We start from the raw sequence: 90669 nt of genomic DNA, 5'->3' as shown, positions 1-90669 counted from the left end.
GCCGGCGCAGGAAGATCGCGAGGAGCGGGGATCAGCCGAACTCGACGCCCTGCGCCAGCGGCAGCTCGGTCGAGTAGTTGACGGTGTTGGTCGCGCGGCGCATGTAGGACTTCCACGCGTCCGAGCCCGACTCGCGGCCGCCGCCGGTGTCCTTCTCGCCGCCGAACGCGCCGCCGATCTCGGCGCCGGACGGGCCGATGTTGACGTTCGCGATGCCGCAGTCCGACCCGTCCGCGGCGAGGAACCGCTCCGCTTCGCGCACGTTCATCGTGAAGATCGACGACGACAGACCCTGCGGTACGTCGTTGTGCATCGCGAGCGCCTCGTCGAAGTCGTTGTACGTCATGACGTAGAGGATCGGCGCGAACGTCTCGGCCTGGACGATCTCCGACTGCGTCGGCATCCGCACCAGCGTCGGTTGCACGTAGTAGGCGTCGGGGTTTTCCTCGGCCAGCACCCGCGACCCACCCGCGAGAAGCTCGCCGCCGTTGGCCTGGGCCTTGTCGAGCGCGTTCGCGTAACTCTCGTAGGACGCGCGGTCGATGAGCGGGCCGACCAGCGTCCCCGCCTCGAGCGGCGAGCCGATCGGGAAGGTCTCATAGGCCGCGGCGATGCGCGCGACCAGCTCGTCGGCGATCGACGCGTGCGCGATGACGCGACGCAGCGATGTGCAGCGCTGCCCGGCGGTGCCGGCCGCCGAGAAGACGATGCCGCGGACGGTCAGATCCAGGTCGGCCGACGGGGCGACGATGGCCGCGTTGTTGCCGCCCAGCTCCAGCAGGAGCTTGCCGAAGCGGCCGGCCACCCGCGGGGCCACGGCGCGTCCCATGCGGGTGGAACCGGTGGCGCTCAGCAACGCGACCCGCGGGTCGTCGACGAGCGCCTCGCCGACCTCGGCCCCCCCCAGCACGACCGCGGAGATGGCGTGCGGCGCTCCGACGCGGCGCGCGGCCTCGGCGATCAGTGCCTGGCAGGCCAGGGCGGTGAGCAGCGTCTTCTCCGAAGGCTTCCACACCACCGGGTCGCCGCAGACGAAAGCGAGCGCGGCGTTCCACGACCATACGGCGACCGGGAAGTTGAAGGCGCTGATCACGCCGACGACACCAAGCGGGTGCCACTGCTCCATCATCCGGTGCCCCGGCCGCTCCGACGCGATCGTCAGGCCGTGCAGCTGTCGTGACAGCCCGACGGCGAGATCGCAGATGTCGATCATCTCCTGGACCTCGCCGAGGCCTTCCGAGCGGATCTTGCCCGCCTCGATCGACACCAGGGCGCCGAGATCGTCCTTGTGCTCGCGCAGCAACTCGCCGAGCTCGCGGACCAGCGCGCCGCGGACCGGCGCGGGCACGGTGCGCCACTGCCGGAAAGCGTCCTGGGCCGCGGTGACCGTCTCCGCCACCTGCGCGGGGGAGTGGGAGCGCAGGCGGGCCAGTTCTCCGCCGGTGATGGGCGTGCGGACCACGAGGTCGCCGTCGGCGGCGAGGTCGGTGACCCCGAGGCGGGACAGGATCGCCGTGGTGTCGGCAGTCAGAGTGTCGTGCGCGGGCAGAGACATCGAACGCTCCTCGGGATTCCTTATGTCAGAATAGGGTATGCCGTAAGTTGAGCTAATGACCAGTCCACTCGACGTAGGACGGCTGCGGCTGCTGCGCGAGGTGGGGCTGCGCGGGTCGATCGCCGGCGCTGCGCGCGCGGTCGGGCTGACGCCGTCGGCGGTGTCCCAACAGCTCACCGCGCTCGAGCGCGAGGCGGGCGCAACGCTGGTGGACCGCTCTTCGCGCGGCGTGGTGCTGACCGGAACCGGGGCGGCGCTGGCCGCGCGAGCCGATCAGGTCCTCGACGTCCTGGCCGCGGCCCGCGCGGATCTCGACCGGCTGGCCGGCTCACTGACCGGGCCCGTGCGGGTGGCCTCGGTCGCCAGCGCCGCGGCGACCGTCGTCTCCAGCGCGGTCGGCGCCCTGCGCACGTCGGTCCCGGGCATCGACGTCACTGTTGTGGCGGCCGAGCCGGAGCGCGGGATCGGACTGCTGCTCACCGGTGACGTCGACATCGCCGTGGTGGATGAGTACGACTACGTGCCGCTCGCCCTGCCCGAGGCCGCCATGGTGCGCGAACTCGGCGTCGAACCCCTGGTCGTGGTCCGTCCGGCCGGAGCCGGCCGGGGGCGGGCGGGCCTGGCCGACCTCGCCGCGAACGACTGGGTGATGCCGCCGGAGGACGCCGCCTGCGGCCGCGCCGTCCGCGCCGCCTGCCGGACCGCCGGCTTCGAGCCGCGGGTGCGGTGGGAGACCGACGACATGCTGCTGCTGGTGCGGGCCGTGGCCCACGGACACGGCGTGGCGGTCCTGCCGCGCCGCTCCGTCCCCGACGACGCGGCCGGGGTGGACGTCCGGCCCCTGCGCGACCCGCCGCTCACCCGACGGTTGCTCGCGGTGGCCCGGCCGAGCGTGGCGGCCCGGCCCGTCGTCACCGAGGTGCTGGACGCGCTGTCCGTCGCGTCGGGCGCGAAGGCATCCCGGGGCTGAAAGGTCAAGGCTGCCGTTGCCCGGATTGCGCAGGTACGGTCAGTTCGACGGGCCAGCCCCTCGGACTCCGGGAGAGCAATCGTGCGGTTCCGCTACTTCGACCCGACCCAGCAGTCCACCGTCGAGGGGGAGTTGAGCGCCGGAGCCGAGGTGGCCGAGCTGGTCGCACTCGTGACGCAGCTGCGCGGCGACTGCTCCCCGGCGCTCGAACTCACCGGCCGGGACGGGTCCTCGCTCGTCCTCGGGATCGCGAACGACCGGGCCGTCGTGCTCTGGACGTCGGCTGAGGGAACCACCAGCCACAGCATCGGCGGGTCGCCGGACGAGCGGGTCGTGTTCGACTACTTCGGCGCGTTCACCCAGGTACCGGGCAACTACACCGTCTCGCTGGCCACTGCCGTGGTCGCCGCCGGCAGCTACGTCGACGGCTACGGCAGGTCCGGAGCGACCCCGTCCTTGCCCCTCGTCATCGACTAAGGTGCTGGTTTTCCCCGGTTTGACCCGGTTAAGGGTTCGAGGGTGGGTCGAGGGTCGACAGATTTAGCAGCAACCCGGCTTGACGAACGGGAACGACACGCGTGTAATTTCAACGGTGACATACCGCTTCACCCCAGCCCTACTCCACTCCTCGGAGGACGTCGTGACGGAACTGACCAGCGCCGCCGACACCGACGAGCTCGCCGACATCTTCGGCCTGCCCGAAGAAGCCAGCTGGCAGGAGCGCGCACTGTGCTCCCAGACCGATCCGGAGGCGTTCTTCCCCGAGAAGGGCGGGTCCACCCGCGAGGCGAAGAAAATCTGCACGGGCTGCGAGGTTCGCGGTGAGTGCCTCGAGTATGCACTCGAGCACGACGAGCGCTTCGGCATCTGGGGCGGTCTCTCCGAGCGCGAGCGCCGTCGCCTCAAGCGCCGGGCTGTCTGAGCGCTACCTGGGCGCTACCTCGGCGGATCGATCTCGTCGACGTCGCGGCCCAGGAACTCGGCGGCCAGGTCGACCACGACCATGAAGACGAGGTCGGCGCGGTCCTCGACGTCGGCCGCGCGCGCTTCGATCGGGCGCCGGTAGACGACGATCACCGGCTGCTCGATCTCCGGCAGCCCCTGCCGATAGAGGCGCCCGAGCGGAACCCCCCGGTCGACGACGGTGTCCGGGTCGAACGCCGTGTCGCCGGCCGGCGGCACGTCCTCGACCGCGAACTCGAGCGCGGCGAGCTCGGCCGCCCAATGCTCCTCGAGCTCCTCGACGGCGTCCATGACCAGGTCGTCGAACTCCTCGCCGCGGGTGCGGTGAAGTGGCACCTCGACCGGAGCCAGGTGACCACGGATCCCGCGGCCCCGGCGATCGCGGCGCCGCGGCGGCCGAGCCGCGGCCCGTCGACCCTGGCGCCCTTCGATTCGCACGGATTCACCCTACGCAGCGGCCCGACGACGGTCGGCGCCGCCGAGCCGGACGACACGGCCACGCCGCGTCACCGATTGCCGGGGTCCGGGCACCGCCGGGGGATAAGGTCCGGCTGTGCGTCATGTGCGGCGGTGTACCCGGACCGGCTGCGGCCGATCTGCGGTCGCCACGTTGACCTACGCCTACGCCGACCTGACCGCCGTCGTCGGGCCCCTCGCCAGCTTCGCCGAGCCGCACTCCTATGACCTCTGCGAAGAGCACGCGCTGGGGCTGACCGTCCCCCGCGGGTGGGAGGTACTGCGCCACGAAGGGGAGTTCCCCGCACCCATCCCCCATGCCGACGACCTCGAGGCGCTGGCCGACGCCGTGCGCGACGCCGCCCGGGCCGAGCCCGGCGCGCGCGCCGCCGACGGCGATGCGCTGACCGGCCGCCGCGGCCACCTGCGGGTCGTCCCGCCCTCGCACTGACCCAGGACGCCGCCGGTAGGGTTTCGATCGTGCCGACCGATCTCTCCGCGCTCGTCAAGGCCTACGACGTCCGCGGCACCGTCCCCGACCAGTTGGACGAGTCGATCGCCCGCGCGATCGGCGCCGGCTTCGTCGATGTCACCGGCGCGGACAAGATCGTGACGGCGCACGACATGCGCGAGACCGGTCCCGGCCTCGCGCGGGCGTTCGCCGAGGGCGCGCTGCACCGCGGCGCTTCGGTCGTCGAGGCCGGCCTCTCCTCCACCGACATGCTCTATTTCGCATCCGGCCACCTCGGCCTGCCCGGTGCCATGTTCACCGCCAGCCACAACCCGGCGCAGTACAACGGCATCAAGATGACCCGCGCCAACGCCGTCGCCATCGGGCAGGACTCCGGCCTCGCTGACATCCGCAAGGCGGCGGAGCGCTACCTCGACGAAGGGCTGCCGGCCGCCGAGCACGCAGGCACGGTCGAGCAGGTCGATCTGCTGCGCCTGTACGCCGAGTACCTGAGGGGGCTCGTCGACCTGTCCGGCATCCGTGCGCTCAAGGTCGTCGTCGACGCCGGCAACGGGATGGGCGGCTACACCGTGCCGGCCGTACTCGGCGACGCCGTCCTGCCCGCACTGCCGCTCACGCTGGTGTCGCTCTACTTCGAATTGGACGGCTCATTCCCCAACCATGAGGCCAATCCGCTCGAGCCGAAGAACATCGTCGACCTGCAGCGGGCCGTCGTGGCCGAGGGCGCGGACATCGGCATCGCCTTCGACGGCGACGCCGACCGCTGCTTCGTGGTGGATGCCAAGGGGGAGCCGGTTCCGCCGAGTGCCATCACCGCCCTCGTGGCCACCCGCGAACTGGCCAAGGCGCCGGGCAGCGCCATCATCCACAACCTGATCACCTCGCACGCGGTGCCCGAGATCGTGCGCGAGCACGGCGGCGTTCCGATCCGCACAAGGGTCGGGCACTCGTTCATCAAGGCCGAGATGGCGCGGGTCAATGCCGTGTTCGGTGGCGAGCACTCGGCCCACTACTACTTCCGTGACTTCTGGTTCGCCGACACAGGCATGCTCGCCGCCATGCACGTCCTGGCCGCGCTGGGCGAGCAGCCGCGCACCCTGGCCGACCTCACCGCCGAGTACACCCGCTACGTCGCGTCCGGGGAGATCAACTCGACGGTCGACGACCAGGCCGCGCGGGTCGAGGCGATCCGCGCGGCCTTCGCCGGCCGCGCGACCGAGGTGGACGAGCTCGACGGGCTCACCGTCCAGCTGCCCGACGGCACCTGGTTCAACGTCCGCGCGTCCAACACCGAACCACTGCTGCGGTTGAACGTCGAAGGGCCGACCGAGCAGGCCATGGCTCAGACCCGCGACGAAGCACTCGCCGCAATCCGCGGCTAGCCGAAAGGGAACACGATGGCCATCGACTCCGCCCTGCTCGAGATGCTCGCCTGCCCGAGCGAGGACCACGCGCCCCTACGCGAGGAGACGCGCGACGGCGCCGGCGTCCTCGTCTGCACGAACTGCCTGAGCAGCTATCCGATCGAGGACGGCATTCCGGTCCTGCTGTTGGACGAGGCGACCCCTGGCCCCAACGGCCTCGGCGTGGCGGCGACCCCGACAGCTACATGACCTTCGACGAGGCACTGCTGGACGACGCGGCGCAACTGGAGCGGCGCGACGAGCAGCGGTTGCTGTACGCCCTGGCGACGGCCGGGGCGCAGGTGCGTCGCGCGGTGGACACGGTCGGCGACTTCGGCGTCGAATCGCTCCGGACCGGTGAGCTGCCCCGCGCGATGCTCGTCGCGACGGACTCCGCCCCCTCGTCGGGCTCCCGGCTGATCACCCGGCTGAGCTGCACGCGTACGCCGTCGCTGACCTGGCACGGGGTAGAACTGCCGCGCTGGGCCGGCGCCGCCGACGCGCTGCTGATCGGGTCGGTCGACGGACGGCATCCCCGGCTGGCGGCGCTCGCGGCCGAGGGCGCGCAGCGGGGTTTGGCGATGGCCGTCGTGGCGCCGGCCGGCAGCCAGGTCGCCGTCGCCGCCGGCCGCAGCCCCCTGCACGAGTTGCCCCGCGACCTGCATCCGCGGGCCGCCCGGTGGTCGGTGCTCACCCCGTTGCTGCAGGCGCTCGACGCGCTGAGCGTGAACCCGATCCCGTCCGGGCTGCTGATCGAGGTCGCCGACGCGCTCGACCGGCAGGCCGAGGCCTGCCGGCCCGACGGCAACGCGTTCGTCAACCCGGCCAAGGCGCTGGCCATCGAGTTCGCCAACGCCATTCCGCTGATCGTCGGTGCCGGTGCGCTGGCCGGCGTGGCCGCGCGGGCGATCTCCGACGCACTGCAGCAGTTTGCCGGCGTCACGTCGGTCTCCGTCTCCCTGCCCGACGGCGTGACGCGCGCCGGTTCGCTGCTGCGCGGCGCCGGGCCTGCTCCGGTCGACGACTTCTTCCGTGACCGCGTCGACGAGCCGCCGCCGATCCGGCCCCGGCTGCTCGTCGTCGGCGACGACGGCTCGGCCGACGACACGCTGCTGGGGGACCGCTCGGACGCCCAGATCCAGCTCGACGAGGTCGCCGCCCGCCGGGCCGCCCGCGCGCTGCACGACCTGGCCGGCAACCTCGGGCTGTCCTCGTCGAGCGTCGACGTGCCGGCCGGCGACCCGCTCGCCCGCTTCGCCGCGGCCGCCGCGTTCGGTGAATTCACCGCCGCCTACCTCGCCCTCGGCCTGGGCCTCGATCCCGGTTCGCGCGGACCGGCCGAGCGCGACCACTGACGATGACCGGCCGGCGACGAGGACAGGGGCGGCAGTGAGCGCATCGGGCGGTTCAAAGGCGATCATCGCGGCCCTGGGCGCCAATCTCGGCATCGCGGTTATCAAGTTCGTCGCGTTCGGCATCACCGGCTCGTCGTCCATGCTGGCCGAGGGCGTGCACTCGGTCGTCGACTCGGGCAATCAGGGCCTGCTCCTCAAGGGCGGCCGCTCGGCGCGCCGCGCCGCCACTCCCGAGCATCCGTTCGGCTACGGGCGCGACCGCTACGTGTACGGCTTCCTCGTCGCGCTGATGCTCTTCTCGGCCGGCGGCCTGTTCGCGCTCTACGAGGGTGTGGAGAAGATCCGCCACCCGCACCACCTCGACAGCCCGACGATCGCGTTCGTGGTGCTCATCGTCGCCATCGGCCTCGAGTCGTTCTCGCTACGGACCGCCGTGGTCGAGTCGCGGCACCACAAAGGCGACGACACGTGGTTCGGCTTCATCCGGCACGCGAAGAATCCGGAGCTGCCGGTCGTCCTGCTCGAGGACGTTGCGGCGCTCACCGGGCTGGTCCTCGCGCTGCTCGGGGTCGGGGTCACCGTGCTGAGTGACGAACCGGTCTGGGACGGCATCGGCACGACGGCCATCGGGGCGCTGCTGATCACCGTGGCCGTCGTCCTGGTCATCGAGACCAAGAGCCTGCTCGTCGGCGAGGCTGCGTCCCCCGCCGATCTCGGCCGGATCGAGGCCGGCCTCGTCGGCCCGGGCGTCGAGCGCATCATCCATCTGCGGACGATGCACCTCGGGCCCGACGAGCTCTTGGTCGGCGCCAAGCTGTCCATGCCGCGCGGCGCGACATTGCCGCAGATCGCCCAGGCCATCGACGACGCCGAGGCACGCGTCCGCAGCGCCGTCCCGTCGGCCCGCGTCATCTATCTGGAGCCCGACCTGGATCGGTCATGAGCGCAGTTCTGCTGGAGGGGGCGCTACGGCGCTACGACTGGGGATCGCGCACCGCGATCCCGGCGCTGCTCGGCATCGAGCCCGACGGCCGGCCGGCGGCCGAGCTGTGGTTCGGTGCGCACCCGGACGACCCGTCGACCGTGCCCGAGCACGGCGCCACCCTGGACGAGCTGATCGCCGCCGACCCGCAGGCGGCTCTCGGCGAGGCAGTGCTCGAGCAGTTCGGGGTCCGGCTGCCGTTCCTGCTCAAGGTGCTGGCCGCCGACCAGGCGCTGTCGATGCAGGTGCACCCCGACTTGAAGCAGGCACAGGCCGGCTTCGCCCGCGAGGACGCGGCCGGGATCGGCCGGAACGCGCCGAGCCGGACCTACCGCGACGCCAACCACAAACCGGAACTGCTGTGCGCGTTGAGCCGCTTCGACGCGCTGTGCGGGTTCCGGCCGGTCGCCGCGACGCTCGAGCTGCTCGACGACCTGGCCGTGCCCGAGCTCGCCTTCCTCGCCGAGAGGCTGCGGGGCGCCGACCCGCTGCGATCGGCGTTCACCGCGATCCTCACGCACCCGGATCCGTCCGGCCTGGCCGACGCGCTCGCCCGGCGGGCCGCCGGCGCCGGGGACGGACCGCTGCACGCCGCGCGCATCGCGAGCGAGGACTTCCCTGGTGACATCGGGGCCGTGCTGACCCTGCTGCTCAACGACGTCCGCCTCGAACCGGGGGAAGCGATCTATCTCGGCGCGGGCAACGTGCACGCCTACCTCCGCGGCACCGGTGTCGAGATCATGGCCAACAGCGACAACGTCCTGCGGTGCGGCCTGACCACCAAGCACGTCGACGTCGATGAAGTACTGCGCATCACCGACTTCAGCGAGCTGGCCGAGCCTCGCCAGGCGCCGATCGGGGGCCGGTTCGACGTCCCCGTCCCCGACTTCGCGCTGACCCGACTCGAGGTGGACGAGGCCACCGGGCTGGACGACCCGGGCCCGGCGATCGTCCTGGCCGTTGAGGGCGAAGTGAGCGTCGGCCCGGTGGCGCTGACTGCGGGGCGGGCGGCGTTCGTTCCCGCCGGGGAGTCGACGAGGGTCAGCGGCCGCGGCCTCCTCTTTGTCGCAACCGTTGGAACGGGGGCGCTTCGACGCTCGTGACCGCCGGCAGCGGGCAAACCTGACACGACTGTGGTAAGTTCGCTGGTGATGCAGTCCTTGACCATTCAGCAGGCGGCCGAGGCGACCGGTTGGTCGCAGCGGATGCTGCGGTACCTGGAGCAGGCCGGCCTGGTGGCCACGCTGCGCACCACGGGCGGTCATCGACACTACGGGCCGCGGCAGATCGAGCGGCTCCAGAAACTGCGCGAACTGATCGACGCGCACCATCTGGGCATCACCGACATCGCCTTCGAGCTGCGGATGCGGTCCGATCCGCAACTCGCGCGCGCGGTCGATGACTGGTTCGGTCCGATCCACCGCTCCGCCGCACCGCCGGGCGCCGGCATCTACCGCCGCCTCGCCACCCCCGACACGACGTCCGCAACAGACCCAGGGCAGTCCCCAGCAGAAGGAGAGCACGTGAGCATCACCCTGACCCCCGACACGGCCGGCAGCGTCACCGACTTCAAGGTCGCCGACCTGTCCCTCGCCGAGTTCGGCCGCAAGGAGATCCAGCTCGCCGAGCACGAGATGCCCGGGCTGATGGCCCTGCGTCGCGAGTTCGGCCCGTCCCAGCCGCTCAAGGGCAAGAAGGTCGCCGGCTCGCTGCACATGACCGTGCAGACCGCCGTCCTCATCGAGACGCTGGCCGCCCTCGGCGCCGACGTCCGCTGGGTCAGCTGCAACATCTTCTCGACCCAGGACCACGCCGCGGCCGCCGTTGTCGTCGGCAAGGACGGCACCCCCGACAACCCCACGGGCATCCCGGTCTTCGCTTGGAAGGGCGAGACCCTGGAGGAGTACTGGTGGTGCACCGAGCAGATGCTCACCTGGCCCGACGGCACCGGCCCGGACTCCATCGTCGATGACGGTGGCGACGCCACGCTGCTGATCCACATGGGCACCGAGTACGAGGCCGCAGGCGTCGTCCCGCAGGCGGACGAGAACGACTCCGAGGAGTACACGATCATCCTCGAGACGCTGCGCCGCTCACTGGCCGAGCACCCCGGTAAGTACACCCGCATGGGCGCCAACATCATCGGTGTCACCGAAGAGACCACCACCGGCGTCCACCGCCTGTACGAGTTCGAGAAGGCCGGCACGCTGCTGTTCCCGGCGATCAACGTCAACGACTCGGTCACCAAGAGCAAGTTCGACAACAAGTACGGCTGCCGCCACTCGCTCATCGACGGCATCAACCGCGGCACCGACGTCATGATCGCCGGCAAGCTCGCCGTCGTCTGCGGCTACGGCGACGTCGGCAAGGGCTCGGTCGAGTCGCTGCGGGGCCAGGGCGCCCGCGTCGTCGTCACCGAGGTCGACCCGATCTGCGCGCTGCAGGCTGCCATGGACGGGCTCGAGGTCGTCACGCTCGAAGACGTCGTGCACAAGGCCGACATCTTCATCACCACGACCGGCAACAAGGACATCATCATGGCCGACCACATGAGCCAGATGAAGCATCAGGCCATCGTCGGCAACATCGGCCACTTCGACAACGAGATCGACATCGCCGGCCTGGCCAAGACCCCGGGCATCAAGAAGATCGAGGTCAAGCCCCAGGTGCACGAGTGGGTCTACCCGGACGGTCACTCGATCATCGTGCTGAGCGAGGGGCGCCTGTTGAACCTCGGCAACGCCACCGGTCACCCGAGCTTCGTGATGAGCGCGTCGTTCTCCAACCAGACGATCGCCCAGATCGAGATGCACAAGAACAAGGACGCCTACATCGTCGACGGCAAGCCCACGGTCACGACGCTGCCGAAGCACCTCGACGAGAAGGTCGCCCGGCTGCACCTCGACGCGGTCGGTGCCAAGCTCACCCAGCTGAGCAAGGAGCAGGCCGAGTACATCGGCGTCGACGTCGCCGGCCCGTACAAGCCCGAGCACTACCGCTACTAGGAGGGGCTTCGCCCGCTCCTAGTAGCGGACCCCGCCTCTCCGGACTTCACTGCTGTCGGCACCTTCCAGCTTCGGCTGGGGGGTGCCGACGTTTTTCCCCGCTTCCAGCCGCTACTTGAGGGCGATCAGGACTCCGATTCCGAAGCCGGCGGCCAGGAGCCAGAGCAACGTGGGCAGCTTGGTCCAGATGCTCATGCCGAGAACACCTGCCCGTCGCGGACGGTGACCGCGACCGCGGCCAGCGGGCTCTGGGCCGGCCCGGCGACCCGCTTGCCGGTGGTCGCGTCGAAGCGGCTGCCGTGGCACGGGCAGTCGATCGTGCCGTTCGCGACCCGGTCGACCAGGCAGCCTTGGTGCGGGCACACGGCCGAGAAGGCGTGCACGTCGATTCCCGCGCCGCGGGTGAGGACGACGCGGCCCACCACGAGGCCGCCGTTGGCCGGGATCTTCTCCAACGGGGCCAGCGCCTTGCCTGCCGCTGCCGGAGCATTGCCGTAGGCGTTCGCGGCCGTCGTCCCCTTGGCGTCCTTCGCGACAGCACTATTGCGCGCGACGACGAAGCCGACCACGCCACCCACCACAACGGTGCCGGTCGCGGTCAGCGCCGAACGGCGGGTCACTTCATCGGACATCGGGCCTCCTCGGCCGGAACGGTCAGGTCAGCGCAAGCCCGGATCGGGTGAAAAACCACAGTGCGGACGTCAGCCACAGCAGCACGAAGCTGGCGAAGACCGCGCCGCCCAGGACCGGCACCGCCCAGCCCGGTAGGCCCCGCACGCGCAAGCCCAGCATCTTCGCGGTGTACGCGCCGTAGAAGGCGCAGCCGGCGACGCTGTGCAGCAACACGCGGGTGGATGTGGTCGCGAACCCCAATGACCACAGGCAATGCAGCACCACCGGGATGAGGACGGTGAAGGCGATGCTGCCGCTCCAGCGGTGCACCGGGCTGACCCAGCCCGGTGCGCTCCGGGCACCCGGCGGTCGTCCGAACATCCACACCGCCGTCGCCACCTGCAGCAGGACCAGGACGAGCGCGAGGGTGGCGAGCCAGCTCTTGAGTTGGAGCATTCCGGAGAACCCGGCCAGGAACAGCGGCTTCAGCGCCGGGTCGTGCTCCTTGCCGTACACCCCGAGGGCGAGCGCGACCGCGGAACCGGCGAGCAGGACGCCGGCGAGGGCCGCTCCGCGGCGTTGCGGCCGGTCAACCGTTGCCATGACTCCCCCCGAGGTTCGTCGAAGCCTGGCACCGCGCGGCGGCTCGGGCAACGGTCCTACGGCACCGGCGCCCGCGCTGGACACGGCGACGGCCCGAACCCGCGGCGCGGGTCCGGGCCGTCGTCGGTCGGCTCAGGCGCCGGCGAGTGCGGTGAACGCCGGCAGATAGCCGCCGGACTGCCCGGCCGCGGTCGGGTGGTAGGACTGGGTGACGTTGCTCCAGTCGATGGAGTGCAGCCAGGACCCGCTGTCGCAGATCTCGTGGCCGGCCGCGAATGCCGGGCGCACGTCGGCGAAGCTGAAGCTGTGCCGTGTCGCTGCGGCGGAGATGACGCCGTCGAGCACGTCGGCGCCTTCGTTGATCTTGTTGCGGTCGGTGGAGCTGAGGCCGACGCAGTACCAGAGGTCGTGATAGAAGCGCGGGTAGTCGACGACAATCACCCGGGCGTTCGGCGCGTGGCTGCGGATGCCGTTGTAGGTGGTGTCGAGCCAGGCGGGCAGCTCGTTGCGGGCCTTGGTCTCCGCGGCGTTGACCTCGCTGACGCACGTGTCGGTGCTGTACAGCACGCAGTCCTGCATCACCTGGGAGAAGCCGACGTCGTTGCCGCCGATCACGATGCTGACCAGCGTCGTCGACGAGCTCAGCGCCGACAGCTGGTTGGCGTTGACGTCGGTGGTCTTGGCGCCGGAGCAGGCCACCGACCGGTACGACGACGGGGCGTGGCCGTTGGCCCACAGCTGGGAGAAGGCGAGCGTGCTGCGCAGACAGGATCCGCTCTCGGCGGTGTAGCTGCCCGAGCCGACGCCGGAGGCGTACGAGTCACCGAGGGCGACGTAGTTGGCGCCGGCGGCGCTCGCCGGAACGATGGCGACGAACCCCGTCAGCGCGAACGCCGCGGCGGTGAGTAAAGGCAAGCGGAATCTGCGCACGTAGACCTCCGGGATGTGATCGGGGTCTCATCCGTACCAGCAAGTAACTAAAATCTGCGTAACGGGGGCGCGAATTGGACGATCTTGGTCAGGCCGGCGGCGCGAAAGGTCCGGACGGGGAGGGTGGGACCGGCGGGACGGGGCGCGGTAGGGGAGGCGCGGCCCCCGGCGGCGGATGCGGCGGCTGTTGTTGCGGACGGTGGTGAACCGGCATTTGCTGCGGGGTCACCGGACGCTGGGCCGCCACCGCCACCGCCAGCTCGGCGCGGCGGCGGCGCTCGGCCAGGACGCTCAGCAGCAGCGCCGGCGTCGGAGTGCCCGGCGGCGGCGGAGGGGCCGTCACCGCGAGAACGCGCTGCCGCAGGTCCTCCCCGACCGCGGCCTGCGCCGGCAGGCTCATCGCGTGAGCGCGGGTGACGAACTGCCGGGTGCTCAAGGCGAGCCCGTCGTCCAGTCGGTGCAGGTCGAGTGAGAGCACCCAGGGTTGCAGCGGAATCGGAACCCAGGCCGGCAGCGGGGCCAGGGCCTGCGGTGCCGAGCGCTCGTTGAGGACGACGGTGCCGGCCATCATGTCGCCGATACGTTTCTCGCGCGCGCTGCTGCTCATGGTGAACAGACCGGCAATGGTGGTCAGCGGCGCCAGGAGGCCCGGCTTCTCGAGGATCAGGCCGGCCAACCCCCGCACGAGCGCGTGCCGGAAGCCGATCGGGCCGCCGTCGTCGCGGACAACCCGTAGGCCCAGCGCAGCCTTGCCGAGCGTCCGCCCGCGGCTCAGCCACTCGGCGGCGATGGGATAACCGGCGAGGACGAGCACCGCTTCCACGATGACGACGGCCCCGACGGCGGCCGAGTCGGCGCTGTTGGCGACGGCGGCGTCGAGGAGGATGAGGACGAAGAGCGCCACCGCCTGGACCACGGCGTCCACAGCGGCGGCGATGACGCGGGACCCCACGCCGGCCGGCGAGAGCGCGAGCCGCACCCCCTCGCCGGAGATCAGGCCGGGCCCGTTCGGTTCCATCCTTGGCACTCTAGATCGCGCGGTTCCCGGCCCCGATCTTGTGCAGACTCGCGGGCGGCTGCCCGCGAGTCTGCACAAGATCGCGACCCCCGCAGGGCGGGGCCGTAAACTGCGCGGCACCGTGGACGTCGACACCTTCATCGCCCGGCACTCCGCCGAATGGCAGCGCCTGGACGAGCTCGCCGCGCGCCGCCGCCTCGACGGTGCCGAGGCCGACGAGCTGGTGGCGCTGTACCGACAGGTCGCCACCCACCTGTCCCTCGTGCAGACGCGTGCGCCGGATCCGCTGCTCACCGCACGGCTGTCCCGACTGCTGTCGCGGGCGCGGGCGGCGACGGTGGGAACGCCGCGCGTCCGCGGCTGGTCGGCGTTGGCGCGCGGCGTCGCCGTCGACTTCCCGGTGACCGTCTATCGCACCTGGCGCTGGTCGGTGGCGACCGCACTGGCCAGCGTGGGGGTCTCGGCGGCGATGATGCTCTGGCTGCGCGCGCACCCCGATCGGGTGCATAGGGTGCTCCCGGGCGATCGGGTCCACGACCTCGTCGATCACGAGTTCCGCGACTACTACTCCGAACATCCGGCGCGGGACTTCGCCGCTCACGTGTGGACGAACAACGCGCTCGTCGCCGCCATGGCGCTGTTCCTCGGCGTGACGCTGATCGGCACGCTGTACGTCCTGTGGCAGAACACGGTCAACGTCGGGCTGGTCGGCGGCATCATGCTCGGGGCGGGCAAGGGGACGATCCTGTTCGGGCTGCTGCTGCCACACGGCTTGCTGGAGCTCAGCGCGATCTTCGTGTCGGCCGGGATCGGGTTGCGCACGGGATGGGCGTGGATCGCCCCGGGGCGCCTCCCGCGGGCGCAGGCACTGGGGGAGGCCGGCCGGACGGCCGGTGTGGCGGCGCTCGGGCTGGCCGGCGTCCTGCTCGTCTCCGGCGTCATCGAAGCGTTCGTGACGCCCTCAGGACTGCCCACATGGGCCCGCATCGGTATCGGCGCGGTCGCCGAGATCGCCTTCCTCACGTACGTGATCGTCCTCGGCCGCCGCGGCCTGCGCTCCGGCGCGACCGGTGATCTGCTCGACGACGAGCGCGGCGCCTACCTGCCGGTGTGATCCGTCGGCTCACAGGCGGCCGGCGGCTTTGAGGTCGAGGTAGGCGTCAGCCACCTTGGACGCGAACACGTCGGCACCGGCGTCCACCACGTGCGCGCCCAGGCGGCGCAGCTGGTCGACGACCGCGGTCCGCCGCGCGAGGGTCAGCTCGGCCGCGGCCGCGGTGTACACGTCGCCCGGATCCGTCCGGGCCGCCGCCAGCACGCCCAACGCCGGGTCGGACGCCGACGCGACGACCACCTCGTGCCGCCCGGCCAGCACCCGGGCCGCCGGTAGCAGCCCGGTGTCGGCCGCAGTGTCGAGCGCACTGAACAGCACGACGAGCGAGCGCTTGGAGACCTGGCGCAGCACTTCGGCGGCCAGCAACTGCGGATCGGTCTCGACCAGCGCCGGCTCGAGGGGTGCCAGCGCGCCGACCAGCCGCGGAAGCACGTCACGCCCGGTCGCGAGGCCGAGCCGGGCGCGCACCGCGGTGTCGGCGGCCACCAGCGCCACGCGGTCGCCGGCCCGCGCGGCGAGCGCCCCGAGCAGCAGGGATGCGTCCAGCGCCGCATCGAGCCGCGGCTCGTCGCCCAGCCGGCCCGCCGACGACCGTCCCGTGTCGATGGCCAGGACGATGTGCCGGTCCCGCTCGGGCCGCCAGGTGCGCACGACGAGATCCCGCGACCGGGCGGTCGCCCGCCAGTCGATGGCCCGCACGTCGTCGCCGATCACATAGCTGCGCAGCGAGTCGAACTCGCTGCCCTGCCCGCGCTGACGCACCAGCACCGCGCCGTCGATCTGCCGTAGCCGCGAGAGCTTCTCGGGCAGGAACCGCCGGGACCCGAACGCCGGCAGCACCTGCAGCCTGCCCGGCACGTCGAGCTGCCGTTGCCGGGCGGCGAGACCGAGCGGGCCGCAGGACCGGACCGTCACCCGCCCGGTGTGCCGCTCGCCCCGCCGGGTCGGAACGAGCGCGGTGGCAACCCGCCGCCGTTCGCCGGGCGGCACCGTCACCGGCTGGCTGTGCGGCGACGCCCCGGCCGACGGCACCCACGCATCGCGGACCACCGCACGCAGCGTGCGCCGCCCGCCGTTGGCGAAGGTCAGGACCGTCTCACCCTGCTCGGTGAGCCGGACGGGGCTGCTGGCGTCGCGGCGCAGGCGCAGCGAGGCGATGCGGGCGGACAGGCCGAGGTCGACGACGATTCCCGCGACGAGCAGGCCGGCGTAGATCAGCACCGCGGCCGCCGACCAGGCGGCGAGCAGCACGCCGACGGCGGCGAGCGCCACCAACCGCCCGCTGAGCACCATTTAGCGCGGGACGGGGACGGAGGCGAGGACGGACTCGAGGATCCCGTCGACGGTGACCCCCTCCAGCTCGGCCTCGGGCCGCAGCTGGATCCGGTGCCGGAAGGTCGGCCGGGCGAGCGACTGGACGTCGTCAGGCGTCACGAAGTCGCGGCCGGACAACCAGGCCCACGCGCGCGACGTCGCCAGCAACGCGGTCGCCCCGCGCGGCGAGACGCCGAGAGCGGCCGAGGGCGCCGCACGCGTCGCGCGGGCCAGCTCGACGATGTAGCCGAGGATCGCCGGATCGATCCGCACCCGCTGCACGTCGACCGTCGCCGCGGTGAGCTCGGCGGCCGACGCCACCGGCGCGATACCCGCTCCCGCGAGATCGCGCGGGTCGAAGCCGGCGGCGTGCGCGGCGAGCACCCGCGTCTCCGTCTCGCGGTCGGGCAGCGGCATCGTGAGCTTCACGAGGAACCGGTCGAGCTGCGCCTCCGGCAGCGGGTAGGTGCCCTCGTACTCGACGGGGTTCTGGGTGGCGATGACGCAGAACGGGTTGGGCAGCGGGCGCGGAGCGCCGTCGACGCTGACCTGCCGCTCCTCCATCGCCTCCAGCAGCGCCGACTGCGTCTTGGGTGGCGTCCGGTTTATCTCGTCGGCGAGCAGCAGGTTGGTGAAGACCGGCCCCTCACGGAAGACGAAGCGGCTCGACCCGGCGTCGTAGATCAGTGAGCCCGTCACGTCACCCGGCATCAGATCGGCGGTGAACTGGATCCGCGTCGTCCGCAGATCCAATGCCGCCGCGAGCGCCCGCACGAGCAGGGTCTTGGCGACGCCAGGCACACCCTCGATCAGGACGTGCCCACGGCACAGCAGGCCGATCAGCAGACCGGTGACCGCCGCGTCCTGCCCGACGACGGCCTTGCCCACCTCCGTCCGCAGCCTGATCAGCCCGTCGCGCGCCTGCGTCACGATGTCGTCCCTTCGCTCAGCCCGCCGCCGACGGCGGACTCCAGATGGTCCAGTTCTGTCGCCAACCGCACCAACGCGGCGTCGTCGACGGGCGCCGCCCCGGCCAGCAGCCCGGCAAGCTGTGCCGGGCTGCCGTGGACGACGGCGGCCGCCGCCACGGCGACCTGCTCGGCCGGCGCGCCCCGCGGTAGGCCGAGCCGGACAGCGAGACGCGTAGTGGTGGCCGAGCGCAGCGCGGCGGCGGCACGGTCACGCGCGCCGGCTCGGGCGTAGAGCCGGCCGTGGCCCTCGACGACCTCGGCCGAGCGGACCACGACCGGTAGCGGCTCGGGCACCACCCCGCCGAGGCGCCGCGCCCGCCAGAGTGCCGTCAGCGCAGCGACTGCGGCGAGCCACCAGAAGGCCCGGTAGGCGCCGGACGGGAACAGGTCCCAGACCGACGCCGGTCCGGGACCGGCGGTGTCGGCACCGGGCAGCAACCAGGTGACCTGGGTCAGCCGGCGGCTGTCGGTGATCACGTTGATGTCGAGGGCGGCAATGCCGTCGTCGTCGAGATGGTCGTTGCGAAGCATGTCCGACGACCCGAGCACCGCGAGCCGCGCGGCGAGCAGCACTCCGCCGCCGAAGCAGGCGACCGCTCCGCTGCTGCCCGGCGTATAGCCGAGGGTGTCGCCGGGGAAGTCGACGGAACCGGCCGCCGCCGCACCGCGGTCGCTGCACTGCGCGATGTCCGAACCGTCGACGACGCCGGGTTCGAGGCCGGCCGCGACCGCGTTGCCGGCCCGCGTGCCGGGCCGCACCAGCACCAGGCGGGTCGAGGCCGCGGCCAGTCGCCGCAGCTGCGCGGTCGAGTAGTCGTTCGGCGCGGTGACGAGCACGGCGGCGCCGGGATGGCCGAGCGCGGAATCGACGCTGCGGGTCGCCGTGACGCCGGCGCCGTAGTGCTCGAGCAACCGCGCGAGCGCCTTGCCGCCGTTCTTGTGGGCCGACGCCGGATCGAGCGGACGGCCGGGTTCGTCGGCGAGCGTGGCGGCGGCGGCGCCACCGGCGATCAACACGGCGACGAGCAGGACCCACAGTCGGGCCCCCCGCCACCACGGCCGCACCAACGGCGCAGACCTCACCTCGTCGGCGCTCACCACGGGATGGCGATTCCGGGCGTGCCGGCGCCGGCAGCCGCCCGGGCGGTGAGCACGCCGTCCGCGGCGGCGCGCCCGGCGGCGACGTCGGCGTCAGTCGCCTCACGGCCGCCGAACCACACCTCGTCGAACGCCCGAGTGGCCGCGGCGAGATCCATGGCGACGGCCGGGAGCAACGGGCCGGCCTCGCGCGCCGTTGCGGCGCCGGTGCGACCGGGCCGCGGCGGCAGGATCCCACGCTCCTCGATGGAGGCGACGGCGGCGCGGAGCCACTCGCGCAGTGCCTCGGCCCGGCGGCCGTCCGCCGTCAGGGCGGCCGCGATCCGCCGGTGGTCGCGGGCCGCCACCGGCGCCAACGGGTCGAGCCCGTCCGCGTCGCCAATGGAGCCGCGGCGAGTAGGTACTCCGGCGCGCACGGCCAGGACGATGACTATCACCGCGGCGACGATGCCCACGATCAACAACGCATGCGCGCCGCCGGTCCCCGTGAACAGGTCGGCCAGCCGACGGCCGACCCAGCGGGCGACGCGCGTCACCCAGCCCGGGTCGTCGCGGTGGTATTCGCGGTGCGTCAGTTCGGCCCTGGCGGCCCGCTGCGCGGCGTCGCCGCCGACCGGCCCGGCGTCGGTCCTGACGCCGATCACCATGCTGTCACCGGTGGAACGGCCTGGGGCTGCCACGGAGGCAGTGCCAGGACGATGTCCATGCCCTCCTTGCGCATGCGCAGATCGGTGTAAAGCAGCACGTCGACGGCCGCGGCGATCGGCGCGACGATCACGCCGGACAGCAGCGACCCGACGGCCACGATCGTCACGTACAGCCCCGGGTGCGTGACGCCGCCGGCCGGGTCGAACAGGTTCGCGCCGGTCACATAGCCGGCGAGCAGCTCGAACGGCAGCGCGATGAAAAAGCCCAGCACGGTGGTCAGCACCCAGCCCAACGCACGAATGCCCCAGACCCGCCAGAACGTGCCCTCGACCAGGCGACGTGTGCGGCTCAAGGCCCCCCGCACGGTCGTCCGCTCGAGGACCAACGCCGGTGCGGCAACGGCCCAGATGCCCCACAGGTAGACGCCGCCGACGCCGAAGGCGACGAGCCCGACGCCCTCGGCGACCGTCACGAGCAGCGCGAGCACGGCCAAGCGCCATGCCGCACGGCCACCAACCCGTCGGACCGCCTGGCCGGCGGTCATCCGGGCGCCCAGCAGAGCGCTGCTGAACAGCGGGGCGAGCAGTCCCGTCAGCACCGTGCCGAGCGCGACGCCCAGGAGCAGGCCCCCGATGACGGTGAGCGTCTGTGCCGTTGTGGCCTCGATCGCGGCGTACTGCAACAGGGCGGCCAGGCCCGCACGGGCGATGGCGAACGGCACGCTGATCGTCAGTGTGCCCCGAGCGTTGTCACGCACGAGGCGAACGGCGCCGTCGAGGATCTCGCCCACGCCGAGCGGGCGAATGGGCGCCGGGCGCGGGTGCGTCATGCCCACCTCCTCGTTGCCTGCCGCGTAGATGATCGCCCCCATCTTGGCGTGCCCACCGGGCGGGTGTGGACGGCCGGGGGGCGGGATGCCCGACATCCTGGCTGCGGGATGACACGATGGGCCCGTGAAACCTCGCGTTCTCGTGGTCGACGACGACGCTGCGCTCGCCGAGATGCTCGGCATCGTGCTGCGCACCGACCAGTTCGAGCCGGCCTTCGTGGCCGACGGCTCCCGCGCCCTGCAAGCCTTCCGCGAGACGAAGCCGGACATCGTCCTGCTCGACCTCATGCTGCCGGGGCTCTCGGGCATCGACGTGTGCCGGGCCATCCGGGCCGAGAGCGGAACGCCGATCATCATGCTGACCGCCAAGACCGACACCGTGGACGTCGTCCTCGGCCTCGAGTCCGGCGCCGACGACTACGTGATGAAGCCGTTCAAGCCGAAGGAGCTCATCGCCCGGATGCGGGCCCGGCTGCGCCATCACGAGGACGTCGCCAGCGAGACGCTCACCATCGGGCCGCCCGACTCACCGGTCGAGATCGACGTCCAGGCGCACCAGGTGCGGCGCGGAGGCAGCCCGATCGCGCTGACTCCGCTCGAGTTCGACCTCCTCGTGGCACTGGCCCGCAAGCCGCGGCAGGTGTTCACCCGCGAGGTGTTGCTCGAGCAGGTGTGGGGTTACCGGCACGCCGCCGACACCCGGCTGGTGAACGTCCACGTGCAGCGCCTGCGGGCGAAGGTCGAGCGCGATCCCGAGCGGCCTGAGGTCGTCCTCACCGTCCGCGGGGTCGGGTACAAGGCGGGGCCGCCGTGATTCGCCGCCGGTGCGCCGAAGGCGGACCCGGCCGTCACCCGAGCGAGCAGGAATGACCACCACACCGGCCGGCGAGCTCCTCGTCACTGCCCGCCGGTGGGGAAAGGTGGCCGCGCGGAACGCGGGCGGTGGGTTGCGTCACGCCGCCGACCGCGTGACCGTCGCCTGGCGCCGGTCCTTGCAGCTGCGGGTGGGTGCGACCACCGCGGTGATGGCCGGGGTGGTCGTCCTGGTGATCGGCCTGTTCCTGGTCGACAAGGTCTCCGGCGGCATCCTGCGGGCGAAGCGCGATGCGGCCATCGACCAGGCCAAGATCGGCCTCAGTACCGCCCGCAGTGCTCTGCAGGGGATAGACGCCGGAGTGGCGACCGAAGTGCGGGAGGCGCGGCAGGAGATCCTCGCCAACAACAGCGGGAACGGGGCGACGGCCGGAACGTTCACCATCGTCTTGTTCTCACCCTCCGGAGGTGCGGACAGCGACCCGGGTGCCGCAGCGGTTCCGGCAACCCTCCGTGACGTCGTCGAGCGCGACAACCTCGCCTTCCAGTACGCCCCCGTGCCCCAGCCGTCCGGATCAGGCGGCCTGGTCAAGGGACTCGTCGTCGGTGAGTCAGTTCAGGCCCGCAGTGGCGTCTTCCAGCTCTATTACCTGTTCCCGCTGACCGCCGAGGAGCAGACGATCGAGCTGGTCCAACGCACCGTGCTGCTCGCCGGCCTCGCGCTCGTGGTCCTGCTCCTCGCCATTGCCTTGATCGTGACCCGGCAGGTGGTGCTGCCCGTGCGGGTCGCGGCCGAGACGGCCGGCCGGCTCGCGGCCGGCGACCTGTCCAACCGGATTCCCGTCCGGGGCAGCGACGACATCGCGCGGCTCGGGCAGTCGTTCAACGACATGGCCGACAGCCTGCAACGCCAGATCCGCCGGCTTGAGGACCTGTCCCGCGTGCAGCGCCGATTCACCAGCGACGTCTCACACGAGCTGCGCACACCGTTAACGACGATCCGAATGGCGGCGGAGTACCTGCACGGCAACCGGGCCGACTTCCCGCCCGAGCTGTCGCGCGCCGCCGAGCTGCTGCACACCGAGCTGGACCGGTTTGAGTCCCTGCTCGCCGACCTGCTCGAGATCTCCCGCTACGACGCGGGAGTGGCCAACCTGGAGTCCGAGACCGTCGACATCCGCGGCGTCGTCGCGTCCACCGTCGAGGCGAGTCAGATGCTGGCCCAGCGTCACGGCAGCGAGATCGTCGTCCAGTCGCCTGATGAGCCGGTGAGCGTGGACATCGACTCCAGGCGCGTGGAGCGGATCCTCCGTAACCTCGTCGGCAATGCGCTCGACCATGGGGAAGGCAAGCCGATCGTGATCACCATCGGCTACGACGACGATGCGATCGCGGTCACCGTCCGCGACCACGGCCTCGGTCTGCGGGCCGGCCAGGCCGCCCTGGTGTTCAACCGGTTCTGGCGCGGTGACCCGTCCCGCAGCCGGCTGACCGGCGGGACCGGTCTGGGACTCGCCATCTCGCTGGAGGACGCCCGGCTGCACGACGGCTGGCTGCAGGCTTGGGGGGAGCGGGGCCGCGGAGCGCAGTTCCGGCTCACCTTGCCGCGCCGGGCCGGGCACACGCTGATGCACTCGCCGCTGCCGCTGGACCCCGACGACAAAGACGAGGACGAGGAGTGAAGCGCGCGGTGGTGGCCGTCGCCGCGGTCCTGCTGCTCGGCGCGTGCACCGGCGTGCCGAGCTCGTCCGCGCCGCAGACCGTCGAGCCCCTGCAGACCCCCGGCGCGACGGCCGGCCCGACCGCGTCGCCATCTCCGAACGCCGACCCGCTGACCATCGTGCAGTCCTTCCTGGCGGCGAATCCCACGAACGCGGACGGCGACACGCTCGCCCGGGCCTATCTGACGTCGGCGGCGCGCAACCGCTGGTCGGACAACACCGCCACCATCGTCGCCGACGACTACTCCGTCAGCACCTACGACGCGACGACGCGCTCGGTCACCGTCTTCGGCCGCGTGCTCGGCACACTGAACGCCGCCGGCGTGTACACGCCTTCGCTGCAGGGGATCGGCGAGGGCGGCCCGCGGCGCCAGTTCCGTTACACGCTCACCAAGGCGGCCGGGCAGAACCGCATCGACCAGTTGCCGAACGGACTGCTCCTCAGTGATCAGCAGTTCCGCGCGACCTTCCAGCAACAGGTGCTGTACTTCTACGACGCGTCGGAGACCTACCTCGTCCCCGACCTGCGCTGGAGCGCGCTCGGCGATCGGGGCGAGCTGGCCAGCTGGCTGCTCACCCAACTCGTCACCGGCGCCCGGCCGGAGTTGCAGAACGCGGTCAACACCGACACGTTGCCGACCCAGGCCGACGCCCGGAACCTCACCGTGCACCTCGGGTCACCGACCCGGATCGAGATTCCGGGCAGCAGCCTGTTGGCTCCCGCGGTCCGCGACCGCCTCGCCGCCCAGGTCGGCTACACCCTGTTCAACACGCTCTCGGAACACACGATCACCGTCACCGACGGCGGCAAGGCGGTACAGATCCCGAGCGTCGGCGGCATCCAGTTCAGCGCGGCCGACTTCCCGTCGGCCAGGGGCCCGAGCCCGCCGGATCCGGCCGTGTACTACCTGGTGAACGGCCAGGTCCACACCGAGAACGGCAAGCCGCTGAGCGGGGCGCTCAGCGACCGCCGGTACTTCCTCTTCTCCGTCGCCCTCGCCCGGCCGCATCCGGCGGGACCGCTCTACGTTGCCGGAGTCCAGGGCACCGGCGACACGGCGCGGCTGCTCGTCGGCACGACAGAAGGTCTGCGGGCGACGGGCGTGAAGGGCGAGCTGTCCCGGCCGGCGTTCGCCCCCGGGCGGGCCGAGGTGTGGATCGGCGTCGGTTCGAACCTCTACCGCGTAACCACCGACGGAACGCTGCCGAGGTCGACGCAAGTGCCGATGCCGCCGGGCTCGGGCGGTGGCCGGGTAGTCGCGGTCCGGATCAGCCCCGACGGCTCGCGCATCGCCATCGTCGTCTCCGGGGCCAAGGCGTCAACGGCGCAGCTCTACGTCGGGTCGATCGTGCGCGGCTCCGGTCAGGTTCGGGTCGACGCGATGCAGCCGGTCAGCCCCGAGGGGGTCGTCGTACGCGACGTCGCCTGGCTGGATTCGTCCAAGCTGTTCGCCATCGGTGCCATCGCGGCGACAAACGAGCCCCGGACCTTCGAGACCGGCGTCGACGGCACGGAGTGGACGAACCTCGGCATCGGCAATCTGTCCTACCCGCCGGACAGCCTGACGACGACCGCCGAGGCCCCGGCTGTGTGGGTGTCGTCCAACGGCTACGTGTGGAAGCAGGAGAGCCCGACCCAGTGGGTGAGTCCTGGTCCCACCGGCCAGACGCCGGGCCGGATGCCGGTGTACCTCTCGTAGCCGGTCTGCCGTAGAGAGGTCGGAGCCGCTGCGGCCGCTATCACGGCTGGACGGTCGCGGGGCGATGTCCACAGCCCGCCCCTCGGATCGGGTCCTTGTCCACATACCGCCCCGGCGCGCCGAGCTGTGTCGCGGGCACGAGGCACGGTGGGCGCGTGTCCATTTCCGCCGACCTGATCGACCTGGTTCTGCCCCGCCGCTGCGTCGGCTGCGGCAGCGTGGCTGGCCCGCTGTGCTCCCTGTGCCGGCCGGGTGCTCCGGTCATCGAGGCCTCGCCCGGGACGTGGGCGGCGGCACCGTACGACGGGCCGATCCGGGCCGCCCTGCTGGCCTACAAGGAGCGCGGGCGCCGCGATCTGGCCGGCCCGCTGGGCGAGCTGGTGGCCCGCGCCACGCGGATGGCCGCGGGATCCGGCCGGGCCCCGCCGGATCGGATCGTGCTCGTGCCGGTCCCGTCGGCCCGATCCGCGGCCGCGGCGCGCGGCGGCGACCACGTGCTGCGTCTGGCCCGCCACGCCGCGGTGGCGACTGGTCTGCGCGTGACGCGCGACGGTTTGGTCCTGACCCGGTCGGTCCGAGACTCGGCCGGCCTCGACATCCGCGAGCGTGCGGCCAACCTCGGCGAGGCAATGGCCGCCCGCCCGCCGCTGCCCGGGTACTCGGCACTCGTCGTCGACGACATCGTCACCACCGGTGCGACGCTGCGCGAAGCTCGGCGGGCGCTCCTGGCCGTCGGGTGGCCCGTGGTGGGCGCGGCGGTCGTCGCCGCCACGCCGCGCCGAACGCGGGAGCCAACCCCATTGGCAGCCCCCAGGAACACGGTCTAGCGTGAGAACGACCCTGACCGAGAGGCGCAGCTCGACCCACACGGGCATCGAGTTCCCACCGTGTGTGCCGGCGTCGCCGTGAGCATGGTGGAGGTCGCATGGAAACTGTCGCGGGCAGCATGGAGATCGTCGTCCGAGGTCGCAACGTCGTGGTTCCCGACCACTATCGGCAGCACGTCGCCGAGAAGCTGGTGAAGCTGGAACGCTACGACCACAAGATCATCCGTACCGACGTCGAGCTCCAACACGAACGCAATCCGCGCCAGAACGGCAGTTGCCAGCACGTCGAGATCACCTGCCGTACCCGCGGACCGGTCGTGCGCGGCGAAGGCTGTGCCGACGACTTCTACAAGGCGCTCGACATCGCGGCCGACCGCCTGGAGCGTCGCTTCCGCCAGGCCGCCGACCGCCGACGCATCCACCACGGACGGCGCACGCCGGCCTCCGTCGCCCAGGCCACTGCGGCGCTGCCCAACGACGCCCTGGTCGCCGAGGTGGTAGACGAACCGGAGGAGCAGCCCGACGGCCCGGGTCGGATCGTGCGTGAGAAGGAGCATGCCGCCACGCCGATGTCGGTCGATCAGGCGCTGCACGAGATGGAACTCGTGGGTCACGACTTCTACCTATTCAGCGACAAGGACTCCGGCCTGCCGAGCGTGGTCTACCGCAGGCACGCCTACGACTACGGCCTCATCCGGTTGGGCGGCTGAGCGCCCCGCTCAGGCGTACTCCGGGTTGAGCAGTTCGTAGCGCTGCTCGTCGCTGAAGCTGCCCTCTCGACGACGGCGCAGCCGAGACCGCTGCCTTCGCGCCGCCCTCGTCACCGAGCTGCCCGACCCACCGGTGGGCCTCCTCGCGGGAGTAGGGGGCGGGCAGCCCCAGGAACTGGTTCATCGTCGGGTCCTGCATGATCGTGTGCAGCCGGTCGGCGTCGGCCCGCCGCCAGCGGCACAGCAGCAGCCGCTCGCCGGTCAGCTCGAGGTGGTCGAGCTCGACCCCCGGGAACCCCCCCGTGTGGCTCAGCTTGGCGGACCGGCACCGAGGGATTCAGGCCTGGCGGCGAAGCCCCGTACCATGGCCTGCGTGGTTCTAGCCAAGCTTCTGCGCGCCGGTGAACAGAAACAGGTCCGCCGACTTTCGTCCATTGCCGATCACATCGAGACGCTCGAGGACGACTACGTCGATCTGACCGACGCTGAGCTTCGCGCGCTCACCGACACGTTCAAGGAGCGCTACGCCGACGGCGAGTCGCTCGACGACCTCCTGCCGGAGGCGTTCGCCGTCGTCCGCGAGGCCGCCCGCCGCACTCTCGGTCAGTTCCACTACCGGGTGCAGCTGATGGGCGCCACGGCGCTGCATCTCGGCAACGTGGCCGAGATGAAGACCGGTGAGGGCAAGACGCTCGTCTCCACGCTGCCGGTGTACCTGAACGCGCTCACCGGCGACGGCGTCCACGTCGTGACCACCAACGACTACCTGGCCAGTCGCGACGCCGACTGGATGGGCCGGGTGCACCGGTTCCTCGGGCTGACGGTCGGCAAGATCCTGAACGACCTGCCGCCGGAGAAGCGCCGGGCGGCTTATGCCTGCGACATCACCTACGGCACGAACAACGAGTTCGGCTTCGACTACCTGCGCGACAACATGGCGTGGTCGCTCGACGACCTCGTGCAGCGCGGACACAACTTCGCCGTCGTCGACGAGGTCGACTCCATCCTGATCGACGAGGCCCGGACGCCGCTGATCATCAGCGGACCGGCCGAGGAGAACCAGCGCTGGTACCTCGAGTTCGCGCGCCTCGCGCCGCGGATGAAGAAGGACGTCCACTACGAGGTGGAAGAGGGAAAGCGGACCGTCGCGGTCACGGAGGACGGCGTCGCCTTCGTCGAGGACCAGCTCGGCATCGACAACCTGTACGAGGCGGCCAACACCCCGCTCGTCGGCTACCTCAACAACTCGCTGAAGGCCAAGGAACTCTTCAAGCGCGACCGTGACTACATCGTCAACGACGGCAACGTGATGATCGTCGACGAATTCACCGGACGCGTGCTGCAGGGCCGACGCTACAACGAGGGCATGCACCAGGCGATCGAGGCCAAGGAGGGCGTGCAGATCCAGCAGGAGAACCAGACGCTGGCCACGATCACCCTGCAGAACTACTTCCGCCTCTACCAGAAGCTCTCCGGCATGACCGGTACGGCCTCGACCGAGGCCAACGAGCTGCACCAGACGTACAAGCTGGGCGTCGTGCCGATCCCGACGAACCGGCCGATGATCCGCGACGACCAGACCGACCTCATCTACAAGAGCGAGGACGCGAAGTTCGCCGCCGTCATCGACGACATCGCCGAGCGGCACGAAGAGGGCCAGCCGGTCCTCGTCGGTACGGCCAGCGTCGCGAAGTCCGAGCGGCTGTCGTCGCTGTTGCTGCGCAAGGGCATTCCGCACGAGGTCCTCAACGCCAAGCAGCACGAGCGTGAGGCCGCGATCATCGCCAACGCCGGGCGCAAGGGCGCGGTCACGATCGCGACGAACATGGCCGGTCGCGGTACCGACATCCAGCTCGGCGGCAACCCCGAGTTCTCGGCCGATCTCATGCTGCGCGAACAGGGCCTGAGCCCGGACGAGACGCCGGAGGAGTACGAGACCGCCTGGGCCGCCACCCTCGAGAAGGCGAAGTCGGAATCGGACAAGGAGCACGACGAGGTCGTCGAGCTCGGCGGGCTGTACGTGCTCGGCACCGAGCGGCACGAGTCGCGCCGCATCGACAACCAGCTGCGGGGCCGCGCCGGCCGCCAGGGTGACCCGGGCCTCTCGCGGTTCTACCTGTCCCTCGGCGACGACCTGATGGTCCGGTTCAACGGCGAGCGGGTGGCCGCGATGATGAACCTGCTGCGGCTGCCCGAGGACGTCCCGATCGAGGCCAAGATGGTCTCGAAGGCGATCCAGTCGGCCCAGACCCAGGTCGAGCAGCAGAACTTCGAGATCCGCAAGAATGTCCTCAAGTACGACGAGGTCATGAACAAGCAGCGCACCGTCGTCTACGACGAGCGCCGCCGGGTGCTGTCGGGTGCCGACCTGTCCGACCAGATCCGGCCGATGATCACCGACGTCGTCACCAGCTACGTCGAGGGCGCGACCGCCTCGGGCTATCCGGAGGAATGGGAGCTCGACCAGCTCTGGACGGCGCTCAAGACGCTGTACCCGATCTCGCTGACGGTGGACGAGGCGATCGAGCAGGCCGGCGGCGAGCGGACCGACCTCACGCGCGAGTTCCTCGTCGAGGAGCTCGTCGCCGACGCCCAGGCCGCGTACGACCAGCGCGACGAGGACCTCGGCGCCGAGGTGCTGCGTGAGCTCGAACGCCGGGTGCTGCTGTCGGTCCTCGACCGCAAGTGGCGCGAGCACCTCTACGAGATGGACTACCTGCAAGAGGGCATCGGCCTGCGGGCGATGGCCCAGCGCGATCCGCTCGTCGAGTACCAACGTGAGGGCTTCGACATGTTCGCCGCGATGATGGATGCGGTGAAGGAGGAGTCGGTCGGCTTCATCTTCAACCTCGAGGTCGAGGTGGACGAGGCGGGCAGCGCGGACGGCCCGCCGTCGTTCACCGCCGCGCCGGCCGGTTCGCAACCGGCTCCCTCGTTGGAGAAGGCTCCGCCGCCGGCGCGCGAGGAGTTCCCGACGGCCGGCGAGGGGCAGCCGCAGCTGGACCTCTCACTGCTCGAGGCGGCTCAGGAACAGCACGAGTCGGGAACGAACGGCAAGCCGAGGGTGCACGCCAAGGGCCTCGACCGGACGGGCGGCGAGAAGCCGCTGACCTACAGCGCCCCGGAGCTCGGCTCGGACGCGCCGGCCGTGCAGACCAGCGGTGGCGCCGACAAGTCCGGGGCCGGTTCGACGTCGGCGACGGCGAAGCGCCAGCAGGCCCGCAGCAACCCCAACCGGGGCAGCCGCGGCAACAAGGGGAGCAACAAGAACAAGCGCAAGCGCTGAGGTCGGTTCGCGGTCGGTCCGCCCGCACTGGCGCGGACCGACTGCCGATCAGCCGAGCTGCAGGCGGGTACACCGCCAGCGACCCTGGTGCTCCTCGAGACGCATGGCCACGGCGCGGACGCGGCGGCCGGTCTCGACGGTGGCGCAGAGCTCGGCCACGCCGTCGGCCGGTTCGGCGACGCGCACCGACCGCACCCCGGCCCGGTGCAGCCAATGACCGCCGCCCTGCCGGGCGGCCCGCTCGAAATCCGCCCCGATGCCTCGGGTGACCGACGGACTCAACATCGCGGCGAGTTGATGCAGCGGCCGCCGGCCTGACGCCGTCTCGATCATTCCGATCAGCAGCCGCCGCCCCCACGCGCTCGGATCGGGCAGTCCGCGGGGCCGCGGCGGCCGCGGTCGCCACACCGGCGCCGGGACCGAGGTCAGTTCGAAGGGCAGGCGCCGGTCGTGCCGGCCGAAGAACGGAGCGTCCCCGGGCACTTCGTCGTCGAACGGTGGTTCGCGGCGTGGGGCGGGTCGGATCGTCACCGGTCGTGTGGCGCTGGAGGCAGTCAGTACGGCGGTCATCGCAATGCCCTTCTGTTCACGTGCCGGCCGACGGCGGGTGCAGGACCTCACCGGGGCGGATGACATCGGGATCGGCGCCGATCACGGACTCGTTGGCCGCGTACCACCGCGGCCATTCGGCGGAGACCTGCGCGGCGCTCGCCCCGGGGCCGAGGCGGCGGGAGGCGATCAGCCACAGGCAGTCCCCGGGCTCGACCCGGACCCGGCGTGCCTGCGCGGTGGACGTCGATGCCGGCACTTGCGGCCCAGGGGTGGGTGCTGGCTGGTCCGTCGAGGTCAGTGGGGTCGTCGGCGTCGGTCCAGCGCTGGACGGCCAGACCGGCGCGGGCACCGACGTCGTGGGCGGAGCCGGTGGCCGTGAGGGCTCGCCGGACACGCCGTCGGCCGGGCTCACCGGCCAGGCGGGTGCCGGGATCGAGGAGGCATGGCTGGCCGGCGCCCCGGACGACCCCGGCCCCGTGGGTCCGGCCGGACCGGCCGGCGTCGTCGCGGCGCCGGCAACGGGTGCCAGCAGGATCCCGAGGCCGGCCGAGCCGGCGATCAGGCCGCGCAGCGCCCGGGGCAGCAACGCTCGACCGATCCGGCCGGCGCAGCGCCCGGCTGGACCGGGCAGCCAGGCGGCGAGCCCGGCCGCCAGGCCCACGGCCAGCCACGCCGCCGCGACCCACAAGGCCGCACCGGCCAATTCGGCCAGCGCGCGATCGGACCCGGCCGCAGTCACCCACGCGTGCGGGTGGCGCAGGTGGGCGGCGAGCCGGCCGGGCCTCGGTCGGAGCAGACCCAGCGCAGCGCCGTCGGAGCAGACCACTGCCACGATGAGAGCCGTTCGCCCATTGCCCACTGGATTCCTCCATTTACGTCTGTTTGCCTGTGTACACTTCGGGTTAGATCCGGTCAATGCAACTTCGGCGACTGTGGATGGGCTGCACATCCCGGCGCGCTCGGGCCACGATGGGCAGATGCGCTGGGCTGCCCTCTTCGCCGACCTCGAGGCTCAGGCGGAGATACTCGCCCAGGCCGAGCGCAGCGCCGAGGTCGACGAGCGCACTCGCGGTGAGGTGGGCGCCCTCCGGCTGCGCGATCGCGCCGTGGCGGCGCTCGGGACGCCTGTCCGCGTGCGCGCGGCGGGCGGGATCACGGCGGCCGGCGACCTCGCTCGGGTCGGCCCGGACTGGCTACTCGTCGACGAAGGCGGCGGCCGGGAGGTGGTCGTCGCGACGGCCCACCTGATCAGTCTGCGTGGGCTCGGGCGCTACTCGGCCGTCCCGCACAGCGAGGGACATGTGGAGTCCCGTCTCGGCCTCAGGCACGCCCTGCGAGGGATGGCGCGGGACCGTTCCGCCGTCCGGATCGCGCTGGTCGACGGGTCGACCGTGGACGCCACGGTCGACCGCATCGGCACCGACTTCGTCGAGGTCGCCACGCACAGTGCCGGCGAGGTCCGCCGCCGCCAGGACGTGCGCGACGTCGAGCTGCTGCCGATCGCGGCGATCAGCGCCGTCCGGAGATCAGTCTGAGGAGCCGTCCTCGGCCTCGACGAAGGGGTGCTTGGCGATGAAGTCGCTCGTCTGCTGGTACATCCGCTCGATGTAGTCCTCGAGCTGATCGCGTTCGACCCGCCATTGGCCGCGCCCGCCGATCTTGATGGCCCGCAGCTCCTGGTTGCGGACGAGCGCGTACACCTGCGAGGCGGAGATGTTCAGCACCTCGGCGACGTCGGCCAGCGTCAGGAAGCGGGGCTCGGCGGCCATGGCGTGACGAATCCCTTCCGAAGTGGTCGCAACCCTGCATCGCACCCATTCACGCAAGAGTGTCGCAGGTCGGCGGGCCGCCCTTGCGCGGTCCACAGGGCGATTCGGCCGGATTTCCGGTTATTCGCCCCAGTCAGGCACTATGTCGGGCATGGGCGTTCGGTCGACGCAGAGCACAGCGGTGCCGGAATCGCCCCGCCCACGCCGGATCGCGCCGCCCACCTGGTTCGACCTCCGGCTTGTGCTCGGTGTTGCGCTGGTGCTGGGCTCGGTCCTCGTGGGCGCCCGCATCGTGTCGAGCGCCAAGCAGACGTACGCCCGCGTGGCGGTGCGCCACGATCTGGCCGCCGGGACGGTGCTGACCGCCGGGGACGTCGAACTCGCCCAGGTCCAACTCCCCGGTCCCGGCCGGAAGCAGTACGTGCTCCGGGTGGCCGACGCCGTCGGCCGGCAGCTGAACCGCCCCGTCGCGGCCGGCGAGTTGCTGCCTGTGGCCGCCGTCGGCCGGCCCGCGGCCCGGACCACGGTTACCGTCCCGCTCGCCAGCGGCGCGGCGCCGGATCTCCGCAAGGGGCAGCGCATCGAGCTCTGGGTGTCGACGAAGACCTGTACGTCGGTCGTCGTGTTGCCCGATGTCACCGTCCAGGCGGTGCACACCGACTCGGGCGGATCCTTCAGTTCCGGGACCGCCGGCCAGGACGTCGTGATCAGCGTCGCCCCGGATCTGGCCGATCGAGTGGTCACCGCGCTCGCGCTGGAGGAGGCGACCGTCCGGGCCGGCGTCTTGGTCGGCCCGGCCGCCGGGTCGACTGCCGAGCTCGCCGACCTCGCGGTCTGCTCGTCGGCATCGAAGTGAAGCTGCCGGTCCTGTCCGTCGCGGACGGAGCCGCTTGGGAGGAGCGGCTCGTCACCGCGTTCGAGCGCGGACCCCATCTTGTCGAGATCGTCCGGCGGTGCGTCGACGTGGTCGACCTGCTGGCGGTCGCCGCATCCGGTCAGGGGCGGGCCGCGCTGGTGAGCGCTGGACTGCGCCGGCTCGACGCCGACGTGATCGACCGGCTGGGCGCGGCCGGGGTGGTGCCGGTCGGCGTGACGTCGCGCGGCGACGCGGCGGCCGAGGAGCAGCTGCGCGCGGTCGGCGTCGAACATGTCGTTGCGTCCGACACCGATGCCGCGGTGGTGGCGTCGATCCTGGCCGAGGCGGTGCGCACGAGCGGCCCGGATGCCCCGCCTTCCGCACGACGGGCGCAGCGCGGGTTCGCCGACCCGTCGAGCTCCATGCCGATTCCGCCCGGGGCCGGCGTACCGGTGCTGCCCGACGAGCCGGCCCGGCGCGGATCGGTCGTGGCCGTGTGGGGGCCGACCGGCGCGCCCGGCCGCACGACCGTCGCGGTGACGCTGGCCGACGAGCTGGCCCGTTTGGGCGTGGCCAGCCTGCTGGTCGACGCCGACGTGTACGGCGGCACGGTAGCCGCCGTGTTGGGGCTGCTCGACGAGTCGCCCGGAGTGGCGGCGGCCTGCCGGCAGGCGTCGGGGCAGCGGCTGGATGCGGCGGCGCTCGCGGCGTTGTGCTGGCAGCTCACCGCGCAACTGCGGGTGCTGACCGGCGTCCCTCTCGCGTCGCGCTGGCCGGAGCTGCGGCCGGCGGCCGTTGCGTCGGTTCTCGCGTCGGCGCGGCAACTGGCCGACTTCACCGTCGTCGACTGTGGCTTCTGCCTCGAGACCGACGAGGAGCTGTCGTTCGACACGCTGGCGCCGCGCCGCAACGGTGCGACGCTGGCCGTCCTCGACGACGCCGACCTGATCGTCGTGGTCGGCGCGGCCGATCCCATCGGGATGCAGCGGCTCGTCCGCGGCTTGGCCGAACTGCGCGACACCGAGGTGGCCGCCCCGATGTGGGTGGTCCTGAACCGGGTGCGTGAGGGCGTCGTGCCCGGTAATGCGCCGGCCGAGCTGACGGCCGCCCTCGAGCGATTCGCCGGACGCACTCCGGCGGCGCTGCTGCCGGCCGACACGCGCTCGCTGGACGCGGCGCTGGCAATGGGCCGGCTGCTGAGCGAGTCGAATCCGGCCAGCCCGTTCCGGCGCGCGATCGCCGAACTCGCCGCCGGGCTGGCCGGGATGCCGTCGGCCTCGTCGTCGCGTCGCCGCCGACACTGACAGCTCGGCCGCGGCGCGGCCCCCGTCGGCGGGCCGGCCGGTCTGTGAGAATGTCCGTCTGGGGGCGTAGCGCCCGTTGGCGTGCGCAGTGACCGGCGAGGCGAGAGCAGGTGCGATGACCGAACGCATGACGTCGGCCGACGTCGCGTTCCTGCACCAGGAGTTCCGCAACGTGCCACAGCACGTCGGTGGTCTGGCCATCTTCACGCCGAAACCGGGCGGCTTCGACTACGACCGGCTCGTGCGGCTCCTGGAGGAGCGCATCTCGCTCGCGCCGCGGTATCGCCAGAAGGTCCGCGTGGTCCCCGGCCACATCGCCCACCCGCTCTGGCTGGACGACCACGACTTCGACATCACCTATCACGTGCGCCGCTCGGCTCTGCCCCGCCCAGGCACCGATTCCCAGCTGCTGGAGTTCTGCAGCCGGATCCAGTCGCGGCTGCTCGATCGCTCCCGTCCGCTGTGGGAGATGTACCTCGTCGAGGGGCTGACCGAAGGCCGCGTCGCGATCGTGACGAAGACGCACCAGGCGATGGTGGACGAGCACACCGGTGTCGATCTCGCGCAGGTGATCCTCGACGCCGCACCTGAGCCACGGCGCACCGTCAGCCCGATCTGGATGCCCGAACCGGAGCCGAGCTCGCTCGACGTGCTGCGCGGCGCAGTGTCCGAGCTGGTCCGTCGGCCCACGAGCCTGGTGGACACCGCACGGGAAGCGGGCCACGACCTCCGGTCCGCTGCGGGCAAGGTGGCGTCGCTGACCCTCGGTGTGACGTCGGCCTCGCGCCTGGTGGTGCGGCGTCCCCAGCCGTCGCCGCTGCACGCCGAACTCAGCGAGCAGCGCCGGCTGTCGATCGCGCGGACGCGCTTGAACGACTACCGCAGGGTGCGTGACGCCTTCGGCGGGACAGTGAACGACGCCGTGCTGGCGACGGTGTCGGGCGCGTTGCGCGGCTGGCTGCTCTCGCGGGCCGAGGAGCTGCGGCCGGCGACCGCGGTGCGGGCCTTGATCCCGGTCAGCGTCGCCGATCCGAGCGAGCGACGTTCCGCTTCCACGGGCGAGCAGGCGTCGCGGTCCAGCCACCCTTCGGCGCGCGGCCGCACCGTCGCCACGCCCGAGGGCGCCGGGCGGGTCCGGCCACTGCTCGTCGACCTGCCGGTCGGCGAGGCCGACCCCGTGTTGCGCCTGGCCCAGCTGCGGTACGCGATGGCCTCGCACAAGGCGTCCGGGCGCGCGGTCTCCGCCGACCGGATCGCCGCGCTCGGAGGTTTCGCGCCACCGACCCTTCACGCTCTCGGGGCGCGGGCGTCGAGCGGTCTGACCCGGCGCATGTTCAATCTCGTGGTGACCAACGTTCCGGGCCCGCAACTGCCGCTGTACGCCGCCGGCGCCCGTATGACGGAGATGTTCCCGTTCCTGCCTCTGGCGCAGGGGCAGGCGTTGTCGATCGCGCTCACCTCGTACGACGGCGGGGTCTACTACGGGATCAACGGCGACCGGGACGCGGTGCGCGACGTCGCGACCATCGCTGAGCTGATCGAGGAGTCGCTGGGCGAGTTGGTGGCCGCGACCGAGACCGACGCGGTGGTGACGGCCGGGGATGGTGCCGCGACCGGCGCCGCCCGTCGCAGCTCGCGCTCCGCTTCGCGGCGCAAGAGCGCCCCGCGCCGGACCGACCCGTCATGAGGGTGTACCTGCCGGGGACCTCCACGATCCTGCAATCGCTGCTGGAGACCGGGGCCGTCGGGCCGGCACCGCTGACGGCGTTCGCGATCACGCCCGGACTGCGCGAGTGGTACGTCGACGACGACCCCGAGTCGCTCGAGTACGCGGCGATGGTCGAGGCCGCCCGGGGGTCGTTGCGCCTGCTCGACTCGGACCGGGACGCCGCTCGGCGTCGAGTCGTGCTCGCCGTGGATGTCCCGGACGGGTCGGTGGCCGTGCGCGACGACCTCGACCGCGGGGTGGTCGAGGTGGCAGCTCCCGTCCCACTGGCCGCGGTGGCGTCGGTGCACGTCGACGACGCCGACGCTCAAGACACCGTCGCGCAGGCCGCGGAGGCGGTGATCGCTGCCGATCTCGGCGCCCCCGGCGCCCAGGAGAAGGTCGACGACGCCGAAGGCTACGAGCTGTCGTGGTACGCGAATCAGGAGATCGCGGCGCTGCTGGCCCTGCTCTGAGGACCGGCGGGCGTCGTCCCGCGCGTTTGAGCCGTGGCACCATCGGAGGATGGACGCCATCTCCTCCCCGCCGGCTCCGCACAACGAGCCGATCCGCACCTATGCCCCGGGCAGCGCCGAGGCCGAGAGCCTCGCCGCCGCGCTGGACGAGCTGGCCGACGACCGCGCCGAACTGACCATGACCATCGACGGCCGGACGCGGATGGGTGGAGGTGAGCGGATCCGCGTCGTGGCGCCGCATCAACACCACCTGGTCATCGGGGAAACCGCACAGGCCACCGAGCAGGACGTTCAGGCTGCCGTTGACGCTGCGCTCGAGGCCGCTCCCGCGTGGCGCGCGCTGCCGTTCGACGAGCGGGCCGCGGTGTTTCTGCGGGCGGCCGACCTGCTGTCGACCACGTGGCGCGACCGGCTCAACGCGGCAACGATGCTCGGCCAGTCGAAGTCGGCGCACCAGGCCGAGATCGACGCCGCGTGTGAGCTGGCGGATTTCTTGCGGTTCAACGTGCACTTCGCACGCAAGATCCTCGAGGAGCAGCCGCAGAGCGCCGCGAACACGTGGAACCGGATGGATTACCGTCCGCTCGAAGGGTTTGTCCTCGCAATCACGCCGTTCAACTTCACCGCGATCGCCGGCAACCTTCCGTCGGCGCCGGCGCTCATGGGCAACGTCGTTGTGTGGAAGCCGTCGCCGACCCAGCAGCTCGCCGCGCACCACACGATGGCGCTTTTCGTCGAGGCGGGCCTTCCGCCCGGCGTGATCAACATGGTGACCGGGGACGGTGCCGCGGTGAGCAAGGTGGCACTGCCGCACCGCGCGCTCGCCGGGATTCACTTCACCGGCTCGACCGCGACGTTCCAGCATCTCTGGCGCGAGGTCGCGGCGGGCATCGGATCCTATGCGACGTACCCGCGGCTGGTGGGGGAGACCGGCGGCAAGGACTTCGTGGTCGCCCATCCGAGTGCCGACAGCGCGTCGCTGGTCACGGGGTTGGTGCGCGGCGCGTTCGAGTACCAGGGACAGAAATGCTCGGCGGCGTCCCGGGCCTACATTGCCCGCTCGTTGTGGGCCGGCGGGGTGAAGGACGAACTTGTCGCGGTCACCGAGTCCCTGCGTTTCGGCGACGTCCGCGACTTCGCGAACTTCGGCGGCGCCGTCATCGACCGCCGGGCCTACGACCGGCTGAGCGGTGTGCTCGAGCGGTTGCACAGCGACTCGCGCTCGACGGTGCTGGCCGGTGGCAAGGCCGACGATTCGGTCGGCTACTTCGTGCAGCCGACGGTGGTGGAGGCCGACGATCCCTCGCTGCCGATGTTCAGCGACGAGTACTTCGGCCCGATTCTCGCCGTCCACGTCTTCGACGACGCGGCGTGGGCGCAGACGCTCACGCAGCTGGAGTCGGTGGCGCCCTACGCGCTGACCGGCGCCGTGTTTGCCCGCGACCGTGCCGCGGTCGTCGAGGCGCAGGAGACGCTGCGCTTCGCGGCGGGGAACTTCTACATCAACGACAAGCCCACGGGCGCCGTCGTCGGTCAGCAGCCGTTCGGGGGCGGCCGCGCGTCGGGCACCAATGACAAGGCCGGCTCCGTCTACAACGTCCAGCGCTGGGTTTCGCCGCGCGCGCTGAAGGAGACGTTCGTGCCCGCGACCGATCATCGTTACCCGCACATGGGGCCTGCGGGCAGCTGACGCCCCCCGGTTCACGGTTGCGCCACTTGGACGGGCACGGGATCGCCGTCGTCGAACAGCGGATCCCACGCAGGAGTCCCGATGATCACGCCTCGGCCGGGCGGCCCGGCGCTGGGGCGGCGCGGCAATCGGACGCCGAGCAGTTCACCGTCCACCGGCCCCGGCCGGAGCAGAATTCCGCAGTGACTGCGCCGGACGTCCGCCGCGACGCCGCGATAGGTGGTGGCCAGGTCATCGGACCGGCCGGCCACCACCGCTGCCACCGGAGCGTCGCTTGACCGCACCCACGTGGTCAGCCGGTCCCCGGCGGAGGTGTCGAGGAAGGCCTCGCTGTCGTCGATCAGCAGCAGGGTGGGCGTCGCGGGCGCCGGACCGACCTCGTCGTCGGCCGGCGTGATCAGCCGGAGGCCGAGGCTACGGGCCGCTTCGGCGCACGCCGAGCGCGATGACGCCGCGACGACGGTGGGAAGGCGCGCGGCGCACGCCTGCTGGGCGAGCGAGCGCAGCAGTGTCGTCCGTCCCGATCGCGGCGGCCCGGCAACCAGCATCCGCCCTGCACCTGCGAACGGATCGAGGAGCAACGGCTGCGACCGATCGCCGGCGAGGCCGATCGCCAGCCCTTTCCCGCGGGGAAGGTCGCCCAGGGCGACCCGTGTCGGCAGCGCGCGGATCCGGATGGCGTGCGGGCAGACGTCGGCTGCGGGCGCCGCGGCCCAGCGCGCGGCGACTGCACTCGCAACGCGTCGCAAACCCTCCAGGCCAGGGACGCTGCCGGCGTGCGCCACCTGCAGGACGGCGCCGTCACCGGCCCGCATACCGCGCCCTGGTGGCAGCGTGACCGGCACGTTGCGGGCTTGGACTCCGGCCAGGCCGTAGTCGCTCCGGTCGGGCAGGCGGAGCAGGACCCGCTCGGCGAATCCGCTGGAGAACCTCGGCGCCAGCGTCGAACGGTCACCCGTCACCGCCATGCTCACCCCGGCCGCTGGCCCGATCCGAAGGAGCGCGCCGAGCGCCTCTGTGCAGCCGGCCCCGTCGAGGTCGCCGAGCGTTGCGGCCAAGGTCTCCCAGCCGTCGACGAGCAACAGCAAGCGGCTCCATCGGTCGGCTCCGCCCCCGCCGTTCTGCTGTTCGCGCAGGCGACGCGAGCACTCCTGCTCGAGGCGATGGAGAAGCCGCGGCGCCAGTCCCAGTTCGTCTGGGCCGAGCATCGTCGCAGCATGCGGCAACGCTCGCAGCGCCGATGCCAGCTCGCCGGTCGCGTCGACGACGTGCAGGTTCAACGCGTCGGGGCCGAGCTGCTCGGTCGCGCCGATCGCCAGCGAGGCCAGGAGCCCGGTACGGCCGGACCGGGTCGTTCCGGCCGCCAGCAAGGACGACCCTCGGGCGAGGTCGAGTGTGAGTTCGGTGATCCGTTGCTCATCGGGCAGGTCCACGCGGGCGACAGCGACGGCTGCATCCGGCGGGCGATCAAGCGCGGTGCGGGGCAGGGCGTCAGGCAGCGGCGCGACCCAGGGACTGGGCGCGGCGCGACGCGTCGTCCGGGAGGCTGCGGCGCGGATGGCCTCGACCAATCGGCTCACGTCCGTCGGGCCTTCCGCTCCGACCGGCTGCTCGATCGGCCGGCGCCACGGCCCCAGTCGCTCGACCCGGACTCCCGTCGTGTCCCGGTGCCCGATCCCGCCGACGGACGCCGCCTGGAAGCACGTCAACGATGAACCGGTGCGCAGATACGCCCGGCCGGGAACCGATCGATGGATCGTCGCCGCGTCAGGTGCGCCGACGACGTCGGTGGACTCGGCGGCGTCAGTGACTCGCAACGCGATGCGCAGGCTCGTATTGGCCCGGATCTCCGGCGACACCGCGCGCCCGGGCCGCTGGGTGGCCAGTACGAGATGGACGCCGAGCGAGCGACCGCGTTGCGCCACGCCGACCAGCCCGCGGACGAAATCGGGTAGCTCGTCGACCAGCGATGCGAACTCATCAACGACGATGATCAGGCGCGCCACCGCCTCGTCACCCGCGAGGGCCTGGTACGAGGGCAGGTCGTCCGCGCCCGCCGCGGCGAACAGCCGTTCGCGGCGGCGCAGCTCGCTGTGCAGTGATCGAAGCGCCCGCTCGGTCAGATACGGATCCAGGTCAGTGACCAGGCCCGCGGTGTGCGGCAGGCGCGCGCAGTCGCCGAAGGCAGCGCCGCCCTTGTAGTCGATGAGGAGGAAGTTCATCTGTTCCGGCGGATGGTTGGTCGCCAACCCCGAGACGAGCGCCCGGAGGAGTTCGGACTTGCCCGCGCCGGTGGTGCCGGCGATCAGCGCGTGCGGGCCGTCGCGAACCAGATCGACCTCGAGCTCGCCGTCCGCGCAGCGACCGAGCACCGTCGCGGCACCGCCGGCCGACCGGGCCCAGTGCCGCTCGATGGCGCCGCCTTCCTCGCCCGGTTCGCCCTCCAAGCCCAGTAGGTCGAGCAGCCGGCAGGCGTCCGGTAGAGCGGCAGCCCCGGCGATGCCGGCATCGACCAACGGTGCGAGCGCGCGCGCCACGGTCTCGGCCCACGGCGAGGAGACGCCGTCGAGCACCGCGGCGGTGCCGGCCCGGTCCGCCTCGCTGTACAAGCGGGCGCGAGTGCCCGAATCGCCGCACACCCGCACGACCGCCGCGCACGACGAGGGCAACGCGGTCGCCTCGCTACCGGCACAGATCGCCGTGATCCCGAAGGCGGCGCCGTCGGCCAGTAGCTCGGCCAGGCCGGGCACCTCGCTCAACTGGGACATCCGGTCGACGACCAGCACCGACCAGGGGCCGGGCCAGCCACCTGGCTCGACCCGCCGCTGCCGGCGCCGGTGGTCCAGTGCCGCCGTCAGGTCGGCAAGGAGGGCGGCCCAAGTCGGCTCGGTGGTGGCGACCCGACCGTGCACATGGGGAAGCCAGCGTGCCCACGCCCAGTCGCCGGACCGGCTCGGATCGAGCAGCAGAGCGAGTTCCAGGTCCGGCGGCGAGTGCAGCACGGCGAGCTGGCCGACCAGCCAGCGCAGGGACGCCGCCACCACGTCGGCGGGGCCCGCCACGCCGAGGGGCCCCGAGCGCAGGCCGACGTTCACCGGGACGGAGGTCAGCGTGGCCGCCGGCGCGACCGATGCGCCGTCGCGTATCTGCAGCGTCGAAGGCAGGTCGGCGGTACCCAGTCGGACGTCCAGGAAGTCGTCATCTCTGCGGCGGCGTTCCCACAGCCGACAGCTCGGGAGGCACGCCGCGCCGCGGACCGTAGCGGCATCGGGTGCGACCAGCCGGCGGTCTGCGGTCTCCCGTCCGAGGCCGTCGGCGATGCGACGTTCGGTTTCGGCGCGGCGCTGCCGGAACGTCGCGGCATCGCGGCGCCGGGAGCGGCGCCAGTGCAGCCGGTCGCCGAGTGCGGTCGACACCATCATCAGCGGTGACAGCAGGGCGAAGAGGAGAAACTGCGGGGAGTGGGCGAACCAGGCGATGGCGCCGCCGGCCGCCGCCGGCAGCAGTGCGGTGACCCACTGAACGCCTCGAGGGCGGGAGCGGTCCGGCCGGATCGGCAGCACGATCTCTGCATCGAGCCCCGATGACCGGCGGCGCGGCGAACCCAGCACGGACAGCGATCCGTCCGGACCGGCCTGAAGGGTCGCCGGCGCATCGAGAGGGCCGGCGATCGTCAGCAAGGAGTCGCCCATCGAGATGAGGCAGCCCGGTCGCAATTCGCTGCCGGTGGCCGGCACCGGACGGCCGTCGACGCGGGTGCCGTTGGTCGAGCCGAGATCGTGCAGCGTGATCGCGTGTGACCCCACATCCACGACCGCGTGCTGGCGCGAGACGTCGGCGTCGGCCAGAGTGAATTCGCAGCCCGGGTCGCGGCCGATCCGCAGCCGGCCCCGGTCCAGCGCGGTGACACGCCCGGCGTCCGGTCCGGCCACGACGTGCAGTTCCAACACCGCCGCACGGGCGCGTTCGCCGGCCGGGCCGCCCAGTCCCAGCAGCGAACCGGTCCGGACCCCGGCCTCGGTGATCGAGCAGTCCTCCGGCAGCAGGCGACCCGAATGCCACAGCGGGACGTCGGTCGCCGCGCCGGCCGCCGCACGCAGGGCCGGGGCGATGTCGGCGACAGTCGCGGTATCCGGCGCGGCGAGGGCGACGTCATGTCGGTCGCCGCGGATGTCGACGGTGAACTGCAGTTGCACGTCGCGAGTGTGCGTCGGGACGCCGACGTTTCGCTTCGGATGCCCGCCGCGCTGTGGACAACCCCGGTGCCGGGCGGCCGTTGTCCACAGGATGCCGACCGGCGCCGTGGGGGGACGTCATTTCGTCGTAGCGTTCCGCGCCGTACACCGTCCCGCGGTTGCAACCGCAAAGAGGAGTAGATCGTGTCCAGTCTCAAAGTCACGCCCGCGCAACTCGGAGCGCTCGGCGGCACCACCCATCGTGTCTGCGCCGACGTGCGCGGCGAACACCAGAGCCTCAAGACGCAGCTGTCCCCGCTCTTTGGAGCGGACTGGAGCGGTGCGGCGGCCGCGCAGTTCGCCACGCTGTACGAGAACTTCGATCAGCACGCGAAAGGGTTGTGTGACGCGTTGGACGGCATCGGCGCGCTGCTGGTCCGCGCCGGCTCGGCCTACGCCGAGACGGAGCAGGCGGTGGCCGCGACCTTCAGGTAGCGGCTCGTCGCGGGGGATCGGCTAGCGTCGGGTCAGTGACCTCGCCGACCGTCCTCGCCGCCGTCGAGGCCGCGCTCGTCGAGCACTTCGGGCATCGGTCGGCCCGCGCGTCGGTGTCCTTCGTCGGGGTCGACCCCATCGAGGTGCTGCGCTTCGAGCCGATTCCGGGCGAGCGCGCCTACCTCAGCCTGGGCATGTCGCGCCATCCGATGACGGGTGCGGCGGACGCGGTTCTGGCCCCGGACGGGCCCCGCGCCGAACTCATGCTGCACCTTCGCGACCCCACCGACGAGCACGCCGAGGTGTGGCGGCGCGTCGCCCTCCTGGCCGCCGCTCCGGTGGTCGAGGGTGTCGTCTACGCACCCGGCATGAGCATCGACCTCGGCGAACCGCTCACCGGCGGATCGGCCTGCACCGGCGTCGTCGTCGACGTCTCGCCCATCGGCTCCGTCGATGCCGCCGGCGGCACCGTCGCGATCCTGCAGATCACGCCGGCGACCTCGACGGAGCTGGCCTGGTGCCGGGTCCGGGGCAGTGCGGCGTTGCGCGATCTGTGGACCGAGGCAGGTGCGGATCTGCTCGACCTCGGCCGACGCCCGGTCGCGCTGGACGGGACCGCCTGAACCAGCCTTGTGGGCTCGAGCACGCCAGGCCCGCGACGGCGCGGGCGGGCGGCGACCGCCTGGGACACTGAGCCGTCAACGCGCCCAGGATCCCAGCGGAGGAGACGCATCGTGCAGTTCGGTCGTTACTACGAGGAGTTCGAGGTCGGCGCCGTCTACAAGCACTGGCCGGGGAAGACGGTTACCGAGTACGACGACCACCTGTTCTGTCTGTTGACGATGAACCATCACCCGCTGCACCTGGACGTCAACTACGCCGAGAAGACGACCGACTTCGGCAAGAACGTCGTGGTGGGCAACTACATCTACTCGGTGCTGCTCGGCATGTCGGTGCCCGACGTCAGCGGGAAGGCGATCGCGAATCTAGAGGTCGAGTCGCTGCGCCACGTGGCGCCCACGTTCCACGGTGACACGATCTACGGCGAGACGACCGTTCTCGACAAGACCCCGTCCAAGTCGAAGACCGACCGAGGCGTCGTCTACGTCGAGACCATCGGCTACAACCAGGACGGGACGATCGTCTGCATCTTCCGGCGCAAGGTGATGGTGCCGACCAAGGAGTACATCGAGGCCCGCGGCGGCGAGCAACCCGGCCGGCCGGAGCCCATCCCGCGCGGCTGAACCGCCCGACCGCTCAGTTGGGCAGCACACCCCACTCGGCGAGCGTCGCATACAGGTCGGGCACGAGGTCGAGCGCGACCAGTTCGGCGCGGCTGACCCACCGAGGGTCGATCGCGTCGTCACCGGCCCGCAGCTCGCCCCCCAGCACGGCGCACACGAAGTCATCGATCACGTAGAGCCCACCGCCCGGAGCGGCCCGCTCGACCCGGCCGGCCCGGCGCAGTACCGCCACCTCCAGCCCCGTCTCTTCCGCCACTTCCCGGACGCAGGCCGCGGCCGCTGCCTCGCCGGGCCGGCAGCGACCGCCCGGGACCGACCACGACCCGGCCGAAGGCTGTTGGCTCCGCCGGATCACCAGCAGCCGGCCCGTGCCGTCGTGCACGATTCCGCCGGCGCACGGCACCCGTAACGCCACGGTCGACCTCCCCAGCTCGGTGCGGCGCGGCTCCCCGGAATGCCGACGGTAGTGCGGTAGGAACGACTACGAGGTACGCGAAAAAGGGCGCACCCGATCGAGCGAACGCCACCGAGGGAGGCATCTGCCGATGGTCAAGACTGCCATCGCCGCACTCGCCGTCGCGTTCGTCATCTTCTACATCATGACCTCGCCGGACCAGGCAGCCGACATGGTCCGAGGCCTCGGCCACCTGACGAAGCACGTCGCCAACGGTGTCGGGGACTTCCTCGACAAGCTCTCCTCCTAGCCGCGCGGTGCCGGCCTTCCTGCCCTCCGAACTGCCGGTGCGCGCCAGCACCCGGCATCACTGGATCGTGCTCCTGCGGCCACCGTCGAAAGTCTTCGCCGTCGCCATGCTGGTCCTGCTGCTCGCCGCGATCGCCAAGCCGAACCCGATGACGTGGTTCTTCCTGCTGCTCCTCGTGAGCCTCGGGTTCCTGCGCTGGCAGACGTGGCGGGCCGAACGGATCATCCTCACCGGCAAGCGGATCATCCGCGTCCAGGGCGTCCCCGAGACGACCAGCACCGAGGCATCGCTGCGGGTCGATCGCATCTCCGGGGCCCGCCTCGTCGAGACCGTGCCTGGCAAGATTCTGGGCTACGGCACCATCGAGCTCGAGGCTCCGGGCGATCACCCCGGCGTGCGGCGGCTGCGGCGCATCGCCCAGCCCAAGAACTTCTATCTGCAACTACGGGGCGTGCTCCTCGGCGAGCCGCACCGGCCCGACCCCGACGACGGCCTGATCGACGGCGAGTACATCACCGAACCGCTGCCCTACCTGCCCACCGCCCCGTATTCGCGCACCGACAGGAACCCCTTCGTCCGGCGTCGCGGCTGACGATGCGCATCGACCTCCACACGCACAGCACCGCCTCCGACGGAACCGACACCCCCGCCCAGCTCATGGCAGCGGCCGCGCGAGCCGCACTCGACGTCGTCGCCATCACCGACCACGACACGACCGCCGGCTGGGACGAAGCGCTCGCCGCCCGGCCGGCCGGGTTGACCGTCGTACCTGGCGTCGAGTTCTCCTGCGTGCACCTCGACGGTGAAGGACGGCGCATCAGCCTGCATCTGCTGGCCTACCTGGTGGACCCCAACGACCCGCCGATCCGGGCCGAATGGCAGCGGTTGCGCGACAGCCGCCGGGTGCGGGGACGGACCATGGTCGAGAACCTGGCCGCCGACGGCTACCCGGTCACCTGGGAGCAGGTCAGCGGACTGGCGGCCGGCGGCTCGGTCGGTCGTCCGCACATCGGCCGCGCGCTCGTCGAGTCCGGAGTCGTTCCCGACGTCGACGCCGCGTTTCGCGACCTGCTGTCCTCCCGTCGGCCCTACTACGTGCGCAAGCCGGACACCGACGTGTTCGAGGCCATCCGGCTCATCCGAGCGGCCGGCGGGTTGCCCGTCTTCGCGCATCCGATCGCGCGGCGGCGCGGTCCCGTCGTGTTCGACGAGACGGTGGCGGCGATGGCCGCCGCCGGAATGATCGGCCTCGAGGTCGATCACCCCGACCACGAGCCCGACGACCGCGCTCACGCGGCCGCCCTGGCCCGGGACCTCGGTCTGATCGCCACGGGCTCGTCGGACTACCACGGCACGAACAAGCCGACGCCGATCGGCGCCCGGTTGACCGACCCGGCGGCGTTCGAGGAACTCCTCGCGCACTCGACCGCCCGGCGGCCCATCGGGGACTCCAGTGGCAGGTGAACAACTGTCGGCCGGGCCGCATACCGTGGCTCCCGTGACCGAACAGCTCACCCTCGGCTCGATGCCGACGCGACTGTTCTCGTGCACCCCGTCCCGCCTGGCGGCGTTCGACTGCCCGCGTCGCTACCGGTTCACCTACGTCGACCGGCCACCACCGCCGCGGGGCGCCCCGTGGGCCCACAACATGGTGGGAGCGACGGCGCACCTGGCCCTGGCCAAGTGGTGGCTGCTGCCACTGTCCCAGCGCACCCCGGACGCCGGCGCGGAACTGGTCGAGCGCAACTGGCAGAACGTCGGCTTTCGCGATGACGCGCAGTCGCTCGAGGCGTGCCTGAACACCGCAGCGTGGGTGCGCCAGTACCTCGGATCGGTCGATCCCCGGGTTGAGCCCATCGGTGTCGAACGCACCGTGGCCACCCGCACCGAGCGACTCGCGGTCTCCGGCCGGGTCGACCGGGTCGACGACCGCGGCGACGAGCTGGTCGTCGTCGACTACAAGACGGGCCGCCGCGAGCTGGACGGCGACGACGCCCGCGGATCGCTGGCGCTGGCGCTCTACGTCCTCGGCGTCCGCCGCACGCTGCGCCGGCCCTGCAGCACGGTCGAGCTGCACCATCTGCCGAGCGGCACGGTGTCGTCCTTCGAACACACCGACGCGTCGTTGCAGCGCCACCTCGACAGGGCCGAGAGCACGGCTGAGGACATCGTTACGGCCACCGACACCCTGGCCGCGGGGGCCGATCCCGACGACGTGTTCCCGGCCGCCCCCTCCAACGCCTGCGCGTGGTGCGACTTCCGGCGGCACTGCCCGGAGGGACGGGCGACCTCGCCCGAACTCGACTCCTGGGCCGGGCTGGGACAGCCGGGGGGCCAGTGAGGTTCGTCGAACGCAGCCGCTCAGCCGAGCCAGAACTCGGTGAGCACGGCAACCGTGCCTTCGGCGTTCTCGACCGCCGGGGAGTGCGCCGCATCCGGGATCACGGCGTAGCGCGCATCGAGCCGCTCGGCCATGTCGAGCTGCACGGCCGGCAGCCACGCATCGTCGTCGGTCCCGTGCGCCACGAGCACCGGCACCGCGGTCGCCCGTAGCTCGGCGACCCGGTCAGGCTCGGATCGCAAGGCGTCGGCCATGCCCTTCAGCATCTCGGGCGAGCTACCGAGGAATCGCCGCTCGAGGAAGTCGGCGAGATCCGGGTCGGGGGCCACGAAGTGGGGATCACCGATTGCTGCGGCCTGCATCGCCGCGTAGACGCCGGGCAGTCCGGCCGAAGCCAGCACCGGGTCGAGCTGGTCGATGGTCACCCGCCGGGTGCCCTCGAGCGCCGCCGGACCGGACGACAGCAGCACGAGCGACTCGAACAGCGCCGGCTCGGAGATCACTGCCGCCCGCGCGACCAGACCGCCGAAGGAGTGCCCGACCAACAGCGTGCGCGGCCCAAGCCGCCGGGCCACCTCCCGCACGTAAGGGGCCAAGCCGTCGGGCGTGTAGTCGCCGCCCGGAGGGAGGCCAGGGGACTCGAACTGGCCGGGCAGATCGATGCTGGTGACGAGCAGACCCGTGGCGGCGAGCGGATCGAGGATCGGCCCGAAGTCTTCCTTGCTGCCCGTGTAGCCGGGCAACAGCAGCACGGGCCGTCCGTCGGTCGGGCCGACCTGCAGCGCGGCGATGCGCTGATCGGGAAGCTCGAAGGCGAGGCGTCGGGCGGCGCCCACGTCCAGCTGGGACACCACGGTCACGCCCTCATTCCGTTCGGCCAGCACGGTCGCCAGGCTTAGGTTCGCGCCGCTTGGTTCGCTCACTTGTACGCCTCGACTCCGTTCGCCCCGCCGACGACGAAGCCGGAACCCAGCGGCCAAACGACGCTGCCCGGCGCCGGCGTGTCCACCGTGAACGCGGTGCGCACTCGGCCGTTGTGCCCATTGAGTACCGCGATACCGCCGGCGGACGAGACCGTGATGCGGGCGTCGGCCAGCGCCGGATCGCCCTGGCCGGTCGACGAGACCACGGTGGGCACGGACGAGGTCGCCCGCGACCACAGCGGCCGGACCGCATTCGTCTGGACCACGTAGGTCCGGCCGGCCAGCCAGACGAATTCGGCGTCGGCGGCGGCCACCGCAGTCGGAGTGCCCGTGACGCCGGCGCCGGCGGCCAATGGCAGCCGGCGCATCAGCGTGCCCTTGCCGGTGTCGAGCATGTGCAGAGCGACCCCGCCGGGCTCGGCGGTCAGCACGACCTGGTCGGCGGCAACGGGCAGAGTGGCGCCCTCGGCGATCAGCCATTTGATCTTGTCGGGATTGTCCTTCGAGTCGTCCTCGCGACCGGTCGAGCCGTCGCGGAGGAAGATCTGGGCACCGGGCCGGCAGAACTTCTGCGTTCCGCATCGGACCCGCGGCGAGCAGGTCTGACTGATGAGGGCGCCGGCCGAGCCGAGCACCGCCCCACGGATGTGGCAGGCGTCGCGGTGGTAGGTCCACCGGTTGTAGCCGGTGACCGGGTCGATCGCGTAGATCGCCAGGCCTGTGGTGATCATGTACGTGGACGTCGTCGGCTGGAAGGCGGGTCGCCCGTTCACGGGCAGCCCGTCGAAGTCGAGGGTTCGGGTCCAGCGCCGGCTGCCGGTGCTCGAGTAGAACGCGTCGAGTTCGTCGCAGTTGCCGCGGTTCTCGAAGGCGGCGATGGTCGTCCCGGCCGTCTGCCCGACGGCGCAGATCGTGCGGTCGGTGCGCGTGTAGGTCCAGGTGCGCGCGCCGGTGCGAGCATTGCGCCCGCCCACCGTGTGGTCGGAGAAGGTGATGACCGTTCCGCCCCATTGGGGGACGCCGTCGGCGAGCCGGTCACTGGTGCGCCACGCCGGTTGCAGGGTCGCCGAGGGCGGCGCGAGCGCGAGATTGGGCGGCCCGGGCCGGAACCGGTGCAGCGTGGCGTGCGAGACCTCGCCGCGCGACCACGCGACGCCGACAACCGTGCCCACCGCCGCCAGCAGCACGGCGAGGACGGTGACGTAGACGATCCGGCGGTGGCGCAGGTCGGCGCGGTACCGGCCGAGCGCGGCATCCGAGCGCGTCGGCGTCGCCGCCGCCGCAGCGTCCGGTCCGGCCCCGAGCGGCCGGGCGCCGTCGGCGCCGCCGGCCGGGTCCTCCGGTGCGGAGGTGGCCGCCGTCGGTTCAGTCACGCGTCAATCCTGGCCTACGCCGGGATTCAGTCAGTAAGGGGCGCGCCGTCGCCGGATCCACTGGTCTCGGCGCCGGTGTCGGCGCCGGCCGGCCGGGCGCGGCCGCGGGACCCCCGCCGGCGACGGCGATTGCGCGCCGCGCCCTCGCCCGCCTCCGAAGGTGCGTCACCGGCAGGGGCGCCGGACGGCGCACTGCTCGCTTTCGCCTCCGCGTCGAGTGGCTGCCCGGAACGCGTGCGCGTGCGGTTGCGACTGCGGGCCGGGCGTTCGGGGCGTTCCGTCCGCTCGGGGCGGTCGCCACGGTCGCGCACCGGCCCGGATCCGGAACGACCGCCTGAGCGCCCACCGGCGTCGCGCCGGCTGTCGCTGCGGCCGCCGCGCGCCGACGGGCCGCCGAGATCTTCGAGCTCCTCGGCGTCCAGCCCGGCGCGGGTGCGGTCACCGCGCGGCAACGTCCCCTTCGTCCCCTCGGGGATGTCGAGCTCGAGGTAGACGTGCGGCGACGTGGAGTACGTCTCGACCGGCTCATGGAAGGGCAGCTCGAGTTCGTCGCAGATGAGCTTCCACCGCGGCATGTCGTCCCAGTCGACGAAGGTGACCGAGCTGCCCCGCTTGCCGGCCCGGGCGGTGCGCCCGATGCGGTGCACGTAGGTCATCGCGTCCTCGGGAGCCTGGTAGTTCACCACATGGGTGATGCCGTCGACGTCCAGCCCGCGGGCGGCGACATCGGTGGCGACCAGCACATCGACCTTGCCGGAGCGGAACGCGCGAAGCGCCTGCTCGCGCGCGCCCTGGCCGAGGTCGCCGTGGATGGCCGCCGCAGCGAACCCGCGGTCGGCCAGATCGTCGGCCACCTTCGCCGCCGTGCGCTTCGTCCGCGTGAAGATCAGCGCGAGCCCACGCCCGCGGGCCTGCAGGACGCGGCTGAGCAGCTCGGCCTTGTCCATCGCGTGGGCCCGGTAGGCGAACTGGTCGACGTGGGAGGTGCTCGGCTTCTCGCTGCCCTGCTCGGCCCGGATCTGGATGGGCTGAATCAGGAACTGGCGGGCCAGCGCGACGATCGGTCCGGGCATGGTGGCCGAGAACAGCATGGTCTGCCGCGCGGCCGGCACCATGGCCAGCAGCTTCTCGATGTCGGGCAGGAACCCGAGGTCGAGCATCTCGTCCGCCTCGTCGAGCACGAGGATCCGCGCAGACGAGAGCTTCAGATGCCCTTGCTGGGCCAGGTCGAGCAGCCGCCCGGGCGTGCCGACGATGACGTCGACCCCCTTCTTCAGCTGTTCGATCTGCGGCTCGTATGCGCGGCCGCCGTAGATGGTCAGCACGCGCGCACCGAGCCGCTTTCCGGCCTGGGCGACGTCGGCGGAGACCTGCACGGCCAGTTCCCGGGTCGGCGCGATCACGAGCGCCTGGGGCAGCGCGCCGGCGCCGCCGGGGAGTTCCAGCCGGTTGAGCAGGGGGACGCCGAACCCTAACGTCTTGCCGGTGCCGGTGCGGGCCTGCCCGATCAAGTCGTTGCCGGCCAGCGCGATCGGCAGGGTGAGTTCCTGGATCGCGAACGTCCGGGTGATCCCGACGTCCTCGAGGGCCTGGACGATCTCCGGCTTGATGTCGAACTCGCTGAAGGCCGGGCTGTCCTCGCGAACCGGCGCGCGGGCAGCCAGGGGAGCGGGCGGCTCGGGCGTCACCACCGTCTCCGGCAGATCGGTGCGGTGGTCCACCTCGGCGGGCGAGAGCGTGGTCAGTTCTTCGGTCATGCGCTTCCTCAGTACGGGTGCGCCGACCGGCTTTCGAGAGATCGTGCGCCTGCGACCCGCATGGAGAGGGAGGCGCCAGAGTAGGTGGTCAACGCGCAGATTCGTGATGCTTTCACCCTGAGTCTATCCGGACGGCCAGATAGCCTGCGGGCGTGCCGTCCTCCGATGCCGTTGTCGACCTGCTCGGCGCTCTCGCCTACGGCGAGCTGAGCGCGTTCGGCCACCTCGCCGACGACGCGGGACTAGCGCCGACGCTGGCCGGCCGGGCGCAGATGTCGGCCATGGCGGCCTTCGAGTTCGGGCACTACCAGTGCCTGGCCGACCGGCTGGTCGAGCTCGGCACCGCCCCCGAGATCGCGATGGCGCCCTTCGTCGCCGCGCTGGAGACGTATCACTCGCTCACCAAGCCCTCCACCTGGCTGGAGAGCGTGGTCAAGGCCTACGTCGGGGACGGCATGGCCGCCGACTTCTACCGTGAGGTCGCCGCCTTGGTCGACGACGGGACGGCGGAGCTCATCCGCGACGTCCTCACCGACGCCGGCCGCGCCGAGTTCGCCGTCCGTGAGGTCGAGGCGGCTGTGGCCGAGCAGCCGGCGATCGCCGGCCGGCTCGCGCTCTGGGGCCGGCGGCTGGTCGGCGAGGCGCTCAGCCAGACGCAGCACGTGCTGGCCGACCGCGACTCGCTCATGCTGTTGCTCGTCGAGGGCACCGGCGATCTCACGGGCGTGGCCGGGCTGATCAGTCGGATCACCGACCGGCACGCGGAGCGGATGACCGCCTTGGGGCTTGCCGGCTGACTTCCGGCTGTTTCCGGTACTCGACGTCCCGGGTACTATTCGATCACCCCAACCCCCCGGGAGTCTTCGCAATGCGCCTCAACCTGCCCCTGCTCGCTCTCGGTACGGCGCTGACGGCGGCGCTGACGACCCTGATCGCGGTCCCCGGCGCCGGCGCCGCGACCGCGTACCCGGTCACCTACAACGTGGCCGCCGCCAACGGCGTCATGGCCGACCCGAGCGCCCCGCCGGCCGGCGCCAACGACTTCTCCTGCCAGCCGAGCGCCGCGCATCCGCATCCCGTCGTCCTCGTCCACGGGCTGGGGGCGACGATGGGCGAGAACTGGGCGACCATGTCGCCCCTGCTCGCCGACAACGGCTACTGCGTATTCGCGCTGACCTACGGACGCAATGCCGACAACCCCTACGTCGGTGGCGTGATGAAGATGGAGGACAGCAGCGCCGAGCTCGCGACGTTCGTCGACCGGGTCCTCGCCGCCACCGGCGCCGACAAGGTCGATCTCGTCGGCCATTCCGAGGGTACGGTGATGCCGCAGTACTACCTCAAGTTCCGCGGGGGCGCGGCCAAGGTCGACAAATACGTCGCCATCACCCCGATCTACCGGGGCACGACGTTGCTGGGGATCGGTGCGCTGATCACCGCGATGGAGACGGCGTTCCCGCAATACGCCGGCCCGCTGTCGAGCGGTTTCGACCAGGACTGCGGATCGTGCCAGGAGTTCCTCGCCGGCTCACCGTTCCTGACGAACCTCTACGCCGACGGGGTCTACGCGGTCCCTGGTGTCACCTACACGACGATCATGACCCGCTACGACGAGCTGGTGACGCCGTACACCTCGGGCCGTCTCAGCGCGCCGAACGCGACGAACATCGTGGTCCAGGACCAGTGCCCCATCGATCTGGCCGAGCACGTCGCGGTCGCGTTCGACCCGACCGTCGCCCAGGACACGCTCAACGCGCTCGACCCGGCGCACCCGCTGCCGGTGCCGTGCCGGCTGGTGCTTCCGATGGTCGGCGCTCCCGCGGGCTGATCGCTCTGGACGGATCGTCCTCAGGTGTTGGAGAAGCCCACCCGGCGCACATCCGCCTGGGCGATGTCGACATAGGCCACGAGGTTCGCCGGAACGATGACCTTGCGGCCCCGATCGTCGGTCAGCACGAGCTGGCCGTCGACGCTCTTGAGCGCGGCCGCGACGAGTTCCTGCACCTCGTCGGGGGTCTGCGGGCTGTCCACCACGATCTCGCGAGCGGTGTGCAGCACGCCGATCTTGACCTCCACGCCTGACCTCCTGGTATTTCTCGCTCGCGGCGCTCGCCGCGGTGTCGTGGACGTCAACGCTAGTCGAGGACGATGCGTGCCCTCGTCGCACCCGCTGCGCCGAGAGCGAACGGCGGTCGCTGTGACGAGTCAGGGCTGGCGCGGGAAGTTCGAGATGCCTCGCCAGAGCAGGGACTCGAGCAGGTGGATCGCGTCCTCCTGCGCCACCGGGCGGTCGCTGGCGAGCCACCACCGCGCCGCCACCTGGGCGGCGCCGGTGAGCGCGGTCGCGAGCAGCTGGGCCTCCGCCGTGCTCAGGCCGGTGTCGGAGGCCACCGTGTCGGCGACGGCCAACATCGTCTTCTCGGTGACCGATTCGACGCGCTGGCGCACGGCCGGCTCGTTGACCAGATCGCTCTCGAAGATCAGGCGGAAGGCGCCGTCGTGGTCGGAACGGTCGACGAACCCGAAATAGGCCGACAGCACCCCGTGGATTCGCTGGTGGTTGTCGGTGGTGCCGGCGAGGGCGGCGATGACGGTGTCGGCCAGGGCCTCGGCCTGGGTGTCGAGGAGCGCGAGGTACAGCTCGAGCTTGCCCGGAAAGTGCTGATAGAGAACCGGCTTGGAGACACCGGCCCGCTCCGCAATGTCGTCCATGGCCGCCTGGTGGTAGCCATTGGCCACGAAGACCTCCTGCGCCGCGGCGAGCAGCTGCTTGCGGCGCGCCGAGCGGGGCAGCCGGCCGCCTCGGCCCATCTCGGAGCCCATCTCTGCATCGGCAGCGCGCGACACGACACCTCCCCACCCGATCCGCGGTCATTCAGGTCGCGAAGCCTACTCGTCGGTCACCATGGCAGCCCGGACGCGGACCCGGTTCGCGTCGTCCAGGGCGCCCGCGAACAGATCGCCGTACTCGTCCACCCGGTCCAAGACCTCGCCGGCGGTGAACGACAGGTGCCCGCCCGTCGCCACCTCGTCCCACGTCAGCGGCGTCGACACGGTGGGATCGGCCTTCGCCCGCAGCGAGTACGGCGCGACGGTCGTCTTGGCCGGATTGTTCTGACTCCAATCCACAAAGATCTTGTCCGGCCGCAGCGCCTTGGCCATCCGGGAGACGACCAGCTCAGGCATCGCCTTCTCGAGCCGCTTGGCCACGGAATGGGCGTACTTCGACGTCAGCTCGGGATCGTCGACCTCGACCGGCGCGCTGACCTGCATCCCCTTCGAGCCCGACGTCTTCGGGAACGGCGTCAACCCGTCGGCCTCGAGCACGTACCGCAGCTGCGCGGCGACCTCGCAGCACTCGGCGATGGTCGCCGGTGGTCCCGGGTCCAGGTCGAAGACGACGAGGTCGGTGCGCGGCTTGCGGGCGCGGCGCGGAACCCGCCACTGCGGCACGTGCAGCTCGAGGGCGGCCAGATTGGCCAGCCACACCAGGGTGGGCAGGCCCTCAACGATCACGAAGTCGATCGTCTCGCGATTCTTCGTCGAGCCCGGGACGGGGAGGGTGATGGTGCGGACCCAGTCGGGTGTCCCGCGGGGTGCGTTCTTCTCGAAGAAGAAATGCTGGTCGACGCCGTTGGGATAGCGCTTCACCGTCAACGGCCGGTCGGCGAGGTGCGGCAGCAGGACGGGGGCGATCCGGCTGTAGTAGTCGATGATCTCGCCCTTGCTGAACCCGGCCTCCGGATAGAGCACCTTCGGCAGGTTGGACAGCGTGAGGTGCCGCCCATCGACGTCCACGGTCACTTTGGTCTTGCCGGCGCTCTTCTCAGCCATCGCCCCTCGCCTGTTCGATCTGCTTGTCGCTTCGTACCCCGCGAAAGACCGGCTGGCGCAGCCGCCCGTCGTCGGTCCAGGCCGAGAACTCGACCTCGACGACGACCGCGGGCTCGACCCAGCGCAGCCGCCGGCCCCGGATCGGTGGCGGGACGCCGGCGACCGGGGCCGTGTCCCGTTCGGTCAGCAGCGCCTTCAGCTGCGCGGCCACCCGGCCGGCCAGCCCGCTGCCGACCCGCCCGGCGTAGCGCAGCCCCTCGTCGGTGACCATCCCGAGGACCAGAGAGCTGAGCGAGTTGGGGTGCTCGGGCGCGGCTTCCCAACCGATGACCCCGAAGTCGCCGGCGCGGACGAAGCGCAGCTTGCGCCACTCGTCGCTGCGTCCCGGCCGGTACGGCGACGTGATGCGCTTGGCTACCACGCCCTCGAGCCCGTTGGCGCGGGCCACGGCCTCGGTGGCCGGCCCGTCGTCGAACGACGGGCTGAGCGTCCAGCCGTCGTGCTCGGCCGCGAATCGCTCCAGGGTGGCCCGTCGCTCGGTGTACGGGCGTGAGGTGAGGTCGACGCCGAAGCGGCGCAGCAGGTCGAACGCCACGTAGGTGACCGGGCAGTCGGCTGCTGCGCGAGCGACATCGGCCTTGCCGCGCAGATGCATCCGCGTCTGCAGCCGGCCGAAGGACGGGACGCCGTCGACGAAGGCGACGATCTCACCGTCGAGGAGTGCATCGCCGACGCCGGCAGCCTGGGCGATCAGCTCCGGATAGCCGGCGCTGACGTCGTTCCCGGCCCGGCTGACCAGCCGCACACCGCGCTCCGAGACGTCCAAGAGGGTGCGGACACCGTCCCACTTGAACTCGTAGGCCCACCCCTCCCCGGACGGCAATCTGGAAACCGCGGTGGCGAGCATCGGATCCACCGTCCAAACTTAGGCGCATGCGTTCGATCTGGAAGGGCAGCGTTTCGTTCGGCCTGGTCAGTATCGGCGTCAAGCTCTACTCGGCCACCGAGGAGCGGGACGTCAGTTTCCACCAGGTCCGGCGCAGCGACGGGGCACGCATCCGCTACAAGCGGATCGCCGAGACCGACGGTGAGGAGGTCGCGTACTCCGACATCGCCAAGGGCTACGTCCTGCCCAGCGGGGAGACCGTCGTCCTCACCGACGAGGACTTCGCCGACCTGCCGCTGCCCAGCGCGCGGGTCGTCGACGTCATGCAGTTCGTGCCGGTCGAGCAGATCGATCCGATCTACTTCAACAAGAGCTACTACCTCGAGCCGGAGAAGACGGCGATCAAGCCGTACGTCCTGCTGCGCGACGCGCTCGAGGAGAGCGAGACCGCGGGTCTGGTCAAGGTCGCGATCCGCAACCGGGAGCAGCTGGCGACGCTACGGGTCCGCGACGGCGTCATCGTGCTCGAGACCATGATCTGGCCCGACGAGGTGCGCGAGCCGGACTTCGGGTTCCTGGACGACGACATCGACCTGCGCCCGCAGGAGCAGACGATGGCCCGCTCGCTGCTCGAGAGCATGGCCGGTGACTTCGACCCGACCCAGTACACCGACGACTACCGCGCCGCCCTGCAGAGTGTCATCGGGGCCAAGATCGAGGGCCGGGAGATCGTCGAGACCGAAGAGGCGCAGCCCACCGCGGGCAACGTCGTCGACTTGATGTCGGCCCTGCGCGCGTCGGTCGAGGCCGCGAAGCAGAGCCGCGGCGAGGGCGGCGCCGCCCCGAAGAAGGCCGCCGCCACGAAGGCTCCGGCGAAGAAAGCCGCCGCGACGAAGGCTTCGGCGAAGAAGGCGGCGCCGGCGCAGAAGACCGAGAAGGCGGCCAAGGCACCGGCGAAGAAGACCCAGAAGGCGGCGACCGCCTCCAAGACCGCCGCCAAGAAGGCTACGGCGAAGAAGGCGGCGCCCAGGAAGACCGCCTGACCGGCCCTACCTGAGCCCTACCTAAGGTGGGAGGATGCCGAAACCGCCGTCGCGCCAGGCTCCGCCCGCCCGGCTGTCCGACGCGGACCTCCTCCCCGTCGACGAGTCGGTGCACATCTGGCCCGGGCATCACGTCGAGGTGGGCCGGTCCCGCGTCCACATCCGGACCACCCCCACCGACAACCCCGACGCCGAACCGGCACTGTTCGTCCACGGTCTCGGCGGTTCGGCGCACAACTGGACGGACCTGGCCGGGGTCTTGCGCCACCATCTGGCGGTCGAGGCGATCGACCTGCCCGGGCACGGGCGGTCGGCGCCCGCGCCGGGCAAGAAGTACTCCCTCGATGCGCACGCCGAAGTGGTCATCGCCTACCTCGAGCAGTCCGGGCGTGGCGCGGTGCACCTGGGCTCCAACTCGTTGGGCGGAGCGGTCGCCGTCCGCGTCGCGGCCCGGCGCACCGACCTCGTCCGGACGCTGACCCTCATCTCACCGGCCGTGCCGGACAATCGGATCCGCGCGTTCCCGCTGCGCAGCGACCCGCGCACGGTCGTCCTCGGCGTCCCCGGTCTCGGCGAGCTCGCCCTGCGCTACATGAATTCGAAGTACTCGCCCGAGCAGCGCGTCGCCGGCACGATCGCCCTCTGCTTCGCCGACCCGAGCCGCTATCCGAAGGCGCGGCGCAATGAGGCGGTCGAGGAACTGCGGGCGCGTCTCAAGATGCCGTGGGCCGACAGGGCATTCCTGCGGTCCATGCGCGGGCTGGCGGTGGCCCAGTTCCTCAAGGCACGGGTCGGCTGGGCGACCCTACGCAAGATCGAGGCGCCGACCCTCGTGGTCTGGGGGGACAAAGACCGGCTGGTGGCGCCGGACCTCGCGCCGTACGTCGCCGCGGCCATTCCGGACTCGCGGCTGCTGGTGCTCGAGAACGTCGGGCACACGGCGATGATGGAGGTTCCGGACGTCACCGCCCGAGCACTGCTCGCCCTCCTCGAGGACACCGCGAAGATCCGGAGCTGACATGCCCCCGTCGCTGCGCGGATTTCAGTGACGTTATGGGAACCTTGCAGACGTGCCGGCTGGTAAGGACCCGACGCGCCAGGGCGCCTCGACGATGACTCGCGAGGAGCGTGACGACGTCGTCCGGGCCCGGCAGGGCGTCCGCCACGCCGGGGTAACGTTCGGCCCGCCGCAACGCCGACGGTCCGTTGCCGCCTCCTGGCACGACTTCGCCGCCCGCTACGGCTGGCGGGCGTACGCCGTGCCTGTCCTTCTCGTCGTGACGATTGCCGCGTTGCTGAGCTCGAACGAGGTCCGCAAGCACGTCATCACCCGGAGCGCCCCGCATCAGAAGGCTGGGCCGCCGGTCGCCTCGGCCAGCTTCACGCTCAAGAACGACGCCGCTGCGGGTCGCATCAACGACAGCGTGCTGAAGGCGGCCGCGCTGCCCGCGGGGCCGGTGTACACCGTGAAGGGCGCCGGCACGTTCCACGTGCTGAAGGGCACCTCGCCGGTCGTCGGCAAGGGCCACCTGTATCGCTACAGCATCGAGGTCGAGAACGGCATCAAGGACGTCGACCTCACCCAGTACGCGAACCTGGTGGTGACGACCCTCTCGGACCCGCGCAGCTGGTCGGGCCACGGGGTGGCGCTCAAGCGGGTGGACAGCGGCCCGATCGACTTCCGGGTGTCGCTGACGACCTCCATGACCGTACGCAACCTCTGCGGATACGACATCAAGGTCGAGACGTCCTGCTACGCGCCGGCCGGGGGGGTCACGCCGGTGAATCGGGTCGTGTTCAACCTGGCTCGTTGGGTGCGCGGTTCGGCGGCCTATGTGGGCGACCTGGCGACGTACCGGATCTACATGATCAATCACGAGGACGGCCATGCGATGGGGCACCAGCACGCCCACCAGTGCCTGCCCGGCGGCCTGGCGCCCGTGATGATGCAACAGACCTTCGGGCTGCGTTCGGCCTCGACCGGCAAGATCTGCGAGGCCAATCCCTGGCCCTACCCGGCCGCGTCCGCCGGTGCGCCCGGCGCCGAACAGCCCGACACCGCCGCCAACAACGAATTCGGGTTGGGAGACTAAGCGGCGCCCGCCGTGTGTGGCGACGCCGCGGGTTGTTTCGCGGCGGGTCGCCCCGCTGAGCCGCCACCCACCCTGCGTTCACGGGTGTGGGGGACAATGGTCCCTGGAATGCCGCGGCGCGCGCTGCCGTTGTTCCGACAGTCCATAGTCGAGCCCCTGAGGAATTTCTGTGTCTTTGCCGCCGCTCGTGGAACCTGCCGAGTCGCTGACGGTCGATGAGGTCCGCCGATACAGCCGCCACTTGATCATCCCGGACGTCGCGATGATCGGGCAGAAGCGGCTCAAGAACGCCAGGGTGCTGTGTGTCGGCGCCGGTGGGCTCGGCTCGCCCGCCCTGATGTACCTCGCCGCGGCCGGCGTCGGCACCCTCGGCATCGTCGAGTTCGACGTCGTCGACGAGTCCAACCTGCAGCGCCAGATCATCCACGGGCAGAGCGACATCGGCCGGTCCAAGGCCGAATCCGCGCGCGACTCGGTCCTCGAGATCAACCCGCTGGTGACGGTCAACGTCCACGAGACGCGGCTGGACAACGACAACGTCCTCGACATCTTCAGCCAGTACGACCTCATCGTCGACGGCACCGACAACTTCGCCACGCGCTACCTGGTCAACGACGCCTGCGTGCTGCTCGGCAAGCCGTACGTGTGGGGGTCGATCTACCGCTTCGACGGCCAGGTCAGCGTCTTCTGGGACGAGTTCGGCCCCAACTACCGCGACCTGTACCCCGACCCCCCGCCGCCGGGAATGGTCCCGTCCTGCGCCGAGGGTGGCGTCCTCGGCGTGCTGTGCGCGTCCATCGGGTCGGCCATGGTCAACGAGGCGATCAAGCTGATCACCGGTATCGGCGAGACCCTGCTCGGCCGCCTGCTCATCTTCGACGCGCTCGAGATGACGTGGAACGAGGTCAAGATCCGCAAGGATCCCAACGCGCCGAAGATCACCGAGCTCATCGACTACGAGGCGTTCTGCGGCGTCGTCTCCGAAGAGGCCCTGCAGGCCGCCGCCGGGTCGACGATCACCGCCAAGGAGCTCAAGGAGCTGCTCGACTCGGACAAGCCGACCTACCTGGTCGACGTCCGCGAGCCGGCCGAGTGGGAGATCGTGCGGATCCCGGGCGCGACGCTCGTCCCGAAGGACGAGATCCTGCGCGGAGATGCGCTCGCCTCACTGCCGCAGGACAAGCAGATCATCATGTACTGCAAGACGGGCGTGCGATCGGCCGAGACGCTCGCCGCGGTCAAGAACGCCGGGTTCTCCGACGCCGTGCACGTCCAAGGTGGCGTCACCGCGTGGGTCAACCAGGTTGATCAGAGCCTGCCCGTCTACTGACCGGTCCGGTGGGGGTAGGACTGTCCCATGGATGATCTCGAGCGGTTCCTCACTGCCCAGCGCGCGTTCACCGATCGGGTGCACGCCGTCGCCGAGAACCAATGGCAGCTCGACACTCCGGACACCGAATGGACGGTCGCCGACCTGTTGGGCCACCTCATCGAGGAGCACCGGTACGCGGCGCCGCTGCTGCACGGGCAAGACCTCGAGACCGCGAGTCAGATCGTCGAGGGCAGCCGGTCGCTGCCGGTCGACGGCGGCGTCGGAGCGAACCTGGCCGAGGAGTGGGACGAGGCGGCTGTCGAGTCTGCGGACGCCTTTTCCAGCGACGGTGCACTCGACCGAACGGTTGAGCTCTCCCGCGGCACCACGCCGGTGCGCGACTACGTCAAAGAGATGACGTTCGACCTCGTCGTGCACGGGTGGGATCTCGCCACGGCGATCGGCTACTCAGGACCGCCGTTCCCCGATGAGGTCGTGGCGGACATCTACGCGGCCGCGAGGGAATTCGGCGACCTCTCGTCGAGCGGGTTCTTCGCTCCTCCGGTGGACGTGCCCGACGACGCGCCCACGCTGGACAAGCTCATCGGGCTGACCGGCCGCCGACCGCGCTAGAGACCGGCCGCGATACGGCGCACGATCGTGGCCGCGTCGTCATCGGTGATTGCCGACCAGCCGGTGCCGGCCCACAGGTTGGGGACGTCGGGATCGCCCGCCTGCGCGGCCGCCGCCCGCAACGGTCGGGTCAGGTGATGGATCTGGGGATAGCCGGCCGGCGCGTCGGCGTGCTCGACGGCGAAGCGGTTCGCCAGACCCCGCGCCCAGCGGCCGCTGAAGGCCCGCGTGACGACCGTCTCGCTGTACCGGCGCTCCAGCAGCGCCCGGCGGTACGGCGCCGAGGTGCCGGCCTCGGGCGTGCAGAGCAACGCGGTGCCGATCTGCACCGCGACGGCGCCGGCCTCCATGGCCGCGACGGCGTCGGCGGCCGTCATGATGCCGCCGGTGGCGACGAGCGGCAGGTCGGCGACCGCCCGTACCGACGCCAGCGCCTCGTTCAACGATGCGCGGTTCGGCGTAACGCCGGCGAAGGTGCCCTGGTGGCCGCCGGCCTCCGTCCCCTGCACGACAAGTGAGTCGGCGCCGGCTGCCGCCGCGGTCGTGGCCTCGTCGGCCGACGTCACCGTGACGGCGACCCGGACGCCGGCGCTGTGCAACCGGGCAACGACATCGGCCGTCGGGCAGCCGAAGGTGAAACTGACGGTGTGAACGCCCGCACGGGCGAGGAGGTCGAGCTTGGCCGGGTACGCGTCGTCCTCCCAGCGCGGCTCGCCGAGCGGCGCGCCGAGCCGCTCGGCCTCGGGTTGCAGCGAGGCGGCGTAGTTCGCGATCGCCGCGCCGTCGGCGTTAGGCCGGCCGGGGACGAACACGTTGACGCCGACCGGCGCCGCGGTGAGCGCGCGGGTGCGGTCGAGCGCCGTGCGCAGCGCATCCGGGCTGAGGTAGCCGGCGGCGACATAGCCGAAGCCGCCGGCACCAGTCACCGCGGCGGCGAGCTCGGGCGTCGACGGGCCGCCGGCCATTGGCGCCTGCACGATCGGCAATCGGGCGGGAACGGTCATCTGCCCATCCTCGCGCCGCTGTCGGCTCACGTGGTCGTGAGCTGCCACACCTTCCGAACCTGATCGGCGATCAGCTCCGGTGCCGCGTCGATCGCCACGTGCCCCTGACCGGCCAGGACGACAAGGTCACTGCCGGCGACCAGGTCGGCGGCCGCCCGCGTCGATGCCGTCAGATGCGGCGTCGTGGAGTCGCCCGACAGGAACCGCACCGGTCCGGCCGCTCGTACCGGCCGCGGGGCGAACGTGCGCACGGCGCGGGCTTCTCGCACGACGGTGTGGACGGCGGCGAGGCGAGCCGCCCAGATGGGCAGGGGGCGCATCGCGTCGATCGCCGCCTCGTCGAAGCGCAGCGCCTCCCGGTAGAACATCTCGAGGACCGCCTCGCGCCGCCCTTCGTCGAGCGCGGCCTGCCACCGGCTCAGCTGGCTCTCGCTGAAGACCTCGTATTCCGGGGTGGCGAACGGCGGCTCGTACAGCAGCACCGCAGCCGCGGGCACCCGGTCGAGGACGCTCAACGTGGCGGTGGCGCCGTAGGAGTGCCCGAACACCATTGCCGGATCAGGAAGGGACGCGAACATCGCCAGGACGTCCTCGCCCTCCCGCTCGATCGCATAGGCCTCCGCTTCCGCCGTGCTGCCACCCCGTCCGCGGCGGTCGAGCATCACGAGGGTGAACTCGTCACGCAGCAACGGAACCAGCGGAGCCCAGCGGGTGTGGTCGGCGGTGCTGCCGTGCACCAGCAGCACTGACGGGCCGGTGCCCTCGACGTATGCGGTCACGACAGTGCCGTCCGCACTCGTCGATTCGACGTGCAATGGTGGCGTCATGGCCTCACGATCGCATGCCGGGACCGACGACGTCGCCCAGCGGATCCTGGCCTGCATCGAGTCGATCCCGGCCGGGCGGGTGATGACCTACGGCGACGTCGCCGAGTACGCCGGGGCTTCGTCGCCGCGCATCGTCGGACGGGTGTTGGCCGCCGATGACGGGTCCGTGCCGTGGCATCGGGTGATGCGCGCCGACGGGTCACTGGCCGAGCATCTCTACACCGAGCAGCGGCAGCGGTTGCTCGCCGAGGGAGTGCGGTTCCGCGGCGATCGGGTCGAGCTCGCGCGGTTCCGCTGGGACGGCTCACCAGAAGCGTGACTGCCCGGGAATCGTCTCCAGATCGGTCAACACCAGTTGGCCGTCGTCCTCGTCCTTGATGTCCTCCGCGGCGGCCAGCGCCTGCTCGGTGTGGGCACGCGACCGATCGAGGTCACCGGCGATGGCGGCGCCGCGGGCGAGCGCCTCGTAGGCGAAGGCCAGGTCGAAGTCGCCCAGCCCGTTCTCCTGGCAGATGTCGAGGACGCGCTGCGCGTGGTGCAGGCACGGCTCCGGCCTACGCAGGGCGGCATAGACCCGCGAACACTGCCACTCGCTGCGGGCGACGTTCTCCGGCTTGCCGACCTGTCGCCAGTGATGGGCGCACGCATGTGCCATGTGCAGCATGGCGTCGTCCTCGTCGCGGCTGCGCTGTTCCTTCTCGAGCAGCGTCCACGTCGCGTTGAACAACCCGGCCGCGAGACGGCGCTCGTCGTCGGGGTCCATCGGCTCCAGCTTCGTGGCCATAGGCGTCGGCGTCCTTCACTCACGAGATGATCAAGGGTGTGCAGTCGCGCTGCACGCGTGTGAGCCGGGCTTCGAGGCGGCGGCGTTGACGGCGAGCACGTCAGAGAGATCGGCCGCATCGGTGCAGCGGCGGACCTCGCCGATCGGCACGTCCACGCTGCGCAACAGCGCGATGCGGGCCGCGGTGGCAACCTGAGCACCGCCCGTAGCCCGAGGCGCCCACGAGTGCGGGACGAAGCAGGCCGATCCGGTCGTAGTGGCGCAGCGCTTCGTGGTGAGACCGGCCCGACGGGCCAGCTGCCCGACACTCATCAACCCGGTCATGGACGCAGAGGCTACGAGGTTGCCGCGGGGGAGGGGCAAGATTGGCGCGTGGATCCCGTCAACGAACTGCGCCTCGTCGTCACCGTCGATGACTACGACGGCGCCCTCGCCTTCTACCGTGACGCTCTGGGGTTGCGCCAACATGCGGCCTACGCCGCGCCCAACGGCGGCCGCGTGACCCTGCTCGACGCCGGGCGGGCAACCATCGAGCTGGCCGACGCCGCGCAGGCAGACTTCATCGACGAAGTGGAGGTCGGTCGACGCGTCGCCGGCAAGATCCGTGTGGCGCTCGAGGTCCCGGACGCGCGCGCCGCGACCGAGCGGCTCGCGTCCGCGGGCGCCGGCCTGGTCGCCGAACCGACCCGGACACCGTGGAACTCGCTCAACGCTCGGCTGACCGCGCCGGACGGGCTGCAACTCACCCTGTTCGAGGAGCTCGGGGCTGACTGAAACTGTCACCCCTCCGTGTTGAGATTGTCCTCGTGAACGAACCCGCCTACCGCCTGGTGCGGGCGCCCCGTCCGGTTCCGGCCGCTCCGCACCTCGACGCCGCGCAACGCGCCGTCGTCGAGCACCGCGGTGGGCCCCTGCTGGTGTTGGCCGGTCCGGGCACCGGCAAGACCACCACCCTGGTCGAGGCGGCGGTGCAGCGGGTCGAGCGCGGGGTGCCCGTCGACGACATCCTGATGTTGACGTTCAGCCGGCGAGCCGCCGGTGAGATGCGCGACCGGGTGACAGCGCGGCTGGCGCGCACGATCCGCGAGCCCATCGCCCGCACCCTGCACTCGTACGCGTTCGGCGTGCTGCGTCTTGCGAATCGGCGCGGCGCCGATCTCGGCGAGCCGCTGCCGCCGCCGCGCCTGCTGTCCGGCGCCGAGCAGGACATCATGTTGCGCGATCTGGTCGAGGGCCGCGCCGCCGAGCGGTGGCCCGCGCAGCTGCGGCCGGCCCTTCGCACCCGCGCCTTTGCCGGCGAACTGCGCGACCTGCTGATGCGCGCCGTCGAGCGCGGACTGGACGGGCCGGCGCTCGTCGACCTCGGCCGGGCTCGCTCGCGCGACGACTGGATCGCCGCGGGCGAGTTCCTCACCGAGTACCAGAACGTCTCGTCGCTGGCCAAGCCCGGCGCCTACGACCCGTCCGAGTTGATCCGATCCGCGCTGAACGCCCTGCACGGCGATCCCGAGCTGCTGGCCGCGGAGCGCGCGCACCGCAGGCACCTGTTCGTCGACGAGTACCAGGACACCGACCCCGCCCAGGCCGAGCTGCTCGCCCTTCTCGCCGAGGGCGCCGATGAGCTGGTCGTCGTCGGAGACCCCGACCAGTCGATCTACGCGTTCCGCGGGGCCGACGCGTCGGCGATCCATGCGGTGGACGAACGATTCGGTGCCGGCGCGCCGGTCCCGGTGGTCGCCCTCGGTGTCTCCCGCCGCTCCGGCGCCGATCTGCTGGCGGCGTCGCGCCGCATCGCCGGCCGCCTGCCGGGCCGGGCCGAGCAGCGGCGTCTGCAATCGGCGGGCGACGACCCGGGCCGGGTGGACACGTGCCTGTTCCGCACCGCGAGCGAAGAGGCGGCCTACCTGGCCGGCGTCCTGCGCCGCGCGCACCTCGACGGCCTGCCGTGGTCCCGGATGGCCGTCGTCGTCCGCTCCACCACCGGCGTCCTCGCCACCCTGCGCCGGGCCCTGATCACGGCCGGGGTGCCGGTCGTGTTGCGCGACGAGGACCTGCCGCTGGCCGAACAGCCGGCGGTGGCGGTGCTGCTCGAGGTCCTGCGCCTGGCACTCGAACCCGGTTCGCTGACCGAGGACGCGGCCGAGCGGCTGCTGCTCGGGCCGGTGGGCGGGGCCGATGTCGTCTATGTGCAGCGACTGCGTCGCGTGCTGCGCCAGCGCGACTCGGCTGAAGAGACCGCCCTGCTGGCTCCCGCCGTGCTCGACCCGAAGGACGCCCGGGGATTGCCCGACCACGTCAAGTGGCCCGTCGTTCGTGTCGCCGGGGTGCTGGCGGCCGGGCGGGATGCCGTGAAGGCCAAGGGCAGTTCTGAGGACGTCCTCTGGGCGATCTGGGACGCGACCAGTCTGGCTCGCCGGTGGGCGCAGCAGAGCGCGGCCGGCGGTGGCACCGGAGCGGCCGCCGACCGCGACCTCGACGCCGTGGTCGCGCTCTTCGACGCGGCCGCCCGGTTCACCGACCGGCTGCCCCGCTCGTCGGCGCGCGAGTTCGCCGAGCATCTCGCCGCGCAGCAGATTCCCGGCGACACGCTCGGCGCCGGTACCCGCGCGCCGGACGCCGTTGCGATCGTCACCGCGCACGCCAGCAAGGGCCTCGAGTGGGACCTCGTGTGCGTCGCCCACGTCCAGGAGGGCAGCTGGCCGGACCTGCGCCGCCGCGGGTCGCTGCTCGGCTCGGAGTTGCTCGTCGACGTGCTGGCCGGCCGGGACACACCGGGTGGGCCACCGATGTCCATGCAGCTGGCCGAGGAACGCCGGCTCTTCTACGTCGCCGTCACCCGGGCCAGGCAGCGGCTCGTGGTCAGCGCGGTGGCCGGCGAAGAGGAGCAGCCGTCGCGATTCCTGGACGAGCTCGACCCCGTCGAGGGCGACCGGCCCCTGACGCCACCGATACGCGGAGTGCATCTCGGCGCACTGGTCGCCGAACTGCGGGCCGCGGCCTGCGATCCCGAGACCGACGCCGATCTGCGGGAAGCCGCCGCCGCCGAGCTCGCCCGCCTCGCCGCGGCCGGGGTCCGCGGCGCCGACCCGGCACAGTGGTGGGGGTTGGCGCCGCTGACCGACGACGGCCCGGTCGCCGACCCCGACCGGCCCGTTCCGGTCAGCCCGTCGCGCATCGACTCGTTCCTGCGCTGCGAGGTCCGTGCGCTTCTCCAGGACGTCGGCGCCCGTGACGGGGAGCAGATCTCGGCCTCGCTGGGCACGCTCGTCCACGAGATCGCCGCGACCGCGCCGCCCGACGCCGACCTGCCGGAGCTCGAGCGGTTGCTGGACGAGCAGTGGGGCAGCCTCGACTTCGGCGCCCAGTGGTTCGCCCTGAACGAGCGGCGCCGGGCCTCTCGCATCCTGGCCCGGCTCGTCGAGTGGATGCGCACGAGCCGCGCGCAGTACGAACTCGTCGGCATCGAGCGCGCGTTCACCGCCGTGGTCGGGGACGCCGTTCTCACCGGCCGGGTCGACCGGGTCGAGAGGGATTCGGCGGGACGGCTGGTGGTCGTCGACCTCAAGACCGGCAAGTCGAAGGTGCGCAGCGAGGAACTGCCCCTCCATCCACAACTGGGGGCCTACCAGCTCGCGGTCGAGGCCGGCGCCTTCGGCGACGACGAGCGTTCCGGCGGTGCGCTGCTCGTGCAGCTGGCGGCGTCGGGCAAGGATCCGGAACAGTTCCAGCCGCCCTTGTCCGACGCCGAGGACCCCGACTGGATCACCCGCCAGGTCGACCACGTCGCGGGCCGCATGCGGGGCAGCGAATTCACCGCCCGGGTCAACTCGTACTGCGGCAACTGCGACCTGCAGAAGTGCTGCCCGCTGCAGAGCGGCCGCCAGGTGACGACATGACGGCGCCGGTGCGGACGACAGGATCGACGCCGATGATCGGCGCGGTCGAGCTCAGCAAGCGCCTCGGGCTCGAGCATGCGCCCACGGACGAGCAGGCTGCGGTCATCGAGGCGCCGCTGGGCCCGTCCGTGGTCATCGCCGGAGCCGGGTCGGGCAAGACCGAGACGATGGCCGCCCGGGTGGTGTGGTTGGTGGCCAACCGGCTGGTCACTCCCGACGCGGTCCTCGGCCTCACCTTCACCCGCAAGGCCGCGGCCGAACTGGGCCGGCGGGTGCGACGCCGGCTCGCGCAGTGGCGCCTGGTCCTCGAGCGCGACGCCGGCGGCGACCCCGATGCGACCGAGCAACTGGCGCAGCTCTTGGCCGGCGAGCCGACCGTCCTCACCTACGCGGCCTATGCCGGCCGCCTTGTCGCCGAGCACTCGCTGCGCGTGGGGTTCGAGCCCGACTCGCGGCTGATCTCACCCGCGGTTGGATGGCAGCTGGCCGATCAGGTCTCGCGCAACCATCCGGACGCACTGCCCGAGGACATCGGCGCGCGGAGCAGCGTGCCGCGCTACGTCCTGGACATGAGCGGCCAGCTCGCCGATCACCTGGCCCGAGTACCTGACGTCGGCCGCCTCTGTTCCGAGATGCTCGACTGGTTCGAGACGCTGCCGCTCGGCAAGGGCATCCGCTCGCCGTATCCCGGCGAGACCGCGAAGTTCGTCGACTCGCTGCGCCACAGGCTGGCGCTGCTGCCGCTCGTCCAGGGCTACGCCGACGCCAAGGCCGCGCTGGCCGCCGTGGACTTCGCCGACCAGATGACGGTCGCGGCCGAGGTCGCCCAGCTGCCCGAGGTGCAGCAGATCGAGCGCTCCCGGTTCGCAGCCGTGCTGCTCGACGAGTACCAGGACACCGGCCACGCGCAGATCAAGACGTTGTGCGGCCTGTTCGGCGGGGGTCACCCGGTGACCGCCGTCGGCGACCCGTTCCAGTCGATCTACGGTTGGCGTGGTGCCAGCGCCGGCAACATGGGCCGCTTCGCGGCGACGTTCGCCCGGGCCGACGGACGCCCGGCCGACGTCTATCCGCTGGCGACCAGCTTCCGCAACGACGAGGTGATCCTGCAGGCCGCCAACGAGGTCGCCGCGCCGCTGCGGGCCGAAGCGGCCTCGGTCGAGTTGCGCGCCGCTCCGCATGCCGGGCCGGGACTGATCGCCGCGGCCCGCACCGAGACAGTCGAGGACGAAGCGAGGTGGCTCGCCGACCGGATGCGCAGCGCGTGGGACGAGCTGCCCGGCGGCGACCGCACGGCGGCCGTGCTGGTCCGCCGACGTTCGCAGATCCCGATCCTGTCCGAAGCGCTGCAGGCGGCCGGGCTGCCCGTCGAGATCGTCGGTCTGGGCGGCCTGCTCACCACCCCTGAAGTGGTCGACGTCGTCGCCACCCTGCGCGTCCTCGTGCACCACGACGCCGGTACCGCGCTCGCCCGGCTGCTCACCGGGGCACGGTGGCGGGTCGGGCCGCGGGATCTCGCTGCGTTGAGTGCTCGGGCCCGGCAACTGGGCCGGATGCACGCGCCGACTCCGCCGCCGGTGCAGGGAAACCTGTTCGGCGGGGAGCCGGAACTGCCCGTGCCGACCCCGCCGCGCGAGCCGATCGGCATCGTCGAGGCGCTCGACGACCTGGGGCCGCCGGGGCAGTACTCGACCGAGGGCTACGTTCGGATGACGGCACTGGCCGACGAGCTGCGCCGCCTGCGCCGCCGCGTGTCTGCACCTCTGCCCGACCTCGTCGCCGACGTCGAGCGGGCGATCGGGGTCGACCTCGAAGTCGCCGCCCGCGCCGACCGCGTCCGGATCGGCCGGGCCCACCTCGACCGGTTCCTCGACGAGTCCGCCGACTTCGCCAACGAGGCCGACGAGGCCACGCTCACCGCGTTCCTTGCCTATCTCGAGGCCGCCGAGGACGAGGAGAACGGCCTCGACGCCGGCGAGGTGGTGGTCGAGTCGGAGCGAGTGCAGGTGCTCACCGTCCACGGCGCCAAAGGCCTCGAGTGGGACGTCGTCGCGGTGCCTGGTCTGGTGGACTGTGTCTTTCCGGCCGAGGCGCGGTCGGTGAACTGGACCCGGGCCCGGCAAGAGATCCCGGCTCCGCTGCGCGGCGATCGCGGCGACCTGCCCGAGCTGCGACTCGACGGCGCCGCCGATCGCAAACAGGTGCGGGACCGGCTGATCGAGCAGCACGCCGCGGTACTGGAGCGGCAGGCCCTTGAGGAGCGACGGCTTTGCTACGTGGCACTCACCCGCGCCCGGCACACCGTGTTCGCCTCCGGCTACGTCTGGGACACCGCGATCAAGCCACGGGCGGTATCGCCCTTCCTCGAGGAACTGCGGCCACACGCGACCATCGACGAGTGGGTCGAGGCGGGCCCGGACGCGGCCAACCCGCTCATTGCCGAAGCGCGTGAGGTGCCGTGGCCGATCGACCCGTTCGGGCCGTACCCGGGCGACCGCGGTCCGGGCCGGCGCGCCGACGTGGAGGCGGGGGCCGCGCTCGTCCGCGCCGCGCAGTCAGGCGAGGTGCCTCCCACCGGCGAGGCGGTCGGCACCGCAGGGGAGTGGCGCGGACACGTCGACCGGTTGCTCGCCGAGCGCTCCGCTCTGGCCCAGGGCGACGTGATCGACGTGGTCCTGCCGCAGCAGCTGTCGGTGTCGCAGCTGGTCGAGCTGCGGCACGATCCGGCCGCTCTGGCGCGGGCGCTGCGCCGCCCGGTGCCGCACCGCCCGGCCCCGTGGGCCCGGCGCGGTACCGCCTTCCACACGTGGCTCGAGCAGCGCTGGCAGAAGCAGACGCTGCTCGACATGGACGAACTGCCCGGTGCGGCTGACGAGGGCGCCGACGACTCGGAGTTCCTCGAGCTGCGGGCGGCCTTCGAGGCCAGCGAATGGGCCCAACGCACGCCCGCGGAGGTCGAGGTGCCCTTCGAGATGACGATCGGCGAACGCGTCGTCCGCGGCCGCATGGATGCGGTGTTCCGCGACAGCGACAGCGACAGCGTCGGTGACGACGGGAGCGAGCGCTGGCTGGTGGTCGACTGGAAGACCGGCCGCAAGCCGACCGGCGCCGCCGCTGCGGCAGCGGCCGTCCAGCTCGCCGCCTATCGCCTCGCCTGGGCCCGGCTCAACGACATTCCCGACGCCCAGCTGCACCGTGTTCGCGCGGCGTTCCATTACGTCCGCAGCAGCGAGACGGTCGAGCCGAACCGGCTGCTCGACGCCGACGGGTTGCGCGCGTTGATCGTCGGCGGCGGGAGCTGATCGTCGTGCCCGACCGACCCGCACTCGATCACCTCGTCCTCGCCGCACCCGACCTGGACCAAGCGGTCGCCTGGTTCGCCGACATCACCGGCGTGCGACCCGCGCCGGGCGGCAGCCACATCGGTCTGGGCACCGCCAATCACCTGGTCGGGCTCGGCGCAGGCGGCTACCTCGAGATCATCGGCCCCGACCCGGCGCAACCCGACCCCGATCAGCCTCGCCCGTTCGGCATCGACGCCCTGTCGAGGCCGCGCCTCGTCACGTGGGCGGTGTGTACCGCCGACCTCAACGCGGCTGTCCAGCGGGCCCGGGCGGCCGGCTACGACCCGGGCGATCCGCTGCCGATGTCGCGCCGCACGCCGGACGGCCACCGGCTGGCCTGGCGGCTCACGCCTCCCCGCCTGGACCTCGGTGACGGTGTGGTGCCCTTCCTCATCGATTGGGACACGACGCCGCACCCGACGACGCGCGAACTGCCCCTCACCCCATTGCTCGAACTCTCCGCGCGCCACCCCGATCCGGCACCCGTCGCGCACGCGTTGGCCGCCCTCGGGGTGGGGGTGCGCCTCACCGCCGGTGAACCGGCGGCCCTCACCGCCGTGGTGCAGGGCCGCGACCGCCCCGTCCCGCTCTAGAGCGAGACGCTGGCCGTCCGACCACTGAGGTGTGACGCCAGCCGGAAACGCTCCGGAACGCTGGAATCCGCCCCGGTCACCAGGTCGGCCACCATTTCGCCGATCACCGGCGCGAACTTGGCCCCGTGCCCCGAGCACGGCGAACAGACGACCAGATCGTCGACCCGATCCAGCACGAAGTCCTCCGACGGCGTCTCGGTATAGAGACAGGTCCCCTCGGTCCGAAGCGCCGGCTCGAGCCCGGGCAGCCATCGCTGCACGTAGGCGACGACGCGTTCGCGCGACGCGGGGTCGACGACGCCGTCCGGCTCCGCCGCGGTGGTCGGATGGCCACCGTCGTGCTCTCCGATCTTGCGGTCGTCGTGCGGGCCCCCGTCCCGGCCGCCGGCCAGGTGGTAGACGGCGTGCGCGTCGCGGTCGTGAATGACGCTCGGCCACGCAGGACCGCCCGGATCCCGCCGCGGGAAGTGGAAGAGCTGCTGCTCCGTCACGCGCAGCGGTGGCAAGGTCACGACACCGGACAGCAGCGGCCCGATCCAGCCACCCGCCGCCACGACCGTGCAGCGCGCCGACACGGAGCCGCCGTCGCCCAGGATCACGCGCCGGCCTGCGTCGGCCACCGCGACGATTTCGGTCGACGGGAGCACCTGGGCCCCGGCGGCGGCCGCTTGCGCGAGTAGTGCCGCCACCGCGCCGGCCGCATCCATCGTGCCGGCCTGCTCATGGAAGAGCACCTCGCCCTCGAACACCATGCCGGGCCACCGGGCCGCGGCCTCGGCGGGTGGCAACACCTCGTGCCGCACGCCGGCGTCGGCGAGCAGCCGAGCCATCTTCGGCACATTGCGACGCACGCCGAAGTCCAGGCTGCCCAGCATGCGCAAGATCGCGGTCCCGGACGCGAGCTCCAGTTCGCGCCACAGCTCGAAGGCTCGACCGGTCAGCGAGACGTACAGCCCGTCGCCGTAGCCCCGCCGCACGATGCGGGCACTGCCGTGCGAGCTGCCCCGCAGATGGCCCAACGGGAACTGCTCGGCCACCACCACCGGGAGGCCACGCCGAGTCAGCGCCCAGGCCGCACCGGCGCCGGCCAACCCAGCGCCGATGATCACGACGGGGTCGTTCTCGGCCATAGCGCAAAGGCTATCGTCGGGATCGTGAGTGACGGCATCCGCGATTTCATCGACGAGCACCGCGCCGACCTGCTGGCCGACCTCGACCAGTGGCTGCGCATCCCCGGCATCAGCGCCCAACCCGATCGCCACGGCGACGTCCGCCGCAGCGCCGAATGGTTCGCCGACGCCGCCCGGCGGACCGGCTTTCCCACCGTGGAGATCTGGGACGACGGCGCGTGGTTGCCGGCCGTCTACGCCGAGTGGCCGAGCGGGGACGCCGACGCCCCAACCGTCCTCGTGTACGCCCACCACGACGTGCAGCCCGTCGACCCGCTGGAGTTGTGGCACACCGACCCGTTCGACCCCACGATCGACGGCGACCTGCTCCGGGCTCGCGGCGCGTCCGACGACAAGGGCCAGTTGCTGTTCCACCTGCTCGGCCTGCGGGCCCACCTGGCCGCTACCGGGCGCAGCACTCCGGCGGTGAACCTCAAGTTCATCGTCGAGGGCGAGGAGGAGTCCGGCTCGCCGCACTTCGAGGAGCTGCTGGCGAAGTACCGCAACCGACTGGCCTGCGACGTCGTCGTCGTGACCGACACCGGGATGGTGGCGGCCGACGTCCCCAGCACGGTCACGGGCATGCGCGGCATGGTCGCGGCCACCGTCCACCTGCACGGGCCCGACCTCGACCTGCACTCAGGAGTCTTCGGCGGCGCCGTCCCGAACCCCGCGGCGGCCGTCGCCCGGCTCGTCGCCGCGCTGCACGACGAGAACGGCAAGGTGCAGGTCCCCGGCTTCTACGACGACGTCCTCGAGCTGACCGACGCCGAGCGCGAGCTGTTCGCCAGGGTCCCCGACGACGACAGCGAATTCCTCAAAGTCGCGCAGTCACGGGCCCTGCACGGCGAGGACGGCTACTCCACGCTCGAGCGCCTCGGGGCCCGGCCCACCGCCGAGGTGAACGGGATCGGCGGCGGCTACCAGGGCGCCGGCCACAAGACGATCGTCCCGAGCGACGCGTTCGTGAAGCTCTCGTTCAGGCTGGTCGCCGACCAGGACCCGTCCAAGATCATCAAGGGCGTCGAGCAGTTCGTCTCGCAGCACACCCCGGACGGGATCACCGCCTCCGTCGAGTGGGAGGGCGCCGGTGTGCGCGCCTGCATCGTCCCGCTCGGGACACCCGCCTACACCCGCCTGACCGACGCCATCAGTGCCGCGTTCGACGGCGCGGCGGTACTGCCGACACGTGAGGGCGGCAGCGGGCCGGAGGCTGGGCTGCAGCTGGCCGTCGCCGCGCCGCTGGTGTTCCTCGGCGTCGGGCTGCCCGACGACCAGATCCACGCGCCGAACGAGAAGGTGACGCTGTCGATGTTGTTCAAGGGCGCCGAGGCGGCCGCCCGGCTCTGGAGCGGCTACGCCGCCCTGGGCAAGGACGCGTTGCGTTCGGCATGACGGCGCCGCTCGAGGGGACGAGTCGATGAGGGTCCGCCTGGGCGTGCTGGGGCTGGCCGCGATCGGGCTGCTCGCCGGTTGCGCCGACGTCGTCGACGGCAACGGGGCCCTGGGCGGAGTGCCCGGACACTCCGGCGCGTCGTCCACCCCGGACTTCCCCGGGCAGACCGGCGCCCCGAGCGGTTCGGCCAGTGCCTCGGCGCCTTCCCTGTCCCCAGGCGGGAGCGCATCCGGCACCGCGGCGCCGCCCACCCCCTGTCCCCACGTGACGTTCGCCGCGGCCAAGCTGGCCTTCGACTGCCTGGGCAGCGGCTTCCGAGCCGACACCGGCGGGTCGATCTGGCCGTTGCGCGAGTCGAAGACCGTCGAGTCGGCCACCGGCTGGGTGGTCGAAGAGGGCGCTGGGCACTGGGGCGCGACCGACGGGCACTCGCTCGCCGCGATCGCCACGAACGTGCGCGGCCAGATGGCCGACGCCGGCGGCTACGGCGACGCGCCGACGATCACCACGCTGGCCGACGACGATACGACGGTCGACGGGGCAGACGCGCATCTGCTGCACACGCGCTTCACCCTCAACCCCACGTGGGCGAAGTCGCGGAAGACGGCGGTCAAGCAGGAGCAGCTCTGGATCCTCGCGATCAAAGTCGGCAGCGACGACGTGTCGCTCTGGTACACCTCGATCCCCGACCTGGTGAAGGACCTCTGGGCCAAGGTGCCGTCGATCATCAAGTCGATCAAGGTCGGCTGACCGCGCGCCGTGCTGTTCGGCCGGCAACCGTAAGGTAAGGCCCGTGAGAGAGCGCAGCGAGCGAACAATCAGAAGCGGGAGTTGATCGTGCGGCTACCTGCTCCGTCGTTCGAGATCACCCGTCACACTCTGGACAACGGTTTACGCGTGATCGTCGCGCCCGATCGGTCGGCGCCGGTCGTCGGCATCGCCGTCCTGTACGACGTCGGCTTCCGCTCCGAACCCGAGGGACGCACCGGCTTCGCCCACCTCTTCGAGCACCTGATGTTCCAAGGCTCGGCGACGCTGGAGAAGCTCGAGCACTTCCGCTATGTCGAGTCGAGCGGAGGGACGTTCAACGGCAGCACGCACCTCGACTACACGAACTACTACGAGGCGCTGCCGTCCAACGCTCTCGAGCGCGGACTGTTCCTCGAGGCCGACCGCATGCGCGGTCCGCGCATCACCGAGGAGAACCTGGCCAACCAGCTCGACGTTGTGAAGAACGAGATCCGGGTGAACGTCATGAACTCGCCCTACGGCGGGTTCCCGTGGATCTTCCTGCCGCCCGTCCTGTTCGACACATTCGCGAACGCGCACAACGGCTACGGCGGCTTCGAGGATCTCGAGAGCGCCACCACCGACGACGCCAAGGACTTCTTCCGGCGCTACTACGCACCGAGCAACGCCGTCCTGGCCGTCGCCGGTGACCTCGACGTGGACGACACGCTCGCGATGATCGACAAGCACTTCGCCGCCATCAAGAAGCGGCCGAAGCCCAGGCGCCCGAGCTTCGCCGAGCCGCCGCTCACCGCCGAGCGCCGCGAAACGCACACCGATGCGCGGGCGCCGATTCCCGCCGTAGCCATCGGGTACCGCGTGCCCGATCCGGTCAAGTCGCTCGACGAACTGCTGGCCACAATCCTGCTGGCCGAGGCGCTCAGCGACGGTGACGCGTCGCGGCTGCAGCGGCGGCTCGTGCACCGTGATCACCTCGTCACCGACATCTCCGCCTACGTGGGTGAGTTCGGCGACCCGTTCGATGAGCGCGACCCCACCGCGTTGACGGTCACTGCGCACTATCCCGACGCCGGGTCGCTCGACGCCATCCTGCGCGCGATCGACGAGGAGATCGCCCGCGTGGCCGACGACGGCCTCGAGCGCGGTGAGCTCGACCGCGTCCGTACCCGGTTGGTGAGCGTGCTCGCGCGCGAGCTCGACGCGGTCATGTCGCGCACGCTCGAGTTCGCCAAGTTCGAGCTGGTGTACGGCCGGGCCGAGCTGATCGCCGAGTTGCCCGCGCGGCTCACCGCCGTCACCGAGGACGACGTGCGGGCGGCGGCGCGGACGCTGCGCCCTGATCGCCGCGCCGTGCTCGAACTGATCGCGGGGGGTGCCCAGTGACCGTTCCGGCGCTCACGAAACCACGCAAGCCGAAGGGCCTGAAGGCGACGGAGGCCGTGCTCGACAACGGCCTCAACGTGATCGCAGTCCGCAAGCCGGGCGTCCCCCTCGTCGAAGTGCGACTGCGCCTGCCGTTCCTGTCCGCGAAACCGACTCATCCCGCACAGGCGACGTTGCTGTCCGACGCCATGCTCACCGGCGCGGCCGGCCTCGACCGGGTCGGGCTGGCTGCCGCCATCCAGGGCCTCGGTGGTGACGTCTCGGTGAATGTCGACGCCGACCGGTTGATCGTCGGCGGCAACGTGCTCGCGCCCAACCTCCGCAAGCTGCTGGACGTGATCGGGTCCGTCCTGGTCGAGCCGACCTACGACAAGGACGACGTCGCCACCGAAAAGGACCGGCTGCTCGAGAAGCTGACGATCGCCCGCGCGCGACCGGGCATCGTGGCCAGCGAGGCCCTGGCCCTGCGCATGTGGGGCGAGCACCCCTACGCTCTCGATCTCGCGCAGCCCGATGACGTCGCCGCGGTGACTCCCGGCCAGCTGCGGGCCATGCACCGATCGCTGGTCCACCCGTCCGGCGCGTTCCTGGTACTCGTCGGCGACCTGCCGCCGGGCCGCATGGTCGAACACGCCCAGAAGGCGCTGGCCGCGTGGACCGGAAAGGCGCCCAAGGCCAGGGTCCCCGACCTGCCCCCGCCGCCCGGCGGGCCGCTCAAGGTGATCGACCGCCCCGGCGCGGTGCAGTCGACCTTGCGCATGGGTGGCCCGGCTCTGACCCGCACCGATGAGCGGTATCCCGCCCTGCAGCTGGCCAACCTGATCTTCGGCGGCTACTTCACCTCGCGGTGGACGGAGAACCTGCGCGAGGACAAGGGCTACACCTACGGCCCGCACAGCCGCATCGAGCACCACGTGCTCGGCTCCACGCTCGGCCTGAACGTCGAGCTGGCCACCGACGTCACCGCGCCGGCGCTGCTCGAGACGCTCTACGAGCTCGGCCGCATCAGCTCGCTGCCGGTCACTGAGGCCGAGGTCGCGTCAGTCACCCAGTACGCGATCGGCACCCTGGCCATGTCCACGGCCACCCAGGCCGGGCTCGCGTCGACGCTGTCCGCACTGTCGGCGTTCGGGCTCGGCCTCGACTGGATCACCGAACATCCGGCGCGCCTCCTCGCGACCACCGTCGAGGACGTCAGCGCGGCGGCGGCGGAGTTCTTCGCACCTACCGCGTTCACCTCCGTCATCGTCGGGGACGCGGCGACGATCGCCGACCCGCTGGCCGCACTGGTGGCGGTCGAGCGGTGACGTCGGCGCGGCCGCCGTTCTCCGACGCGACCTACGACCGGGCCGCGCTGCACCGCAGTGACCAGGACTGGTTGGCTGAAGCGTGGACGCGCGCCCGCGTGGTCCCGGTGAGCCCGAAGTCCGCGGTGCCGGTGACCGCGGACTGCCGCGTCGCCTTCCGCGATGCGGCCGACGCCACCGACGGGGTGCGCCGGTTCCTCGGGCTCGTCGGCGAGGTTGCCTACTTCACCGTGACGACGGAGCCGGACGGCGACAACTGGACCACGCTGCGCGAATTCGGGCTGCAGGCCGACGAGCTCGACGCCGGCCTGGTGGTCAGCGCCATCGCCCTCGAGCAATGGCACCAGCGGCACACCCATTGCCCGCGCTGCGGCGCGCTCACCGTCGAGACGCAGGCGGGCTGGACGCGCACCTGTACCAATGACGGCAGCGAGCACTTTCCGCGGACCGATCCGGCCGTGATCATGCTCGTGCACGACGGGGCCGACCGCACGCTGCTGGGCCGCGGCCCGCAGTGGGGCGAGGGCCGCTTCTCCACGCTGGCCGGTTTCGTCGAACCGGGCGAGTCGCTCGAAGCCGCTGTGACGCGTGAGGTCTTCGAAGAGGTCGGCATCGGCGTGCGCGACGTCCGCTACCTGGCTTCGCAGCCGTGGCCCTTCCCGGCGTCGCTGATGATCGGGTTCTTCGCCCGACTGGACGGCGATGCCTCGATCACGCTCGACCCGGTGGAGATGGCCGAGGCGGCGTGGTTCACTCGCGACGAGGTGGCCGACGCGGCGCGATGGACGGACGAGCAGGCCCAGCCCGACCCGTCGCGACGCCTGCGGGGGATCTCGCCCAAGCTGTCGATCTCCCGCTTCCTCATCGACCAGTGGCTCGACGGCGCTCGCTGAGTCACTCGATCCCGAAAACGTTCACCCGTTCGGGGTGGATCCGGATCATCGCCTGGCCGAACCCGGGACGCAGTTCGGCGCCGCCGGTCTCCAGCGCCTCGGCCCGGCCGCGGATCTCCACCATCCGCGGCGTCCATGGATCGACCGACGCGATGTCGTCGACCACGATGGCGGCCTGCGGGTTCGTCTGCACGTCCCGGAACCTCTTGGTGGTGTTCACGTGGAACCCGCCGCTGTCGATCGTGCCGAGTTCGGGATTGAACCGGAAGGAGACCGGGACGACGTGCGGACGGCCGTCGGTTCCGGCGGTGGCGAGGCGGCCGACGGGCTGGCTCTCCAGGTAGGCGACCACGGCAGGTGACAGGGAGCTCATGCAGCAAGTAGACAACTTCAAGCGCGGTTCAGCTCAAATGGAATTGCCGACACTGTGACGGCACTGAGGGCTACGCGGGCCCGCGCACGGCCGGATGTCGAGGGTCGTCCCACTTGACCACCACGTCGGCGTTCTCGGTCGGACGCACCGACGCGTCGTAGGCGTCGAACGCCGGCAGCGTCCACGAGTCCTCGGCGGGCGTTCGCCGCCGCCGGGCCGCGGGCGAGAGCCGAACGTGGACGGTCCGGTCGAAGGGCAGGCCGTGTCCGAGCAGCAGCGCGCCGCTGATCATGAGCACCGCACCGGCGGCGAGGGACTCCGGTGCGGCTCGGGTCGAGCGGTTCGTCGTCTCGTCGCGCAGCGACGGCAGGTACGAACCGTGCGGGGCCGCATCCAGTACCTCGCGGCGCAGGGCGTCGGCGTCCAGCCACTGCAGATAGGAGTCAGGGTCCTCGCGACCGTGCTCGAAGCGCAACGAGGCATCCCGCCAGAACGCCGCCGCGCGAACGTGGACGGCGGGACGGCCGAGTGCGCGCAGCGCTTCCACGAGCGCCGCGGCGAGGGCGTCGGGTTGCGAAGCGGGCGGGGCGTCGAGGGCGACGCGGACCAGGCCGGGCATCGTCGCCAGCCACCGGGCCAAGCGGACGGGGAGATCGGTCGGCGTGACCGGCTGCCAGCCGGTCAAGCCGCGAGCTTCTCCTTGATCTGGCGAACACTGGGGTTGGTCATCGCGGTGCCGTCGGCGAAGACGACGGTCGGGACGGTGCGATTGCCGCCGTTCACCGCCATGACGACCTCGGCGGCGTCCGGGGCGTGCTCGATGTTGACCTCCTCGAACGAGATGCCCTCGCTCTCCAGGCCGTGCTTCAGCCGGAGGCAGAAACCGCACCAGTCGGTGGTGTACATGGTCAGCATCGCTCGATCTGCTCCTTCGCCCGCTAGTTCTCTGAGCAACGCAGGGGTTCCCAGGAGCATTCCGAAAAATACACAAGAGTCATTGCACAAGAGTTCTTGTGTGTCTAGGGTGTCGGCATGGACGAGATCCGGCAGATCACCGATGCGAAGGTCCTCGCTGCTCTGGCCCACCCGGTGCGCAGCCGCCTCATGGACGCCCTGCGGGTCGATGGCCCGGCGACGGCCAGCATGTTGGCCGAGCGCACCGGACAGGCCGTCGGGAACATCAGCCATCATCTGCACACGCTCGCCGGCTGCGAACTGATCGAAGAGGTTCCCGAGCTCGCCCGCGACCGGCGCGAACGCTGGTGGCGCCTCGTGTCGGTCGGCCGCCGCTGGCGCAGCCGGGACTTCCGCGGGGACGCGGCCGCCGAGGCGATCGAGCTGGCCGCCACGTCGATGAACCTCGACCGGCAGGTCAGCTTCGTCCGCGCCTACGCCGCGGCGTCGGACGAGGAACGCGCCTCCTGGCCGGAGGGGCCCTTCTCGACGGACAGCTGGCTGCGCGTCACCGACGCCGAACTCGCCGAGTTCGCCGCCGAAGTGGTCGCGCTGTACCGCCGTTGGTCCGAGCGCGACCTGCCCGACGACGGTCAGGAGCGCCGTCCGGTGTTCGCGTTCGCCCGTGCCGTTCCCGCCCGCCCGTGACCGGCGTGCTGGCCGATCCGCGGCCGCCCACAAGGAGCGTCTTCCGGCACCGGAACTTCCGGCTGCTGTGGGTGGGCGAGACCGCCTCGTCGCTCGGCAGCAGCGTCACCGGCATAGCCCTGCCCCTCGTCGCCCTCACCGAGCTGCACGCCGGTGTGATCGTGATCAGCCTGCTCAGCGCCGCCGCCTGGCTGCCGTGGGTGCTGATCGGGCTTCCGGCCGGCGCGTGGGTCGACCGACTCCGCCGCCGTCCGGTGATGATGATCGCCGACATCGCGTCGCTCGCACTGTTCGCGAGCGTGCCGGTCGCGGTCTGGCTGGACGCGCTGACGATGACGCAGCTGCTCGCCGTCGCCCTGCTGACCGGCGTCGCCAAGGTGTTCTTCGCGACGGCCTACCGGTCCTATCTGCCGACGTTGCTGGAGGCTGACGAGCTGGTCGAGGGGAATTCGCGCCTGTACGGCTCCGACTCAGCCGCTTCGGTCGTCGGCCCGGGGCTGGGGGGCGTCCTCGCCCAGTCTGTCGGCGCCGCGAACGGCCTGCTCGCCGACGCGGCCAGCTTCGCCGTGTCTCTGTTGTGCCTCAGCCGTATCGATGCCGATGAGGCGCCCGTCGCCCGGACCCGCCGGCCGCTGCGGCGCGAGATCGCCGAGGGACTCCGCTTCGTCGCCTCGGACCGGCTGCTGCGCGTGCTGGTCGTCTTCGGCGGCGCAGCGAATCTCGTGCTCACCGCCTACGACGCGATCGCGGTCGTCTTCCTCGTCCGCGAGCTCGGACTGAGTTCGTCGGCCGCCGGATTGATGCTGGCGGTCGGCAGCGTCGGCGGGGTCTGCGGAGCGTTGCTGGCGCCTGTGCTGGCCGGGCGACTGGGCACGGCGCGCGCGCTTCTGCTGTGCAAGGTCGGGACGACCCCGCTCGGCCTGCTCATCCCGCTGGCCGACTCCGGTTGGCGGCTCGCTTTCTTCGCAGTGGGCGCGATGGGCATGGTCGGCGGCGTCGTCGGCGGCAACGTCATCTCCGGCGGGTTCATGCAGGCGTACTGCCCACCCGCGCTGATGGGCCGGGTGACCACGAGCATGCAGGTGGTGAACTTCGGAACGATTCCGATCGGCGCGGTGGTCGGCGGTCTGCTCGCCGCGCACGTGGGGTTCCGCCCGGCCCTGTGGATCGTGTTCGCCGGTTTCGTCGCGTTCTCGGCCGTCCTGCTCGCGGCGCCGATCCGCGGGCGGCGCGATCTGCCCACCCGCGCCCCGGAACCGTCGTAGCCCGCTGGCAGTATCGAAGCGTGAGCGTGGCTGCAGCGGATCAGGTCCTGGCCGGGCTGGATCCCGAGCAGCGTGAGGCGGCTCAGGCCGTCCGGGGTGCCGTGTGCATCCTGGCCGGCGCCGGCACCGGCAAGACGCGGGCCATCACCCACCGGATCGCCTACGCGGTGCGCACCGAAGCGTTGCCGCCGAGCCAGCTGCTGGCCGTCACCTTCACCGCCCGGGCCGCCGGCGAACTGCGGACCCGGCTACGGGCCCTCGGTGCCCACGGCGTCCAGGCACGAACCTTCCACGCCGCCGCGCTGCGCCAGCTCCAGTACTTCGCCCCCCGCATCCTCGGCGGCGGCCTACCCGAGGTCGTCGACAATCCGCACCGCATCGTCGCCAACGCGGCGGCGCGCATGCGCTTGAAGGTCGACCGGGCCGAGCTGCGCGACCTGGCCGCGGAGATCGACTGGGCCAAGTCCGTCCTCGCGACGCCCGAGGCCTATCCGCAGCGGGCTCGGGCCGCCGGTCGCGAGACGACGACCACGCCGGACACCGTCGCCAAGCTCTACAGCGAGTACGAGCAGGCCAAGCGCCGGTCCGGCCAGATCGACTTCGCCGACCTGCTGCTGATCATGGCCGGTGCGATGGAGGAACTGCCTGACGTCGCCGAAGAGGTCCGCAGCCGCTACCGGCATTTCGTCGTCGACGAGTACCAGGACGTCTCGCCCCTTCAGCAGCGATTGCTCGACGCCTGGCTCGGCGACCGCGACGACCTCTGCGTGGTGGGCGACGCCAACCAGACGATCTACTCCTTCGCCGGGGCGACTCCGGAACACCTCCTCGGCTTCCGGCGGCGCTTCCCGGAGGCCGTTGTGGTGCGGCTGCACCGCGACTACCGCTCCACGCCTCAGGTGGTCGAGCTGGCCAACTCCCTCGTCCGCGGCGGCGAGGCGGGGCTCACGCTCGTCGGGCAGCGACCGGACGGCCCGCCGCCCACGTTCTCCGAGTTCGACGACGAGCCCGCCGAGGCGACGCACGTCGCCGCCGAGTGCCGCGCCCTCGTCGACGCGGGGACGCCGGCGTCGGAGATCGCCGTGCTTTTCCGGGTCAACGCGCAGTCCGAGGTGTACGAGGCCGCGCTGTCCCAGGCCGGTGTGCCCTACGTGCTGCGCGGCGGCGAGCGGTTCTTCGACCGCCCCGAGGTGCGCGAGGCGCGCCTGCTGCTGCGCGGTGCCGCCCGGTCGGCGCCGGACGTCGACGAGTCGCTGCCCGAGGCCGTGCGCGGCGTGCTGGCCGGACTGTCCTGGTACCCCGACGCTCCGCCGCCGGGCGGGGCCGCGCGCGAGCGGTGGGAGTCCCTCGCCGCGCTGGTCACCCTCGCCGACGACCTGCTGGCCGCCCGGCCGGACGCCCACCTGCCGGAGCTGATCGACGAGCTCGACCAGCGCGCGAGTGCTCAGCACGCGCCGACCGTCCAAGGCGTGACCCTGGCGTCCCTTCACTCGGCGAAGGGCCTCGAGTGGGACGCGGTCTTCCTCGTCGGCCTGACCGACACCACCCTGCCGATCCAGCACGCGACCACCCCGGCCCAGATCGCCGAGGAGCGCCGCCTGCTCTACGTCGGCATCACGCGCGCGCGAGAACGGCTCGCCCTGTCGTGGGCGCTCGCCCGCAGCCCGGGGCAGCGCCGTGGCCGCCGGCCGAGCCGCTTCCTCGACGGCCTGCGCCCGGCCGGCCGGCCCGAGGAGAAGGTGAAGCGGACGAAGACGAAGGCACCCGAAGCGGCCGACGCCGAGCTGTTCGGCCGGTTGCGCGCCTGGCGCAAGGCGCAGGCCGAGGCGCAGAGCGTGCCGCCCTACGTCGTGTTCAGCGACGCGACACTGGTCGCGATCGCCGACGGCCGGCCCAAGAGCCGCAGCGGGCTGGCCCAGATCTCCGGCGTCGGGCCGACCAAGCTGACCCGCTACGCCGGTCCGCTGCTCGAGGTTCTGGGCGGGGCTGACCCGGCCGACGTCAAGCCCGTCGAGGTCAGCTGAGTTCGGCCTCGTCCTCCAACGGCGGCGGTTCCTTCACGAACGCCGACACCACACCGGCCAGCACGATGAGCACCGTGGCAACGATCAGCGACATCTGGAGCCCGTCCAGAAATGCCCGGACGAAGGTGTCGGGTATATCGCTCAAGGAGAACGTTCCGGCCTTGCCGCCGGTCTCGAGGATCTGGACGATGTCGTGCTTGAAGGTCGCGTTCAGCGCGGTCAGCGGGTTCTGCGCGGCGAACGTGTCCACGCCATCCACGAGGTGCGCGTTGACAATCGCCCCCAGCGCCGCCACGCCGACGACCGCGCCGAGCTGCCGCGCGGTGTTGGTCGCCGACGCCGCGACGCCCGAATGCCGGGCCGGAATGTGGCTGAGGACCGCCGACGTCAGCGGCACCACGGTGATCCCGAAGCCAAGACCGGCGAGCGCCAGCGCCAGCGAGAGCAGGGCGAAGCTCAACGACGCACCCTCGCCGACCTCGACGCGCGCGAGGAGCATGCCGGCCGCGGCCAGCGCGCAGCCGAGCACCATCGGCGGCCGCGATCCCCGGCGGGCCACCCACGGCCCGGCGGCGAGACCGCCGACCACGATGGCGACCGCCATCGGCGCGAACATGCCCGCGAGCTTCCAGCCGGAGTAGTTCAGCCCCACGTCGAGATAGAGAGCGGTGAGGAAGAAGATCGCGAAGACGCCGAAGTACACCGCGAACGCGGAGAACAGCGCCGCCCGGACGATCGGAGCGCGCACGAAGCGCGGGTTCAGCATGGGCGAACCGACTCGGGACTCCACCGGCCCGAACGCGATCAGGGCGAGACCGCCGATCACGAACAGGGCGACGATCCACCACGTCGAGTAGCCCTTGTACTCGCCGGAGATCGCGGCGAAGACGAGGCAGAAGATCCCGCCGGTCGCGAGGACGAAGCCGGCCAGATCGATCCGGCCTGCGTGGGCATCCCGGCTGTCGGGGACGAAGGCCCACACCGCGACGAGGAGGACGAGGCCGAGCGCGAGGTTGAACCAGAACACCGACCGCCAGTCACCCAGCCCGACGAGCACGCCTCCGACGACCGGCCCGAGCGCGAGAGCGAGCCCGGAGATCGCCGACCACGCACCCAGTGCCGACGCCCGCTCGCGGCGGTCCGGGTAGAGCTGGCGGATCACCGAGAGCGTGCCTGGCTCCGACGCCGCCGCGCCGACACCCATCACGGCCCGGCCGGCGATCACCAGCGCCACGCCCGAGGCCAGCGCGCACATCAGCGAACCGACGCAGAAGATCGCGATGCCGGCGCCCATGACCCACTTGCGGCCCAGCCGGTCGGCCAGCGATCCGCCGACCAGCATGAGGCTGGCGAACACCAGTGCGTAGGCGTTCAGCACCCACTGCAGGGGGATGACGCCGGCCGAGATGTCGGTCTCGAGGTTCCCGAGGGTCACGCTGACGATCGTCGTGTCGAGAAACGTCAGGAACAGGACGGCGAGGACGGTGGCGAGGGCGGCGCGCCGCGGCGCCGCGACCAGTGCTGCGTCGTCCGCGGTCAAGACGGGAGCGCCGTGATCGACGCGTCCTTGCACGCCGCCGGTGCGGCGTTCTGCAGTTGGAGGAGGTTGCAGAAGGTCTGGGCGGCGACCTTCCACGTGCCGTTCTCGCGCACGGCATAGCCCGGAGAGTCGGTCAGCAATGCCGAGGCGTTCTGGCTCAGCGTGAAGGTCACGTACGCGACGTCCGGGCGCACCAGGTTGACCGCGCTGACGCTGGCTGCGATGCCCTGCGCCTGGCTGCTCTTCGCCGCCTCGTCGAGCGTGGCCGCGAAGGCGGGTCCGTGCTGGAGCGCCGCCGCGGTCTTGGTGGGCGACGCCTTGGGGTCGAAGAACGTCGTGTAAGCCGTGGCGACGAGGGCCTTTGTGGCCGCGTCGGCCGGTGCGCCCGTGCCCGACGGGGTTCCGGCGCCCGCGGCCGTGCTACCGGCGGCGTGCTTCGCGGCGGTTGACCCGGACCGGGCGCCGGGCGTCTTGGAACTCGAGCAGCCCGCGACAATGAGGACTACGGCGACGATCGATGCTGCGGCGGCCCAGCGGGCTCGGACGATCATGAATGCTCCTGTTCGGTCGGCAGGTCCGTTGTACTCCGACTCCCGACGCGGCAGCGGGATTTTAATTGTCTTGCGGCTTTGATTCTGTCTTCGCTAGCCTGCTCGAACAGACCCCACGCGTACGCGATCATTCGCGCGCGCGAACCAAAGCAGAGAGGCGGTGGCCCCCATGTCGAACAACCTGATCATGACGGCGGCTGCCGCATGCGCGAGCCCCAGCTCGATGCCGGCGTCGCCGATTCTGCTGCCCACCTCTGCCGTCGCGTGGCGCGACCGTGTTCCGGCCACCGGTGTCGATGCCGGAATCGGTAACACGTCGGTCTTCAAGACGCAGTCCATCCACCACAACTCCATCGCCCGAGAGCTCGCGGTTCCGGTTAGCGCCTACCGCGGCGTCGACGCCAAGCAGGCCGCACCACCTCGAGGAGTATTGCGCTGACGAAAGTCAGCAATACGGCTCCTCGAGGCCGCGGCTCCCAGCTTGGGAACCGCGGCCTCTGTCTTTTCCTGGAGCCGTTCGTGCAACCACAACTGAATCAAGCGCCGTACTACCGAGAAGGAGGTGACCCGACGTGTTGACCCACGCAAGCGATGTGCAGGTCCTCGATGATGGCTTCATCGAGTCGTTCGGGATCGATCTGTTGGACCCGTTGTCGAAGGAGTGCCCGGACGACGTGCCCTGCCGCGTGCAGGACTCGGAACTCTGGTTCGCCGACCGGCCGGCCGACCTCGAGTTGGCGAAGTCGTTGTGCCGGGAATGCCCGGCCCGCCTCGCCTGCCTCGCGGGCGCGCTCGAACGTCGGGAGCCATGGGGGGTCTGGGGCGGCGAGATCTTCGAACGCGGAGCCATCGTCGCGCGCAAGCGTCCCCGCGGACGCCCGCGCAAGGAAGACCGCACGGGCGTGGCGGCATGACCATCCGGCCGCGCACCCGTGCGCAGGGCACCGCCGCAGTCCGCGGCGCTGCAGCAGACATGAGTTTCAGCTACTTGAGGAGCACCAAGATGTATGCCATGCACGAAGCACTCGCGCGTGACCGAATGCGCGAGTCCGAACAGCGATCGCGGGTAGGTCGACTGGCACGGGAGCTGGCGGCCGAGCGCCGCTGGCACCGCGTGTCCGTCCACGCGCGGGCCGCAGAGGCTCGGCACGCCCGCCGGGTGAGTCGGTCCCAGGGCTGGTAGCGGCCGTCGCCGCTACCTCGACACGTTCGGCTGCCGGATCACGGGATCCGGCAGCCGTTCGTCGTCTGGGCGGGCGGAACCCGTCACCACCACTGCTGGTCGAGCTTGGCCTCGATCGAGCGGACGAAGCGGCGCGTGCAGTCGGTGCAGACCCAGCGGGTTCGGTGGCCGTCGCTGGTTTCGACGACGTCGGCACACCAGCCCAGCGGCGGGTCGCCGTCCTGGGCCGGGTCGGCCGTCTTTCCACACAAAGAACACACCGCTTGCACCTTGCCATTCCACCGCGATTGCGCGCCCAGGTAAAGCGCAGCGGGACGGGCGGCGCGGCGAGTCCGTCCGCAACCGGACATTCGCCCCACGGTCGGGAAGCCTGATCATTGCGCCGAGCGCCTCGGAGCTCACCAGAGCGTGAGCGACCGCCGGAAGATCGCGTCGAGGTCCTCGCCGGTCACCGGCCGCGGGGCCGTCGCGAGCAGTCGCTGCTGCTTCATGGCGCCGTCCACCAGACCGGCCACATCACTCTCGCCGAACCCGACGGCGCCGACACCGTCAGGAATCCCGATGTCGCGCATGAGCCGGGCCAGCACGTCGGGCAACAGCGCCGACTCGTCCGCCGGCATGTCCGCGGACGGTTCGAGCAACCGGGCGGCCCGCTGATGGCGCTCCGGAGATGCCTCGAAGGTGAAGCGGAATGCCTCCGGCGCGGTCAGCGAGACCGCCATGCCGTGCGGGACCATCGCCTCGTCGTCGGGATAGCCGTCCGGGCGGAAATCCCGCACCTGACCGGCGATGGGATAGGCGTTCGCGTGCGGGATGTGCACGCCGGCGTTGCCGAAGCCCAGGCCGGCGAACGTCGCGGCCAGCGCCATCTCGCGGCGGGCGGTGACGTCGTCGCCGTGCTGCACGGCCTGCCGGAAGCTCGAGGCCAGCAGCGACAAAGCCCGTTCGGACCACATGTCCGACACCGGGTTCGAGCCGCAGTAGGGCACGCGCTGCGCGGGGAGCTTGCGGACCATCTCGCTGTAGGGCCGGGCGGTGTAGCTCTCCAGCGCGTGGCACAGGATGTCCATCCCGGCCGACGCAGTCACGCCGGCCGGCTGGGTGATGGTGAGCAGTGGGTCGACGACGGCCAGGGTCGGGCGGAGACGGGCGTGGCTGATGCCGGACTTGACCCGCTGGGCCAGCACGTCCATGACGCAGACGGTGGTGCTCTCGGCTCCGGTGCCGGTGGTCGTGGGCACCGCGACCAGCGGGTGCAGCTGGTTCGCCGGCGCTGCGCCTCCGCCGACCGGCGCGTTGACGTAGTCGAGCAGCTCGCCGGGGTTGGTGAGCATCAGATTGACGGCCTTGGCGGTGTCGATGCTGGATCCGCCGCCGACCGCGACGAACGCGTCCCATGGGCCCTGCGCGCGCGCCCAATCGATCGCCGCTTGCATGCTCGCGTCGGTGGGTTCGACGTGGACGCCGTCGAAGACCGTCGCTTCGACGCCGAACTGGGCCATCTGCGCGGCCACCCGCTCGGGCAGCCCGGTGGCGGCCACGCCGGGGTCGGTGATGACGAGCGCGCGGCGGGCACCGAGCTGGGCGAGGTCGTAGCCGATCTCGTCCGAGGCGCCGTCGCCGAACTTCAGGGTCGGTGCGCCGTACGTGAAGATCGACTCGGCGGAGGCGGCGGTCATGACTCGGCCGCCTCAGCGAAGCCGGGTTGCCATTTCTCGGCCATCGGGCGGTACGGCACGGTGGCGCCCAGCTGGCAGAGCACGCCGATCGACCCGAGCGTCACCCGATGGATGAGCATGTAGGACGGCGGCAGGTTCAGCTGCCGCCCGACCTGGGCCTCTTCGCGGCGCGGATCGCCGATGCGAGCCGCTTGGGCGCGCATCCAGTCCCGGCTGAAGGTGAACGTCGGCTCGCGCAGCGGATCCGCGGCCGGGCCGAGGTAGTCGAGGATCTCGCGCCCCGTGACCTTGATGCCGGGACGGACGAAGCCGAGTTTGCGCATCAGGGCGAGGACGCCCTCGGTGTCGCCGTCGATGGTGAGCCGGGACAGCCGGCCCAGCGGCGCGGGAATGCCACCGGGCAGGCGGGCCACGGCGCCGAAGTCAACGACACCGAGGCGACCGTCGGGCAGCATCCGGAAATTTCCGGGGTGGGGGTCGGCGTGCAGCAGGCCGGCCCGGGCCGGTGCGGACAGGTGCAGCAGTGACAAGAGGGTGCCGGCCTCGTCGCGCTCGGGCTGGGTGCCCGACGAGATGATCGACGACATCTGGCGGCCGTCCATCCATTCGCTGACGATGGCCTTCGGCGAACTCGCAACCACGCGGGGAATGGCGATCAGCGGGTCATCGGCGAAGGCGGCGGCGAACTGCCGCTGTGCGTCGGCCTCGAGGGAGTAATCGAGTTCCTCGAGGACCCGTTCCTTGATCTCGGCCAGCAGCGGCTTGACGTCGAGGCCGGGGGAGAGACGGCTGAACAGCCAGCCCATCCGGCTGAGCTGAGTCAGGTCGGCCATGAGCGCCGGCCCGGCGCCGGGGTACTGCAGCTTGACCGCGACCTCCCGGCCGTCGGCCCAGACCGCCCGGTGCACCTGCCCGATGCTCGCCGCGGCCGCGGGAATCTCGTTGAACTCGGCGAAGCGCTCGGGCCAGCTCGTGCCGAACTGCTCGTCCAGCACGCGCCGGACGGTGGCGGCCGGCATGGGCGGGGCCGCCTCTTGCAGTTTGGTGAGCGCCTCGCGGTAGGGCGCCGCGCTCTCCTCGGGCAGGGCCGCTTCGAAGACCGACAGGGCCTGGCCGAGCTTCATCGCCCCGCCCTTGAGCTCGCCGAGCACCGCGAACAGTTGCTCGGCCGTTTTGGCCTGCAGGTCGGCGGTGACGGCCTCGGCCGACCGGCCGGTCATCCGGCGCCCGAACCCGACCGTGGCGCGGCCGGCCACGCCGAGGGGGAGCGAGGCGAGCTTGGCGGTACGTGCCGCCCGCCGCTGGGGGATGTCGTCGCTGGAGCGGTCGCGGTGACGGTCGCGTCGGTCCCCGCGGTCACTCATGGGGGTTGGTCCTCGGCCCGCCCGTGATCGTCACGCTGCCCATTGTGCCTACTGCACTCGCATTCGGCGTGCATGGGCCAGCTGCGCCGGCGCAAGCGCCAGTCGGGCAGCCGCAACTCGATGGTCGCGTCGATGCAGTCGGGCTCGCCACCGTCGAGGAAGGTCAACGCCTGTTGGGCCGCGACGCCGGCCACGACGGTCGCCACGGCGACGGCCGACGCCGGTCCGTGCCGGCGGCCGATGGTGAGCTGGACGGCGAGCGCGGACCACGCCGGGTCGCGGTCGGCGCGGTGCAGGTCGGCGCACTGCAGGCAACTGGTGAGCCCGGGCAGGACCAGCGGGCCGACGATGCCCGACTCGAGATTGACGGCCACGGCCAGATACGGCGCATCGGCCGCATGCAGGGCCGCAAGCCGCTCGACGCCGACAGGGGAGTCCGTCGCCAAGATCGTCAGATCGGGCCGTTCGTCGACCGGTAGCGGTGCCGTATCCACTTCCGGCGCTGCGCGGCGCAGGGCCGCCTCGGCTGCAGCGGCCAGTACCACCCCTTCGTCGCCCGCGGCGACGCCACCGGGCACGGCGTGCGAGAGCCGGGCGACGCCGGAGGCGACGCAACGCACTCGGCCGACGCCGGCCGCGGCGAGGACGCAGGCCAGATGCACGGCCACCCGACTGGTGCCGTGGACCTCGACCGAGGCGTGCCGGCGGGCGCTGAGCACGTCGGCCGCGGCGGCGCCGTGCTGCACCGCGAGCGCGGCCAGCTCCCCGGCCAGCCGCGGATCAGGCGGCGTGAGGCGCGAGTCGTCGTGGTCACCGGATCGGGCCCACAGGTAGCCCGCCTCCGTCAGTGCGGCCAGCGCCTGGCCGGCGGGGCCGTCGAGCGGATCTGCCGGTTCGGGGGGCGCAATGGGAGAGGCCACGCGGCGCAGGAGCGCGGCCGGCAGTCCCTCGACCACGACCGCTGAACCACCCAGTTCGAGATGAATCGAGTCCGGCGATCGCCAGAACAGGCGCGTCGCCGGGCCCAGCGTCAGCTCAGAACGCGGCTCGTCCGCACTCACGCCCTCACTCCGTTCGGGCGTGCAGAGCCGCAATACCCCTGTTTCGCTCCGCACGCGTCGCTCACGCCCTCACTCCGTTCGGGCGTGCAGAGCCGCAATACCCCTGTTTCGCTCCGCAAGCGTCGCTCACGCCCTCACTCCGTTCGGGCGTGCAGAGCCGC

General features: G+C 71.6%; 90 protein-coding genes and 1 pseudogene. 53 read left to right on the top strand and 38 right to left on the bottom strand.

Going from position 1 to position 90669, the window contains the following annotated elements; genetic code table 11:
* Positions 1 to 31 precede the first annotated feature (31 nt).
* Complete coding sequence (locus ABR571_RS06830; RefSeq protein WP_409452431.1) at positions 32 to 1555, bottom strand: aldehyde dehydrogenase family protein; 1524 nt, start codon at positions 1553 to 1555, stop codon at positions 32 to 34.
* A gap of 55 nt (positions 1556 to 1610) precedes the next feature.
* Here ABR571_RS06830 and ABR571_RS06825 point away from each other — a divergent pair, with 55 nt between their 5' ends.
* The 3 genes from ABR571_RS06825 (at position 1611) to ABR571_RS06815 (ending at position 3447) form a co-directional block, all read left to right on the top strand.
* Positions 1611 to 2525: a LysR family transcriptional regulator gene (locus ABR571_RS06825; protein WP_409452430.1), complete on the top strand. Its 915-nt coding sequence runs from the start codon at positions 1611 to 1613 to the stop codon at positions 2523 to 2525.
* An 81-nt stretch (positions 2526 to 2606) separates the two neighbouring features.
* On the top strand, positions 2607 to 3002 hold the full coding sequence (locus tag ABR571_RS06820) for an Imm1 family immunity protein (protein ID WP_409452429.1): 396 nt from the start codon (positions 2607 to 2609) through the stop codon (positions 3000 to 3002).
* A 208-nt stretch (positions 3003 to 3210) separates the two neighbouring features.
* Positions 3211 to 3447: a WhiB family transcriptional regulator gene (locus tag ABR571_RS06815; RefSeq protein WP_409452438.1), complete on the top strand. Its 237-nt coding sequence runs from the start codon at positions 3211 to 3213 to the stop codon at positions 3445 to 3447.
* A 14-nt stretch (positions 3448 to 3461) separates the two neighbouring features.
* Here the strand turns inward: ABR571_RS06815 and ABR571_RS06810 are convergent, their stop codons facing one another.
* Positions 3462 to 3926, bottom strand: a complete 465-nt coding sequence (locus ABR571_RS06810; RefSeq protein WP_409452428.1) for a metallopeptidase family protein — start codon at positions 3924 to 3926, stop codon at positions 3462 to 3464.
* A gap of 115 nt (positions 3927 to 4041) precedes the next feature.
* Between ABR571_RS06810 and ABR571_RS06805 the strand changes: the two genes are divergently transcribed.
* The 8 genes and pseudogenes from ABR571_RS06805 (at position 4042) to ahcY (ending at position 11161) form a co-directional block, all read left to right on the top strand.
* Positions 4042 to 4395 (top strand): DUF3499 domain-containing protein, encoded by a 354-nt coding sequence (locus ABR571_RS06805; protein ID WP_409452427.1) that lies wholly within the window; start codon positions 4042 to 4044, stop codon positions 4393 to 4395.
* A gap of 29 nt (positions 4396 to 4424) precedes the next feature.
* Positions 4425 to 5798, top strand: coding sequence for a phosphomannomutase/phosphoglucomutase (locus ABR571_RS06800; RefSeq protein ID WP_409452426.1), 1374 nt, complete (start codon positions 4425 to 4427; stop codon positions 5796 to 5798).
* 15 nt (positions 5799 to 5813) lie between these two features.
* A complete protein-coding gene (locus tag ABR571_RS06795) occupies positions 5814 to 6029 on the top strand; it encodes a Trm112 family protein (RefSeq protein WP_409452425.1) in 216 nt (71 codons plus the stop codon).
* Entirely contained in the window at positions 6026 to 7174 is a 1149-nt protein-coding gene (locus tag ABR571_RS06790) for a hypothetical protein (RefSeq protein WP_409452424.1), read from the top strand. The genes ABR571_RS06795 and ABR571_RS06790 overlap by 4 nt, the downstream gene beginning before the upstream one ends.
* Before the next feature lie 34 nt (positions 7175 to 7208).
* Positions 7209 to 8117 (top strand): cation diffusion facilitator family transporter, encoded by a 909-nt coding sequence (locus ABR571_RS06785; protein WP_409452423.1) that lies wholly within the window; start codon positions 7209 to 7211, stop codon positions 8115 to 8117.
* Complete coding sequence (gene manA / locus ABR571_RS06780) at positions 8114 to 9259, top strand: mannose-6-phosphate isomerase, class I (protein ID WP_409452422.1); 1146 nt, start codon at positions 8114 to 8116, stop codon at positions 9257 to 9259. The genes ABR571_RS06785 and manA overlap by 4 nt, the downstream gene beginning before the upstream one ends.
* Positions 9260 to 9307: 48 nt before the next feature.
* Positions 9308 to 9493, top strand: a pseudogene (locus tag ABR571_RS06775) (MerR family transcriptional regulator); the annotation flags it as partial.
* Between the two features lie 186 nt (positions 9494 to 9679).
* Positions 9680 to 11161 carry an adenosylhomocysteinase gene (gene ahcY / locus ABR571_RS06770; RefSeq protein WP_409452437.1) on the top strand — a complete coding sequence of 494 codons (1482 nt, stop codon included), beginning with the start codon at positions 9680 to 9682 and terminating at the stop codon, positions 11159 to 11161.
* A 191-nt stretch (positions 11162 to 11352) separates the two neighbouring features.
* On the opposite strand, the gene ABR571_RS06765 is transcribed toward ahcY, so the two are convergent.
* The 4 genes from ABR571_RS06765 to ABR571_RS06750 all read right to left on the bottom strand — a co-directional run bounded on the left by ABR571_RS06765 (position 11353) and on the right by ABR571_RS06750 (position 14324).
* Positions 11353 to 11793: a Rieske (2Fe-2S) protein gene (locus ABR571_RS06765; protein WP_409452421.1), complete on the bottom strand. Its 441-nt coding sequence runs from the start codon at positions 11791 to 11793 to the stop codon at positions 11353 to 11355.
* Between the two features lie 22 nt (positions 11794 to 11815).
* Positions 11816 to 12376 (bottom strand): DUF6529 family protein, encoded by a 561-nt coding sequence (locus tag ABR571_RS06760; RefSeq protein WP_409452420.1) that lies wholly within the window; start codon positions 12374 to 12376, stop codon positions 11816 to 11818.
* A gap of 132 nt (positions 12377 to 12508) precedes the next feature.
* The gene (locus tag ABR571_RS06755; protein ID WP_409452419.1) at positions 12509 to 13291 is read right to left on the bottom strand and encodes an SGNH/GDSL hydrolase family protein; all 783 of its coding nucleotides are present in this window, start codon (positions 13289 to 13291) and stop codon (positions 12509 to 12511) included.
* Positions 13292 to 13394: 103 nt separating this feature from the next.
* Positions 13395 to 14324 (bottom strand): RDD family protein, encoded by a 930-nt coding sequence (locus ABR571_RS06750; protein WP_409452418.1) that lies wholly within the window; start codon positions 14322 to 14324, stop codon positions 13395 to 13397.
* A gap of 121 nt (positions 14325 to 14445) precedes the next feature.
* On the opposite strand from ABR571_RS06750, the gene ABR571_RS06745 reads away from it, so the two are divergent.
* The gene (locus ABR571_RS06745; protein WP_409452417.1) at positions 14446 to 15438 is read left to right on the top strand and encodes a stage II sporulation protein M; all 993 of its coding nucleotides are present in this window, start codon (positions 14446 to 14448) and stop codon (positions 15436 to 15438) included.
* 9 nt (positions 15439 to 15447) lie between these two features.
* Here ABR571_RS06745 and ABR571_RS06740 read toward each other — a convergent pair whose 3' ends face one another.
* Genes ABR571_RS06740 through ABR571_RS06720 form a run of 5 tightly spaced genes read right to left on the bottom strand, consistent with a single transcriptional unit; the run spans position 15448 to position 20298 of the window.
* Positions 15448 to 16731, bottom strand: coding sequence for a DUF58 domain-containing protein (locus tag ABR571_RS06740; protein ID WP_409452416.1), 1284 nt, complete (start codon positions 16729 to 16731; stop codon positions 15448 to 15450).
* Entirely contained in the window at positions 16732 to 17682 is a 951-nt protein-coding gene (locus ABR571_RS06735; RefSeq protein ID WP_409452415.1) for an AAA family ATPase, read from the bottom strand.
* Positions 17679 to 18821, bottom strand: a complete 1143-nt coding sequence (locus ABR571_RS06730) for a DUF4350 domain-containing protein (RefSeq protein ID WP_409452414.1) — start codon at positions 18819 to 18821, stop codon at positions 17679 to 17681. Before ABR571_RS06730 ends, ABR571_RS06735 begins: the two co-directional genes overlap by 4 nt.
* A complete protein-coding gene (locus ABR571_RS06725; RefSeq protein ID WP_409452413.1) occupies positions 18818 to 19468 on the bottom strand; it encodes a DUF4129 domain-containing protein in 651 nt (216 codons plus the stop codon). The genes ABR571_RS06730 and ABR571_RS06725 overlap by 4 nt, the downstream gene beginning before the upstream one ends.
* Positions 19462 to 20298: a hypothetical protein gene (locus ABR571_RS06720; RefSeq protein WP_409452412.1), complete on the bottom strand. Its 837-nt coding sequence runs from the start codon at positions 20296 to 20298 to the stop codon at positions 19462 to 19464. The genes ABR571_RS06725 and ABR571_RS06720 overlap by 7 nt, the downstream gene beginning before the upstream one ends.
* A gap of 124 nt (positions 20299 to 20422) precedes the next feature.
* Between ABR571_RS06720 and mtrA the strand changes: the two genes are divergently transcribed.
* The 5 genes from mtrA to hpf all read left to right on the top strand — a co-directional run bounded on the left by mtrA (position 20423) and on the right by hpf (position 26069).
* Entirely contained in the window at positions 20423 to 21112 is a 690-nt protein-coding gene (gene mtrA / locus ABR571_RS06715) for an MtrAB system response regulator MtrA (protein WP_409452411.1), read from the top strand.
* A gap of 52 nt (positions 21113 to 21164) precedes the next feature.
* Positions 21165 to 22793 (top strand): MtrAB system histidine kinase MtrB, encoded by a 1629-nt coding sequence (gene mtrB / locus ABR571_RS06710; RefSeq protein WP_409452410.1) that lies wholly within the window; start codon positions 21165 to 21167, stop codon positions 22791 to 22793.
* The gene (locus ABR571_RS06705; RefSeq protein ID WP_409452409.1) at positions 22790 to 24532 is read left to right on the top strand and encodes an LpqB family beta-propeller domain-containing protein; all 1743 of its coding nucleotides are present in this window, start codon (positions 22790 to 22792) and stop codon (positions 24530 to 24532) included. The genes mtrB and ABR571_RS06705 overlap by 4 nt, the downstream gene beginning before the upstream one ends.
* Before the next feature lie 155 nt (positions 24533 to 24687).
* The gene (locus tag ABR571_RS06700; protein ID WP_409452408.1) at positions 24688 to 25359 is read left to right on the top strand and encodes a ComF family protein; all 672 of its coding nucleotides are present in this window, start codon (positions 24688 to 24690) and stop codon (positions 25357 to 25359) included.
* 119 nt (positions 25360 to 25478) lie between these two features.
* Positions 25479 to 26069, top strand: coding sequence for a ribosome hibernation-promoting factor, HPF/YfiA family (gene hpf / locus ABR571_RS06695; RefSeq protein WP_409452436.1), 591 nt, complete (start codon positions 25479 to 25481; stop codon positions 26067 to 26069).
* On the opposite strand, the gene ABR571_RS06690 is transcribed toward hpf, so the two are convergent.
* A complete protein-coding gene (locus ABR571_RS06690) occupies positions 26050 to 26313 on the bottom strand; it encodes a hypothetical protein (protein WP_409452435.1) in 264 nt (87 codons plus the stop codon). The genes hpf and ABR571_RS06690 overlap by 20 nt on opposite strands.
* A 129-nt stretch (positions 26314 to 26442) precedes the next feature.
* Between ABR571_RS06690 and secA the strand changes: the two genes are divergently transcribed.
* Complete coding sequence (secA, locus tag ABR571_RS06685; protein WP_409452407.1) at positions 26443 to 29355, top strand: preprotein translocase subunit SecA; 2913 nt, start codon at positions 26443 to 26445, stop codon at positions 29353 to 29355.
* 48 nt (positions 29356 to 29403) lie between these two features.
* Here the strand turns inward: secA and ABR571_RS06680 are convergent, their stop codons facing one another.
* Together ABR571_RS06680 and ABR571_RS06675 are read right to left on the bottom strand one after the other, a co-directional pair.
* Complete coding sequence (locus ABR571_RS06680) at positions 29404 to 29925, bottom strand: Rv3235 family protein (protein WP_409452406.1); 522 nt, start codon at positions 29923 to 29925, stop codon at positions 29404 to 29406.
* Positions 29926 to 29941: 16 nt separating this feature from the next.
* Complete coding sequence (locus ABR571_RS06675; protein ID WP_409452405.1) at positions 29942 to 30739, bottom strand: LysM peptidoglycan-binding domain-containing protein; 798 nt, start codon at positions 30737 to 30739, stop codon at positions 29942 to 29944.
* A gap of 145 nt (positions 30740 to 30884) precedes the next feature.
* Between ABR571_RS06675 and ABR571_RS06670 the strand changes: the two genes are divergently transcribed.
* Complete coding sequence (locus ABR571_RS06670; RefSeq protein ID WP_409452404.1) at positions 30885 to 31442, top strand: hypothetical protein; 558 nt, start codon at positions 30885 to 30887, stop codon at positions 31440 to 31442.
* Here the strand turns inward: ABR571_RS06670 and ABR571_RS06665 are convergent.
* Positions 31434 to 31676 (bottom strand): helix-turn-helix domain-containing protein, encoded by a 243-nt coding sequence (locus ABR571_RS06665; RefSeq protein WP_409452403.1) that lies wholly within the window; start codon positions 31674 to 31676, stop codon positions 31434 to 31436. The genes ABR571_RS06670 and ABR571_RS06665 overlap by 9 nt on opposite strands.
* Before the next feature lie 151 nt (positions 31677 to 31827).
* Between ABR571_RS06665 and ABR571_RS06660 the strand changes: the two genes are divergently transcribed.
* The 5 genes from ABR571_RS06660 (at position 31828) to pruA (ending at position 37707) form a co-directional block, all read left to right on the top strand.
* On the top strand, positions 31828 to 32532 hold the full coding sequence (locus ABR571_RS06660) for an SAF domain-containing protein (RefSeq protein WP_409452402.1): 705 nt from the start codon (positions 31828 to 31830) through the stop codon (positions 32530 to 32532).
* The gene (locus ABR571_RS06655) at positions 32529 to 33836 is read left to right on the top strand and encodes a CpaE family protein (RefSeq protein WP_409452401.1); all 1308 of its coding nucleotides are present in this window, start codon (positions 32529 to 32531) and stop codon (positions 33834 to 33836) included. The genes ABR571_RS06660 and ABR571_RS06655 overlap by 4 nt, the downstream gene beginning before the upstream one ends.
* Positions 33837 to 33951: 115 nt before the next feature.
* The gene (locus ABR571_RS06650) at positions 33952 to 35523 is read left to right on the top strand and encodes a WS/DGAT/MGAT family O-acyltransferase (protein WP_409452400.1); all 1572 of its coding nucleotides are present in this window, start codon (positions 33952 to 33954) and stop codon (positions 35521 to 35523) included.
* Positions 35520 to 36017 (top strand): DUF6912 family protein, encoded by a 498-nt coding sequence (locus ABR571_RS06645; RefSeq protein ID WP_409452399.1) that lies wholly within the window; start codon positions 35520 to 35522, stop codon positions 36015 to 36017. The genes ABR571_RS06650 and ABR571_RS06645 overlap by 4 nt, the downstream gene beginning before the upstream one ends.
* A gap of 49 nt (positions 36018 to 36066) precedes the next feature.
* Entirely contained in the window at positions 36067 to 37707 is a 1641-nt protein-coding gene (gene pruA, locus ABR571_RS06640) for an L-glutamate gamma-semialdehyde dehydrogenase (RefSeq protein ID WP_409452398.1), read from the top strand.
* An 11-nt stretch (positions 37708 to 37718) separates the two neighbouring features.
* On the opposite strand, the gene ABR571_RS06635 is transcribed toward pruA, so the two are convergent.
* Positions 37719 to 41903: an FtsK/SpoIIIE domain-containing protein gene (locus ABR571_RS06635; RefSeq protein WP_409452397.1), complete on the bottom strand. Its 4185-nt coding sequence runs from the start codon at positions 41901 to 41903 to the stop codon at positions 37719 to 37721.
* A 183-nt stretch (positions 41904 to 42086) separates the two neighbouring features.
* Here ABR571_RS06635 and ABR571_RS06630 point away from each other — a divergent pair, with 183 nt between their 5' ends.
* From ABR571_RS06630 to ABR571_RS06620, 3 genes are all read left to right on the top strand, one after another.
* Positions 42087 to 42377, top strand: a complete 291-nt coding sequence (locus ABR571_RS06630; protein WP_409452396.1) for a WXG100 family type VII secretion target — start codon at positions 42087 to 42089, stop codon at positions 42375 to 42377.
* Between the two features lie 35 nt (positions 42378 to 42412).
* Positions 42413 to 43000, top strand: a complete 588-nt coding sequence (locus ABR571_RS06625) for a suppressor of fused domain protein (RefSeq protein ID WP_409452395.1) — start codon at positions 42413 to 42415, stop codon at positions 42998 to 43000.
* A 111-nt stretch (positions 43001 to 43111) separates the two neighbouring features.
* A complete protein-coding gene (locus ABR571_RS06620; RefSeq protein WP_409452394.1) occupies positions 43112 to 43621 on the top strand; it encodes a MaoC family dehydratase in 510 nt (169 codons plus the stop codon).
* A gap of 13 nt (positions 43622 to 43634) precedes the next feature.
* On the opposite strand, the gene ABR571_RS06615 is transcribed toward ABR571_RS06620, so the two are convergent.
* Positions 43635 to 44036, bottom strand: coding sequence for an NUDIX hydrolase (locus tag ABR571_RS06615; protein WP_409452393.1), 402 nt, complete (start codon positions 44034 to 44036; stop codon positions 43635 to 43637).
* A 130-nt stretch (positions 44037 to 44166) separates the two neighbouring features.
* Here ABR571_RS06615 and ABR571_RS06610 point away from each other — a divergent pair, with 130 nt between their 5' ends.
* The 4 genes from ABR571_RS06610 (at position 44167) to ABR571_RS06595 (ending at position 46666) form a co-directional block, all read left to right on the top strand.
* Positions 44167 to 44325 carry a hypothetical protein gene (locus ABR571_RS06610; protein ID WP_409452392.1) on the top strand — a complete coding sequence of 53 codons (159 nt, stop codon included), beginning with the start codon at positions 44167 to 44169 and terminating at the stop codon, positions 44323 to 44325.
* Positions 44326 to 44332: 7 nt separating this feature from the next.
* The gene (locus ABR571_RS06605; protein WP_409452391.1) at positions 44333 to 44917 is read left to right on the top strand and encodes a PH domain-containing protein; all 585 of its coding nucleotides are present in this window, start codon (positions 44333 to 44335) and stop codon (positions 44915 to 44917) included.
* Positions 44918 to 44919: 2 nt separating this feature from the next.
* A complete protein-coding gene (locus ABR571_RS06600; RefSeq protein WP_409452390.1) occupies positions 44920 to 45789 on the top strand; it encodes a PHP domain-containing protein in 870 nt (289 codons plus the stop codon).
* 61 nt (positions 45790 to 45850) lie between these two features.
* A complete protein-coding gene (locus ABR571_RS06595; protein WP_409452434.1) occupies positions 45851 to 46666 on the top strand; it encodes a RecB family exonuclease in 816 nt (271 codons plus the stop codon).
* A gap of 20 nt (positions 46667 to 46686) precedes the next feature.
* Here ABR571_RS06595 and ABR571_RS06590 read toward each other — a convergent pair whose 3' ends face one another.
* From ABR571_RS06590 to ABR571_RS06580, 3 genes are read right to left on the bottom strand one after another with little or no spacing between them, the layout of a single operon-like run.
* On the bottom strand, positions 46687 to 47589 hold the full coding sequence (locus tag ABR571_RS06590; protein WP_409452389.1) for an alpha/beta fold hydrolase: 903 nt from the start codon (positions 47587 to 47589) through the stop codon (positions 46687 to 46689).
* Entirely contained in the window at positions 47586 to 48962 is a 1377-nt protein-coding gene (locus tag ABR571_RS06585; RefSeq protein WP_409452388.1) for a hypothetical protein, read from the bottom strand. Before ABR571_RS06585 ends, ABR571_RS06590 begins: the two co-directional genes overlap by 4 nt.
* Before the next feature lie 26 nt (positions 48963 to 48988).
* On the bottom strand, positions 48989 to 50719 hold the full coding sequence (locus ABR571_RS06580) for a DEAD/DEAH box helicase (RefSeq protein WP_409452387.1): 1731 nt from the start codon (positions 50717 to 50719) through the stop codon (positions 48989 to 48991).
* Positions 50720 to 50871: 152 nt separating this feature from the next.
* Here ABR571_RS06580 and ABR571_RS06575 point away from each other — a divergent pair, with 152 nt between their 5' ends.
* Positions 50872 to 51516 (top strand): ferritin-like fold-containing protein, encoded by a 645-nt coding sequence (locus ABR571_RS06575; protein ID WP_409452386.1) that lies wholly within the window; start codon positions 50872 to 50874, stop codon positions 51514 to 51516.
* 71 nt (positions 51517 to 51587) lie between these two features.
* Positions 51588 to 52547 carry a lipase family alpha/beta hydrolase gene (locus ABR571_RS06570; RefSeq protein ID WP_409452385.1) on the top strand — a complete coding sequence of 320 codons (960 nt, stop codon included), beginning with the start codon at positions 51588 to 51590 and terminating at the stop codon, positions 52545 to 52547.
* Positions 52548 to 52567: 20 nt separating this feature from the next.
* On the opposite strand, the gene ABR571_RS06565 is transcribed toward ABR571_RS06570, so the two are convergent.
* The 4 genes from ABR571_RS06565 to ligD (ABR571_RS06550) form a co-directional block, all read right to left on the bottom strand.
* Positions 52568 to 52795: a DUF3107 domain-containing protein gene (locus ABR571_RS06565; RefSeq protein ID WP_409452384.1), complete on the bottom strand. Its 228-nt coding sequence runs from the start codon at positions 52793 to 52795 to the stop codon at positions 52568 to 52570.
* A 129-nt stretch (positions 52796 to 52924) separates the two neighbouring features.
* Positions 52925 to 53542 (bottom strand): TetR/AcrR family transcriptional regulator, encoded by a 618-nt coding sequence (locus ABR571_RS06560; RefSeq protein ID WP_409452433.1) that lies wholly within the window; start codon positions 53540 to 53542, stop codon positions 52925 to 52927.
* Between the two features lie 66 nt (positions 53543 to 53608).
* Entirely contained in the window at positions 53609 to 54553 is a 945-nt protein-coding gene (gene ligD / locus ABR571_RS06555; RefSeq protein ID WP_409452383.1) for a non-homologous end-joining DNA ligase, read from the bottom strand.
* Positions 54546 to 55460, bottom strand: a complete 915-nt coding sequence (gene ligD / locus ABR571_RS06550; RefSeq protein ID WP_409452382.1) for a non-homologous end-joining DNA ligase — start codon at positions 55458 to 55460, stop codon at positions 54546 to 54548. Before ligD (ABR571_RS06550) ends, ligD (ABR571_RS06555) begins: the two co-directional genes overlap by 8 nt.
* 26 nt (positions 55461 to 55486) lie before the next feature.
* On the opposite strand from ligD (ABR571_RS06550), the gene ABR571_RS06545 reads away from it, so the two are divergent.
* The 5 genes from ABR571_RS06545 (at position 55487) to ABR571_RS06525 (ending at position 60520) form a co-directional block, all read left to right on the top strand.
* The gene (locus ABR571_RS06545) at positions 55487 to 56482 is read left to right on the top strand and encodes a Ku protein (protein WP_409452381.1); all 996 of its coding nucleotides are present in this window, start codon (positions 55487 to 55489) and stop codon (positions 56480 to 56482) included.
* A 34-nt stretch (positions 56483 to 56516) separates the two neighbouring features.
* Positions 56517 to 57500: an alpha/beta fold hydrolase gene (locus ABR571_RS06540; protein ID WP_409452380.1), complete on the top strand. Its 984-nt coding sequence runs from the start codon at positions 56517 to 56519 to the stop codon at positions 57498 to 57500.
* Between the two features lie 52 nt (positions 57501 to 57552).
* Positions 57553 to 58575, top strand: coding sequence for a DUF3152 domain-containing protein (locus ABR571_RS06535; protein ID WP_409452379.1), 1023 nt, complete (start codon positions 57553 to 57555; stop codon positions 58573 to 58575).
* Between the two features lie 169 nt (positions 58576 to 58744).
* A complete protein-coding gene (gene moeZ / locus ABR571_RS06530; protein WP_409452378.1) occupies positions 58745 to 59905 on the top strand; it encodes an adenylyltransferase/sulfurtransferase MoeZ in 1161 nt (386 codons plus the stop codon).
* A gap of 27 nt (positions 59906 to 59932) precedes the next feature.
* The gene (locus ABR571_RS06525) at positions 59933 to 60520 is read left to right on the top strand and encodes a TIGR03086 family metal-binding protein (RefSeq protein ID WP_409452377.1); all 588 of its coding nucleotides are present in this window, start codon (positions 59933 to 59935) and stop codon (positions 60518 to 60520) included.
* On the opposite strand, the gene ABR571_RS06520 is transcribed toward ABR571_RS06525, so the two are convergent.
* Both ABR571_RS06520 and ABR571_RS06515 read right to left on the bottom strand, forming a co-directional pair.
* Complete coding sequence (locus tag ABR571_RS06520; RefSeq protein WP_409452376.1) at positions 60517 to 61524, bottom strand: nitronate monooxygenase; 1008 nt, start codon at positions 61522 to 61524, stop codon at positions 60517 to 60519. The genes ABR571_RS06525 and ABR571_RS06520 overlap by 4 nt on opposite strands.
* A 26-nt stretch (positions 61525 to 61550) precedes the next feature.
* Positions 61551 to 62351 (bottom strand): alpha/beta fold hydrolase, encoded by an 801-nt coding sequence (locus ABR571_RS06515; RefSeq protein ID WP_409452375.1) that lies wholly within the window; start codon positions 62349 to 62351, stop codon positions 61551 to 61553.
* Here ABR571_RS06515 and ABR571_RS06510 point away from each other — a divergent pair.
* The gene (locus ABR571_RS06510; RefSeq protein WP_409452374.1) at positions 62350 to 62670 is read left to right on the top strand and encodes an MGMT family protein; all 321 of its coding nucleotides are present in this window, start codon (positions 62350 to 62352) and stop codon (positions 62668 to 62670) included. The genes ABR571_RS06515 and ABR571_RS06510 overlap by 2 nt on opposite strands.
* Here the strand turns inward: ABR571_RS06510 and ABR571_RS06505 are convergent.
* Positions 62656 to 63135, bottom strand: a complete 480-nt coding sequence (locus ABR571_RS06505; protein ID WP_409452373.1) for a hypothetical protein — start codon at positions 63133 to 63135, stop codon at positions 62656 to 62658. The genes ABR571_RS06510 and ABR571_RS06505 overlap by 15 nt on opposite strands.
* 30 nt (positions 63136 to 63165) lie before the next feature.
* Positions 63166 to 63459, bottom strand: a complete 294-nt coding sequence (locus ABR571_RS06500; protein ID WP_409452372.1) for a hypothetical protein — start codon at positions 63457 to 63459, stop codon at positions 63166 to 63168.
* A 48-nt stretch (positions 63460 to 63507) separates the two neighbouring features.
* Here ABR571_RS06500 and ABR571_RS06495 point away from each other — a divergent pair, with 48 nt between their 5' ends.
* Genes ABR571_RS06495 through ABR571_RS06480 form a run of 4 tightly spaced genes read left to right on the top strand, consistent with a single transcriptional unit; the run spans position 63508 to position 70968 of the window.
* Entirely contained in the window at positions 63508 to 63909 is a 402-nt protein-coding gene (locus ABR571_RS06495) for a VOC family protein (protein WP_409452371.1), read from the top strand.
* 32 nt (positions 63910 to 63941) lie between these two features.
* Positions 63942 to 67031 (top strand): ATP-dependent helicase, encoded by a 3090-nt coding sequence (locus tag ABR571_RS06490; RefSeq protein WP_409452370.1) that lies wholly within the window; start codon positions 63942 to 63944, stop codon positions 67029 to 67031.
* The gene (locus ABR571_RS06485; protein WP_409452369.1) at positions 67028 to 70333 is read left to right on the top strand and encodes a UvrD-helicase domain-containing protein; all 3306 of its coding nucleotides are present in this window, start codon (positions 67028 to 67030) and stop codon (positions 70331 to 70333) included. The genes ABR571_RS06490 and ABR571_RS06485 overlap by 4 nt, the downstream gene beginning before the upstream one ends.
* Before the next feature lie 5 nt (positions 70334 to 70338).
* A complete protein-coding gene (locus ABR571_RS06480; RefSeq protein ID WP_409452368.1) occupies positions 70339 to 70968 on the top strand; it encodes a VOC family protein in 630 nt (209 codons plus the stop codon).
* Here the strand turns inward: ABR571_RS06480 and ABR571_RS06475 are convergent.
* Complete coding sequence (locus tag ABR571_RS06475) at positions 70965 to 72098, bottom strand: FAD-dependent oxidoreductase (protein WP_409452367.1); 1134 nt, start codon at positions 72096 to 72098, stop codon at positions 70965 to 70967. The genes ABR571_RS06480 and ABR571_RS06475 overlap by 4 nt on opposite strands.
* Positions 72099 to 72122: 24 nt before the next feature.
* On the opposite strand from ABR571_RS06475, the gene ABR571_RS06470 reads away from it, so the two are divergent.
* The 5 genes from ABR571_RS06470 (at position 72123) to nudC (ending at position 77866) form a co-directional block, all read left to right on the top strand.
* On the top strand, positions 72123 to 73532 hold the full coding sequence (locus ABR571_RS06470; protein ID WP_409452366.1) for a dipeptidase: 1410 nt from the start codon (positions 72123 to 72125) through the stop codon (positions 73530 to 73532).
* 25 nt (positions 73533 to 73557) lie between these two features.
* Complete coding sequence (locus ABR571_RS06465; RefSeq protein WP_409452365.1) at positions 73558 to 74283, top strand: hypothetical protein; 726 nt, start codon at positions 73558 to 73560, stop codon at positions 74281 to 74283.
* Positions 74284 to 74370: 87 nt separating this feature from the next.
* Positions 74371 to 75666: a M16 family metallopeptidase gene (locus ABR571_RS06460; RefSeq protein ID WP_409452364.1), complete on the top strand. Its 1296-nt coding sequence runs from the start codon at positions 74371 to 74373 to the stop codon at positions 75664 to 75666.
* Entirely contained in the window at positions 75663 to 76973 is a 1311-nt protein-coding gene (locus ABR571_RS06455) for a M16 family metallopeptidase (RefSeq protein WP_409452363.1), read from the top strand. Before ABR571_RS06460 ends, ABR571_RS06455 begins: the two co-directional genes overlap by 4 nt.
* Positions 76970 to 77866 carry an NAD(+) diphosphatase gene (gene nudC / locus ABR571_RS06450; RefSeq protein ID WP_409452362.1) on the top strand — a complete coding sequence of 299 codons (897 nt, stop codon included), beginning with the start codon at positions 76970 to 76972 and terminating at the stop codon, positions 77864 to 77866. Before ABR571_RS06455 ends, nudC begins: the two co-directional genes overlap by 4 nt.
* Before the next feature lies 1 nt (position 77867).
* Here the strand turns inward: nudC and ABR571_RS06445 are convergent, their stop codons facing one another.
* The 3 genes from ABR571_RS06445 to ABR571_RS06435 form a co-directional block, all read right to left on the bottom strand.
* A complete protein-coding gene (locus ABR571_RS06445) occupies positions 77868 to 78239 on the bottom strand; it encodes a PPOX class F420-dependent oxidoreductase (RefSeq protein WP_409452361.1) in 372 nt (123 codons plus the stop codon).
* A 70-nt stretch (positions 78240 to 78309) separates the two neighbouring features.
* Entirely contained in the window at positions 78310 to 78924 is a 615-nt protein-coding gene (locus ABR571_RS06440) for a uridine kinase (RefSeq protein ID WP_409452360.1), read from the bottom strand.
* Positions 78921 to 79154, bottom strand: coding sequence for a mycoredoxin (locus ABR571_RS06435; RefSeq protein ID WP_409452359.1), 234 nt, complete (start codon positions 79152 to 79154; stop codon positions 78921 to 78923). Before ABR571_RS06435 ends, ABR571_RS06440 begins: the two co-directional genes overlap by 4 nt.
* A 117-nt stretch (positions 79155 to 79271) precedes the next feature.
* Between ABR571_RS06435 and ABR571_RS06430 the strand changes: the two genes are divergently transcribed.
* The 3 genes from ABR571_RS06430 to ABR571_RS06420 are packed head-to-tail and all read left to right on the top strand — an operon-like array spanning position 79272 to position 83130.
* A complete protein-coding gene (locus tag ABR571_RS06430) occupies positions 79272 to 79841 on the top strand; it encodes an ArsR/SmtB family transcription factor (protein ID WP_409452358.1) in 570 nt (189 codons plus the stop codon).
* Positions 79838 to 81106 carry an MFS transporter gene (locus tag ABR571_RS06425; protein WP_409452357.1) on the top strand — a complete coding sequence of 423 codons (1269 nt, stop codon included), beginning with the start codon at positions 79838 to 79840 and terminating at the stop codon, positions 81104 to 81106. Before ABR571_RS06430 ends, ABR571_RS06425 begins: the two co-directional genes overlap by 4 nt.
* Before the next feature lie 20 nt (positions 81107 to 81126).
* Positions 81127 to 83130 carry an ATP-dependent helicase gene (locus ABR571_RS06420; protein WP_409452356.1) on the top strand — a complete coding sequence of 668 codons (2004 nt, stop codon included), beginning with the start codon at positions 81127 to 81129 and terminating at the stop codon, positions 83128 to 83130.
* Here the strand turns inward: ABR571_RS06420 and ABR571_RS06415 are convergent.
* Both ABR571_RS06415 and ABR571_RS06410 read right to left on the bottom strand, forming a co-directional pair.
* On the bottom strand, positions 83123 to 84670 hold the full coding sequence (locus ABR571_RS06415; RefSeq protein WP_409452355.1) for an MFS transporter: 1548 nt from the start codon (positions 84668 to 84670) through the stop codon (positions 83123 to 83125). The genes ABR571_RS06420 and ABR571_RS06415 overlap by 8 nt on opposite strands.
* Complete coding sequence (locus tag ABR571_RS06410) at positions 84667 to 85221, bottom strand: hypothetical protein (RefSeq protein WP_409452354.1); 555 nt, start codon at positions 85219 to 85221, stop codon at positions 84667 to 84669. Before ABR571_RS06410 ends, ABR571_RS06415 begins: the two co-directional genes overlap by 4 nt.
* 169 nt (positions 85222 to 85390) lie before the next feature.
* On the opposite strand from ABR571_RS06410, the gene ABR571_RS06405 reads away from it, so the two are divergent.
* Together ABR571_RS06405 and ABR571_RS06400 are read left to right on the top strand one after the other, a co-directional pair.
* On the top strand, positions 85391 to 85660 hold the full coding sequence (locus tag ABR571_RS06405) for a hypothetical protein (RefSeq protein WP_409452353.1): 270 nt from the start codon (positions 85391 to 85393) through the stop codon (positions 85658 to 85660).
* 199 nt (positions 85661 to 85859) lie between these two features.
* The gene (locus ABR571_RS06400) at positions 85860 to 86135 is read left to right on the top strand and encodes a WhiB family transcriptional regulator (protein WP_409452432.1); all 276 of its coding nucleotides are present in this window, start codon (positions 85860 to 85862) and stop codon (positions 86133 to 86135) included.
* Between the two features lie 352 nt (positions 86136 to 86487).
* Here ABR571_RS06400 and ABR571_RS06395 read toward each other — a convergent pair whose 3' ends face one another.
* From ABR571_RS06395 to ABR571_RS06380, 4 genes are all read right to left on the bottom strand, one after another.
* The gene (locus tag ABR571_RS06395; RefSeq protein WP_409452352.1) at positions 86488 to 86664 is read right to left on the bottom strand and encodes a hypothetical protein; all 177 of its coding nucleotides are present in this window, start codon (positions 86662 to 86664) and stop codon (positions 86488 to 86490) included.
* Positions 86665 to 86802: 138 nt separating this feature from the next.
* Positions 86803 to 88083 carry a hydroxyacid-oxoacid transhydrogenase gene (locus tag ABR571_RS06390; protein WP_409452351.1) on the bottom strand — a complete coding sequence of 427 codons (1281 nt, stop codon included), beginning with the start codon at positions 88081 to 88083 and terminating at the stop codon, positions 86803 to 86805.
* A complete protein-coding gene (locus tag ABR571_RS06385; protein ID WP_409452350.1) occupies positions 88080 to 89447 on the bottom strand; it encodes an ABC1 kinase family protein in 1368 nt (455 codons plus the stop codon). The genes ABR571_RS06390 and ABR571_RS06385 overlap by 4 nt, the downstream gene beginning before the upstream one ends.
* The gene (locus ABR571_RS06380; RefSeq protein ID WP_409452349.1) at positions 89444 to 90508 is read right to left on the bottom strand and encodes a hypothetical protein; all 1065 of its coding nucleotides are present in this window, start codon (positions 90506 to 90508) and stop codon (positions 89444 to 89446) included. The genes ABR571_RS06385 and ABR571_RS06380 overlap by 4 nt, the downstream gene beginning before the upstream one ends.
* Positions 90509 to 90669 lie beyond the last annotated feature (161 nt).

This window comes from Jatrophihabitans sp. (genome assembly GCF_046262535.1).
Lineage (GTDB): Bacteria > Actinomycetota > Actinomycetes > Mycobacteriales > Jatrophihabitantaceae > Jatrophihabitans.
The sequence above is the reverse complement of the archived record's forward strand: the minus strand, read 5'-3'. Positions and strand labels throughout refer to the sequence as shown.

What these genes read in the sequence shown, in the direction of transcription:
- ABR571_RS06830 (WP_409452431.1), bottom strand. Translation starts at nt 1,555, where the DNA reads ATGTCTCTGCCCGCGCACGACACTCTGACTGCCGACACCACGGCGATC.
- ABR571_RS06825 (WP_409452430.1), top strand. Translation starts at nt 1,611, where the DNA reads ATGACCAGTCCACTCGACGTAGGACGGCTGCGGCTGCTGCGCGAGGTG.
- ABR571_RS06795 (WP_409452425.1), top strand. Translation starts at nt 5,814, where the DNA reads ATGGCCATCGACTCCGCCCTGCTCGAGATGCTCGCCTGCCCGAGCGAG.
- ABR571_RS06790 (WP_409452424.1), top strand. Translation starts at nt 6,026, where the DNA reads ATGACCTTCGACGAGGCACTGCTGGACGACGCGGCGCAACTGGAGCGG.
- manA (WP_409452422.1), top strand. Translation starts at nt 8,114, where the DNA reads ATGAGCGCAGTTCTGCTGGAGGGGGCGCTACGGCGCTACGACTGGGGA.
- ABR571_RS06765 (WP_409452421.1), bottom strand. Translation starts at nt 11,793, where the DNA reads ATGTCCGATGAAGTGACCCGCCGTTCGGCGCTGACCGCGACCGGCACC.
- ABR571_RS06760 (WP_409452420.1), bottom strand. Translation starts at nt 12,376, where the DNA reads ATGGCAACGGTTGACCGGCCGCAACGCCGCGGAGCGGCCCTCGCCGGC.
- ABR571_RS06750 (WP_409452418.1), bottom strand. Translation starts at nt 14,324, where the DNA reads ATGGAACCGAACGGGCCCGGCCTGATCTCCGGCGAGGGGGTGCGGCTC.
- ABR571_RS06740 (WP_409452416.1), bottom strand. Translation starts at nt 16,731, where the DNA reads ATGGTGCTCAGCGGGCGGTTGGTGGCGCTCGCCGCCGTCGGCGTGCTG.
- ABR571_RS06725 (WP_409452413.1), bottom strand. Translation starts at nt 19,468, where the DNA reads ATGGTGATCGGCGTCAGGACCGACGCCGGGCCGGTCGGCGGCGACGCC.
- ABR571_RS06720 (WP_409452412.1), bottom strand. Translation starts at nt 20,298, where the DNA reads ATGACGCACCCGCGCCCGGCGCCCATTCGCCCGCTCGGCGTGGGCGAG.
- mtrB (WP_409452410.1), top strand. Translation starts at nt 21,165, where the DNA reads ATGACCACCACACCGGCCGGCGAGCTCCTCGTCACTGCCCGCCGGTGG.
- hpf (WP_409452436.1), top strand. Translation starts at nt 25,479, where the DNA reads ATGGAGATCGTCGTCCGAGGTCGCAACGTCGTGGTTCCCGACCACTAT.
- ABR571_RS06680 (WP_409452406.1), bottom strand. Translation starts at nt 29,925, where the DNA reads ATGACCGCCGTACTGACTGCCTCCAGCGCCACACGACCGGTGACGATC.
- ABR571_RS06670 (WP_409452404.1), top strand. Translation starts at nt 30,885, where the DNA reads ATGCGCTGGGCTGCCCTCTTCGCCGACCTCGAGGCTCAGGCGGAGATA.
- ABR571_RS06665 (WP_409452403.1), bottom strand. Translation starts at nt 31,676, where the DNA reads ATGGCCGCCGAGCCCCGCTTCCTGACGCTGGCCGACGTCGCCGAGGTG.
- ABR571_RS06660 (WP_409452402.1), top strand. Translation starts at nt 31,828, where the DNA reads ATGGGCGTTCGGTCGACGCAGAGCACAGCGGTGCCGGAATCGCCCCGC.
- ABR571_RS06650 (WP_409452400.1), top strand. Translation starts at nt 33,952, where the DNA reads ATGACCGAACGCATGACGTCGGCCGACGTCGCGTTCCTGCACCAGGAG.
- ABR571_RS06645 (WP_409452399.1), top strand. Translation starts at nt 35,520, where the DNA reads ATGAGGGTGTACCTGCCGGGGACCTCCACGATCCTGCAATCGCTGCTG.
- pruA (WP_409452398.1), top strand. Translation starts at nt 36,067, where the DNA reads ATGGACGCCATCTCCTCCCCGCCGGCTCCGCACAACGAGCCGATCCGC.
- ABR571_RS06610 (WP_409452392.1), top strand. Translation starts at nt 44,167, where the DNA reads ATGGTCAAGACTGCCATCGCCGCACTCGCCGTCGCGTTCGTCATCTTC.
- ABR571_RS06600 (WP_409452390.1), top strand. Translation starts at nt 44,920, where the DNA reads ATGCGCATCGACCTCCACACGCACAGCACCGCCTCCGACGGAACCGAC.
- ABR571_RS06595 (WP_409452434.1), top strand. Translation starts at nt 45,851, where the DNA reads ATGCCGACGCGACTGTTCTCGTGCACCCCGTCCCGCCTGGCGGCGTTC.
- ABR571_RS06580 (WP_409452387.1), bottom strand. Translation starts at nt 50,719, where the DNA reads ATGACCGAAGAACTGACCACGCTCTCGCCCGCCGAGGTGGACCACCGC.
- ABR571_RS06570 (WP_409452385.1), top strand. Translation starts at nt 51,588, where the DNA reads ATGCGCCTCAACCTGCCCCTGCTCGCTCTCGGTACGGCGCTGACGGCG.
- ABR571_RS06560 (WP_409452433.1), bottom strand. Translation starts at nt 53,542, where the DNA reads ATGGGCTCCGAGATGGGCCGAGGCGGCCGGCTGCCCCGCTCGGCGCGC.
- ligD (WP_409452383.1), bottom strand. Translation starts at nt 54,553, where the DNA reads ATGGCTGAGAAGAGCGCCGGCAAGACCAAAGTGACCGTGGACGTCGAT.
- ligD (WP_409452382.1), bottom strand. Translation starts at nt 55,460, where the DNA reads ATGCTCGCCACCGCGGTTTCCAGATTGCCGTCCGGGGAGGGGTGGGCC.
- ABR571_RS06545 (WP_409452381.1), top strand. Translation starts at nt 55,487, where the DNA reads ATGCGTTCGATCTGGAAGGGCAGCGTTTCGTTCGGCCTGGTCAGTATC.
- ABR571_RS06540 (WP_409452380.1), top strand. Translation starts at nt 56,517, where the DNA reads ATGCCGAAACCGCCGTCGCGCCAGGCTCCGCCCGCCCGGCTGTCCGAC.
- ABR571_RS06525 (WP_409452377.1), top strand. Translation starts at nt 59,933, where the DNA reads ATGGATGATCTCGAGCGGTTCCTCACTGCCCAGCGCGCGTTCACCGAT.
- ABR571_RS06520 (WP_409452376.1), bottom strand. Translation starts at nt 61,524, where the DNA reads ATGACCGTTCCCGCCCGATTGCCGATCGTGCAGGCGCCAATGGCCGGC.
- ABR571_RS06510 (WP_409452374.1), top strand. Translation starts at nt 62,350, where the DNA reads ATGGCCTCACGATCGCATGCCGGGACCGACGACGTCGCCCAGCGGATC.
- ABR571_RS06515 (WP_409452375.1), bottom strand. Translation starts at nt 62,351, where the DNA reads ATGACGCCACCATTGCACGTCGAATCGACGAGTGCGGACGGCACTGTC.
- ABR571_RS06505 (WP_409452373.1), bottom strand. Translation starts at nt 63,135, where the DNA reads ATGGCCACGAAGCTGGAGCCGATGGACCCCGACGACGAGCGCCGTCTC.
- ABR571_RS06500 (WP_409452372.1), bottom strand. Translation starts at nt 63,459, where the DNA reads ATGACCGGGTTGATGAGTGTCGGGCAGCTGGCCCGTCGGGCCGGTCTC.
- ABR571_RS06485 (WP_409452369.1), top strand. Translation starts at nt 67,028, where the DNA reads ATGACGGCGCCGGTGCGGACGACAGGATCGACGCCGATGATCGGCGCG.
- ABR571_RS06475 (WP_409452367.1), bottom strand. Translation starts at nt 72,098, where the DNA reads ATGGCCGAGAACGACCCCGTCGTGATCATCGGCGCTGGGTTGGCCGGC.
- ABR571_RS06465 (WP_409452365.1), top strand. Translation starts at nt 73,558, where the DNA reads ATGAGGGTCCGCCTGGGCGTGCTGGGGCTGGCCGCGATCGGGCTGCTC.
- ABR571_RS06445 (WP_409452361.1), bottom strand. Translation starts at nt 78,239, where the DNA reads ATGAGCTCCCTGTCACCTGCCGTGGTCGCCTACCTGGAGAGCCAGCCC.
- ABR571_RS06435 (WP_409452359.1), bottom strand. Translation starts at nt 79,154, where the DNA reads ATGCTGACCATGTACACCACCGACTGGTGCGGTTTCTGCCTCCGGCTG.
- ABR571_RS06430 (WP_409452358.1), top strand. Translation starts at nt 79,272, where the DNA reads ATGGACGAGATCCGGCAGATCACCGATGCGAAGGTCCTCGCTGCTCTG.
- ABR571_RS06410 (WP_409452354.1), bottom strand. Translation starts at nt 85,221, where the DNA reads ATGATCGTCCGAGCCCGCTGGGCCGCCGCAGCATCGATCGTCGCCGTA.
- ABR571_RS06405 (WP_409452353.1), top strand. Translation starts at nt 85,391, where the DNA reads ATGTCGAACAACCTGATCATGACGGCGGCTGCCGCATGCGCGAGCCCC.
- ABR571_RS06390 (WP_409452351.1), bottom strand. Translation starts at nt 88,083, where the DNA reads ATGACCGCCGCCTCCGCCGAGTCGATCTTCACGTACGGCGCACCGACC.
- ABR571_RS06385 (WP_409452350.1), bottom strand. Translation starts at nt 89,447, where the DNA reads ATGAGTGACCGCGGGGACCGACGCGACCGTCACCGCGACCGCTCCAGC.